General features: G+C 69.1%; 101 protein-coding genes and 3 tRNA genes (2 of these 104 only partly in view). 25 read left to right on the top strand and 79 right to left on the bottom strand.

The genetic code is table 11. The features are described 5' to 3' along the window. From AC1C2T_RS06410 to gabT, 4 genes are all read right to left on the bottom strand, one after another. Positions 1–1,090, bottom strand: partial view of a flavin monoamine oxidase family protein gene (locus AC1C2T_RS06410; protein ID WP_495384656.1) — the 5' portion only. 275 nt of this gene lie to the left of the window's left edge; only the first 1,090 of its 1,365 coding nucleotides appear in the window; it begins with the start codon at positions 1,088–1,090; its stop codon lies off the left edge, out of view. 124 nt (positions 1,091–1,214) lie between these two features. Continuing rightward, the gene (locus tag AC1C2T_RS06405) at positions 1,215–2,684 is read right to left on the bottom strand and encodes an NAD-dependent succinate-semialdehyde dehydrogenase (RefSeq protein ID WP_495384655.1); all 1,470 of its coding nucleotides are present in this window, start codon (positions 2,682–2,684) and stop codon (positions 1,215–1,217) included. A gap of 78 nt (positions 2,685–2,762) precedes the next feature. Continuing rightward, positions 2,763–4,103, bottom strand: a complete 1,341-nt coding sequence (locus AC1C2T_RS06400; protein WP_495384654.1) for a Glu/Leu/Phe/Val family dehydrogenase — start codon at positions 4,101–4,103, stop codon at positions 2,763–2,765. Continuing rightward, complete coding sequence (gene gabT / locus AC1C2T_RS06395) at positions 4,100–5,485, bottom strand: 4-aminobutyrate--2-oxoglutarate transaminase (protein WP_495384653.1); 1,386 nt, start codon at positions 5,483–5,485, stop codon at positions 4,100–4,102. Before gabT ends, AC1C2T_RS06400 begins: the two co-directional genes overlap by 4 nt. A gap of 226 nt (positions 5,486–5,711) precedes the next feature. On the opposite strand from gabT, the gene AC1C2T_RS06390 reads away from it, so the two are divergent. After that, positions 5,712–7,256, top strand: a complete 1,545-nt coding sequence (locus tag AC1C2T_RS06390; RefSeq protein WP_495361097.1) for a PucR family transcriptional regulator — start codon at positions 5,712–5,714, stop codon at positions 7,254–7,256. A 28-nt stretch (positions 7,257–7,284) separates the two neighbouring features. Here the strand turns inward: AC1C2T_RS06390 and AC1C2T_RS06385 are convergent, their stop codons facing one another. Further along, a complete protein-coding gene (locus AC1C2T_RS06385; protein ID WP_495384652.1) occupies positions 7,285–8,757 on the bottom strand; it encodes a GH1 family beta-glucosidase in 1,473 nt (490 codons plus the stop codon). 50 nt (positions 8,758–8,807) lie between these two features. Continuing rightward, the gene (locus AC1C2T_RS06380) at positions 8,808–9,413 is read right to left on the bottom strand and encodes a PadR family transcriptional regulator (protein ID WP_495384651.1); all 606 of its coding nucleotides are present in this window, start codon (positions 9,411–9,413) and stop codon (positions 8,808–8,810) included. Positions 9,414–9,492: 79 nt separating this feature from the next. Here AC1C2T_RS06380 and AC1C2T_RS06375 point away from each other — a divergent pair, with 79 nt between their 5' ends. The 3 genes from AC1C2T_RS06375 to AC1C2T_RS06365 all read left to right on the top strand — a co-directional run bounded on the left by AC1C2T_RS06375 (position 9,493) and on the right by AC1C2T_RS06365 (position 11,062). After that, a complete protein-coding gene (locus AC1C2T_RS06375) occupies positions 9,493–9,990 on the top strand; it encodes an SgcJ/EcaC family oxidoreductase (RefSeq protein ID WP_495384650.1) in 498 nt (165 codons plus the stop codon). A 16-nt stretch (positions 9,991–10,006) separates the two neighbouring features. Beyond that, complete coding sequence (locus AC1C2T_RS06370) at positions 10,007–10,201, top strand: DUF1918 domain-containing protein (protein ID WP_495361103.1); 195 nt, start codon at positions 10,007–10,009, stop codon at positions 10,199–10,201. 90 nt (positions 10,202–10,291) lie between these two features. Further along, on the top strand, positions 10,292–11,062 hold the full coding sequence (locus tag AC1C2T_RS06365) for an SGNH/GDSL hydrolase family protein (protein ID WP_495361104.1): 771 nt from the start codon (positions 10,292–10,294) through the stop codon (positions 11,060–11,062). Positions 11,063–11,128: 66 nt separating this feature from the next. Here the strand turns inward: AC1C2T_RS06365 and AC1C2T_RS06360 are convergent, their stop codons facing one another. The 8 genes from AC1C2T_RS06360 to AC1C2T_RS06325 form a co-directional block, all read right to left on the bottom strand. Further along, positions 11,129–11,626: an FBP domain-containing protein gene (locus tag AC1C2T_RS06360; protein ID WP_495384649.1), complete on the bottom strand. Its 498-nt coding sequence runs from the start codon at positions 11,624–11,626 to the stop codon at positions 11,129–11,131. A gap of 28 nt (positions 11,627–11,654) precedes the next feature. Further along, positions 11,655–12,449 (bottom strand): hypothetical protein, encoded by a 795-nt coding sequence (locus AC1C2T_RS06355; RefSeq protein WP_495384648.1) that lies wholly within the window; start codon positions 12,447–12,449, stop codon positions 11,655–11,657. A gap of 51 nt (positions 12,450–12,500) precedes the next feature. Beyond that, the gene (locus tag AC1C2T_RS06350) at positions 12,501–13,445 is read right to left on the bottom strand and encodes a bile acid:sodium symporter family protein (protein WP_495384647.1); all 945 of its coding nucleotides are present in this window, start codon (positions 13,443–13,445) and stop codon (positions 12,501–12,503) included. Between the two features lie 119 nt (positions 13,446–13,564). After that, complete coding sequence (locus AC1C2T_RS06345) at positions 13,565–14,389, bottom strand: hypothetical protein (RefSeq protein WP_495384646.1); 825 nt, start codon at positions 14,387–14,389, stop codon at positions 13,565–13,567. A 91-nt stretch (positions 14,390–14,480) separates the two neighbouring features. Beyond that, positions 14,481–15,839 (bottom strand): aminotransferase class V-fold PLP-dependent enzyme, encoded by a 1,359-nt coding sequence (locus AC1C2T_RS06340; RefSeq protein WP_495384645.1) that lies wholly within the window; start codon positions 15,837–15,839, stop codon positions 14,481–14,483. A gap of 237 nt (positions 15,840–16,076) precedes the next feature. After that, positions 16,077–17,531 (bottom strand): NtaA/DmoA family FMN-dependent monooxygenase, encoded by a 1,455-nt coding sequence (locus tag AC1C2T_RS06335; RefSeq protein WP_495384644.1) that lies wholly within the window; start codon positions 17,529–17,531, stop codon positions 16,077–16,079. Between the two features lie 227 nt (positions 17,532–17,758). Continuing rightward, positions 17,759–18,235 carry a MarR family winged helix-turn-helix transcriptional regulator gene (locus tag AC1C2T_RS06330; RefSeq protein WP_495384643.1) on the bottom strand — a complete coding sequence of 159 codons (477 nt, stop codon included), beginning with the start codon at positions 18,233–18,235 and terminating at the stop codon, positions 17,759–17,761. Then, entirely contained in the window at positions 18,235–18,855 is a 621-nt protein-coding gene (locus AC1C2T_RS06325; RefSeq protein WP_495361112.1) for a DJ-1/PfpI family protein, read from the bottom strand. The genes AC1C2T_RS06330 and AC1C2T_RS06325 overlap by 1 nt, the downstream gene beginning before the upstream one ends. Before the next feature lie 225 nt (positions 18,856–19,080). Between AC1C2T_RS06325 and AC1C2T_RS06320 the strand changes: the two genes are divergently transcribed. Beyond that, positions 19,081–20,703, top strand: a complete 1,623-nt coding sequence (locus AC1C2T_RS06320) for a stealth family protein (protein WP_495385399.1) — start codon at positions 19,081–19,083, stop codon at positions 20,701–20,703. 86 nt (positions 20,704–20,789) lie between these two features. Here AC1C2T_RS06320 and cls read toward each other — a convergent pair whose 3' ends face one another. Beyond that, positions 20,790–22,262 carry a cardiolipin synthase gene (gene cls, locus AC1C2T_RS06315; RefSeq protein WP_495384642.1) on the bottom strand — a complete coding sequence of 491 codons (1,473 nt, stop codon included), beginning with the start codon at positions 22,260–22,262 and terminating at the stop codon, positions 20,790–20,792. Between the two features lie 127 nt (positions 22,263–22,389). Beyond that, positions 22,390–23,352 (bottom strand): metallophosphoesterase, encoded by a 963-nt coding sequence (locus AC1C2T_RS06310; RefSeq protein ID WP_495384641.1) that lies wholly within the window; start codon positions 23,350–23,352, stop codon positions 22,390–22,392. Positions 23,353–23,697: 345 nt separating this feature from the next. Here AC1C2T_RS06310 and AC1C2T_RS06305 point away from each other — a divergent pair, with 345 nt between their 5' ends. Together AC1C2T_RS06305 and AC1C2T_RS06300 are read left to right on the top strand one after the other, a co-directional pair. Continuing rightward, a complete protein-coding gene (locus tag AC1C2T_RS06305; RefSeq protein WP_495384640.1) occupies positions 23,698–24,765 on the top strand; it encodes an alpha/beta hydrolase in 1,068 nt (355 codons plus the stop codon). Between the two features lie 89 nt (positions 24,766–24,854). Next, positions 24,855–26,387: a glycosyltransferase gene (locus AC1C2T_RS06300; RefSeq protein ID WP_495384639.1), complete on the top strand. Its 1,533-nt coding sequence runs from the start codon at positions 24,855–24,857 to the stop codon at positions 26,385–26,387. A gap of 50 nt (positions 26,388–26,437) precedes the next feature. Here the strand turns inward: AC1C2T_RS06300 and AC1C2T_RS06295 are convergent, their stop codons facing one another. The 4 genes from AC1C2T_RS06295 to AC1C2T_RS06280 form a co-directional block, all read right to left on the bottom strand. Further along, entirely contained in the window at positions 26,438–26,815 is a 378-nt protein-coding gene (locus tag AC1C2T_RS06295; RefSeq protein ID WP_495361117.1) for a ribosomal maturation YjgA family protein, read from the bottom strand. A gap of 47 nt (positions 26,816–26,862) precedes the next feature. Next, positions 26,863–28,683 carry a DEAD/DEAH box helicase gene (locus AC1C2T_RS06290; protein ID WP_495361118.1) on the bottom strand — a complete coding sequence of 607 codons (1,821 nt, stop codon included), beginning with the start codon at positions 28,681–28,683 and terminating at the stop codon, positions 26,863–26,865. Between the two features lie 77 nt (positions 28,684–28,760). Continuing rightward, positions 28,761–29,048, bottom strand: a complete 288-nt coding sequence (locus AC1C2T_RS06285) for a transcriptional regulator (RefSeq protein ID WP_495361119.1) — start codon at positions 29,046–29,048, stop codon at positions 28,761–28,763. Further along, positions 29,041–29,700, bottom strand: coding sequence for a hypothetical protein (locus AC1C2T_RS06280; protein ID WP_495361120.1), 660 nt, complete (start codon positions 29,698–29,700; stop codon positions 29,041–29,043). Before AC1C2T_RS06280 ends, AC1C2T_RS06285 begins: the two co-directional genes overlap by 8 nt. A 2-nt stretch (positions 29,701–29,702) precedes the next feature. On the opposite strand from AC1C2T_RS06280, the gene AC1C2T_RS06275 reads away from it, so the two are divergent. The 4 genes from AC1C2T_RS06275 (at position 29,703) to AC1C2T_RS06260 (ending at position 32,850) form a co-directional block, all read left to right on the top strand. Further along, a complete protein-coding gene (locus tag AC1C2T_RS06275) occupies positions 29,703–30,755 on the top strand; it encodes an ABC transporter ATP-binding protein (RefSeq protein ID WP_495384638.1) in 1,053 nt (350 codons plus the stop codon). Positions 30,756–30,760: 5 nt separating this feature from the next. Continuing rightward, positions 30,761–31,627, top strand: coding sequence for an ABC-2 transporter permease (locus AC1C2T_RS06270; protein ID WP_495384637.1), 867 nt, complete (start codon positions 30,761–30,763; stop codon positions 31,625–31,627). 123 nt (positions 31,628–31,750) lie between these two features. Beyond that, positions 31,751–31,942 (top strand): hypothetical protein, encoded by a 192-nt coding sequence (locus AC1C2T_RS06265; RefSeq protein WP_495384636.1) that lies wholly within the window; start codon positions 31,751–31,753, stop codon positions 31,940–31,942. Positions 31,943–32,181: 239 nt separating this feature from the next. Then, positions 32,182–32,850, top strand: coding sequence for a GAP family protein (locus tag AC1C2T_RS06260; RefSeq protein ID WP_495384635.1), 669 nt, complete (start codon positions 32,182–32,184; stop codon positions 32,848–32,850). A 28-nt stretch (positions 32,851–32,878) separates the two neighbouring features. On the opposite strand, the gene AC1C2T_RS06255 is transcribed toward AC1C2T_RS06260, so the two are convergent. The 3 genes from AC1C2T_RS06255 to AC1C2T_RS06245 form a co-directional block, all read right to left on the bottom strand. After that, positions 32,879–32,952 (bottom strand) — tRNA-Met (locus AC1C2T_RS06255). Between the two features lie 48 nt (positions 32,953–33,000). Next, a tRNA-Thr gene (locus AC1C2T_RS06250) sits at positions 33,001–33,072 on the bottom strand. Between the two features lie 127 nt (positions 33,073–33,199). Then, positions 33,200–35,296 carry a COG1470 family protein gene (locus tag AC1C2T_RS06245; RefSeq protein WP_495384634.1) on the bottom strand — a complete coding sequence of 699 codons (2,097 nt, stop codon included), beginning with the start codon at positions 35,294–35,296 and terminating at the stop codon, positions 33,200–33,202. A 323-nt stretch (positions 35,297–35,619) separates the two neighbouring features. On the opposite strand from AC1C2T_RS06245, the gene AC1C2T_RS06240 reads away from it, so the two are divergent. Next, complete coding sequence (locus AC1C2T_RS06240; protein WP_495384633.1) at positions 35,620–37,965, top strand: BTAD domain-containing putative transcriptional regulator; 2,346 nt, start codon at positions 35,620–35,622, stop codon at positions 37,963–37,965. 20 nt (positions 37,966–37,985) lie between these two features. Here AC1C2T_RS06240 and AC1C2T_RS06235 read toward each other — a convergent pair whose 3' ends face one another. The 16 genes from AC1C2T_RS06235 to AC1C2T_RS06160 all read right to left on the bottom strand — a co-directional run bounded on the left by AC1C2T_RS06235 (position 37,986) and on the right by AC1C2T_RS06160 (position 57,260). After that, a complete protein-coding gene (locus AC1C2T_RS06235; protein WP_495361137.1) occupies positions 37,986–38,543 on the bottom strand; it encodes a phage tail protein in 558 nt (185 codons plus the stop codon). Position 38,544: 1 nt separating this feature from the next. Next, positions 38,545–40,482: a putative baseplate assembly protein gene (locus AC1C2T_RS06230; RefSeq protein WP_495384632.1), complete on the bottom strand. Its 1,938-nt coding sequence runs from the start codon at positions 40,480–40,482 to the stop codon at positions 38,545–38,547. Beyond that, on the bottom strand, positions 40,479–40,892 hold the full coding sequence (locus AC1C2T_RS06225) for a GPW/gp25 family protein (protein ID WP_495361139.1): 414 nt from the start codon (positions 40,890–40,892) through the stop codon (positions 40,479–40,481). Before AC1C2T_RS06225 ends, AC1C2T_RS06230 begins: the two co-directional genes overlap by 4 nt. Before the next feature lie 14 nt (positions 40,893–40,906). Beyond that, a complete protein-coding gene (locus tag AC1C2T_RS06220; RefSeq protein ID WP_495384631.1) occupies positions 40,907–42,763 on the bottom strand; it encodes a VgrG-related protein in 1,857 nt (618 codons plus the stop codon). Further along, positions 42,747–43,511 carry a CIS tube protein gene (locus AC1C2T_RS06215; RefSeq protein WP_495361141.1) on the bottom strand — a complete coding sequence of 255 codons (765 nt, stop codon included), beginning with the start codon at positions 43,509–43,511 and terminating at the stop codon, positions 42,747–42,749. The genes AC1C2T_RS06220 and AC1C2T_RS06215 overlap by 17 nt, the downstream gene beginning before the upstream one ends. Before the next feature lie 9 nt (positions 43,512–43,520). Next, positions 43,521–43,964, bottom strand: coding sequence for a phage tail protein (locus AC1C2T_RS06210; protein WP_495351571.1), 444 nt, complete (start codon positions 43,962–43,964; stop codon positions 43,521–43,523). Positions 43,965–43,995: 31 nt separating this feature from the next. Continuing rightward, on the bottom strand, positions 43,996–46,242 hold the full coding sequence (locus AC1C2T_RS06205) for a hypothetical protein (RefSeq protein ID WP_495384630.1): 2,247 nt from the start codon (positions 46,240–46,242) through the stop codon (positions 43,996–43,998). A 3-nt stretch (positions 46,243–46,245) separates the two neighbouring features. Continuing rightward, entirely contained in the window at positions 46,246–46,404 is a 159-nt protein-coding gene (locus tag AC1C2T_RS06200; RefSeq protein ID WP_495361143.1) for a DUF6760 family protein, read from the bottom strand. Beyond that, complete coding sequence (locus AC1C2T_RS06195) at positions 46,401–46,889, bottom strand: hypothetical protein (protein WP_495384629.1); 489 nt, start codon at positions 46,887–46,889, stop codon at positions 46,401–46,403. The genes AC1C2T_RS06200 and AC1C2T_RS06195 overlap by 4 nt, the downstream gene beginning before the upstream one ends. Beyond that, positions 46,889–47,335 carry a phage tail protein gene (locus AC1C2T_RS06190; RefSeq protein WP_495351576.1) on the bottom strand — a complete coding sequence of 149 codons (447 nt, stop codon included), beginning with the start codon at positions 47,333–47,335 and terminating at the stop codon, positions 46,889–46,891. Before AC1C2T_RS06190 ends, AC1C2T_RS06195 begins: the two co-directional genes overlap by 1 nt. 56 nt (positions 47,336–47,391) lie before the next feature. Next, positions 47,392–48,954, bottom strand: coding sequence for a phage tail sheath family protein (locus tag AC1C2T_RS06185; protein WP_495384628.1), 1,563 nt, complete (start codon positions 48,952–48,954; stop codon positions 47,392–47,394). A 119-nt stretch (positions 48,955–49,073) separates the two neighbouring features. After that, positions 49,074–52,973: a phage tail protein gene (locus AC1C2T_RS06180; protein ID WP_495384627.1), complete on the bottom strand. Its 3,900-nt coding sequence runs from the start codon at positions 52,971–52,973 to the stop codon at positions 49,074–49,076. Positions 52,974–53,038: 65 nt separating this feature from the next. Beyond that, positions 53,039–53,707 (bottom strand): eCIS core domain-containing protein, encoded by a 669-nt coding sequence (locus tag AC1C2T_RS06175; RefSeq protein WP_495384626.1) that lies wholly within the window; start codon positions 53,705–53,707, stop codon positions 53,039–53,041. A 105-nt stretch (positions 53,708–53,812) separates the two neighbouring features. Next, on the bottom strand, positions 53,813–55,864 hold the full coding sequence (locus AC1C2T_RS06170) for an ATP-binding protein (RefSeq protein WP_495384625.1): 2,052 nt from the start codon (positions 55,862–55,864) through the stop codon (positions 53,813–53,815). 1 nt (position 55,865) lies between these two features. Beyond that, on the bottom strand, positions 55,866–56,516 hold the full coding sequence (locus tag AC1C2T_RS06165; RefSeq protein WP_495384624.1) for a Pvc16 family protein: 651 nt from the start codon (positions 56,514–56,516) through the stop codon (positions 55,866–55,868). A 120-nt stretch (positions 56,517–56,636) separates the two neighbouring features. Then, on the bottom strand, positions 56,637–57,260 hold the full coding sequence (locus AC1C2T_RS06160; protein WP_495361149.1) for a response regulator transcription factor: 624 nt from the start codon (positions 57,258–57,260) through the stop codon (positions 56,637–56,639). 171 nt (positions 57,261–57,431) lie between these two features. Between AC1C2T_RS06160 and AC1C2T_RS06155 the strand changes: the two genes are divergently transcribed. Further along, entirely contained in the window at positions 57,432–57,749 is a 318-nt protein-coding gene (locus AC1C2T_RS06155) for a PAAR domain-containing protein (RefSeq protein ID WP_495361150.1), read from the top strand. A gap of 84 nt (positions 57,750–57,833) precedes the next feature. Continuing rightward, positions 57,834–59,903, top strand: coding sequence for a hypothetical protein (locus AC1C2T_RS06150; protein ID WP_495384623.1), 2,070 nt, complete (start codon positions 57,834–57,836; stop codon positions 59,901–59,903). A gap of 38 nt (positions 59,904–59,941) precedes the next feature. On the opposite strand, the gene AC1C2T_RS06145 is transcribed toward AC1C2T_RS06150, so the two are convergent. The 4 genes from AC1C2T_RS06145 to AC1C2T_RS06130 form a co-directional block, all read right to left on the bottom strand. Continuing rightward, on the bottom strand, positions 59,942–61,969 hold the full coding sequence (locus AC1C2T_RS06145) for a glycoside hydrolase family 13 protein (RefSeq protein ID WP_495384622.1): 2,028 nt from the start codon (positions 61,967–61,969) through the stop codon (positions 59,942–59,944). 187 nt (positions 61,970–62,156) lie between these two features. Next, positions 62,157–63,161, bottom strand: a complete 1,005-nt coding sequence (locus AC1C2T_RS06140; RefSeq protein WP_495361153.1) for a sugar ABC transporter permease — start codon at positions 63,159–63,161, stop codon at positions 62,157–62,159. Continuing rightward, on the bottom strand, positions 63,161–64,780 hold the full coding sequence (locus AC1C2T_RS06135; protein WP_495361154.1) for an ABC transporter permease subunit: 1,620 nt from the start codon (positions 64,778–64,780) through the stop codon (positions 63,161–63,163). Before AC1C2T_RS06135 ends, AC1C2T_RS06140 begins: the two co-directional genes overlap by 1 nt. A gap of 170 nt (positions 64,781–64,950) precedes the next feature. Continuing rightward, a complete protein-coding gene (locus AC1C2T_RS06130; protein ID WP_495384621.1) occupies positions 64,951–66,183 on the bottom strand; it encodes a sugar ABC transporter substrate-binding protein in 1,233 nt (410 codons plus the stop codon). Between the two features lie 262 nt (positions 66,184–66,445). Here AC1C2T_RS06130 and AC1C2T_RS06125 point away from each other — a divergent pair, with 262 nt between their 5' ends. The 3 genes from AC1C2T_RS06125 to AC1C2T_RS06115 all read left to right on the top strand — a co-directional run bounded on the left by AC1C2T_RS06125 (position 66,446) and on the right by AC1C2T_RS06115 (position 70,330). Then, a complete protein-coding gene (locus tag AC1C2T_RS06125; RefSeq protein ID WP_495384620.1) occupies positions 66,446–68,128 on the top strand; it encodes a glycoside hydrolase family 13 protein in 1,683 nt (560 codons plus the stop codon). 142 nt (positions 68,129–68,270) lie between these two features. After that, positions 68,271–69,713 carry a xylulokinase gene (locus AC1C2T_RS06120; protein WP_495384619.1) on the top strand — a complete coding sequence of 481 codons (1,443 nt, stop codon included), beginning with the start codon at positions 68,271–68,273 and terminating at the stop codon, positions 69,711–69,713. Next, positions 69,710–70,330, top strand: coding sequence for a bifunctional 4-hydroxy-2-oxoglutarate aldolase/2-dehydro-3-deoxy-phosphogluconate aldolase (locus AC1C2T_RS06115; protein WP_495384618.1), 621 nt, complete (start codon positions 69,710–69,712; stop codon positions 70,328–70,330). Before AC1C2T_RS06120 ends, AC1C2T_RS06115 begins: the two co-directional genes overlap by 4 nt. Positions 70,331–70,428: 98 nt before the next feature. Here AC1C2T_RS06115 and AC1C2T_RS06110 read toward each other — a convergent pair whose 3' ends face one another. The 4 genes from AC1C2T_RS06110 to AC1C2T_RS06095 form a co-directional block, all read right to left on the bottom strand. Continuing rightward, positions 70,429–71,163, bottom strand: coding sequence for an SDR family NAD(P)-dependent oxidoreductase (locus AC1C2T_RS06110; RefSeq protein WP_495384617.1), 735 nt, complete (start codon positions 71,161–71,163; stop codon positions 70,429–70,431). After that, positions 71,154–72,125, bottom strand: a complete 972-nt coding sequence (locus tag AC1C2T_RS06105) for a 2-hydroxyacid dehydrogenase (protein WP_495384616.1) — start codon at positions 72,123–72,125, stop codon at positions 71,154–71,156. The genes AC1C2T_RS06110 and AC1C2T_RS06105 overlap by 10 nt, the downstream gene beginning before the upstream one ends. Before the next feature lie 36 nt (positions 72,126–72,161). After that, positions 72,162–73,976: an ABC transporter permease gene (locus AC1C2T_RS06100; protein WP_495384615.1), complete on the bottom strand. Its 1,815-nt coding sequence runs from the start codon at positions 73,974–73,976 to the stop codon at positions 72,162–72,164. Positions 73,977–74,053: 77 nt separating this feature from the next. Beyond that, positions 74,054–75,370 carry an ABC transporter substrate-binding protein gene (locus tag AC1C2T_RS06095; protein WP_495384614.1) on the bottom strand — a complete coding sequence of 439 codons (1,317 nt, stop codon included), beginning with the start codon at positions 75,368–75,370 and terminating at the stop codon, positions 74,054–74,056. Positions 75,371–75,544: 174 nt separating this feature from the next. On the opposite strand from AC1C2T_RS06095, the gene AC1C2T_RS06090 reads away from it, so the two are divergent. After that, a complete protein-coding gene (locus tag AC1C2T_RS06090; protein WP_495384613.1) occupies positions 75,545–76,555 on the top strand; it encodes an Ldh family oxidoreductase in 1,011 nt (336 codons plus the stop codon). 35 nt (positions 76,556–76,590) lie between these two features. On the opposite strand, the gene AC1C2T_RS06085 is transcribed toward AC1C2T_RS06090, so the two are convergent. From AC1C2T_RS06085 to AC1C2T_RS06020, 14 genes are all read right to left on the bottom strand, one after another. After that, complete coding sequence (locus AC1C2T_RS06085; RefSeq protein ID WP_495384612.1) at positions 76,591–77,271, bottom strand: GntR family transcriptional regulator; 681 nt, start codon at positions 77,269–77,271, stop codon at positions 76,591–76,593. Positions 77,272–77,370: 99 nt separating this feature from the next. After that, the gene (locus AC1C2T_RS06080) at positions 77,371–78,252 is read right to left on the bottom strand and encodes an SMP-30/gluconolactonase/LRE family protein (RefSeq protein WP_495384611.1); all 882 of its coding nucleotides are present in this window, start codon (positions 78,250–78,252) and stop codon (positions 77,371–77,373) included. 11 nt (positions 78,253–78,263) lie between these two features. Next, the gene (locus tag AC1C2T_RS06075) at positions 78,264–79,067 is read right to left on the bottom strand and encodes an SDR family NAD(P)-dependent oxidoreductase (protein ID WP_495384610.1); all 804 of its coding nucleotides are present in this window, start codon (positions 79,065–79,067) and stop codon (positions 78,264–78,266) included. Beyond that, positions 79,060–79,932, bottom strand: a complete 873-nt coding sequence (locus AC1C2T_RS06070) for a fumarylacetoacetate hydrolase family protein (RefSeq protein WP_495384609.1) — start codon at positions 79,930–79,932, stop codon at positions 79,060–79,062. Before AC1C2T_RS06070 ends, AC1C2T_RS06075 begins: the two co-directional genes overlap by 8 nt. Next, entirely contained in the window at positions 79,929–80,906 is a 978-nt protein-coding gene (locus tag AC1C2T_RS06065; protein WP_495384608.1) for an alpha-ketoacid dehydrogenase subunit beta, read from the bottom strand. The genes AC1C2T_RS06070 and AC1C2T_RS06065 overlap by 4 nt, the downstream gene beginning before the upstream one ends. Next, complete coding sequence (locus AC1C2T_RS06060) at positions 80,903–81,931, bottom strand: thiamine pyrophosphate-dependent dehydrogenase E1 component subunit alpha (protein ID WP_495384607.1); 1,029 nt, start codon at positions 81,929–81,931, stop codon at positions 80,903–80,905. Before AC1C2T_RS06060 ends, AC1C2T_RS06065 begins: the two co-directional genes overlap by 4 nt. A 44-nt stretch (positions 81,932–81,975) precedes the next feature. Further along, on the bottom strand, positions 81,976–83,232 hold the full coding sequence (locus tag AC1C2T_RS06055; protein WP_495384606.1) for a 2-oxo acid dehydrogenase subunit E2: 1,257 nt from the start codon (positions 83,230–83,232) through the stop codon (positions 81,976–81,978). A gap of 96 nt (positions 83,233–83,328) precedes the next feature. Then, positions 83,329–84,075, bottom strand: a complete 747-nt coding sequence (locus tag AC1C2T_RS06050; RefSeq protein WP_495384605.1) for a FadR/GntR family transcriptional regulator — start codon at positions 84,073–84,075, stop codon at positions 83,329–83,331. 219 nt (positions 84,076–84,294) lie between these two features. Continuing rightward, positions 84,295–85,089, bottom strand: a complete 795-nt coding sequence (locus tag AC1C2T_RS06045; protein ID WP_495384604.1) for an ABC transporter ATP-binding protein — start codon at positions 85,087–85,089, stop codon at positions 84,295–84,297. After that, complete coding sequence (locus AC1C2T_RS06040) at positions 85,076–86,083, bottom strand: ABC transporter ATP-binding protein (protein WP_495384603.1); 1,008 nt, start codon at positions 86,081–86,083, stop codon at positions 85,076–85,078. The genes AC1C2T_RS06045 and AC1C2T_RS06040 overlap by 14 nt, the downstream gene beginning before the upstream one ends. Beyond that, a complete protein-coding gene (locus AC1C2T_RS06035; protein WP_495384602.1) occupies positions 86,076–86,939 on the bottom strand; it encodes an ABC transporter permease in 864 nt (287 codons plus the stop codon). The genes AC1C2T_RS06040 and AC1C2T_RS06035 overlap by 8 nt, the downstream gene beginning before the upstream one ends. Further along, positions 86,936–87,955, bottom strand: coding sequence for an ABC transporter permease (locus tag AC1C2T_RS06030; RefSeq protein WP_495384601.1), 1,020 nt, complete (start codon positions 87,953–87,955; stop codon positions 86,936–86,938). The genes AC1C2T_RS06035 and AC1C2T_RS06030 overlap by 4 nt, the downstream gene beginning before the upstream one ends. Further along, positions 87,952–89,535 (bottom strand): ABC transporter substrate-binding protein, encoded by a 1,584-nt coding sequence (locus AC1C2T_RS06025; RefSeq protein WP_495384600.1) that lies wholly within the window; start codon positions 89,533–89,535, stop codon positions 87,952–87,954. The genes AC1C2T_RS06030 and AC1C2T_RS06025 overlap by 4 nt, the downstream gene beginning before the upstream one ends. 326 nt (positions 89,536–89,861) lie before the next feature. Next, positions 89,862–90,554: a M23 family metallopeptidase gene (locus AC1C2T_RS06020; protein ID WP_495384599.1), complete on the bottom strand. Its 693-nt coding sequence runs from the start codon at positions 90,552–90,554 to the stop codon at positions 89,862–89,864. A gap of 733 nt (positions 90,555–91,287) precedes the next feature. Between AC1C2T_RS06020 and AC1C2T_RS06015 the strand changes: the two genes are divergently transcribed. Beyond that, a complete protein-coding gene (locus tag AC1C2T_RS06015; RefSeq protein ID WP_495384598.1) occupies positions 91,288–91,614 on the top strand; it encodes a hypothetical protein in 327 nt (108 codons plus the stop codon). A 403-nt stretch (positions 91,615–92,017) separates the two neighbouring features. On the opposite strand, the gene AC1C2T_RS06010 is transcribed toward AC1C2T_RS06015, so the two are convergent. The 4 genes from AC1C2T_RS06010 to AC1C2T_RS05995 all read right to left on the bottom strand — a co-directional run bounded on the left by AC1C2T_RS06010 (position 92,018) and on the right by AC1C2T_RS05995 (position 94,043). After that, entirely contained in the window at positions 92,018–92,887 is an 870-nt protein-coding gene (locus AC1C2T_RS06010) for an inositol monophosphatase family protein (RefSeq protein WP_495384597.1), read from the bottom strand. Between the two features lie 96 nt (positions 92,888–92,983). Continuing rightward, a tRNA-Tyr gene (locus AC1C2T_RS06005) sits at positions 92,984–93,068 on the bottom strand. Positions 93,069–93,220: 152 nt separating this feature from the next. Next, positions 93,221–93,874 carry a PH domain-containing protein gene (locus tag AC1C2T_RS06000; protein WP_495361160.1) on the bottom strand — a complete coding sequence of 218 codons (654 nt, stop codon included), beginning with the start codon at positions 93,872–93,874 and terminating at the stop codon, positions 93,221–93,223. Between the two features lie 4 nt (positions 93,875–93,878). Then, positions 93,879–94,043 carry a hypothetical protein gene (locus tag AC1C2T_RS05995; RefSeq protein ID WP_022891221.1) on the bottom strand — a complete coding sequence of 55 codons (165 nt, stop codon included), beginning with the start codon at positions 94,041–94,043 and terminating at the stop codon, positions 93,879–93,881. A gap of 213 nt (positions 94,044–94,256) precedes the next feature. Between AC1C2T_RS05995 and AC1C2T_RS05990 the strand changes: the two genes are divergently transcribed. Both AC1C2T_RS05990 and AC1C2T_RS05985 read left to right on the top strand, forming a co-directional pair. Next, positions 94,257–95,276 carry a LacI family DNA-binding transcriptional regulator gene (locus tag AC1C2T_RS05990; RefSeq protein WP_495384596.1) on the top strand — a complete coding sequence of 340 codons (1,020 nt, stop codon included), beginning with the start codon at positions 94,257–94,259 and terminating at the stop codon, positions 95,274–95,276. 73 nt (positions 95,277–95,349) lie between these two features. Next, complete coding sequence (locus AC1C2T_RS05985) at positions 95,350–95,838, top strand: YajQ family cyclic di-GMP-binding protein (RefSeq protein ID WP_495361162.1); 489 nt, start codon at positions 95,350–95,352, stop codon at positions 95,836–95,838. 106 nt (positions 95,839–95,944) lie between these two features. Here AC1C2T_RS05985 and AC1C2T_RS05980 read toward each other — a convergent pair whose 3' ends face one another. The 6 genes from AC1C2T_RS05980 to AC1C2T_RS05955 all read right to left on the bottom strand — a co-directional run bounded on the left by AC1C2T_RS05980 (position 95,945) and on the right by AC1C2T_RS05955 (position 102,988). Continuing rightward, entirely contained in the window at positions 95,945–96,922 is a 978-nt protein-coding gene (locus tag AC1C2T_RS05980) for a type IV toxin-antitoxin system AbiEi family antitoxin domain-containing protein (protein ID WP_495384595.1), read from the bottom strand. A 492-nt stretch (positions 96,923–97,414) separates the two neighbouring features. Beyond that, a complete protein-coding gene (locus AC1C2T_RS05975; protein ID WP_495384594.1) occupies positions 97,415–98,461 on the bottom strand; it encodes an alpha/beta hydrolase in 1,047 nt (348 codons plus the stop codon). A gap of 91 nt (positions 98,462–98,552) precedes the next feature. Beyond that, positions 98,553–99,209 (bottom strand): prepilin peptidase, encoded by a 657-nt coding sequence (locus AC1C2T_RS05970; protein ID WP_495384593.1) that lies wholly within the window; start codon positions 99,207–99,209, stop codon positions 98,553–98,555. A gap of 396 nt (positions 99,210–99,605) precedes the next feature. Then, on the bottom strand, positions 99,606–101,024 hold the full coding sequence (locus tag AC1C2T_RS05965) for an FAD-dependent oxidoreductase (RefSeq protein WP_495384592.1): 1,419 nt from the start codon (positions 101,022–101,024) through the stop codon (positions 99,606–99,608). Between the two features lie 8 nt (positions 101,025–101,032). After that, positions 101,033–102,157 (bottom strand): polyprenyl synthetase family protein, encoded by a 1,125-nt coding sequence (locus tag AC1C2T_RS05960; protein ID WP_495361167.1) that lies wholly within the window; start codon positions 102,155–102,157, stop codon positions 101,033–101,035. A 99-nt stretch (positions 102,158–102,256) separates the two neighbouring features. Then, entirely contained in the window at positions 102,257–102,988 is a 732-nt protein-coding gene (locus AC1C2T_RS05955; protein WP_495361168.1) for a class I SAM-dependent methyltransferase, read from the bottom strand. A gap of 467 nt (positions 102,989–103,455) precedes the next feature. Here AC1C2T_RS05955 and AC1C2T_RS05950 point away from each other — a divergent pair, with 467 nt between their 5' ends. Continuing rightward, entirely contained in the window at positions 103,456–104,754 is a 1,299-nt protein-coding gene (locus AC1C2T_RS05950; RefSeq protein ID WP_495384591.1) for an isochorismate synthase, read from the top strand. A gap of 96 nt (positions 104,755–104,850) precedes the next feature. On the opposite strand, the gene AC1C2T_RS05945 is transcribed toward AC1C2T_RS05950, so the two are convergent. The 3 genes from AC1C2T_RS05945 to AC1C2T_RS05935 all read right to left on the bottom strand — a co-directional run bounded on the left by AC1C2T_RS05945 (position 104,851) and on the right by AC1C2T_RS05935 (position 108,278). Next, complete coding sequence (locus AC1C2T_RS05945; RefSeq protein WP_495384590.1) at positions 104,851–105,705, bottom strand: PPK2 family polyphosphate kinase; 855 nt, start codon at positions 105,703–105,705, stop codon at positions 104,851–104,853. Positions 105,706–105,898: 193 nt separating this feature from the next. Then, complete coding sequence (gene menD, locus AC1C2T_RS05940) at positions 105,899–107,842, bottom strand: 2-succinyl-5-enolpyruvyl-6-hydroxy-3-cyclohexene-1-carboxylic-acid synthase (protein WP_495384589.1); 1,944 nt, start codon at positions 107,840–107,842, stop codon at positions 105,899–105,901. Then, positions 107,835–108,278, bottom strand: a complete 444-nt coding sequence (locus AC1C2T_RS05935) for a PLD nuclease N-terminal domain-containing protein (protein WP_495361172.1) — start codon at positions 108,276–108,278, stop codon at positions 107,835–107,837. Before AC1C2T_RS05935 ends, menD begins: the two co-directional genes overlap by 8 nt. A gap of 73 nt (positions 108,279–108,351) precedes the next feature. Between AC1C2T_RS05935 and AC1C2T_RS05930 the strand changes: the two genes are divergently transcribed. After that, a complete protein-coding gene (locus AC1C2T_RS05930; RefSeq protein WP_495384588.1) occupies positions 108,352–108,627 on the top strand; it encodes a DUF4229 domain-containing protein in 276 nt (91 codons plus the stop codon). Between the two features lie 102 nt (positions 108,628–108,729). Here AC1C2T_RS05930 and AC1C2T_RS05925 read toward each other — a convergent pair whose 3' ends face one another. Continuing rightward, entirely contained in the window at positions 108,730–109,746 is a 1,017-nt protein-coding gene (locus AC1C2T_RS05925; RefSeq protein ID WP_495361960.1) for a 1,4-dihydroxy-2-naphthoate polyprenyltransferase, read from the bottom strand. 150 nt (positions 109,747–109,896) lie between these two features. On the opposite strand from AC1C2T_RS05925, the gene qcrB reads away from it, so the two are divergent. Then, entirely contained in the window at positions 109,897–111,549 is a 1,653-nt protein-coding gene (gene qcrB, locus AC1C2T_RS05920; RefSeq protein ID WP_495384587.1) for a cytochrome bc1 complex cytochrome b subunit, read from the top strand. 24 nt (positions 111,550–111,573) lie between these two features. Here qcrB and AC1C2T_RS05915 read toward each other — a convergent pair whose 3' ends face one another. From AC1C2T_RS05915 to AC1C2T_RS05900, 4 genes are all read right to left on the bottom strand, one after another. Next, entirely contained in the window at positions 111,574–112,842 is a 1,269-nt protein-coding gene (locus AC1C2T_RS05915; protein WP_495384586.1) for an AMP-binding protein, read from the bottom strand. A gap of 175 nt (positions 112,843–113,017) precedes the next feature. Then, the gene (locus AC1C2T_RS05910; protein ID WP_495384585.1) at positions 113,018–113,971 is read right to left on the bottom strand and encodes a 1,4-dihydroxy-2-naphthoyl-CoA synthase; all 954 of its coding nucleotides are present in this window, start codon (positions 113,969–113,971) and stop codon (positions 113,018–113,020) included. 9 nt (positions 113,972–113,980) lie between these two features. After that, positions 113,981–114,124 carry a hypothetical protein gene (locus AC1C2T_RS05905; RefSeq protein ID WP_495384584.1) on the bottom strand — a complete coding sequence of 48 codons (144 nt, stop codon included), beginning with the start codon at positions 114,122–114,124 and terminating at the stop codon, positions 113,981–113,983. 36 nt (positions 114,125–114,160) lie between these two features. Next, positions 114,161–114,352, bottom strand: coding sequence for a hypothetical protein (locus AC1C2T_RS05900; protein ID WP_495384583.1), 192 nt, complete (start codon positions 114,350–114,352; stop codon positions 114,161–114,163). Between the two features lie 79 nt (positions 114,353–114,431). Between AC1C2T_RS05900 and AC1C2T_RS05895 the strand changes: the two genes are divergently transcribed. Continuing rightward, positions 114,432–114,593: the start of an o-succinylbenzoate synthase gene (locus AC1C2T_RS05895; protein ID WP_495361179.1), read on the top strand. 852 nt of this gene lie beyond the right edge of the window; only the first 162 of its 1,014 coding nucleotides appear in the window; the start codon lies at positions 114,432–114,434; its stop codon lies beyond the right edge, outside the window.

Raw genomic sequence — 114,593 nt, 5'->3', positions numbered from 1 at the left:
TGGCCTTTCGCTCCGCTGCCGTGAGCGAGAAGACACCGTCGGCCTCCTCGTCGGACACGAAGCCGACGAGCGTGCCGCGCGGGTCATCGTGGTTCGTGTTGTCGTAGGCCTCGTGGCACAGCTCGTACGGGCTGAACGCGGTGCCGCTGAGTCCGGCATCACGCCAGAACGGCGTCTCGTAGACGGCGTGCACCTTGATGACGAAGCCCATCGAGAGGTGCTGGTGCAGCTGCTGCTGGCGACGCGGCAGCGGCGGCTCGTACGAGATGCGGCTGATCAAGATCGGCGGCAGCGCGAGCACGAGGTGCTTCGCGTGCACCTCGAGCGAGTCCGTCACCGCGACGACGCCCGACGTCGGTGCATCCGGGCTCCAGCGCACCGTGCGCACGGGCTGGCCGAGGCGCACCGCGTTGCCGAGACGATCGGCGAGAAGCAGCGGCACCTGCTGCAGGCCGCCGATGACCCGCTTGTCGAGGATGAAGTCGGCGTCGACGAGGTTCGAGAACGAGCCCGCGGATGCCGCCATGAGCAGCGCCTGCAGCGCCGAGAACGCGTGCGCGGGCTTCGTGAGCATGGCACCGGCGATGAACATGGCGACGTTCAGGCGCGCCTCGAGGTCGTCGGTCTGGGTCTCGAGCCAGTGCGCGAACGAGATCTCGTCGAGCTCCTTTGCGCGCGGGTGCGCCCACGGCCGGTCGGGGTCGATCTCGGCCACGACGGCGTCGAGCTTCTCGATGAGGCCGACGATCTCGTTCTCGGTCTTCGCCGGCACCGGGAAGATGTCGCCCTCGAACCTCTTCAGCACGCCGTCGGGCCCGATGTAGACGTTCTCGCCCTCGCGGTAGCGCGAGTACGTCTCGAGCCCGAGTTCGCCCAGCGTCTCGATGAGCGCGTCCTGGTCGGGCGAGACCCACTGTCCGCCGATCTCGAGCATCGCGCCGTCGATGTCGTCGGTCCAGAGGCGGCCGCCGATACGGTCGCGGGCCTCGAGCACGACGACGGACTTGCCGGCGTCCTTCAGCCGGTTGGCGGCGGTGAGTCCGGATGCCCCGGCGCCGACGATGACGACGTCGCAATCGATGCGTTCCATGGTGTGTGTTCCTTCGTTCGAGTTCGCTGGTCGAGGAGGCCCGCCATGGCCGTCTCGAGACCCGGTTGAGCAATGCGGGGTTTCGAGACGGTCGCTTCGCTCCCTCCTCAACCCGCAGGACTCGTCAGCTCACCGGGATGAGCGTGTACTTCGTGTCGAGGTACTCGTGGATGCCCTCGAGCCCGCCCTCACGGCCGATGCCCGATTGCTTGATGCCGCCGAAGGGAGCTGCGGCGTTGGAGACGAGGCCCGTGTTCAGGCCCATCATGCCGGTCGCGAGGCGGTCGATCATGCGGTGACCGCGCGCGAGGTCTTGCGTGAACACGTAGGAGACGAGACCGAACTCGGTGTCGTTCGCGAGGCGCACGGCCTCGTCTTCGGTCGAGAACGTCGTGATGCCGAGCACCGGGCCGAAGATCTCTTCACGCAGCAGGCGAGCGTCGGCCGGCACGGAGCCGAGCACGGTCGGGGCGTAGAACGTGCCCTCGCCTTCGATCGGGCTGCCGCCGACGAGCACCTTCGCGCCCTTGCCGACCGCGTCGCTCACGAGCTCGTCGGTCGAAGCGACCGCCTTCGCGTCGATGAGCGGGCCGATCGCGATGCCGTCTTCCGTGCCGCGGCCGACACGCATCGCCCGCACCCGCTCGGCGACCCGGCTGCCGAACTCCTCAGCGATCGACTCGTGCACGATGAAGCGGTTCGCCGCGGTGCACGCCTGCCCGATGTTGCGGAACTTCGCGAGCATCGCACCGTCGACGGCCTTGTCGAGGTCGGCGTCGTCGAAGATGACGAACGGGGCGTTGCCGCCGAGCTCCATCGAGGTGCGGAGGATTCCCTGGGCCGCCTGCGCCATCAGGCTGCGGCCGACCTCGGTCGAGCCCGTGAAGCTCAGCTTGCGCAGGCGCGGGTCGGCGATGATCGGACCCGAGACCTTCGACGACGTCGACGTGGCGATGACGTTGACGACTCCGGCCGGTAGGCCCGCTTCTTCGAGCAGTTGCACGAATGCGAGGGTCGTGAGCGGCGTGAGGGCCGGGGGCTTGATCACCACGGTGCATCCGGCCGCCAACGCCGGGGCGATCTTGCGCGTCGCCATCGCGAGCGGGAAGTTCCACGGCGTGATGAAGAACGACGGGCCGACGGGCCGCTGCGAGACGATCATGTGGCCGGTGCCCTCGGGGTTCAGCCCGTAGCGGCCCGAGATGCGCACGGCCTCTTCGCTGAACCAGCGCAGGAACTCGCCGCCGTAGGCGACCTCGCCACGCGCCTCGGCGAGCGGCTTGCCCATCTCGAGCGTCATGAGGAGCGCGAACTCCTCCTTGCGTTCCTGCAGCAGATCGAAGGCGCGGCGCAGCAGCTCGCCGCGCTCACGCGGAGCGGTCGCGGCCCACTCGTCTTGTGCGGCCACCGCGGCGTCGAGGGCGCGGATGCCGTCGGCGACGGAGGCGTCAGCGATCTTCTTGATGGTTTCGCCGGTCGACGGGTCGGCGACGGCGAGGGTCTTGCCGCCCTCGGCGTCGACCCACTCGCCGCCGATGAAGAGCCCGCCCTTGACTTTGTCGAGCACGGTGGCTTCCAGTGTGGCGTCGGTCATTGCTCTGTTCCGTTCACTCGTGGTCAGTTCCTTCTCGAGTTGCCCAAGTATGGCCGAAGTCGGGCAACTCGATTCCGATCAGGGGTACAGGCCGCGGAGCTTGTGTGCTTCGGCGACGCGTTCGACGGCGAGCGCCGTTGCGGCGGTGCGAAGCGAGAGCCCCCGCGCCTCGGCGTAGCCCAGCACGTGCTGCCACGCACTGAGCATCCGCTCCTCCAGTCTGGACTCGACCTCGTCGGCGCGCCACCAGTAGGCCTGGTTCGCCTGCACCCATTCGAAGTACGAGACGATGACGCCGCCCGCGTTCGCGAGGATGTCGGGCACGACGAGCACGCCGGCCTCGCGCAGGATGCGGTCGGCGGCCGGCGTCGTCGGTCCGTTGGCGCCTTCGACGACGACCTTCGCGTGCACTCCCCCGGCGTTGCCCTCGTGCAGCACGCCCTCCACGGCGGCCGGCACGAGCAGGTCGACCTCGAGGGCGAGCAGCGCCGCGCCGTCGAGCGCCTCAGCGCTCGCGAAGCCGACGACCGATCCGGTCGCCCGCACGTGTGCGGTGAGCGATTCGACGTCGAGGCCGGTGGCGTTGAACACCGCACCGTACTGGTCGCTCACCCCGGTGACGGAGACGCCGGCCTCGGAGAGGAACCGCGCGGCATCCGCACCGACCTTGCCGAAGCCCTGCACGGCGGCGGTCGCCCGCGTCGGCTCGATGCCCGTGTGCCGCAGCGCCGCGAGCGCGATGTGGGTCACCCCGCGGCTCGTCGCCGACGCGCGCCCCTGCGATCCGCCGAGCGAGATGGGCTTGCCGGTCACGATGCCGGGCACCGTGTAGCCCATGTTCACCGAGTAGGTGTCCATGATCCAGGCCATGGTCTGCTCGTCGGTGCCGATGTCGGGCGCGGGGATGTCGCGCTCCGGGCCGATGATCGGCAGGATCTCGCTCGTGTAGCGGCGGGTCACGCGCTCGAGCTCGGCCATGGAGTGCTCGCGGGGGTCGATCGCGACGCCGCCCTTCGCGCCGCCGTACGGCACGTCGAGCAGGGCGCACTTCCACGTCATCCACATCGCGAGCGCCCGCACCTCGTCGAGGTTCACGCTCGGCGCGTAGCGCAGGCCGCCCTTGGCAGGACCTCGCGAGAAATTGTGCTGCACGCGGTAGCCGAGGTAGAGGCGGCTCTCGCCCGAGTCCATGCGCAGCGGCACGGCGACGCTCAGCTCGCGGCGCGGGGTCGCGAGCATCTGGTGCAGGCCATCGGTGTAGCCGAGCAGTGAGATCGCCTCGGCGAGCTGCGAACGCGCGTCGGTGAGCGGGGTGGCGATGTGCGCGGCCGCAGCAGCCGGGCGAGCGGTGTTCGCTGAGCCTGTCGAAGCGGCGGCATCCGTTGCGGTCGACGTCGTCGTCGCGAGGAGGTCGGTCATGCCGTCACTGCTCCCTGAGCCTGTCGAAGTCCTTCCGCGACGACGCCGAGGCCGTCGACGAGCAGCTCGTCGGAGATGGTGAGCGGCGGCAGGAATCGGATGACGTTGCCGTAGGTGCCGCAGGTGAGCACGACGACGCCGTTCGCGTGGGCGTGCTTGGCGACCGCGTTCGTGAGCGCCGCGTCGGGCGCGCCGGTCTCTGGGTCGACGAGTTCGATCGCGACCATCGCGCCGCGGCCACGGACGTCACCGATGCGGGGGTCGGCGGTGCGCAGTGCGTTGAGACGGCCGATGAGCACGGCGCCGATCTCGCGGGCACGCTCGATGAGGTCGTCTTCTTCGTACGTCTCGATCGTCGCGAGCGCGGCGGCGCACGCGAGCGGATTGCCGCCGTAGGTGCCGCCGAGGCCACCGGCCATGGCGGAGTCCATGATCTCGGCGCGGCCGGTCACCGCCGAGAGCGGCAGGCCGCCCGCGATGCCCTTCGCCGTGACGACGAGGTCGGGCACGATGCCCTCGTGCTCGCTCGCGAACCAGGCGCCCGTGCGGGCGAACCCGGTCTGCACCTCGTCGGCGATGAAGACCACGTCGTTCGCCGCGGCCCACTCGACGAGGGCCGGGAGGAAGCCGGGGGCAGGCACGATGAAGCCGCCCTCGCCCTGGATCGGCTCGATGATGATCGCGGCGAGGTTCTCGGCGCCGACCTGCTTCTCGATGACCGAGATGGCGCGAGCCGCGGCATCCGCACCGCTCAGTCCGCCGTCACGGAACGGGTAGCTGAGCGGGGCGCGGTACACCTCGGAGGCGAAAGGTCCGAAGCCGCTCTTGTACGGGATGTTCTTCGCGGTGAGGCCCATCGTGAGGTTCGTGCGGCCGTGGTAGGCGTGGTCGAACGCGACGACGGCCTGCTTCTTCGTGAAGTGCCGGGCGATCTTCACGGCGTTCTCGACGGCTTCGGCGCCCGAGTTGAAGAGTGCCGAACGCTTGACGTGGTCGCCGGGGGTGAGGCGGTTCAGGGCTTCGGCGACATCGACGTACGAATCGTAGGGCGCGACGGTGAAGCACGTGTGGGTGAAGGCGTTCAGCTGCGCAGTGACGGCCTCGACGACGCGGGGGTTGGCGTTGCCGACACCGGTGACGGCGATGCCAGAACCGAGGTCGATGAGCGAGTTGCCGTCGGCGTCGACGATGACGCCGCCGCCCGCGGCGACCACGGAGACGGGGATGGTGGTGCCGACCCCCGAGGCGACGGCCTCGGCCTTGCGGGCCATGAGCTCCTGCGAGCGCGGGCCGGGGATGGCGGTGACGAGACGGCGCTCCTGTGCGAGCGCGGGCCCTCCGGCGATGGTGGCCGGGTGGACCGGGGTGTCGACGAGAGTCATGGGTGCTCCGATTCGAGGTGACGACGGTGGCTTTGCGGCCATGCTAGGTCGCGACCCGCGGATGCCCCAGCGCCCGTGTGTACACTCGGAAACAGTTTGCTGGACACCATGTACACCGTGCGTCCGCTGACCGAGTAGGCCCGCCAGGGCCGAATCGAGGGTCCCGCGACGGGTCTCGATACGCTCCTCCGTCGCTACTCGACCGACGGAACAAGAGGAGACCGCCGTGCAGCCCACCGTGCAGACCCTGCTCGACCAGCCCGAGCTCGCGCTCAGCCTGCTCACCCCGGTCTCCGACCTTCCCGACGGTGCTCTCGCAGCACCCGTCGTCTGGGCGCACAGCTCGGACCTCGCCGACCCCACCCCGTTCCTCGACGCCGGACACGTGCTGCTGACGACGGGCACCCAGTTCGGCGACGATGCCGAGGCCGACTTCGCCGCAGCCTACGTGCGACGACTGCTCGAGACGGGCGTCGCGGCCCTCGGCTTCGGCACCGAGGTGATCCGCGCCGGCACCCCCGAGTCGCTCGCCGAAGCCTGCGCCGCCCAGGGCCTCCCCCTCTTCGAGGTGCCCTACCGGGTGCCGTTCATTGCGATCGTCCGCAGGGTCGCCGACCTGATCGCGCAGGACGCCAACGCCCGCCGCACCTGGGCATTCGCCGCGCAACGCGCGATCTCGCTCGCTGCCCTGAGACCCGACGGACTCTCCGCGACGCTCGTCGAGCTCTCCCACCGCATCGGCGCCTGGGTCGGGCTCATCGACGCGACCGGGTCCCTCGACCGTGAGGCGCCGTCGGGCGGGCTCGACCAGCCGCTGCTCGGCGAAGTCGTCGGCGAGGCGCGCTCGATGCTGCGGCGCGGGCAACGTGCCAGCCGCGCACTGCGGGCGGGCGAGTCCACGGATTCACCGCAACGGATGACGCTGCAGACGCTCGGCAGTGGCGGAGCGCTCCGCGGGGTGCTCGCCATCGGCGACTCGGCCGAGCTCGACCAGGCCGGTCGGGAGGTCGTCACCTCGGTGATCGCCCTCGCCGGGCTCGCGCTCGAGCAGAACCGAGACCTCGACCGGGCGCGCGGCCACTTGCGCTCAGGCCTGCTCCGCGGCATCCTCGCCGGCGACACCGCCCTCGCCGAACGGGTCGCGACCGAGATGTGGGGGCCGCTTCCGGTGGCGCCGGTGCGCATCGCGGTGACGGATGCCCCGCTCACGGGCGTCGACCGCCTCACCGAGTTGCTCGAGCTGCGGGTCGACGAGCGGGGCGGCCGGCTCTTCTTCGGCCGCGACGACGAGCAGTTCGTGCTCGTGCTCGAGGAGTCCGACGCCGCGCTCGCCGCGGAGCTCGCGACCGAGTTCGAGCTGCCCGTCGGGCTCTCCGACCCGGTCGGCGCGGGCGGCATCGCGGTCGCCCACGAGCAGGCGCTGCGGGCGCTCGAACGCGCCCGCGAATCGGGCTCGGGCGTCGTGCTGTTCGACGAGATCAGCCGTCAGGGCGTGCTCGCGTTCCTCGCCCGCACCGACGCCCGCGCGGTCGCACTCGCGACGCTCGCCCCGCTCGCCGAGCACGACGCCGCGACCGGCACCACCCTGCTCGCCACGGCGCGAGCGTGGCTCGAGCACGGCGGCCTATACGACGCCACCGCGCAGGCGCTCGGGGTGCACCGGCACACGGTGCGCAGCCGCATCGCGCACGCCGAACGGCTGCTCGGCCGCGACCTCTCGGGCTTCCATGCGCGCGCAGACCTCTGGGCGGCGCTCCTCGCCGTCGACTGACCCCGTCTCGCGCGTGCGCGTCAGCGCGTCAGGGCAGGTGATGCCCGCGCTCGCGCGCGATCAGCTCGCGGTACCAGGCGTACGAGTCCTTCGGCGTGCGCACGCCCGTCGCGAAGTCGACGTGCACGAGCCCGAACCGCTGCGTGTAGCCCTCGGCCCACTCGAAGTTGTCGATGAGCGACCAGAGGTAGTAGCCGCGCACGTCGACGCCGAACTCGATCGCGCGACGCACCGCGGCGATGTGCTCGTCGAGATACGCGATGCGCTGCTCGTCGTGCACGGCGCCGTCGACGAGCTCGTCGGGGAACGAGGCGCCGTTCTCGGTGATCACGATCGGCGGCAGCCGGTCGCCGTAGTCGTCTTGCAGCGAGACCAGCAGGTCGGTGAAGGCCGCCGGCACGATCGGCCAGTCGAATCCGGTGACGGGCACGTCATCGAATTCGACGGGTTCGAACGGCAGGCCGGCGACGGCGAACTCGGAGTCTGCGGATGCCGCGGCGACCCGCGTCGGGTTGTAGAAGTTGACCCCGTAGAAGTCGAGCGGCGCACCGATCACGTCGAGGTCGCCGTCTTCGAGGCCCGGCATGGATTCGAGTCCGAATCCCGAGAGGTCGGGGTAGGCGCCGGTGAGCACGGGGTCGGCGAAGATGCGGTTGTACACGAGGTCGAACGCACCGGCGGCGAGCCGGTCGCCCGGGGCATCCGTCGCCGGCACCACCAGGGTGTGGTTGTTCGTGATGCCGACTTCGGCGCTGCACCGCGCACGGATAGCCGCGACAGCGAGGCCGTGGGCGAGCAACTGGTGATGCGCGGTCGGCAGGGCGCCCATCATGAGGGCGTGTCCAGGGGCCTGGGTGCCGAGGGCGTAGCCCTGCAGGGTCGTCATCGCGGGCTCGTTGAGGGTGATCCAGCGGCCGACGCGATCGCCGAGCCGGTCGACGACGAGCGCGGTGTAATCGGCGAAGTGTCGGGCGGTGTCTCGGTTGAGCCAGCCGCCGGCGTCTTCGAGGGGCTGCGGCAGGTCCCAGTGGTAGAGGGTCGGCACGGGTGCGATGCCGGCGGCGAGCAGCGCGTCGACCAGTCGCTCGTAGTAGTCGAGCCCTGCCTCGTTGGCCGGCCCGGTGCCGCCGGGCTGCACGCGCGGCCACGCGATCGAGAAGCGGTAGTCGTCGACGCCGAGCCCTGCGAGCAGCGCGACGTCGTCACGGAAACGTCGGTAGCTGTCGGCGGCGACCTCGGCGTTCGCCCCCTCGAGCACGCGGCCCGGGGTGCGCGTGAACACATCCCAGATCGATTCGCCGCGGGCATCGGCACTCGTCGAGCCCTCGATCTGGAACGCGGCCGTGGCGGCGCCCCACCGGAATCCCTGGGGGAACGGCGGCAGCTCGGCCGTGTGATTGGAGGCGGCGGCAACGCCCATGGGAACCTCGCTGTTCGTCGGCAGTTCACGGTCAGCGGATGCCGCGGCATCCGTTCGCCCGAAGTGGGACGCTCGACCCACTCTGGCCACCTTAGGCCCGCGAACCCGATCAGGGAAGAGTCGTCACCGACTCACCAGCCGGGTGGTGGCGGCAGTTCAGCGAGGTCGGGCCACTTCAGCTCGCCGGACTCGAGTTCGCCGACGAGCCCCGCCATCCATTCACGCTCGGCGGCAAGCCTCGCCCGCTCGAACTCGGATTCGACGAGCAGGATGCGGGGCACGTTGATCGCCTCGGCGAGATCGCCTGCGAGCCGGGCGAGCTTCAGCTCGATCGCGGCGACGCGCGCACGCAGGGCGGCCATCGCCTCGTCGGGTCCGAGCACGCCCATGAACGAGAGCGCGGCGTAGGCGAGCGTGGCGTCGGGTTCGGGCGTGGCGAGCAGCAGCGTGACCCTCCGGCGCAGGTCGGCGCGGCCCGCGTCGGTGATGTCGTAGCGCACGCGTTCCGGCCGACCGGCCGACTGCTCAGTGCCCACCTCGGCGATGAGACCGGACTTCTCGAGCTTGCCGACGGCGTGGTACAGGCTCCGGGGCAGGCCGGCGACGAAGTCCTTGCGAGTGTCGACCATGAAGCGATGCATGTCGTAGGTGTGCCGCGGACCCTGGCTGAGCAGCGCCAGCACTGCGAGCACCGGAAGATCGCGATCTGCTCGTTGCAGTTGGTCTCGGCTGATCATGACCCTCAGCCTATCCGGTGGACGGCAATACGCATTATTGCATCTTGCACTAATGCGTATTGCATGTCATGCTGGCCTCATGAACGAGCACTCGACCCCAACCTCGACAAGAACCGATCACGCCGGCGTCCTCGTTGCACTCGACCGCATTCGCGCCGCATGGGATTCGGGTGACGCGAACGCCTACGCAGCGGAGTTCACCGACGACTCGAGCTACGTGATCTTCGCCGGCCTGCACGACCTCGGGCGCGACGCCATCCGCCGCGCGCACGTTCCCGTGTTCGCGAAGTGGCAACGGGGCACCCGCATGTCCATGCAGGTGCTCGACCTGCGATTCGTCGGCCCCGACGTCGCCGTCGTGCTCACCGACGGCGGCATCGGCAAAGGCGCCCGCATCCGGCACGACAAAGTGCAGACCTTCGTCATGGTGCGCGAGGGTGCGACCTGGCGATGCGCCGCCTTCCAGAACACGAAGAAGAACCGCCTCTTCATCGCCATGAATCGTCTGGCCGACCGTCACCGCGCTGACCGCTCGCGCCACTTCCGCCCAGCGAGCGCCCGGCGTACGCTGGAGTGATCCGGAGGAGGACGCGATGCAAGCAACCGTCGGAGAACACCTCGTCATTCATGGCAAGCAGGTCGGTCAGGCGGTGCGCCGCGGCGAGATCCTCGAGGTGCGCGGCGAAGACGGAGGCCCGCCCTACCTCGTGCGGTTCGACGACGGGCACGAGACACTGCTCTACCCCGGCGCCGACTGCGAGCTCGAGCGCGAGCACGAGGCGCGCTGAAGGCGGCGCGCCCTGAGCTCGTCGGCGGGCGCTGCCCACTCGCCCGCTTCGACAGGCTCAGCGGGCAAGCCTGCACGCTAGCGTTGACGCATGTTCCACTCCTATGCGGCGATCGGCGACAGCTTCACCGAGGGCGTCGGAGACGAGCTGCCCGACGGCTCCACACGCGGCTGGGCCGACTTCGTCGCGCTCGGTCTCGCGGCGGCCGCCCGTGAACCGGTCGGCTACGCGAACCTCGCGATTCGCGGGCGCAAGCTCGGCCCGATCATCGACGAGCAGCTCGACCCCGCGATCGCGCTCGGCCCCGAGCTGCTGAGCTTCAACGGCGGTGGCAACGACATGCTGCGCCCTCGCATGGACGAGCAGGTCACGGCGTCCCGCTTCCGCGACGCGATCCAGCGCATCCGCTCAGCGGGCATCCATGTGCTCATGCTGAGCGGCGCGAACCCCACCGAGCACCTCCCGATGGGGCGAGTGTTCGACGCCCGAGGCGCCCGGCTCACCGCAGCCCTCGTCGACCTCGCCGACGAGCCCGGCGTCACCTTCGTCGATAATTTCAACGATCGTGTGCTCCGCGACATCCGCTACTGGTCGCCCGACAAGCTGCACCTCAATCCGCTCGGGCACGCGCGCGTGGCCAGTAATGTGCTGACCGGTCTCGGCGTGGCCGTGCCCGCCAAGTGGGGCGTCGAAGAGGTCGCGGCCGCGCCTGCCGGCCCGAAGAGCCGCAACACCGCGGCGTACTACCGGGAGTTCGTGCTGCCTTGGATCGGCCGACGCCTCACCGGCCGCTCTTCGGGCGACGGTCGCACCGCCAAGCGGCCGACGCTCGAGCCGGTGGCTCCGGATGCCGCGCGCTGACGCCTGATCGGCCGGCCCGCGAGTTCCGCGCCAAGGCCACGGGCCGCTGGCCGCTGGTCACAGGCCTCAGCCCAACCCGAGCACGTCTGCCACGAAGGCCCTCGTTCGTCGCGCCAGTCCCTCGATGCGCTCGAGCTCGTGCGCGCTCGGCTGCACCTCGGACGGCGCCGGCGGACGGCCCAGCCGCACCGTCTCTTGACAGGCGAGGTCGGCGCAGATGTAGGTGCCGACGCTGTCGCCGCGTTCGCCCGCGGCCCCTGCGCGCCGAGCCGAGAACAGCTCGACCTGATCGCCGGGCTGTTGCGTGTGGCAGAGATTGCAGATGGCGGCGCGGTGGTGGGAACCGGTGCGTTCCGCCGCCCGGAGCACGATGCCCGCCGGTTCACCCTCGAGTTCCGTGACGAGGTAGCCGCGCGAAGGGATGCGCGGGTCCCTCCATGCGAAGGCGTCGAGCGGCGCCCACTCGGTGATGAAGAACCGCACAGGGAGCGAGAGCTGTTCGAGCTCGGCGGCATTCGCGTTCCCGAGCGACGAGCGAACCTCGTTCTCGACCAGCGGCTGCATGCATCCCCCTCCGTGCGCGCCTCCCAGTCTACGAATCGGCTTCGACGTGCCAGTCGATGTCGATCGATCGAGGCCCCCACGTCACGATCACGACGTCGTCTCGTTTCACGTCGGGAGGCCTGGCGCCGTCACGGATATCGTCGGCCGAGATGCGCCGTTCGAGGCCGTGCTTCGCGAAGGCCTCGAGCGACGTGCACGTCGTGACCCAGTCGAAGAAGAACTCGCGGCGCGAGAGCATGCACACCCGGTCGTCATGACGCACGACCCAGAACTCGTGTCCGACGGCGATGCCGACGGTGCGGAGCCCGCCGCGATCGCGATCGGTGAGCTCCGTACCCGCGACGACCTCCCCGGCGAGTTCCTGCTCATCGGCACTCTGCGCCCGGTCGAACACTCCGAGCCCTCGCGCGGGTGAGAGCGACTCCCGCACGGGTCCCAGTACCGTCCAACCGCCCGCGATGACCAGGAGCACCCCGGTGGCCACGGCGAGCGCGCGCGCACGCGTCTCTCGACGACGACCGGGCGGAATCGGCGCATGCTCGTGCACGGTCGGTTCGGTCGAGGCGATCTCCGCCGCGCGGGCGTCCCCCGAAACGGTGGGCGCCGACGCGACCGGGGAGTTCAGCCCTTCCGGGGTCTCGGGGCCGTCCGGGGAGTTCGAGGCTTCAGTGACATGCGAGCGATCGTCGACCCCGCGCTCCGCAAGCTCCCGTTCCACCTCGGCGAGCTCGTCGCCGATTCCGGCGGGCGGCTCACCGGGAGTGCCGTAGACGATCCGCCGCAGTTCGTCTCGGCGACGTTCCAGCTCCTCTTCGCTCGCCATCTCCTGCCTCGCGATGGCGACGGCGGGGCGCGCTCCCGCCGCCGTCGCGGCTCAGTCCCCGGGTGGTCGCCCACCCGCTCGCGCCGAGGACACCGTCGTCGCCGTGGCATCCGCTCGATCAGGTGCCGTTCCGCGCCCTCGGATCAGGAATCCGAACGCAAGGGCGACGAAGAACATCAGCACCCCGTAGACGGCCGCAGGCAGGCTCATCTCGACGCTGCCGATCACCGTCTGGGCGATCACGATCGCGAGCGTTGCGTTGTGGATGCCGATCTCGAACGAACTCGCGATCGATTGCGCCCGATCGACCCGGAGCATGCGCGGCACCAGGAAGCCGACCGTGAGGCTGAGGAGGCAGAAGAGCACCGTGACGACCGCGAGGCTGCCGAAGTTCTCGAGCAGCAGGTCGAGGTTCGAGACGATCGCGCCGGCGATGACGATCACGAGGATCACGACGGAGGCGATGCGCACGGGCTTGTCCATGCGATCGGCGAAGGCCGGGCGCCACCAGCGCACGAGCATGCCGACGACGACCGGCAGCAGCACGATCGCGAACACCTCCACGGTCTTGGCCAGTTGCAGGCCGAGAGTGTCGTCGCCCGGCAGGAAGTACGCGATCGCGAGGTTCGTGATGAGCGGCAGGGTGAAGACCGCGAGCACCGAGTTGATCGCGGTGAGCGAGATGTTCAACGCGACATCGCCGCGGAACAGGTGGCTGTAGAGGTTCGCGGTCGTGCCGCCGGGCGACGCGGCGAGCAGCATCATGCCGACGGCGAGCACGGGCGGCAGCCGGAAGGCCAGCACGAGGGCGAGGCAGACCGCCGGCAGCAACAACAGCTGACAGAGCAAGGCGATGATCACCGCCTTCGGATGCTTCGCGACGCGCGCGAAGTCGCCCGGGGTGAGTGAGAGGCCGAGCCCGAACATGATGATGCCGAGGGCGACGGGTAATCCGATGGTGGTCAACGCTGATCCCATGCGCTCAGTGTGGCGCATCGCGGTCGCGAGCGGAACACCGATTCGGCGACGGATGCCACGAGTCGTCGCCCCAATCGTTCACGCCCGCGCGGGATCCCCGTTGCCGCGGTCGTCTCGGTGGCCGTCACCGTCACCGTCTACGAATCGCCCGAGCGGGCCGCGAAGCCGGATGACGACCACTCCTCGTACGTCATCGGCGCCGTACCTCCGCCCGCGAAGATCGGCACCCAGACCCAGACGCCGTCGGTCGTCGCGTGCGAGCGCGGCACGATCGACCACTCGACGGTGGCGGATCGATCGGTCCAGATCAGCGCGACGGCGCTCGCCGGGTCGAGCCCCGCGGGCCGCGCCTCATTGCCGAGCTCGTCGTAGCTGATGAACTGACGGATTCCCGAGCGCGCGAACTCCGTCTCACTGACGCAGTTCGCGCCCCAACTGCTCCGGTGCTGCGTCTGCGCGATCATGCAGACCTCGTTGCCGTCGCGGAAGACCCACACGTCGTGGTCGGCGGCACGTCCGATGCTGCGGAAGCTCGACACGGCGTCCGCGCCGAGCACCGCCACGAAGGCCCGCGGCCCCGCGTCGACGTCGTCGCGGACCCGATCGAACACCTCGAGTCCTCGCGGCGGGGCGATGAGGTCCATCGCAGGGCCGAGCGCGATGGCGAGAGCGACGCCGACACCGAGGACCGCCGCGACAGCGAGCGCGGGCCGGCGCCATCCGCGGAGCCGCCTGGACACCCCCGACTCGATGGTGACCGCGGTCTCGGCCGTCACCGTCGGGAAGCGGGCGTCCACGGTCGAGTCGGCCGCAGCCTCCTGCGTCGCTCGGAGTTGCGCGAGCGCCTCTTCAACGGCGACCAGCTCGGTCACTGCGTCCGACTCGTGGCCACCGGGCGCACCATAGACGACTCGCCGCAACTCGTCGCGGCGGGCGGAAAGACGTGCGCGATCGCGGTCCATCGACAGCTCCCGCTTCAACGGTACGCCGCAGAATCGATGCCCGCACGCCCGGACGCCGAACGGTGACGGGGTACTCACGTGGGCTCGTGGGTCAGTCGCTGAGACTCGGCCATGGCCGGTCGTCGACCCGCGGGCACCAGCCCGCAGGCGACGTGTCGTAGACGTGCGCCGGCCCGTCGGCAATGAGCCGTGCGAGCGCGTCGAGGAAGCGGTCGATGTCGTCGGCCGATGAGCCGGCCCCGAGGCTCGCGCGCAGGCCGTTGGTGCGCGTCGCCGCGCGCTCGAAGAAGGGGTGGGCGCAGAAGCGGCCGGCGCGCACCGAAATGCCGTGCTCGGCGCCGAGCGCCGCGGCGAGGAGGCCGACCGAGCCGCGCTCGAGTTCGATGGTCGCGATGCCGAGCCGGTCGGCGGGCGAGGCTGCGGAATCGTCGAAGCCGCGGATGACCCGGATGCCGCGCTGCGCTGCGAGCCCGTCGTGCAGGCGAGCGGTCAGCGTGGCCTCGTGCTCGAGCCTGGCAGACTCGCCGATCCGCTCGAGCTCGGTGAGCGCGCGGGCGAGTGCCGCGACGCCGACGACGTTCGGGGTGCCGGCCTCGTGGCCTTCGGCCCCGCGCTTCCACTCGACAGTGTCGAGCCTCACGGCCTCGACCGCTCCCCCGCCGGCGAGATGAGGGGCGGCTTCGTCGAGCCAGTCACCGCGGCCGATGAGGGCGCCCGCACCGAACGGCGCGTAGGCCTTGTGCCCTGAGAAGGCGAGGTAGTCGATGTCGGATGCCGCGAGGTCGATCCTGCGGTGCGGCAGCAGTTGCGCGGCGTCGACGGCGATTCGGGCTCCGTGGGTGTGGGCGATCTCGGCGAGCCGCGCGATGGGCAGCACTTCGCCCGTCACGTTCGATGCGCCCGTCACCGAGAGCAATGCCGCCGGACATCGTGCGAGTTCGGCCTCGAGCGCGTCGATCGTCGCGTCGAGCGTCGGCTGCCCGACGACGACCCGGCGCGATCGCCACGGCAGCAGGTTCGCGTGGTGCTCGAGGTCGAGCACCACGGTGTCGCCCGGAATCGCCGAGGCGAGCAGGTTGAGCGCATCGGTCGTGTTGCGCGTGAAGACCACGAGGTCGTCGTCACGGGCGCCGACATGCCGGGCGACGGTGATGCGAGCGTCTTCGACGAGCGAGGTCGACAACTGCGACGGGTAGCCCGACCCGCGGTGCACGCTCGCGTAGTACGGCAACACCCGCGTCACATGTCGCGCCACGACCTCGAACGCGGGAGCGGATGCCGCGACGTCGAGGTTCACGTGACGCACCCGCCCGCCGCCGAGCACGGGAACTTCGAGTCCGGCGTCGGCGAGCACCGCGAGCGGGCCGAGTGGCGCGGGCGGAGGGACATCCGTCGCCGCCGTCACCTGGGCGCGCGAAACGCGAACTGCGGCGGTCTCGGCGGCGATCACGCGGCTCCTCAATGCGTGGTTCGTCGAGATTCCGGACCCCCTGAGCCGCTCCTCAACCCCTTGCCGCCGCGAACCGTCACGGCGCGACACAGACGGAAACCTGCCGCACCCGTGGGTTGAGGAGCGACGGGCCCGAGCCTGGGTTTGGGGCGACGCGTGCGTGGCGTTGGCATCTGGGGTCTCCCTTCGGTCGGGAACGGATCGCGCAGGCCCCTTGGTGAGGGCGTGCGCTCGAAACTACGGATGCCGCGGCGCAGCATCAACCGAGCTGCGACCCGCACGGTCACGGAGTGAAACGGGGTGCAACGCCGCGTCACCCGGCGTCACGTGCACGTTGTCGGGGCGATCGAGGCCGAGGTGGTCGCGCAGCGTCTCGCCCTCGTACTCGGTGGGAAACACGCCCCGCCGCTGCAGTTCGGGCACGACCTGGAGCGCGAACGCCTCGAACTGCTGGGGCTGCACCGCGGAGAGCACGTTGAAGCCGTCGACGGCTCCGGCGTCGCCCCACGCCTGGAACTCGGTGGCGACGTCTTCGGCGGTGCCGACGATCATCGAGGCGTTCACGGATGCGGCGACCACGAGGTGTCGCAGCGTCGGCGGGCGCTCGCCGCTGGGGCTGCGACCGGTGCGTTCGGCGACGATCTCGACGAGCTCCTGCCCCGGAGCGCTGAACTCGGCGACGAGCGCGGGGGCCACCGCACGGTCAGGCGAGAGCCCGGCGAGGTCGACCCCGACGAGCGTCGACAGCTGGGCGAGCGAGCGGCTCGCGGGGAACGCCACAGGCGGGCCGCCCGGCCAGTCCTCGGCGATCTGCACGAGCTCGCTGAGTTCGTCGGCGATCGACTGGGCGTGCTCTCGGGTCTCCCCGACGATCGGCAGCACGGGGGCGATGACCTTCAGCGTGCGGTCGTCACGACCCGACTCGAAGGCGAGCGAGCGCAGCTCCTCGCGGATCGCGACCGCGTGCTCGAGGCCGCTGACCGCGACGAGCGCGAGGTCGGCGCTCTGCGCGGCGAACAGCCGCGACCGCGGCGAGGTGCCGGCGTGCACGACCGGCAGGTGTCCCTGCACCGGTCGCGCGACATTCAAGGGGCCGGTCACGCTGAGGTGCTGACCGTGGAAGTCGGTGGCGTGCAGCTTCTGCGGGTCGAGGTACACGCCGCTCGCGGCATCCGCGACGATCGCATCGTCTTCGAATGAGTCCCAGAGACGACGCAGCACGAGCTCGAACTCGACGGCGCGGTCGTAACGCGACTCGTTCGCCGCGTGGAAGTCGAGACCGTGGTTGCCGGCGGCGCGCGGCTCTGCCCCCGTCACGAGGTTGAGGCCCGCTCGCCCGCCCGAGAGCAGGTCGACCGATGCCGTCGCCCGCGCGAGCGTGTACGGGTCGGAGTAGCTCGTGTTCGCCGTGGCGATGAGCCCGATGCGGGAGGTGATGCCCGAGAGGTAGGTGATCGCTGAGATCGGGTCGATGCGGGCCACGAGGTACGGGTCGCGGAACTCGAGGTCGTGCCCGGTGGCGAGCCAGTCGCCGAAGAAGAGATAGTCGAGTCGGGCGACCTCGGCCACCTCGGCCGCGCGCCGCAGCACGGCGGCATCGGTGCCGGGGTCCCGATGGGCGCCGGGGTACCGCCAGCCCGAGGGGTACGCGCCGATGGCCCTGACCATTGCGCCGATGATGAGTCGCGTCATGTTTCGACCTCCTGGCCTCGACGCTAGGGAGGCCGAACGGATGCCGCGATGACCGCTGTCACACGAGGGAACCGGCCGTCACACGCCTCAATCCGGGGTCACACGGCGTCATCCGTGTTCGCTCCTACTGGGGGTCGTAGAACGCGGCAGGGTTCAGGATCTGTCGCTCCCACGGGAGCTCCCGGTCATTCCTCGTGAGGCGTGCAGCGTCAGCGGCGCCGGTCCACTCAGCGCGGATTCCCTCCACCCGTTCCACGCACCCGCCGCGACGCGGCGATGACGCGCAGCAGCGTCGCGAGGGCGGCCTGCAGCTCCTCGACCCCGACGACCGCACCGACCGCGTCGGCCCACGCGTGCTGGGCCGCGCCAAGGCGCGTGACAGCCGCACGCCCATCGGCGGTGGGCTGCAGCAGCTTGGCCCGGCGGTGTCGCGGGTTCTCTGCATACTCGGCCCAGCCGCGCTCGACGAGGAGGTCGGCGGTGCGCTGCACGCTCTGCCGGGCGAGCCCGAGCCCGACCCTGCGGGCGATCTCGGCGACCGGGAGCCCCTCGTCGAGAGTCGCGCCGAGCACCTGCCACTGCGCCGGGGTGAGGCCGGCGGGGCCCGCGATGTCGCGGGCGGCGTCGAGGAACTCGCCGTTCAGTTCGAACACCGGGAGCACGAGTTCGGTGAGCGCGTCACCCGCCGGGCTGCGGCCTGCCATCACTCGGCACCGACGAGAGCGTCGTAATATCGACGCTCGCCGGTCGTGTAGAGGCCGTACCAAGCGTCGATCACCGGCTGCGGCATGGCGTCGAGTACTTCGAAGACCGCCTTGGCGAATTCGATCGGGGCGGTTGCCCCCGCGGTGATCACGCCACCGTCGACGATGGCGCGCGCATCGACGTAGTGCGCCGCCCCCGCGTACTCGCCGGCCAGACCCAGGAAGTCGGGAGCGTTGCTCGTGTGCCGCCGCTCGTCGAGCAGGCCGGCCCGGGCGAGGCCGAGCGTGCCGCCGCAGATCGCGGCGACCGGAGTGCCCGACTCGACGAGACTCACGGCGAGCGCGAGTACCTGATCGTGCCCCTCGGCCCAGGTGTCGGCACCGGGGAGCACCAGCAGCGCGATGCGATCGGGGTCGAGCTCGGCGAGCGCGACATCAGGCCTCACGTGGAGCCCGCCCATCGTGTCGACTTCGGCGGCTGTCTCACCCGCGGTGACGAGCCTGATCGCGCCTCCGGCCATGCCCAGACCGGCGGCGAGATAGCCGTACTCCCAGTCGGCCATGGTGCCCGTCGTGTAGAGCACCACGAGCTGTTCGTTCGCGTCGATGTTTGTCAGCATGCTGTCATTTTGCCCCAATTGACAGGATGCTGTCAAGAGCGAAGAACGGGAAGAGTGGCGCACGCCGCCGCGCTGCGTACAATCAGAGCACCGCGCAATCGCGCACTCCCCACGACCCCTGGAGGCCACTGCTCCGTGACGAGACCCGACCGCGATCGAACCCCTGACCGGCAGCTGCACGACGGACACGCGTTCGCGAGGAGGGAAGCGACGCCCGCCCCGCCGATGCGGCTCTCCGACGCGTCCGAACTCGTACTCGTGGCATCCGCGAATCGTGTCGCCCGGTTCGATCGCGACGACCTCGTCATGCGCAAGGGCCAGTACGCGTTGCGGAACGGCCACATGACCCCGCAGGAGTCGATGGTCGAAGACCTGCTCGCCGTCGGCGAAGCGCTGGATGCCGCCAAGATCCCGTTCCTGCTCGTGCGCGGCAACGACGACCGGCCCGTCATCGCCGTCGACCGCGGCGAGCGCAAGGCAGTCGCCCGGGCCTTCGCCGAGTCATTCGCCGACGAGCCGTTCTACGCCGCGACCCTCGCCCCGGCGCACGCCGCCGACACCCATCCCGTGCTGCTCGCCGACGGCCGCCTCTCGGCCGGGCGCAAGCCCACCGTGCTGCGGGTCTACCGCCCGCGCATCGAGCCGATCGGGCGGCTCCGCTACGGCAGCGAGACGGCGGTGCAGATCGAGTTCTGGCGGTTCGGTGACGACACCATCGAAGCACCCGTCGAGAACGCCCTGATGCGCCGCACCCTGCAGCGCTCCGAGACGACCGACGACGTCGTGCACCTGCACGGCCGCGACTGGCCGACGCTCGAGCACATGTTCGAGTCGCTCGCGAGCGACATCGACTTCGAGATCGACATGGTCTTCTCATGGGTCGACGGGTCGAGCGACGAGTTCATCCGCGAGCGTGCGAAGCGCATGCAGAGCTACGTCGTCGGCGAGGGCGATGACTCCGAGGCGCGCTACCGGCAGATCGACGAGCTGAAGTATGCGCTGCGATCGGTGCACCTCTTCGCACCGTGGGTACGGCGCATCTTCATCGCGACCGACTCCCCCGCCCCCGCCTGGCTCGCGAAGCACCCGAAGGTCACGATCGTGCGCAGCGAAGAGATGTTCGCCGACACCTCCGTGCTGCCGACGCACAACTCGCATGCCGTCGAGAGCCAGCTGCACCACATCGACGGACTCGCCGAGCACTTCCTCTACTCGAACGACGACATGTTCTTCGGCCGGCCAATCAGCCCGTCGCTGTTCTTCTCACCCGGTGGCATCACGAAGTTCGTCGAAGCGGCCACCCGCATCGGGCTGGGCTCGACCCACCCCGGCCGCAGCGGGTTCGAGAACGCGGCACGCGTGAATCGGGCGCTCCTGCGCGACCGCTTCGGCAAGGTCACCACCCGGCACCTCGAGCACAGTGCCGCGCCGCTCCGCAAGAGCGTCATGGCCGAGCTCGAGGCCGCATTCCCCGAGGAGTTCCGGCGCACGGCCGCGAGTCGCTTCCGCTCGGCGACCGACATCTCGGTGACGAACTCGCTGTACCACTACTACTCGCTCGTCACCGGGCATGCCGTCGTGCAGACCGACGCCAGGGTGAAGTACGTCGAGACGACGCTGCGCCAGGCGCTGCCCGCGATGAAGCAGCTCCTGAAGCGCCGCGACCACGACATGTTCTGCCTGAACGACGGCAGCTTCCCCGAGATCTCAGTAGAGGAGCGCACGGCGGCCGTGATCGAGTTCCTCGATCGCTACTTCCCGTTCCCGGCCCCGTGGGAGAAGGCGGCGACGGATGCCTCGGGGGAGGTCGATGCCGCGACATCCGTCACGCCCGACCTCATCCGCTGATCGAGTAGCGAGCGCCAGCGAGCGTGTCGAGATCCCGTACCAGGTCTCGATACGCTCCTTCGTCGCTACTCGACCGACGATCCCCGCTACTGCAGAGCCGAGGTGAGGCGGGCGACCCCGTCGAGGAACGTCGCCGAGGCCGGCTCCCGATCCCATTCCTCGAGGGTGAGCTGCCGGCCGGCGTCGCGATAGCCCTGTTCGACGTCGCGCATCTGGTCGACGAACGAGGCGCCGCGCACGAGCAGCATCATCTCGGAGTTCAGGCTGAAGGAACGGATATCCATGTTGCTCGACCCGATCACGGCGATGTCGTCGTCGATCGAGAGGTGCTTCGAATGCAGGATGTACGGGCCGGGGTACAGCCAGATCTTCACACCCGCGCGCAGCAACGCTCGATAGTACGAGCGCTGCGCGTGCCAGACGGAACCCTGGTCGCCGACCTCCGAGACGAAGAGCTGCACGTCGAGCCCCCGGTAGCAGGCAGAGGTGATCGCGTACAGCATCGCCTCGTCGGGCACGAAGTACGGGCTCGTGATGATGGCTCGTCGCTGCGCCGAGTTGATGAGTGCGAGGAACAGCCGGAGGTTGTTCTCGGCGTCATACCCCGGGCCACTCGGCACCACCTGGCACACGAGGGCATCGGGCGAGGAGTCCGCCGGCACCGCTGCGGCCGGCACGTTCTCCTCATCGCCGAGCAGCTCGTCGGTCTCGAGGTACCAGTCGGAGAGGAAGACGGCATTGATTCCCGTCACGACCGGCCCGGTCACGCGCGCCACGAGTTCCTGCCACTGCAGGCCCCGCTTCAGGTTCTTCTTGGAGTTGTAGCTGCGGTCGATGAGGTTCTGCGAGCCCATGAAGCCGACGAGCCCGTCGACGACGACGAGCTTGCGGTGGTTGCGCAGGTCGGGCCGTTGGTACTCGCCCTTCAGCGGGCGAACGGGCAGCATGAAGCTCCACTTGGCACCGATGCGGTCGAGTTCGGCGTAGGTCTCATCGTGGTCCGCGGCTTTGTTCGAGGCGATGTAGTCGAGCAGGACGCGAACCGTGACTCCGCGCTGCACGGCCCGCTCCATCGCCGCGAAGAAGCCCTTGGTCGTCTCGTCGAACGAGACGATGAAGAACTCGACGTGCACGAACCGGGTGGCGGTGTCGATGTCAGCAGCCATCGCGTCGATCGATCCGCGATAGTCGCCGATGAGCTGGGCGGTGTTGCCTCCGAGCGCTGGCAGGGCGCCGAGCACCCGGTTCTGCTCCGTGATCGAGGCGAACCAGTCGGGCCACGTCGCCCGGTCGGGTGCGAGGTCGAGACCCTCGGCCCTCGCAGCGATCATCGCGTTGATCTCCCGCTGCTTCTCCTGTCGCTTCTTCGGCAGTTTCGAGCTGCCGATCAGCAGGAAGAAGAGGATGCCGACGAAGGGGATCAGGAAGATCGCCAGCAGCCAGGCCATCGCCGCGGTGGGCTTGCGCCCCCGAGGCACGATGATCAGTGCGGCGATGCGGATGGCGAGGTCGGCGAGAATCAACGCCACCCCGATGATCGCGGCGAGTTCGGTGCTCATACGCCACCTCCCGTGGTCGGCTCGCCTCACGCGACGTGAAGGGCCGCTGCGGTCGGGAGAAGTGGTCCGAGTATGACACTCCGGCACGATCGCGGGAAGGTCGCACGGGAATCCGGAGAGCGGCGACTCAGCCGGCGAGCACCGGGATCGGCATGGTGAACGGCGGTTCCTTCGGCACCGGCGCGGTCGCGGCACCCGCGATGCCGATGCCCGACGCGTCGAGGCGCCTGGCACTCTCGCCGGCGTCGATCCAGTCGAGTGCGGGGAACGAGCCGAGCGGCACGACCGAGTGCAGCACCGTCTTCGGGTAGACGTGCACGAGGTTGAAGGCCCGGGCGCCGTCGCGGCCCCTCGTGCCGCCGACCGGCACATTGAGGTCTTGCGTGTAGCAACTGGCCGAGGCGACGGACACCGGCACGCCCGCGAACGTCGCGGTCGACGAGTAGTGCAGGTGACCGGCGATGATCGAGCGGATGTCGCTGCCCTCGACGACCTCGGCGAGACCGGTCTGATCGCGCAACTCGACCGCCACGGCGAGGTCGAGCACGCTCGGCACCGGCGGGTGATGCATCGCGAGGATCGAGCCGTGCGGCGCGGGGATGGAGAGCTCTTCGGCGAGCCAGTCGAGCTGTGCCGGCGCGATCGCGCCGTGGTGGTGGCCCGGAACCGTGGAGTCGAGGGTGATGACGCGGAGCCCGTTGACGTCATCGACCCGGTCGACGGGTCGCACCCCACCACCACTGCCACTGCCACTGCCTGGCTCGTCGAGCAGCCCCCGCCGGAACGCGCCGCGGTCATCGTGATTGCCCATGACCCAGATCACCTGGGCGCCGAGCCGCTCAGTGACGGGGTCGACGATGCGGCGGATGCGATCGTAGGCGTCGGGCTCGCCCTTGTCTGCGAGGTCCCCCGTGAAGACGATGGCCTCTGGCCGGGCACCGGATGCCTCGAACTCGTCGAAGAGCGTCTGCAGGTGCTGCTCGCTCGCAACCCGGTCGTAGAGCATGCCGCCCCCCGCGAGCACGTGCGTGTCGCTGATGTGGAGGAGGAAGTGGTCCGGTCGAGGGTACTCGGCCGTACGGGTGGTCACGATTCGTCCCATCGATCGGTGGTGGACGCGCAGCACCGGGCGTCAGGCATGAACGCTAGCCGAACACGCTCGCCTGAACGGCTCATGAACGCGGCATGTGACGAAGCCGAACGGGCCGCGTTCACGAACGAACGCGGCATGTGACGAAGCCGAACGGGCCGCGTTCACGAACGAACGCGGCATATGACGAAACCGAACGGGCCGCGTTCACGAACGAACGCGGCATATGACGAAACCGAACGGGCCGCGTATGACGAAACCGAACGCGCTGAGCGCCGGTGTGCCACCCACGTCGGCGGCGGAATTCCCGACAGGATGGCGAGGACCGATATCGAGGGGGATCGAGTGTCGTCGAAGAACACACGCAACACGCTGCCGTCGTGGGGCAACGAAATCTGGCTGACCAATCGGCAACGGCGCATCATCGCCATCGTCGCGAGCATCGCCGTGATCGGCTTCCTGATCACCTTCGTGCTGACCCTCACGCCGTGGCCGTCGGCGATGGTGATCCGGGCCGTGTTCGAGAAGGGCGGCACCAACACCGCGGCGGAGATGGACAAGTACGTTCCCGACACGAAGCTCACTGAACAGCTCGGGGTTCCGGTCTACGGCGACGCTGCCGACGCCGGAATGACCTTCGACGTCTTCTCGCCAGACGACGGCGACGATCCGCTGCCCACGATCGTGTGGGTGCACGGTGGAGCGTGGATCGCCGGTGACTCGACGAATGTCGACCCCTATCTGCGCATCCTCGCCGCCGAGGGGTACACGACGGTGGGGCTGAACTACACGCTGGGACCCGAAGGGACCTATCCCATCGCGGTGCACCAGCTGAACGATGCGCTCGAGACCCTCGACGCTCGCGCCGAGGAGTTCCGCATCGACCCCGACCGAATCGTGCTCGCGGGCGATTCGGCCGGCGCGCAGCTCGCGAGCCAGCTTGCAGCGCTCTCGACGAACTCCGATTACGCCGAACTCCTCAGCATCGATCCCGCACTCGACGCCGACCAGCTCGTGGGTGTGGTGCTCAATTGCGGCGTCTACGATCTCGACGCGATGTCGGAGCTCACCGGCATCGGGGCATGGGGACTCAAGGTCGCCCTCTGGGGCTATACGGGAGCCAAGGACTGGTCGCAGCGTTCGTCGGGCACGACGATGTCGACGATCGATTTCGTGACGGCAGACTTCCCGACCACCTACATCTCGGGCGGCAATGGCGACGCGCTCACCTGGATCCAGTCTCTGCCGATGGACGCCCGCCTCGATGAGCTGGGAGTCGACGTCACCTCGCTGTTCTGGCCTGCCGACCACGAGCCCGCACTCCCGCACGAGTACCAGTTCCATCTCGACTCCGAAGACGCACAGGCAGCGCTCGTCGAGACCCTCGACTTCCTGGCCGAGGTGACCGGCTGAACGTTCAGGAGCCCGGGAACCGGGCGGACCAGGCTCGACGGATGTCTGTCGGGCGCACTTCACTTGAGCCCCGGGCGGCTCGAGTCCGCATGCCGGAAGGCCGGCACTTCGCCGTCACCTGGTCGATCCCCGACACCTTCGGGGGCATGACCGACGCGATGCTGCGTCGATCGGCCGCATTCCACCGCATCGGCGGCGTGCCTGTCGACGTGCTGACCTTCGACGCCCGGCCCGATACTGCAGACCTCGAGCGCGAGCTGCGCACTCGCGGTGCACTTGACCACGGGGTGCGCATCGCGAACCTGTACGACTGGTTGCGGGGGCATCCGCTGCCGGGCGGTTCGCTGCAGCTGGACCACGACCTGTTCACGCCGCTCGAGGCGAGCGACGCGTCGGAGACGCGGCGACACGGGGACGCCGTCATGAGTCGTGCGCGACTTGACGCCGACGGGCACGTACTCCAAGTGGATCACTACCGCGAAGACGGCACCCTGCTCCTGACCGACCGGCGCGACACGCGAGTTCGCGGGGCGCTCGGCGGGCGATCCGTCGTGCTGTGCGACGCCGATGGACGACCCGTGCGGTCGTGGCGGCACATCTGGCCCCTGTACCGGGCGTGGCTCGACGCCCTGACCGACCACCAAGCGAGCTTCATGATCGTCGACAGCAAGACGATCGCGCCATTCATGCTCGACTACCATCGGCCCCACGTCATCTCCGCCCATGTGGTGCACGCATCGCACCGGGCCGCGGCGGGTGCGGAGCATCCGATACGCCGCTCGCGGCGCGAGGTCTTCGACCGCCTCGACGACTTCGACCTCGTGGTGCTCCTCTCCGAGCGCCAGCGCGTCGACGTCGAGCGGATCGTCGGACCGAGCGAGCACCTGGCGGTGATCCCGAACGCCCGGCCGATCCCGGTTCGAGCGGCGTCGGTGCCTCGCGACCCCGCCCGCGGCATCGTGCTCGCCGCCTTGACCCGGCGCAAGCGCGTGTCACACGCGATCGATGCCGTTCAGGCGGCGAACGCGCACTCTGGAACCGGCGTTCGCCTCGACGTCTACGGCGACGGCGAGAGCCGCCGCGCACTCGAACGACGCATCACGGATGCCGCCGCGGTGCAGCTCCACGGATTCGACCCCGATGCGCGGCAACACCTCACCGGCGCGTCGTTCCTACTGCTCACCTCGCACTCAGAGGGGCTGCCGCTCGTGCTCGTCGAGGCGATGGCCGCCGGCTGCCTGCCGATCGCCTACGACATCCCCTACGGACCCGCCGATCTCATCCGCGACCGTCGCAACGGCTTCCTCGTGCCGGCCGGCGACATCGACGGACTCGCCCGCGCGATCCGCCGTCTGCGGGGGATGTCTCCGCAGCGCGTCGCGCGGATGCGGGCACGTGCCGTGCGGACAGCACGCCGCTTCGACGACGAACGTGTGACCCGCAGTTGGGCGCGCGAGCTTCGACAGGCAGCACTGCGGCGCGAGGTGCACAGCTCCGCTCGGTTCCGGCGCACCCGGGCGGCGGCGGCGAAGCTGCCGTTGCCACGAGCGGTGCGCTCGATCGGCCGGCGCGCCATCGCGGGCGTCGACCGGGTTCGCCGAGCCTTCGGCGTCATCGATTAGGAATCGGCCGTCGGCCCCGCGTCAGCACGAACAGATCGAGACTGCTCCCGTTACGGACGGGAGCGGGCGCTGACGGGCCCGGCGTTCAACGCGAGCTGCGCGGCGAAGGCCAGCACCGCGCCACCGGCGTAGGCGAGCAGGTCGACCGGGTCGAAGGAGCTGCCGAGCAGGAGTCGTGCCTGCGGGAAGACGTCGACCACGCGCTGCGGCAGGCCCGTGAGCTGGAGCAGCTCCACGGCCGCCGCAAGGGCGAACGCCGTCCCCGAGATCCACACCGCGCCGAGCCGTGGCCAAGCCGCACGGAGCAGGAATGCGATCACCCCGACGTAGAGCATGCTGCCGAGCAGGTCGACGAACATCGTGCGATCGATCAGTTGCAGGCTGATGCCGAGCACGAGACAGCCGGCCGCGGCCAGGCCGCTTCGCACACGGATGCTTCTCGGACTCGTCGACCGCACCGGCATCCGCTCTTCGCTCAGCCCTTGTGGCGCGGCTTCCGGTACGGCTTGCCGCCGTCGCCGTCGCTGTCGCTGCGGCGCGCGGGCCCGCCGGCATCGGGCCGCAGCTCGATCAGCCGGCCGGAGATGCGAGTGCCGTCGAGTCGCTCGAGCGTCTCTTGCGAGAGATCGGCGGGCAGTTCGACGAGTGAGAACTCGGGACGGATCTGGATGGCGCCGAAGTCGCCGCGACTGAGGCCGCCCTCGTTCGCGAGGGCACCGACGATCTGACGCGGCTCGACCTTGTGGCGCTTGCCGACGGCGATGCGATACGTCGCCATGGGGCCGCTGCTCGGCCGCTGGCGGCGCTCGGGCCGGTCGCCGCGGTCACCGCGGTCGAAGCGGTCGCCGCGCTCGGGACGATCGCCGCGCTCGGGACGATCGCCACGCTCGGGGCGGTCGGAACGCTCGCGGTCGGCGCGACGCGGACGCTCGGGTTCGGGCTCCAGCAGCAAGGGCGATTCGCCTTGCGCCACGACGGCGAGCGCGGCCGCGACGTCGACTTCGGGCACGTCGTGGTTGCGCACGTAGTGCCCGATGATGTCGCGGAACGCCTCGATGCGCGGCGCCTGGTCGAGCGCCGCGGTGATGCGGTCATCGAACCGGGCGAGCCGGGTGACGTTCACGTCGTCGACGCTCGGCAGCTGCATCTGCGTGAGCGGCTGACGGGTGGCCCGCTCGATCGATGAGACGAGGTTGCGCTCGCGAGGCGTCACGAAGCTGATGGCGTCGCCGCTTCGTCCGGCGCGACCCGTGCGACCGATACGGTGCACGTACGACTCGGTATCGGTCGGGATGTCGAAGTTCACCACGTGGCTGATGCGCTCGACGTCGAGGCCGCGCGCCGCGACATCCGTTGCGACCAGGATGTCGAGCTTGCCCGACTTCAACTGATTGACGGTGCGCTCGCGCTGCACCTGCGCGACGTCGCCGTTGATCGCAGCTGCGGAGTATCCGCGTGCGCGGAGCTTCTCGGCGATCTCTTCAGTGACGCTCTTCGTGCGAACGAAGATGATCATGCCCTCGAAGTTCTCGACCTCGAGGATGCGGGTGAGGGCATCCATCTTCTGCTGGTACGACACCACGAGGTAGCGCTGCGTGGTGTTGACCGACGTCGTGGTCTTGTTCTTGACCGTGATCTCTTCGGGGTCGTGCAGGTACTGCTTCGACATCCGCCGGATGGTGGCGGGCATCGTCGCAGAGAACAGCGCGACCTGCTTGTCGTCGGGGGTGTCGGCGAGAATCGTCTCGACGTCTTCGGCGAAGCCCATCTTGAGCATCTCGTCGGCCTCGTCGAGCACGAGGTACTTGAGCTCGCTGAGGTCGAGGGTGCCCTTGTCGAGGTGGTCCATGATGCGACCCGGGGTGCCGACGACGATGTGCACGCCGCGGCGCAGCGCAGAGAGCTGCACGCCGTAGCCCTGACCGCCGTAGACGGGGAGGATGTGCACGCCCTTCAGATGCCCGGCGTAACGCTCGAACGCCTCGCAGACCTGCAGCGCGAGTTCGCGCGTCGGGGCGAGCACGAGCGCCTGCGGGGTCTTCTGAGAGAGGTCGAGGCGCGCGAGGATCGGCAGCGCGAAGGCGGCCGTCTTGCCGGTGCCCGTTTGCGCGAGGCCCACGACGTCGCGACCCGCGAGGAGGGTGGGGATCGTCGCAGCCTGAATGGCCGAGGGGGTCTCGTAGCCGACGTCAGAGAGTGCCTTCAGCACCGCGCCATCGAGCCCGAGATCAGAGAATGTCGTCGCGGCGGGCTCCTTCGGAGCCTCCACCTCGACCGGAGAATCGTCAGCAGTCACGCTTCAGGATAGTCCGCCGAGCTGGGAAGCGGCCGGATGCACCGCGGCGCCGATTCTCGACGACTCTGACGCACGTTCTATTTCAAGAGGGCCCGAAGCGCCTTCTTGTACAGCCGGAACGCGTGCCGGCCATCGTCGGTCAAGCTCACGTACGTGACGGGAGTCCGCCCCTCGATGACCTTCGAGACCTCGGCGTAACCGGTCTCTTCGAGCTTTCTCAGGTGCGTCGCCAGATTTCCGGACGTCACGCCGAGCACCGACTGAAGCCGAGGGAAGGACAGGGCATCCCCGGCGCCGAGCGCATCGAGCACGGTCACGATTCGAAGCCGAGCCTGGACGTGGATGACCGGGTCGAGTTCATCCATGGTCCTGCTGCGTGATCGGGCCTGAAGTGAGGGTCGGCTTGATGGTCTCGACGAGCGCGAGGGCGAGGAATCCGAGCCCGCCGACGACACCGACCAGAAGATTGAACGGCACCGGGACGAGGACCGAGCCGAATCCGATGACGAGGGTCCACAGGCCGAAGACGAGCTGGGACTTGTCGTTCCACATGGCTGCGCCCGCCATGGACTGGATTCCGACGATCAGACACGGCACGGCGACCCAGAAGACCAGCATCACCTCGAAGGGGACGCCGAGGCCCATCATGCGCCCGCCGAGCACGCCCATGAGCGTGAACGCGATCGCAAAGGTGTTGCCGTAGATGGCGCCCTGAACCTTCGACGGGCCACGCGATCCGAGATTCTTCCGGGTCGAATGCACCGTGGAGAAGACGATCGCCCCCACGAGTGCCGCGCCACCGATGATCGCGCTGACCAGGAAGGGCAGCGCGGGCCCCTCCACAGGGAAGAGGGCGAGGAACAACGCCCCGAACCCGATGATCCACGCCACACCCCAAGTGCCGTAGAGGAGCCTGGCGTTGGGGCTGAGCGCATTCACCATGCGCTCGCGGTCTCTCTCGATCGACCGGAGGATCTCCGCAGCATCGACCGCGTCCGATTCCTTGTCATCACTCACAGTTGCATCCTCCGTCGCCATTTCTACCACATAGTACTTTCCCACAGAAGCTACTTTGTGGTAGAAAGTTCTCGCTTGCATGCCGCGAGCTCGGACATCGGGAGCATCACATGACAGCCGAACACGGGATCGCCCCTCGGGCGGTGATCGAGGCGTTCGAGGTCACCAAGGTCTACCGCGGTGGCGTGCGCGCGCTGGACACGGTGAGCCTGCACATCCGCCCGGGCGAGGTCTACGGCCTGGTCGGCGCCAACGGCGCGGGCAAGACCACCTTCATGCGCGTGCTCACAGGACTGGTCGCGCCGAGCAGTGGTGTCATCCGCGTGGAGCGCGCGCGCAACTCCGGCGGCGTCGGCTCCTTGATCGAATCTCCCGCGTTCTACCCGAACCTGTCGGGCTCCGAGAATCTTCGACTCCTGGCGACGTACTGGAATCTTCCTCGCGCGTCGGCGAGCCGAGAGCTTGCTCGCGTCGGCCTGCTGCCGAAGGATCAGAAGCGGCCCTACCGGAGCTACTCGCTCGGCATGAAACAGCGGCTGGGCGTCGCCGCCGCCCTCTTGGGCGAACCCGAGGTGCTCGTGCTCGACGAACCGACGAACGGGCTCGATCCGGAATCAATCGTGAGCATTCGAGAACTGGTCCGCAGCGTGAGAGAAGAGGGGCGCACCGTGCTGTTGTCCAGCCACCTCCTCAGCGAAGTCGAGCTGGTCGCCGACCGGGTGGGCGTGCTCGCCAAGGGACGGTTGATCGCCGAAGGAACGCTTCGGGAGCTGCGCGATCGCGCCGTGCACCGGAGACGGCTCGCCGTACAGGTCGACGACGCGGCGCGCGCGCGCTCGATCATCGGCGCGCTCGGAATCTCTCCGTCCGACATCCACGAGGTCGGACCGGGGTTGGAGGTACACCTGGGCGAGACTGCACCGCACGCAGTGAATGCCGCACTCGTTCGCGCGGGCATCGCGGTCTCGTCGCTGACCGTGGTGTCGGAGTCGCTGGAGAATGCCTTCTTCGAGTTGACCGCTGAACCCGAGACGACAGGGGCGAGCACAGCATGAGCACAGTGGCCACCACGAGCAGCAGGCACGCGCCGAACTACGCGAGCGCCCTACGCGGGGAACTCCGCCTCGGCACGAGACGCGTCGCGGTCTGGACGGTGATCGGTGTCTGGGCAGCCTGCATCGCCGCCTTCGCGTACCTCGTGAGCTACATCTCGACGATGGGCGCCGACTGGTACACGCCCGAGCAGCAGGAGCTCCAACTCCTGAACATGCTCCCAGAGGGCACTGCGTATTACATCGTGGCGTCCCTGCCGCTGTACTGCGCGCCGATGATGGTGATCCTCGGCGCCATCATCGGTGCATCCGACTACGGCAGAGGAACCCTCCGCGCGATCACCGCACGTTTCATTCGCCGCGACCCGCTCGTCCTCGCTCGCCTCACCGGCGTCGTGGTCATCGCGGCGGTCACGGCACTGGTAACCCTCGTGACGAGCATGCTCGCGAGCATCGTCGTCGCCATCGTGGCCGGCAGGGAGATCGTCTTCCCCGAGCTGTACGATCTGGTCGTCGCCACCGTCGCCATCTGGCTGATCGTGACGGTCTTCCTCCTCTTCGGCCTCGCCCTCGGGGTGCTCACGCGAAGTGTCATCGCCGCGATCGCCATCGGAGTGGGCTGGGTGCTCGGCATCGAGACCCTGTTCGTGGGAATGCTCGCTCCTTCCATCGCCTTCTTCGACGCGATCCGCGGGTTCCTTCCGATCGGCGCCAGCAACTCGCTTGCGGCAGCGCTCGTCCCCGACGGGCGCGATGTCGTCCCCGCCGTCGTCGCGTCCACCGGTCCCGGCGTCGCGATCGCCGTGCTCGTCGTGTGGGCGGGTGTGTTCGCGTCGTTCGCCTTCGTTTCGTTCCGCAGGCGCGACCTGGTCTGAACGGCAGCGTTTGAGGGCTGCTCGGACTCGTCGAAGTGGAGTTCGTCGAAGTCGGCGACCTCCATCGTCAAGTCGCGTCATGATGTGCCACGTTCGCCGTCTCTTCCATAGGAGGGGATGAACATGTGGCAGAAACGACAGCAACACCGGCAACCGGCGGAACACCTCGAGTTCGTGCCGATCGACAGCACCGACAGCATCGCCCTGCAGTGCAATTGTCCGCGCGGCGAGGACCACGGCCGAGTGAACTCGCGCACCTTCGCCGGAGCGCCCGTCGCGGCGACAGCCGGGCCCCGGCACCGCGCGTACGCCTGAACCGACATCGGTGAGTGCGGCGCGGTCTCATTCGGTCGCGAACGTATACCTCCCAGCCGGCTGAGTGGGTTCTGGGGAGGCCGGCGCGACCGTGTTGCCGAGAATCCTCGAGACCGTGCCAAATCGTGCGTCGCGGCAGGCGTTGTCGCGCAGGACGGCCTCGGATATCGTTGCTCAGCAACGCCGCTGCGTGTACTGCTCCGCAGTGCCGGCGCCGGTAGGGCAGGGGGCGCGGCGGAATGCTGCAGGCGATAGGGCACATACTTCCGATCGCGCTGGCGGTCGCGATCAGTTCCGTTCCGATCATGGCGACGATCGTGATCCTGCTCTCGCCGAAGCGCCGGGCATCCGCCCCGCCCTTCCTCATCGGGTGGGTCATCGGCATGGCCCTCGTGGTCTCGATCTGCACGATCTCGGCCCAGGCCATTCCGACGGCACGATCCTCGCGGCAGCCCGACGTGGCGGTCGCTGCCGCCGAGATCGTCGTGGGCGTCGCACTCGGCGTCATCGCGATCGTCGTCTGGCGGCGCGCCCGACGCAACCCGGTGGAGGCCATGCCCGCTTGGCTCGACAAGTTGGAATCGATCGGGCCGTGGAGCGCACTCGGCATTGCGGCCGCCCTGAACGTACGCCCCAAGGCGCTGCTCCTGGCCATCGCGGCCGGCCTGGCCGTGCGCGGTGCGGGTCTCGCCGCTGCCGATGCGGCGCTCGCGATACTGGTCTACACGGTTGTGGGGGCGTCGACCGTTGCGGTGCCGATCATCGTGACGCTCGTCGACGCGAACGGCATGCAACCGAGGCTGGTGAAGGCGAAGGAGTGGATGACCCGAAACAACCGTGAGGTGACGTCACTCATCCTGCTCGTGGTCGGCGTGGTCATCATCGGGACCGGCCTCGGCCGCCTCTGAGCTGGCTGCGTTCGCGTACGTCGTGTTGTAGCGAGGGCGGGACTCGAACCCGCGACACCACGATTATGAGCCGTGTGCTCTAACCACCTGAGCTACCCCGCCGGGTAGGTCTTCCCGGCCCTGCCGAATGGCCGAACCGAAGAGAACCAGAGCCCCGAGTCAGGATTGAACTGACGACCCCTTCCTTACCATGGAAGTGCTCTACCACTGAGCTATCGGGGCGCGCTGCCGCAATCGGCAACCGTACGAGGATATCATCTCGCGGAGCGTGCTTCGAACCAGTACGACCCCGCGAAATGCCGGTCCGCATCCCCTCCGCTCCCCCCTCCGAAACGTCTGTGTGGCGTCGTCAAGAGGGAGGTCTGGCGAGGACTCCACCGATGTAGCCGAGCACCGCGCCGAGCCAGATGACGGGGAGGCCGAGGAAGGGCACCGGTATCGAAACGGCGGCGAATGCGATGGCCACGAGGAAGCCGACGGTGAGCAGCACGACGAGCAGGGCGGACTTGCGGGTCAGCCCGCCGGCCCTACCGGCCATGCCGAACAGCATCGCCACGGCCAAGACGACGAGGAGGATCCGCAACGGGGCCTCGAAGGTGGCGACTGCCGTGTCGGGCGACATGCCTCGGAAGAACTGCACGTTGGAAAGGCTCCCGACCCACTCGTCGAGCGCGAGATCGACTTCGGTGCCGATGAACCACGGGATGAACAACGCACCGATCATGACGAGGAACGCACCGACGACGACCAGCCACCTGCTCGCCGGGCGCCGACGATTCGGGCCGATCTGGCTGAGCTCCGCGCTCGCCGTGAGATTCTGCACTCCATCGGATGCCACGATCTCGAGCCGGCGCGCGCTCACCTGGTTCGCCGGCGGGTGCGGGCTCGATACCGACATCTGGGCATGGCCGACGGCGCCCGGGCCGACCGCGATCTGGGGCGGCACGAAGCTTGCGCGAACGAGCCCGTCGTCGGATCGCCCCGAGAACACCACGTTCAGGGGCTCGGCGCCATGGCGGTTGTCGACCTCTATCGTGTATTCGCCGCCGCGATGCGTGCCGATGTTCAGCTTCTCGGGACTGACCCGCAACTCGGCGGTCGCGATCGCGGCGGCAGAGGTGCTCATCTCGAGCACGGCCGAGGCCTCGACATCCCTCGTCCCGTCCGAGGCGATGACCGTGAACGGATGCTTCGCACTCGTGCCGCGCGGCGGGGGGTTCGCGCGGAGCCGCCCGTGGGCGAGCGTGACGTGGCCCGGCACGGCGATGAACCGGGCCGGCACGAACGCGAATGCGATCCGCTGTTCGGGGTCGCTTCCCGAGAGCTCCACGGTGACACCGGAGTGGCCGCCTCGGTTGTCGACGTGCACCTCGAACTCGGCGTCGTGAGCATCGACGAGACGGATGCTGCTGGGTTGCAGCTGTACCCGGATCGGCGCGTTCACCGGGGCCGCCGCGGTCGACTGCACGAGGGTCACGATCGTGCTGATCGGCCCCTCGTCGTTCGTCGCCGCGACGGAGAGCTGCCGGTTCAGCTGCTGGCCCGGCGCCGGCTGCGGAGCGGTGAACGACGCGGCGACCTCGACCATCGACCCGGCCGGAACCTCGACGACCTCGGGCGCGAAGGCGAACAGCACGACGCCCTCAGGATCGCTGGCCGACATCCCGACGGTCTGCGGGTAGTTCGCGGCCCGGTTGTCGAGTCGAAGGTAGAACGAGCCCGAAGCCGCGTCCTCGAGCCGGATGAGGGTCGGCCGCGCCTCGAGTGCGGGACGCGGCCCGTAGGGCGGCACGGTCGCGACGACGCGTACGGTCGCGCTCCGCTCCTCGTCTTCCATGGAGCGGACGACGACCGTGATGGCGAGGCGTTGCGCGACCACCATGATCCCCTCTCGCAGCCCGAGTGACAACGCGACACTGCGCGCCTCACCGGGCATGAGGTGGACGTCGGGATGCGTGAGCTCGAGCCACGATGGAGGATCGACGGCCTCGATGACGAATCCGTCGACGATGCTCGTCGTGTTCTCGATGGCGAACTCGACCTCGCCCGGAGCATCCGGGGTCACGACCACTTCTGGGGTCGCGACGGTCACGGTGGGAGCATCGCGCTGCGACGACGCCTCGGGGCCGGGCGACGATTGAGCGGGAGCTGCCGCGGCGTCGGCTTCGGGTGCCGTCACAGGTGCGGTTTCGGGTGCGGTCGCGGTCGCGGTCGCGGCCGCGTCAGGCTGCGGCTCCCCCTCGCCCGGCGTGGTTACGTGGGGTTCCGTCGCACCGGCGGGCTCGGCCGGGACCGCGCCCACGACGCGGGGTATCGTGCCGGTGAGCGCCTCTCCGTCGAGCGTCGAGCCTCCGATATCCCAGCCGAGGTACGCGTCGCACGCCGCGCAGAACCGTGCGCCGACGTCGTTCTTGGCGCCGCACGTCTCACAGATGCGTTCGGCCATCTCCGTCCCTCCGGCCGCGACACAGACAAGCAACGACCGATACCGCTGATCATTGCGGAGCGCCGGGCGTGCAACCAGTCCAATGCCTCAACAGGCACCCATCGCTGCCCTCCTGCGACCGATGCGTTCACGCCCGAGAACCAGTGCTCGCCCGGACCCGCAGCGGGGCGAGAGGGCATAGATTGAGTTCCGTCAGACCCGAGCGGCGACACCCGCCGACGTGAGGTTTGGCGGTGCGTCGCATGGGGGTTGCGGGAAACGATCAGGCTGCACGCCGGGACTTCGTCCCGGCGCGGTTGGCGCGCCGCCTCCAGTCCCCCTGCGTGTTCATCGTGGCCCCGAGCGGATCGGGGAAGTCGACGCTCCTTCGTCGGCTGAGCAACTCCGTCGACCACGTCGTCGTCGTCACCCTCGGCCGGGAATGCCGGGATCCTGCGGCGCTCGATGCGTTGATCATGGGCGCCACGTCGGGCGACCCGACGACGATCGCGATCGATGACGTGCAGCTGGTGGCCGGCACGCGAGGCGAGTCCGCTCTCGAGCGGATGATCGCGCACTGCGGCAGCGGGCGCCACGTCATCCTCGCCTCGCGGCGCGCCCTGGGTGCGAACCTCGCGCACGCCACTGAGATCGAACCCGACATCGTGACCGCGCCGGAGCTCGTTCTCCGCATCGATGAGGTGTCCGAGTCATTCCGGGTCGTCAGCGGGCAGATACTCCCCTTCGAATGCGCTTCCCATGTGGCATCCGAGACCTGCGGGTGGGCGGGGCTCGTGCACCAGCTCGCGTTGGCGTCGCGATCGGTCGGCCGCGAGTCGCTCAGCGCGGCGGTCGAGGAGCTGTTGCAGAGCGACTTCGCGGCGACCGGCCTCGAAGTGGCCCTGAATGCACTTCCGGTCGACGTCGTGCGCTCGCTCGAGCTCACGAGCGGCCTCTCCGCGCTCGGCTTCGCAGATTGCGCCCGACTGTTGGGGGCGGATGCCGCGACGAGACTGCTCGACGCCGTCGACAGCGGTGCGATCATGCACGTCACCGAGTTCGGGTCGCGCGTGTTGCCGCCCATCCTCCGCCGGCATCTCCGCGCGCGCGGGGGAATTCCTGCGGAGGTCGGCCTTCACGCGGCACCGAGTCCGAGCAGCGTGGCGACGATCATCGGCACGAACACGGCACCGGTCGCCGCGCGCCTCCGAGTCCCAGCCGTCTCCCGATCCGCGCCGTTCGACGCAGCGATGACGAGGCTCCGCCGCGGCGACGTGGTCGGTGCCGTCCCCCTGCTGCAGCGCGTGCTCCGAACGCCGGGCGACGCTCCCGAGCGCCCCGCAGCGCTCCTCGCCCTCCTCATGATCCGTGAGCCGGTCACGCCGCGCGAGACGACGCTCGACGCGCTTGCGGCCCTCGAGCGAGAATGCGTCGCGCGACGATTGGATGCGCAGGCGCGTGTCGTTCGCGGTGCTGTGGCCGCGACATCCGCCCTTCCGTATCTGGCCGTGGAAGGCGTCGTCGAGGAGTGCGAGACTCGTGGCGACGATGTGGCTGCCGCACTCGTCGCGGGAATCGAGTTCGTGATGCGCCTGCGGCGGGGGCGCGCGACGTGCGTGCATGCGAACTCGCTCGCCGACCGACTCGAACGACTGGGCTTCACGGATGTCGCGGCGTGGACGCGCGCGTCAGGGGCGCTGCTCGCCGCGGCATCCGGTGCTGCCGACGCGCGCGACCAGATCGTCCAGGCCCAGACCGCCTCGATCGCCACCGGCGTCGAGGGTGCGCGCGCCTTCATCGACGCCGCGCGCGCACTCGTCGGGCCCGGCGCGCGTGCGCCCGCCCTCATCGCCTCGGCTCGGCGGTGCGCGCTGCAGACCGGGCTGCCGCGACTGTCCCCGTCTCCTTCCAGCAGGGACGTCGCGGTCACGCGAGCCGGGGAATTCCGGAATACCGCAGACGTCGAGCCGAGGCATCCGCACGTGACGGTCAGATGCTTCGGCGGATTCCACCTGTGCGCCGACGGCTCCGAGATCGAGCTCAGAGCCGTGCGGCCCCAGGCGAGGGCACTGCTGCGAATGCTCGCCCTCAACGCGGGTTCGCCGCTGCACCGAGAGCTCATCGCCGACATCCTCTGGGGCGACCTCGGGATCGACTCCGCGGTGCACGCACTGCACGTGAGCGTGTCCAGCCTGCGCCGGGCCCTCCCTGCAGAGTTGATCGGCCCCGCGGCATCCATCGTCGAACGCGTCGGGGAGGCCTACCGCCTCGGCATCACCGCGCGGCACGACTGCGACCTGGCCGACTTCGACGATCAGCTCGCGCAGGCTGCCGCATCCAAGCTCGGGCGGGATGCCGTCACCACCGCGAACGGCCTGCGGGGCGCGCTGGCCCTCTACGTCGGTGACGTTCTGCCAGAGGACGGCCCTGCCGAATGGGTGGCAGGCGCGCGAGAACGATATCGGGTGCGAGCGGCTGAGGCCGCCGCGTCGCTGGCGCACCTCGAGCTCCGCTTCGGCGACGCGCACGCCGCGGTCGCCGCCGCGAGTCGCGCGGTCGAGATCGACCCGTGGCTCGACGAGTCGTGGCGCACGCTCGTCATGGTGCACCGGAGCTCCGGCGACGTCGTCGCGGCGCGGCGAGCGGAAGACGGCTACCGCCACATGCGCGTCGCACTCGGCGTCGAGTGAGCGGGCGCCATCCGACAGGCTCAGGGAACGGCCACCACCGAGACCGACAGGCGAGTGGGGAGGTACGCCGGCACGACGCCGGCGGCCACGCGTTCGAAGCGGCGGGCGAGCGATTCCGGGTCGCCGCCCGGCACCGTGATGGTGATGGCGACCACGGCATCGTTGGAGCCGGGCAGCGGCCCGCCAGGGTCCGTCGACCACGAGGTGCCGCCGGACTCCTCGACCTCAACGGTGGCGGCGGGACCTGCCGCCAATTGCAGGGCATCGCGGATGCCTCCGGCCGTGCCGACGCGACGGTGCAGGCGCGCGGCATCTGCAACGATGCGGCGGCGCTGCTCCTCGGTCCACTCCTCGTCGACGGCGACGTCGACCCATCCGGCGAGCCATTCCAGGAAATCGGCGGGGGCGTACTCGGGCCGCACGTACGCCTCGAGGTTGTCGAGCGTGGAGTAGACCGGAGCGATGAGATCGTCGAAGGCGGGCAGCGCCTGATTCAGGAAGTCGTCCTCCTGCAGCACCGCGGGCAGACGGGTGATCAGCGGCACGGGGCTGGGCAGCTCGGGAACCAGGCCGCGCATGTCAGACTCCCGCCGCCACGCGCACACGGTGCTCAAAACTGAACACCAGGGCGTTCCCGCCGATCTCGATGCGTTGCGCGGGCTCACCGCGTTTGCCCGTCGCCGGGTCGGCGGTGAAGAGCAGCACCTCGTCGACGAGTTCGGTGCCGGGCAGCGACTGCAGCACCGAGTAGACCTCGCCCGCGAGCACTGGGCGGCCGAACGGCCATCCCCCGCCCGACGAACCGCCCCTGATCGGATCGAAATACCCGTAGAGCGTCGCGAGAGCATCGGCGCGGAGCCGATCGACGGCCACCCTCGGATGTGCGACGAGCTTCGCGACGACCGTGACGCCCTGGTACTCGGGCCGTTCGATCACGAGCCGGGTGCCGGCCATCCGCCGCGGCTCGAGATCCGCGGCGATGGTGCCGAGGAGCTCATCGCCGGGAATCAGGTCGTCGAACTCGATCCGGCCGTCGGCCCCGACCGCCGCGGTCGGCACCAGGAGCAGGCGCACGCCGAGCGTGTCCGGTGCCGCGACGGCGTGGGTGCGGGCGACCCCCGGCGCGGCACGCTTGGCGAGCTGCTCGTAGTCCTCGAGCGTCACGGCCCGATCGCGAGTGCGCAACGCGAGCGGTCCCCGCACCTTCGCCTCGTCGACGGTCTCGCCGTCGGTGCCGTCGTGCGCGGCCGAGCGGTTCTCCGCACCACGCACGAACGGCACGGTCGACCGCAGCACCGAGAGCGTGCCGGCCGCGACATTGCCGCCGCGGCCGCCGCCGACGCGATACCGGGGCACGCGCAACGGCACGCCTTTTGGCGGCGTGGACCCGTAGACGCGGAACGAACCGTCGGACTCTCGTACCGCCGGCGGGAACATCACGGTGGCTCGGGCTCGATCGACCATGATGCTGCGGCCGCCATCGCCGGAGCCCGCGAAGGAGTCGATCTCCGTCCACTCGTCCCACCCTTTGCCGGTGCCGACCTCGACGACGAACGGTTCGCCGTCGTCGACCACGGGCCGCTCCTGGAGCTCGAACGCCTGGCCGGGCACACCCTCCGACAGCCCGAGGATCTCGTCGTCGATCGTGTGCGCGTGCATGGCCTGTACCACCCCGCCCACGGTCGCCGCCGTCGCCTCTCGCACGAGCGGCGGCGACTTGTACCTCGGAACGGTCTGCTCGCGCTCGACGATCCGGCACCGGAGCCAGCCGGCACGTTCGTCTCCGATGACGGATGCCACGTGGTCGCGGTTCACGATGACGACGACGTCGCCCGGCTGGTTGAGCCCGCCGGTGCGGTCGGAGACGACGTCGCAGCGCGACCAGTCGGTGCCGTTCCACGACTCCCAGACGGTTGGCGGATCGAGGGGGTCGACGCCGACGCCGCGAACGGCGCAGTCCAGGTGGATGCCGATCGCCAGCCCGGGCGCCGGCTCGTCGAGGCCGATGAGGAACTCGTCGCCGACCTTCGGCGGGTTCGCGAAGGCGTCGAGCGTCTCCGAGCCCAAGCGTGCGCCGCGCACCGTGACGGCCTTGCCAGAGCGGTTCCCGATATGGGCGAGCTTTCTGGGCGGAATCGGGAGCTCGGAGGTGGTCTGGAACACGGTCGACTCGGTCTGCTCGGTGCGCGGCGTGCCGACCTCGGTGTGCTCCGGCACGATGACGACGTCTTCCCTCGGGGCGGCGAGCCAGAAGACGAGGTCGGCACGCGCCGCCGTCGGCGGGAAGAGGGTCGTGCCGATGAGCTCCAGGAAGGCGATGTACAGCTTGTCTGGCACGCGGTTCAGCCGGTAGAACAGCTCATCCGTCATGAACGCGAACGTCTCGATGAGCGTCACACCGGGGTCGGAGACGTTGTGATCCGACCACTCGGGGCAGCGTGCGGCGACGAGTCGCTTGGCGTCGTCGACGAGGTCCTGGAATCGGCGATCGTCGAGGTGCGGCGTGGGCAGGGTCATGGCAGTCGCTCCGAGGTTCGATCGGGAATGACGTAGAACGGGAACACGAGGTTCCGGGGGTCGTTCGAGCCGCGGATCGCGTAGCCGACGTCAATGAGCAGCACCCCCGCGTTCGCGTGGTCGAACGTCACGGTGATGCCGGTCACGTCGATGCGGGGTTCCCAGATGGTGAGGGCGGTTCGCACGGCGTCGCCGATGGCGCCGGCCGTCGCGGCATCCGCCGGCGCGAAGACGTAGTCGTGCACGGCGCATCCGAACTCCGGCCGCATCGGCCGCTCGCCGGGGGCCGTCGCGAGGATCAGCCGGATGCTCTCCTCGATCTCGTGCGCGTCGGACGAGAGCGCGATGCGCCCACTCGCGTCGGCGTGCACGGGGAACGACCACCCTCGCCCGACGAATTCCTGCGACATCCCGTGACCTCCGGTCAGTTGATCTTGACGACGCTGCCCTTGACGACGGTCACGCCCGACGCCGAGAGCTCGGCCGTGCCCGACGCCTTCACCGCGACCACTGCACCAGAGAGGTCGAGCGATGCTGCGCCGTCGACCTTCACCTTCGGAGCCGAGATCGCGAGCTCCGACGACGCGTCGAGTGCGATCTTCCTGGCCGCGAGGGAGATGGCGCCCTGGCTCGCGGTCACCGTTGCATCGCCCTCGACGGTGACCGTCGCGTCGCGCTTGGCGACGACCGAGACGGACCCCTCCGACACGATCTGGATGCCCTTCTCGGAGGTCTGCGTGAGGGTGACGTGCTGCGCACCCTCGTTCGTGGAGATGCGCAGCAGCTCCTCCCCCTGGCGTTCGACGAACTCGACGACCATCCCCGCGCGCGAGGTGAAGCTGCGACGCACGACGCTGCCCGACTCGACGAACGACGCCCAGCCCCCCTGGGGCAGGTCCTTGCCGTTGTAGAGCCCTCCGAGCACGACCGGGCGATCGAATCGTGCCGACTCGAACGCGACGAGCACCTCGTCGCCGACCTCGGGCAGCACGACGGCGCCTCGGTCGGCGCCGGCACCCGGCTGCGCGAGGCGCGCCCAGCCGCTCACGTAGTCGTCGGAGAGGGACGGGAACGTCAGCCGGACGCGGCCGTCCTCCCCCGCTGCGCCGGCGCCGGAGATCTCGCTCACGAGTGCACTGACGACCCCGGGCATCCCGAAGCCGGTCACGGCGTGCTCCGGTCGGGATCCGACCCCGAGCAGCGACCGATCCGAGGCGTCGCAGACGGTGAGCGTCGTCGTGTACCCCTGCTCGGAGCTGAACTCGTGCCTCGACTCGGTGACCGTGTAGCGGCCGTCGAACGGCGCACCGAATCCCCGCAGCCGCACAGCGATCCCCGAGCGGATGCGCGGATTGCCGAGGATCTGCGCCTCGACCTCGGCGAACCCGCCGGCGATGCGCGAGGCGATCGCCTCGGCGAGCTTGTCCTGCGGCTGCTGCGCGCCCGCGCCGGCGCCGCTCACGTAGCGGGGGCTCGAGAACACCTTCGCGACCTTCGCGGGATCCAGCGTCGGCAACTCCGTCGTCAACGTCTTCGCGGGCGCGGTGGACACCACTTTCTCCTTCGCGGCGACATCCCACCCTCGCACCTCGACCTCGGAGACCTGCTCGGCGCTCGTGATCGTGGCGTGCAGGTACGTCGTGTTGCGGCCGTGCTCGACCACGATCGGGTCGTCGTTCGCCGATGCTGAGCCCGAATCCGCCGTCGACGCGCTCGTCGGCGGGCCGAACTGCAGTTGTCGGTCGACGACGGAGAACACGCACCCCGCGGCATCCGCCAGTCGCTTGAGGAACACCCAGTCACTGACGTTGTCCTGCGTCGTGTGGGCCATGATCGTGGCCGGACCGGTGACGGTGCCGACCTTGACGCCGGCCCGCTGCGCGACCTTCGCCACGATGTCGGCGGTCGACATGTCGACGTAGGCCGCGACCCGACGGCCGCGGAAGAGGCGATGCGAGGTATCGAGGCCGCGCACCCGGGTGCGCAGCTCCCCGCCGACGTCTTCGCGGTCGAGTGCGGTGACTTCCGCGTCGAGCAGCTTCTGCGGTCCATCGCCGCCGTTCTGCGAGACGGCGAGGGTGACGGATGCCCCGATGGCGAACCCGCCCTGCTCGAGCACGATCCCGGCGGAGTCGACGAACTCGAGTTCGAACGAATCGGGGAGGTTCGCGGCATCCGTGACCCTGCTGCGTTCGAGCAGGCTTGCGACGGCGGGCGGCAGCGCCGTGCCCCCGACAGAGACGAGGAGGAGGCTCGTGTAGGTCTCAGTGGAGGCGGGCACGGGCGACCTCCTTCCGGGCGATCTCGCGGCCGTCGGCGCGGGAGAGTTCCTCGAGGGCGGGGATGAGCACGATGTGTCCCGGGCGCAGTCGCAACGGATCGTCGATGCCGTTGACCTCGGCGAGGGCACGCCAGTGCGCCGGGTTGCCGTACTCGCGGTAGGCGATGCCCGCGAGCGAGTCGCCTTCGCGGAGGGTGTGCGCGTGACGTGGCTGCAGGCCCCCCGACGTGGGATTCTGCTTCTTCGGTTCGTTCGCGAGCTCCTCGAGGGCCACGGTGCAGACCGCCCGGAGCGGCTTGCCGTCGGGTGAGAAGAGCGTGTACTTCGCCGAGACGCTCTTGATGTAGCCGACGAATCCGGTGAGCACCCCCCACTTGAACTTCACCCACGGCGCCGACGGCGTGTCCCCGTCCTTCGAGGCGCTCGTCGGGGTGCACGCCTGGAAGAGCGCCTCGACGTTCTTCACGACGCTTCCGTCGCGCGAGCGCGTCTCGTCGAAGTACATCTCGACGCTCATCTTCTGGGGCTCCGGACCCTGGTAGGTCGCGGGTGGGGCCGACGCCGCCTTCTTCTGGTTCTTGCTCTCCCACTTCGCCGACTTCGCGATGGTCACCTCTTTCGGATTCAGCTGGAAGTCGATCGTGGCGAGGAGGGCGCCGACCTTGCCCGGCGTCTGGCCGGGCTCGTGCACGTCGATGGCGGCGTGCACGAGGCTCTTCGTGTCGGAGGCGGTGGAGGTGACGGGCATCGCGGGTCCTCAGTATTTCGAGCCGGTGTTCACGAAGCCGTTGTGGGCGATCTCGAGCGTCTCCATGAGCACCTTCGGCTGGTCGGCGTTCAGCGACGGCCCCGTCCAGCGAACGGGGATGACGTCGTGGAGGTCGTAGGTCGCGACGGTCTGGCCATCGGCGGTCTTCGCCTCGATGTGGCCGGTGCCGCGCGAGAAGCCCGAGACGGCGGCGACGACCCAGTTCACGATCTTGTCGGCGGACTGCTTACTCACCGGGCGGGTGAGCTTGATGTTCGGATACTTGAGCCGGGTCGGGAACTGCCAGATGAACCCGTTGTTGCCGCCCTCTTCACGCGACTCGAGCACGACCTCGACTCCGAGCCCCTCGCAGCTCGCGAAGTCGCCGAGGTCCTCCTCGTCGAGGTGCACGAGGTAGTGCACGCCGACGGCGATCTCGGTGTCGGTCAGCATCGTCATCCCCTTCGTTCAGATTCCGTCTCGTTCAGATTCCATCGATGCGGATGCCGCGGCGCTCGCGGTCGAGCAGCAGTTCGGCCTTGATCCGGCGCACGAGCGGGCCGTACAGCTTGCGCACGAGTTGCTCCACGTTCTCGGGACCGGACGCGGTGGCGGCGGTCGCGGCGGAGGCGGCGGTCGCGGCGGTCGCGGCGGCTGCCGCTGCGGGTGCCGCGGTCGACAGCGCCCGACCGGCCTGCGTCAGTGTGTCGGAGGTGGAGCGAAGCGCGTCGGCCGCCCCGGGCACCGCGTCGGCGGCGCGCGAACGGAGCTCGTCTGCCGACGGGAGGTCAGGCATCGACGGGAGGTCGGGCACGCGCGGCACCGACGGCGCCAGTGACGAGAGGTCCGGCGCCCGCGGAATCGAGGTCGGGAGGCCGAAAGCACGCTGCACTGCCGCGGCGACCGGTTGCGGTACGGGGCGAGCCGTCGTCGTGCCAGACGCCGTCGGCGTCGAGAGCCTCGACACGGATGCCGCGGCGGTAAGGACGGAATTCCAGGGCGCGTCGCTCATCCCTCCACGGTCCGCGTGGTCACGCACGGAGCCGGCGGACTCCCGCCCCGAGATCGAGTGGAACGGGGTCTGCGCGAACGGTGCCTCCGGAGCAATCGCCCGTGCGACGACGACTCCGCCGCTCGTGCGCTGAACGGCCGGGGGGCCGAGGGCTGGAGTCGCGATCGCCGGCTCGATCGCCCGCGCCGCGACGAGGGGAACCGAGCGCAGCGGGAATGCGGGGGACCTGGCGACGAGCGCGGCAACTGCGCCAGGCACGTCAGGCGCCCGGGGCACGTCGACTGGGCCGGGCACATCGACTGCGCCGGGCACGTCGACTGCGCCGGGCACATCGACTGCGCGCGAGACGGACGTTGTTCCGTCGTCTGGGCTGGGGTCGTCAGGCGAGGTCTCGTCGTCGGATGGCGGCACGATTCCGCGCACCTCGCGTTGGATCGCCGGCGCTACCTCGGATGAGACGCGCTGCGCAATCGGCATTGCCGTGTCCGCAGCACGAGGTGTCTGCGACGGCGCTGGAGTCCGGCCGAGCGGCCCAGCCGGAACTGGCTCGCCGCCCGCGGCGACACCCTGTGCCGGCGGCGCCGCGAGCGGTGCGCCGAGTCCGACCTGGCGCTGGGCTGAGACGGCAGGCGGCGATGCGCCGGGGGTTGCGGCCGAGTTCCGCGGCGCTTCGGAGATCGCGTTCATGGCGGCGCGCTGCAGGGTCGGACGGGCACGAGGCGGACCTGACGATGACGAGTCTGCGGCGGGCAGTCTGGAAACCAAAGGCCCGTTGCTGCGGTCGCCGCCCACGTTGCCGACGAGCTCCGCCGTCACGCTCTCGGTGGGCGCAGCCTGAGCCGGCGCGGCCCCGGCCGGCTCAGTCGCGGCGGGGGCGGCGATCCCGGATTCGGGCATCGTCAGCTCCGCATCGGACGAGAGGCCGCCAGTCGCCGGTTCGGTGAGATCGGCCACCGCGCCAGTTGACGCGCGCTGCACCGAGGGCGACGCGAGCGGTGCGCCCAGCCCCGGCCGAGCCTGCGTCGAGGGCGCGGCCGCAGGTGCATCCGCCGCCGCCTCGGTGAATCGGGACACCGTGACGCTGCTCCCGGCGGGGTCGCCGATGAGTCCTGCCGAGGCGGGCTCGGGCCGTTCGACCGGGTCCGGGTCGGGCGTGGCTCGGGACGTGTCGGGCACGCTGTCACCGTCGGCCCCATCACGAGCACCGTCCAGAGCCGACCGGGACTCCGGCGAGGATTCGGGCGGCCCGGCGTGGTCCTCCCCCGGTTGAACGAGCGGCGGCCCTTCCTCGGCATCCATCCGCTGAACCGGCGGCTCGAGCCCCGCGGCATCCGTCACGGCCTGCACCTGACGCGCCGATGGCGTCGACGCTCGACCAGGCGACCGCTGCGGCAACTGCCGGAGGCTCAGCTCCGACGCGACCGCACGCTGCACGGGCGCTCCGAGCGCTCCGTCATCGACGCCGAACATGCCCGACGGCGCGGCGGCATCGACGAGGTGGCCCATCGTTCCGAGCGACGCCGGCACGACCCGCGTCGGCAGCGACGCGACGAACGCCGGCCGCAGGGTGGCCGGCGCGGCATCCGAGACCTGCCGTTGCAGCGGGGGCAGGAACGCCCAGCCCGCCGGCGGGACGGAATGATCAGCGCTCGACGGCGCGATGACGCGAGGCGCGGCATCCGTCGTCCGCTCCTCGGATCGCTGCCACGGCCATCGCACGCCTCAACCGCCTTCGCGGAGCCGCGTGTTGATCGCCGCGATCTCGTGCACGTAGCGCAGCCGCGCCGCGTGCTCCATGTCGAGGATGTCGTCGAGCGACCAGTGGAAGTGATAGGCGACGTACGCGACCTCCTCATGGATGCGGTCGGCCGAGTACGTCATGATTCCCCCAGGCGTCCGCCTGCGAGATCTGCGGTGAACCGGTGCGAGCACTCGGGACACGTCACCGCGATGCGCGTGTGGCCCTCGGCGTTGATGCGACGGTAGAAGTCCTGCAGAAACGCGACGTCGGACGCGAACATGTTCTCGATGACCGAGCCGTCGACCGTGCCGAGCGTTCCGAGCGAGGTGATCACCCGACCGAGCAGCACGACCGTCGTGAAGGCGGGGTTCTCCTGCACGCGTGCGTCGTAGAGCGGCAGCAGTTCGTCGCGGGCCGTCGCCAGCCGCATGACGCCTCGACGATGCACGGTGCCGTCGGCGGTGACGTAGCCGCGCGGAAGCTCGAACGCGAACTCGGTGCGCATGGCCCCGTCGTCGAAGGCAGTCGTCCCCAAGCCCGCATCGGCCCCATCGGATGCCGCATCCGCACCGGGTACGGCCGACGCGGCCGACGCGCCCGCTCGCGTCGAGAGCACGCGCTGCATCAGGTCACCTCGGACTCGTCGAAGCAGACCGTGAACTTCTCGGTCGCCTGCTCGGTCGCGCCCGCCTTCAGCGAGTTGACCTCGACGACGCGCACCCAGCAGTTGCGGAACTCGTACTTCTTGAGCGAGCTGCCCTCATAGTCGAGCAACTCGACCGACGCGTTCTTGCGCGCCCCGGCCACGTCGCCCTTCATGACGACCTTGAGCCAGTCGGAGATCGTCTTGGATTCGGTGAGGCCGCGCGTCACGGTGAACTCACCCGTCTTCGCCCGGCCGATGAGCTGCCGCGCGACGTACTTTCCGTCGGCCAGCTGCTGTTTGAGTTCGATCTTGTCGACCTCGTTCTTCAGCCCCGAGACCTCGGTCACCTTCGGAATCTCGATTCCGTCGATCGTGACCTTGAAGGCGTAGGCAGGTGAGGAATCGAAGGCATCTGCGAGTGCCATGTCATGCTCCTAGTGTTTGCGATGGTCGGTGGTCGGTCGTGGTCGGTCGTGGTCGGTCATTCGGTGACGAGGCTCGTGCCGCCCGAGAACTGCGAGAGCTGGAACACCACGAACTCCGCGGGCTTCACGGGTGCAACGCCGATCTGGCAGATGACCTGGCCCGCGTCGATGACGTCGGCCGGATTGGTCTCGTCGTCGCACTTCACGTAGAAGGCCTCGTCTGCGCTGCGCCCGAAGAGCGCGCCCTTGCGCCATTCGCCGATGAGGAAGCTCGAGATCGAGCGGCTGAGCTTGCCCCACAGGGCCGGGTCGTTCGGCTCGAAGACCGCGAACTGGGTCGCGTTCAGGATCGACTTCTCGAGGTAGTTGAAGAGCCGGCGGATGTTGATGTACCGCCACGCCGGATCGCTCGAGAGGGTGCGAGCACCCCAGACGCGCACGCCTCGCCCCGGGAAGCTGCGGATGGCGTTCACGCCGATCGGGTTGAGGGTCTCCTGCTCCGCTCGGGTCAGCTGCGTCTGCAGTTCGACCGCACCGCGGATCACTTCGTTGGCCGGCGCCTTGTGCACCCCGCGCTCGTTGTCGTTGCGCGCCCACACGCCGGCGATGTGTCCCGACGGCGGGATGAAGCGGTTGGTTCCCGACACCGGGTCGAGCACCTTGATCCACGGGTAGTAGAGCGCCGCGAACTTGGAGTCGTAGCCGGCATCCAGCCGCCGCCACTTCGCCGCGTCCTGCGCGGACAGCTGCGGCGGCGGGTCGAGCACCGCCATTCGGTCGCCCATGAGCTCGCAGTGAGCGATGACGGCCAGCTGCACGGCCTTCACCGTCTCGATGTCGACGGCGCCCTGCTCGTATGCGGCCATGAGGTCGGGCACCGCGACCATCGTCACTTCCTCGACCTCTTCGAGGCCGCTGAAGCCCGTGCGGTCGGCGGAATCGCCGATGTAATTCGCCGCGCCGATGTCGTCGAGCACGATGGGCTGCTCTTCGGGCTCGGGCACGACGAGGTCGAACGTGCCGGTCCGCGGCTTCAGTCCAGCGGATGCCGGGTCGACCTCTTCGATCGTGACGAGCTTCGATTCGGCGAGCTTCGTCACGACGTACTCGGGGCTGCCGGGCTTCGCCGAGACGTTCTCGTAGACCTCCGGCGAGCGTCCCTCGACGGTCACGGTGACCTTGAACGTTCCCTCCTCGGGCGCTTCTCCCTCAGGGTCGGCGATCTCGACCTTGATCGGCTTCGCGTTCGGCGAGGCGTTCTTCGCCGTGAACGCGTAGTTGCCGATCTGCGCGGTCTGCGGGCCGCCAGCGAGTTGCTTGGGCTCGCGCTTGCCGCTGCTCTTCCCGCTGGCCGGCGCCGTGCCGATACGCACGACGTAGCAGTTGCCGCCGCCGTTCAAGAAGTAGCCGTAGACCGCGTAGGCCAGGTAGGCGCCCTCGTACAGGCCGCCGAACGTGTCGACGAACTGGGTCCAGTTCGACACGAGGGTCGGCGAGTTCTCAGGCCCCTTCGGCGCGATGCCGATGAATGCGGCGACCGCGGTGCCGACGCCCTCGATCGGCCGCGTCCCCGCGTCGATCTCCTGCACGTACACACCGGGTGAAAGGTAGGTGGGCATCCCGAACTCCTTCGCTGGATTGCGTCTCTCCAGCGTCGGCGAGTGGATGCCCCGCGGTGCAGTCTTTCGGTGCGTGCGCGTGGGTAGCGGTGGTTGCGCGATCGGGCATCACGGCCCGGCTACGTCCGAGCGCCGTTCCCAAGGCTCTCTTCGCGGAGCGCGGTTCGGTTGACCCGCTCGAGCTTCTCTTCGACGTCGAACGCGCCGACGCCGTGTGTTCCGGCGTTCACGTTCAACCACTCGTTGATTGAGTACACGCGGTTACCGACCTGCACTTCGGGTTCACCGAACTCGCGCAGGCGGCGTTCGATGAGTGGCCAGACGTGAAGCGGCTGCACGGTGATGTGTTCACGCAGCTCACTCAGTTTCTTGTCGCTTGTCAGGTCGATACCACCAGTTGCCTGACGCCAGACGGAGGCGGCATTGATCGTGACGGACACCTTCCGCTCTTTCACGGAGACGTCGAAGGAGTCTTTCATCCGCTTCACGCAGTGGTCGCACGGAAGCCGGTTCATGTCGATCACGATCGGGACCGGCCCGGTAACGGGCAGCAGTCCGCGGCGACGCTCCCGTTCGATCCGTTTGATCAGTGCGGGAGCTCTCTTCTCGATATGCAGTTCGGCATGACCACGCCCTCGACCGGTGAAACCACCTGCCGGCCCGAAGCGGATGCCGTTGCCGTAGGTGACGAACGCGGCGGTCGTGCCTGTCAACATGCGCAACTTGAGCGCAAGGGCGAGCACTTCCGACGCGGAACTCGCCAACTCGATGCGCTCAGCGACGCTGGCGCTTGCATACACCGCGGGATGGCGTGCAGCGGTTCCTGGATCGAGCCGCAACCCCTTCAAGCCGAGGGGGTGCAGGGTCGTCCACGCCGAGAGTAAAGCAGCGTGAGCCTCCTTCTCACTGGCGAACGACCGGCCTTGGAGCATTGCCGCCGCCCGACGCTTGACGTCGGCAGGAGGGAGTTTCCGTTCAGGTGTCGTCCCCTTCACCTTGCCCGTTCCGGCGACCTTGCCCTTCACCCACGCCTTGCCGGCCTCGGCCTTGCCCTTCACCCAGGCTTTGCCCGCCGCGACCTTCGCCTTCACCTTGGTGCTGATGCCCTTGACGCCGCGGATGATCGGGCCGGCGAGCTTCAGGCCGGTCTTGATGATGACGTCGAGGGCCTTGTTGACCGGCCGCTGGATGGCTTGCATGATCGAGCGGATCTTCTCGCCGATGCCGCCGATGCCGAGCACGCTCGCGATGAAGCCGATGAGGATCGGCACCATCTGGCCGAGCGCGTCCTCGATCTTGTTGACGACCGTCGCCACGTTGCCCTTGGCGATGTCGACGACCCCGTCGATGACGGTGTTGACGAACTGCACGATCCGAGCCGCGTTGTTGACGAAGAACATGACGACGTCGTAGATGAGCTTGCACGCCTTGATGAACGCGGCGGCGGGGTTCAGCAGGCTGATCAGCCAGGTGATGCCCGCGGTGATGATCTTCGTGATCACGAAGTCCTCGAGCTGGTCGAGGATCATCGCCTTGAGGTCGCCGACCTTCTCGACCAGCTTCTCCCACAACCCGGCGATGCCCTGGGTCCGCATCACCTGGAAGACCTCGACGCCGCTCTCGACCGCCGCCATCGCCTTGTCGCCGATCTGCAGGACGATCCGGTTGCGGATGTTCGCCCACGTGAGGCCGAATACCGATCCCAGCAGCTGCACGATGCCCTTGAGATCGAAGGTGTCGGGGATCTCGATGCCGGTGTCGCCGAGCTGACCGAAGAGCCAACCCATGAGGCCCTTCTTGAGGTGGGTGGTGATGTTGGCGAAGAACTTGTCGATGCCGCCCTTGATGCCGCTGATGAGGTTGCCGAGGAACCCGACCGGGTCGCCGATGACGTCGCCGATGACGGATGCCGCGCGGGCGAGCACGTTCGCGAGCATCGACGCGAGCTCGCGGATGGTGTTGATGACTGCCTTGATCGCGCCGATCGCTTTGTCGACGAGGCCCTTGTTCTCGGCTTGGAGCGCCTCGATCCGCTCATCGAGGCCCTTGCGCGCCTCGACGTACTTCGACGCGAGGGTCTCGACGACCGCGTTCTCCTTGTCCTTGACCTCGCTCTCGAGCTGCTCGAACCGGTCGCCGATCTCGGTGGCCGCCTCCGACCCGACCTTCTGCAGGTCTTGTGGGAGCGACTTCACGTAGGTCGCGATCTCGGCCCGACCCTTGGCGATCCGCTGCTTGGCCGCCGTGAGATCGCCTCCGACGATGTCCGCAACCCGCGAGATCACGCCGTCCATCTGCTTGAGGTAGAGCTCCCGGCCTGCCTCGTAGAACTCGTTGACCTTGTCGGGCATGCCGAAGAGCTTGTCCTTGGCCCACCGCAGGCCGCCGAGCCATCCGCCGTACCGATCCTTCTTGTACGCCGACATCTTCGCCGCGACGTACGACTCGAACGACGCCTTCGCCTTCGCCTCGCCCTGCTCGAACTCGGTCTCGACCTTCGGGTCGATGCCGTCGAGCACCTTCTTCACGTCCGTTTCGGTGGCGGTGAAGATGCTCTGGATCTTCGTGGTGGCCTCAGCGCGCTTCTGCTCGTCCTTGGACTTCGTCTTGCCCTTGTCAGCGACGAGTCTGGCGAGCGCCGTGCCCTTCGTCGCCTGCATACCCTGCACTCCGGCGGCGGTTGCGGCGCCCGCCTGTGCCTTGCCCTGGGCGATGGTCGCCTGTTCCTGTGCGCGATACTCCGCCGGGGCGGTGTCGGCGTGCGCGGCCGCGGTCTTCTTCGCGGCGAGCGCGCCCTGGAAATCCGGCTCGCCGGACCTCGCGAGTTGCTCATCAGTGACGTTCGCATCGGTCATCTCCAGGTCGGCTTCGCGCTTGCCGGCTTCGAGGTTGACCTGTTCGGGCGGAACCGGCTTCGGCACCGCACCCGATGCTGGAATCGGCGGAGCCTGCCCCGGGCTCTCCGCCGCCATTGGCGTGACCGGCTTCGCGACGGCCTTCGACGTGTCGGGCGGCGCTTCGGTCGCCGCTTCGATATCGTGCGCCGAGCCTTCCTTTCCCTGGCCGACGAGCCCCTTCACCTCGCCCTTGACCTCGCCGGCCTTGCCGGACTCGGCGTAGTCGTCGGCCTCCTTCAAAGTCTTCGGCGACTTCGCCTCGATAGCCGTCTTCACGGCCGCGATGAACGCCTTCTTGTCGAAGCTGCCGGATTGCTGCGCATCCATCGTGTCGGCCTTGGCAGCCTTCGCCTGCCCGGCGAGGTCGTCGCTCGGGGCGACGGCGGCGTCCTGCGCCTCCTTCGCCTTCAGCGCGGCCGGAGGGTGCGCCCGCTTCGCCGCAGCGAACCCCTTCACGTTCCCCTTCACCTGACCGAACGCTGCATCCTGCGCCGGCTTCACCCCTGGCGGCGGCACGGGCGGCCGAAGCAGCTTGTCGGGGGTGAGCCGAGTCGGAGCGGGTGCCACCGCGGAAGCGGCAGCGAGCGGCGCCGGAAGGTGCACGGCACCGGGTTGTGCCGCCCCGGCGACCTTCGGCTTCGCGGCCGCGGCCTTGCCCAGCGGCGAGACCGCCGGGACGGGCTTGGGTGGTGGCACCGGCTTCTTCGCCGCGACAGCGCTCGGGCCGAACCCGGTCAGCGTGACCGCAAGGGCCGATGCGGGTGGCCTCATGCCTTCGAGGTCGACGGCTATCCCAGCCGCCTTGGCCTGCTTGAGCCCGAGTTCGACCCGTCCGACATCCGGCTCGTCGCGCCGCAACTCGACAAGGGCACCGTCGATCTCGGCGATCGCCGCGTCTCCCGGCCACCGGAGCCTGGCGGCGAGAAGGGCACTGACGGCCGAGTTCCCGGCGTCGCGCTGCAGCGCGAGGAGCAGCCCGCCACGCGGAGACGTCCCCCCGGTGGTGCCGCTGGCACGTCGCCGTCCGGCGGCGAGCGCGTCGGTCATCGCACCATGGGACTGACCGACCGAGCGGCGGTCGGCTCGGACGAGATCGGCGTTCGACGGCGGCGCGATGGTCATCGTTGCCCGTCCTTCCCCGCCCGGTTTCGTCCGCCCAGGTACTGCGCCATGGCCGCGCACGCGGCTCAGCCGGCCGCTTCCTCCTCCTCGGAGTCCTCGTCCCGCTGCACGAACGTGCCCTGCACGGATTCGTCCTCTTCTGGCTCCTCCTGCCGTTGCACGGGCGCCGGTTCGCTCATCACGCGCGTGGCGTTCTCGGCGGCAGCCTGCTCGAAGCGATCCCCCGGATCGCTCACGCTCACCCCGCCGCCGGTCGGCGTCCCCGCCACCGGCCCGGAACGCTGCTGCACGACGTGAGTCAACTCATGAGCGAGGGTGGTCCGCCCGGCGTTCGACGAGGGATCATAGGCGTCTCGCTGGAAGACGACGTGATTGCCGGTGGTGAACGCGTGCGCACCGACCGACGTCGCCGAGGCGTGCGCCGGGGCATCCGTGTGCACCCTGACGTCGCCGAAGTCGTGGCCAAGGCGGGACTCCATGTCGGTGCGCACCGCCGGTTCGAGCGAGGTGCCACCGGACGAGATGACGTCATGCACAGGCGAACGCTGCTCCTCGACGAGATCGCTCACCGCGGCGTTCCCCGCCTCCCGTTGCAGCCGCAGCATGATGGCGCTGCTCAGTACATCGGGCCGCCGCTCGGGGAGCCCGGGCATCGCCGTACCCGGCTCTCGCGCGGCTTCCGCTCCACGCCGCCCGACCTCGACGTCGATGCCGTCCATCTCATGTGCGTGCATGGTGCACCTCCATGATCGACCGACTCCATTCCACCGCGCGCGCAGCCCGGCCGTCGTGGATCTGCCCACTCGGGCAAGCACTCCTGCGCATCCGGGCACTCGGGGTCATCGCCCCACCACCTCCGGCCAGAACGCGCCGAATTCGCTCTCCACGACGAGCCGGCCGAGCTTGCGGTACTCGCGGTGCACCGCGATCACGCAGTGCTTCATGAGCACGGTTCCGCGGTCGGCGGCGGCCAGATACGCCGCGGTCACGGCAGCCGAGCGGATACCGCCGCCCGCGAGCTCGAACGACTGCCCGAGAAACGCGAGGTCGATGTCGTCGGCCCGACGGAGGTGGCGGCCGAGGCTGCGATCCCAGAGGCGCGTGCGCTGCGAGGCATCCGGCATCGGAAAGTCGACGATGACGTCGAGCCGACGGGTGAACGCCTCATCGATGTTCGCGCGCAGGTTCGTGGCGAGCACCGCGAGGCCGTCGAAGGTCTCCATGCGCTGCAGCAGGTAGGCGCTCTCGACGTTGGCGTAGCGATCGTGCGAGTCCTTCACGTCGCTGCGCTTGCCGAACACGGCGTCTGCCTCGTCGAAGAGCAGCACCGCGTTCGTGCCCGCAGCCGCCCGGAAGATGCGCTCGAGGTTCTTCTCGGTCTCACCGATGTACTTGTCGACGACGGTCGAGAGGTCGACGACGTACAGGTCCAGCCCGAGGCCTCCCGCCACGACCTCGGCCGACATCGTCTTGCCTGTGCCCGAGTCGCCCGCGAACAGGGCGACGACCCCGTGCCCGCGGCCGCCGCCTGGGCGCATGCCCCAGTCGCCGAGCACCTGCTCGCGATGCCGGGCCCGCAGCTCGATCTCCCGCAGCGCGGTCAACGGCCCGTTGGGCAGCACGAGGTCCTCCCACCCCACGCACGGCGCCACACGGCGGGCGAGCCGGTCGAGTGCTGAAGCATTCTCGGCGCGAGCGCCCGCCGCAAGATGCTCGGCCGTGATCACGCCGGTCGGTGAGAGCGTCGCCTGCGTGCGCGCGGTGGCGGCGGCGCGCTGCACCTGCTCCGGCCCCAACCGGAACGGGCCGGTCGCCTCGGCAACGTCGAGCCCGTCGGCTGCGGGCCCGAGTGACGTGCGCCAGAGTTGCGAGCGCTCCTCGGTCGTGGTCGGTTCGACATCTGCCATTGCCGGCAGCTCGCGGCACCACGCAGGATCCCAGGTCGAGTCGCCGATGAAGACGGTCGGCTGCGGCGAGTCGGCGAGGGCCTCGACGAGAGCCGCCGAGATGTCAGCCGTCACGGGCGTCGCGATGAGGCCGACGTCGCGCAAACGGGCCTCACGGGTGGCCAGTCGCGCGAGCGCGATCGCGTCGTGGTCGCCGCCCAACCGTGCCAGGTCGAGTTGCACGACGCCGAGCCCCCGGGAACGGATGCCGCGAACCGCCACGGCCTCACCCGAACCGGTAGCCGATTCCCGCAGGTAGACGAGGCGGATCCCTGCGACGAACGCCTGCGTCACGCGGCTCATGTCGCCCCAGTCGACGGACGACGGTTCGCGCAGCACCCCCTCCAGCGAGCGGTCGGCGGTGTCGTCGCCCAGCAGATGCCCGACGACGCGGTCGGGCACGCGCACCGCACGCCCGGGCAGCGGGCGGTCCTCGTCCTCGACGATCACGAGCCCGCCGGACACGAGCGGCCCCGAGATGAGCCGTGCCCGGTCCTCCGCCGACGTCAACGGCACTCCGCAGAGCTCGAGGGCCACGCCGACCGATGGGCGGCGTCGACCCACATCGTCGTTGAGGTATCCGAAGAACCGCTCGAACCGCTGGTCGAGATCGGCCGCGAGGGCGATCACGAGCAGGTCCACGTCGATCTGGCTGAGTCCGAAGGCTTGCGCCAGGCGGCGCAGGCGAAGCGGGTGCCCGGCGGCCTCGGCCATGTCGGCGTTCTGTTCCGTCGCGGCAAGCCGAGCCGAGGCATCCGACCAGGCCGGAATGCCGGGGACACCGGCCAGCAGCCGGTCGATCATCTCGTCGCTGAGGTAGAGCCCCCTGAACGGGTCGTCGGGCTGCGGGTCGACCGCGCGCCGAGCCGCCACGAGCCGGCGGATGCGATCCTCGATCGCCCCGATCCGTCCCAGCAGGTGGGCGATGCTGGGGTCGCCGATCATCTCAGCCCTCCGACGATTCACCACCGGGCATCGGCGGAAGAGCGGATGCCGCGTGCGCGGCGCTCTCGTCGATGCCGAAGGCCGGGGCGCTGAACTGCGCCTCGACGCCCGCAGTGACGGGCGGCCCGGCGGAGTACTGCAGGCCCCGCGCGACCGGGGCGGTGATCACCAGGTCGAGCGATGGTTTCAACTCGCCGCCGAGCGACGACCAGACATCGGCGAACGCCCGGTCCTCGGGCGGAGGCTGCGCGACGCTGAGTGAACAGGGCAGCCCGGTCTCGGCGATGGTCGTCAGCACGTAGGTGTCCGGGATCGCATCGAACCGCAGGAAGCATCGCAGCAGGGCATCGAGCAGCCGATGCTCGTCGTCGGGTCGTTGCGTCCACGCAGTCACGAGATAGGAGAGCTTGAAGTATCGCGGCGCCGGCGTGCGATGCGTGACGAGACCGCGGTCGTCGCGCTGCTCCGTGAAGCCGTACTCGCGTCGCTTCGTGTCCTCCCTGATGTCGTAGAGGAAGAGGTCGACCGTCGGGGCGTTGCGTCTGGCGGCCCAGTCCTTCGTCGGGGCATCGAGGGCGATGTCGATGTCGGCGGCGATGCCGTCGGACGCCTTGACGAGGGCGCGGATGGCGTCGTCGATCTCACCGATCATGCGTTCAGTGTGGAATGCCGCGGGGGCGCCGCACCCCGTGCTCCGGGCATCCGTGGGGGCAGCCGTGGGTTCCTCCTCGGGCACGCCCCCGCGATACCCGGCCAGTGGGAGCCCTGCCGCTCAGATGAGCCCTTCGCGCATCGCGTACGCCACGGCGTGCGAGCGGTTCCGCAGCTGCAGACGCGTGGTCACGTCGTGGAGCACATTCTTCACAGTGCGCTCGGAGTACGAGAGCCTCGCCGCGATCTGCGCGGTGTCCCAGCCCTCGGCGACGAGCTTCAGCACCTCGATCTCCCGCGAGGCGAGGCCCGTGAAGGTGATCCCCCGCGGATCGAGCACGGTGCGCTGCAGTCGGCCGACCTGGTCGAGCAGGCGGCCGAGCAGGTCGGGCGGAACGGTGCCCTCGCCGGCGGCGGCCGAGGAGATGACCGCGAGCAGCCGCTCGGTCGTGGCATCCGATCGCCTGACGAGGCCGACCACGCCGCTCTCCACGGCACGAACGAGGTCCTGATCGTCGAGATGGGCCGCGATCAGGATGACGCGCGCCTCACCGTTGCGGCGCACGAAGCGGAGTGTGTTCAGCGCCTCATCGTCGACGGTGTCGACGACGACGAGCACGACGTCGGGCGGTTCGTCCTCATTCGGTCCGACGACGCGCACCTCGGGGCGCGGTCGCAGCGCACTCGAGACGCCGGCTTCGGAGATGGGGTCGCGCGCGTACACGCGCACGGTCGTTCGGGTCATGAGATCCTCCAGGTTCGAGGCGGAGTGATCGCCCCCGCCGAAGGGGAACGAACCGAGTCTGTCCGGGCACGCTCTTCGCGCACTCAACGCACTCTCAACGGGCAGCATCGGTGCGCGAGCGCGCGCGCATTCGGGCTCGGGTCGGCGCAACGACCGCGGCTACCGTGAAGCATGCCCATCGGCCCTGCCCTCCGCGTCGGCGACGTCGCCCTGTGCGCGCTCGTCGATGGGGTCACCCCGCACGTTGGCGGGCCGATCACGCCGGCGGCAGGCGTGCTCAACGTCATGATCGGCGGGATGCCGGCCGCCGTCGCCAACCTCGCACCCGGTGGCATCGTTTGCGCGTCGCCCGCACCGAACGGCATCGCCCAGGGCAGCCTGAGCGTGCTGATCGGAACCTTCCCTGCCGCTCGCGTCGGCGACCTCACGCTGCACGGGGCACCGATCGCGCCAGGGCCAGGCGCCCCGAACGTCATCATCGGGGGGTGACAAGGCCCAAAGGGCACGAGATCTGCCCCGATGGCGGGTCGGAGGGCTGACGCGATCTCCGGAGCCTCACCGTAGCGTCGGAGCATGGCCACGGTCGCCGACATCGAGCCCGCGTCGCTCGCCGTCACCCCCGGACAGGCGGGGGTCTTCACGCTGACCGTCAGGAACGACGGCGATGAGGTCGAGGCGTACCACCTGTCGGTGGTCGACGACGCAGCCGACTTCGTCGAGATCGAGCCCGACACATTGCTCGTGCACCCCGGTGAGACCGGCACCGCCGCGGCGACGATCACCCTCGAGCACTCCGGCCGGTGGTCGGTCGGAGATCTGATCGTGCGTCTCCACATCGTTCCCGCGGTGCGCCCCGACGAGTTCGTCGTCGTCGAGGCCATCGCCACGATCCAGTCGTTCACCGACGTGGCCGCGGTGCTCTCGCCCCCGGTGCTCCAGGGCCGGCGCAGCGCCGAGGCCGAGATCGCGATCGCCAACGCCGGCAACTCGCACACCGACGCAGACGTCGCCGTCTCGGCGGGCGAACTCGTCGTGTCGATCGATCACGCACGGGTGGCGCTTCCGGCCAACAGCACGGAGAGCGTCGACCTCGGCGTTCGCGCCAAGCGCCTGCTGTGGCGCGGTGAGGCTGCGCAGCATCCGTTCGTCGTGACGGTCACTCCCGAGGACGAGCACTCGATCTCGCTGAACGGAACCTTCACGCAGGTCCCCATCCTTCCGGGATGGACCTTCAAGGCCGCGATCGGCCTCGCTGCGGCCGCGGCGCTGGTCCTGGTGGTGTGGCTCGGCGCGATCATGTGGGGCGGCCTGAGCGGCGCCCCGGTCGCCGAGACCGTGTCTCCATCGGCGACGCCGACACCTGAGCCGGTGAATGTCGTCGCCATGGACGTCGCCTTGGAGACCGAGGGTGCGAAATCCGGTGACCCGGTGATCGTCGTGCTGGACCCGGAGGTCGAAGGCGCACCCGAAGGCGCCCGGCTCGCCGTGGAGGTCGTCTGGCCCGAAGCGCTCGTCCTCAGCGACGACGACTGCTCCGGCTGGGTCGCACCCGACGGCGGCGAGACCGCTCGCGAGCTGCAAGGGCGACCGCAACCCGGCGATGAGTGCCTGATCGATCCGTCGAGGTCGGGCGGTGACGCGGAGCTGACCTTCGCGAGTCCGCCATCGGGCCTTACTGACAACGTGAGCGCCGAGGCGACACGCATCGTCACGGTCGACGACAGCGAGGTGTCGACGCTGGAAACCGGCGCCGGATCAGACTTCGGCGAGGTGGAATCGACACCCGTCGCCCTCGAGCCCTACCTCTTCTGGTTGGAGGTGGTCGACGCCGATCCCGCCGAAGAGCCTGCCGGCGAGAGGCCGGGTGCCACGGTCGTCATCCATCGCACCCTGCTCGGTGGTGGGACCGACGAGCCGGCCACGATCACGTTCCAGGTCGTCGCACCGGCGTTCGTCGACGGCATCGACGACACTCAGGGGTGCAATATCGAGCTCGACATCGAAGCGTCGACCTGCACCGTCTCCATCGGCGGTTCTGATGATCCCGAGAACGCCACGCGGCCGGTCAGGGTGTGGTTCGACCCGAACGACGCACACGGCGTCGGCGTGGTGAGCGTGCAGGGTGTCGCGCTGTCGATCGGCGAGCAGGACGTGCCGACAACCGAGCTCGTGCAATTGATCCGCGGCGCCGAGGGCCTGATGGTCAGCGACAGCATCTTCGACGTCGACGTCAGGCTGGATTCGGATGACGACCCGAGCCAGGGCTCGACCGTCACCGCGACCATCGACGTCACCGCAACGGAGCTTCCGGCAGATTTCGAGGAGTATCGCGATGGCACTTGGACGCTCGGATTGGAGCTCACGTGGCCCTCGGGGCTCGTGCTCGACGGCCAACCGGCCGGGTGCACGTCGTTCGTGGGCCGCCTCTGCACCCTGCCCGGCCCCGCCGCGGGCGAGAACGCGACGATCACCGCATCGTTCACCGTCGACGACCACCTCGAGGGCGGAGAGGTCACGGCGAGGGGCGCCACGCTCACCTACGATCCGACGACGCCCGCCGACCGCCGCGACGGCCGCGAACAGCCGCCGGTCAGCCTCCCACCGCACTGGATCGGCAGCAACGCCGAGGAACTCCCGTTCTGACGAACGAGCGGCACGCGCGACGCAGCGGCACGCCCGACCTACTCGATGGCACCGGGAAACCGCTCGGCCGGCGGCCAACCGGGAGTTTCGACTCCCGCGAGCGACCAGACGGCGAACGCCGGGCCCTCGGTCGAGAGCGTCAGCTGACCGTCGGATGCACCGAGCACGACGTTCCCGAACACCGGTGCCGCGGCCTCCGCACCCGGCAGCGCCGTCGCATCGAATGACAGCGTCGCCGCCGCGCGCGCCGCGAACACGAGCGCCACCTCCTCGGCCGACTCGCGCACGAATGCGACCGCATCGTCGCCGACGGCGATCCATCGGATGCCGCCCGTCGCGAGCACCGGATGCTCGCGCCGAAGGCGCAGCAGCGCACGATACGTCTCGAGCACGGGTGCGACCTCCGGCGATGCTTCACTCCCCCACGGCATCGGCGTGCGTGAGGCCTCGCCGTCTTCACCGGTGAGGCCGAACTCGTCGCCGGCCCACACGACCGGGATGCCGGGCAGCGTGACGGCGAGGCCGACCGCGGCAGGCACCGTGCCGGGCCGCGCGCTCGTCGCGAAGCGCGGGGTGTCGTGCGTGTCGAGCGCGTTCATCGTCGCGAGCCGCGTGCGCCAGGGGAACCCGGCCGCGAACCGCGTGTGCGCAGCGTGGAAGTCCGGCCCGGTGAAGGTCGGCACCCGCTGCAGGGCGAAGCCGATGCCGCCGGCGGCGGGGCTGCTCGGCTCGAGCAGCCAGCTCCAGAGGGGGCGGGTGAACGGCGTGTACGTCATCGCGCCATGCCACGCGTCGCCCAGGAAGTCGTTCGCGGCGTCGTTCGTCGACTCGCCGAGCAGGATCGTGTCGGCGTTCACGTCGAGCATGGTGCGGCGGATCGTCTGCCGCACCTCGGCGTTCAGGTCGGCGGCCCCGAGCCGCCCGGTCATGTTGGCGACGTCGATGCGCCAGCCGTCGAGGTTGAACGGCGGCGCGAGGAAACGCGCGACCACCGAGTCGCGGCCCTCGATGAAGCGTCGGCGCAGCTCGGCCGAGCTCCAGTCGAACTTCGGCAGGCTCGGCACCCCGAGCCACGACTCGTAGCCTTCTGTGCTCCCTGAGCCCTCGGTGCCCGTGGTGCCCGCGGTGCCCTCGGTGCCCTGAGCCTGTCGAAGGGTCGAAGGGTGGAAGAAGTAGAAGTCGCGCTCCGGCGAGGCCGGATCGGCCTGCGCTGCACGGAACCACTCGTGCGCGTCACCCGAGTGATTCGACGTCAGGTCGCCGATGACACGGATGCCGCGGGCGTGCGCCGCCTCGACGAGCCGCACGAGCGCCTCGTCGCCGCCGAGCAGCGGGTCGACGAGGTCGAACGTCGTCGCGTCGTAACGGTGATTCGATCGCGCCGGGAACACCGGGGTCAGGTACAGCAGGTCGACGCCGAGCGACTCGAGGTGGTCGAGCTTCTCGCGCACCCCGTCGAGGTCTCCCCCGAAGAGCTGCCTCGAGCGCCCCGGATACACCGGGTCGAGCGGATCCCCCCACGCCGCGGGGATCGCCCACTCGGGCAGCCCACCCTGCTCCCTGAGCTCACCCTGCTCCCTGAGCTCACCCTGCTCCCTGAGCTCACCCTGCTCCCTGAGCTTGTCGAAGGGCGCCGCGCCGGACTTCGCGAACCGATCGGGGAACACCTGGTACATGACGCTCGACGCCGCCCACTCGGGCGCCGGCTCGTGCGAGACGAGCTTGAAGTCGTCGTCATCACGTGTCTCGATCGACGACAGACCGAGCTGGTTCAGCCAGTGCTGGCGGCCGTCTTCACCGACCAGCAGCCACCGGTAGCCGTGCACGGGGTTCTCGACCTCGACAGCGGCCTCCCACCACTGCCACCCGTCGCTCCCTGAGCCCGTCGAAGGGAGCAGCACTGCCTCGTCGAACCGCGGCTCGTGGTTCGGGTTCGACCTCGTGCCCACCCAGGAGAGCGGCCCGAACGTCTCGGGCACCCGCAGGCGCACACGCACCGTCTCACCGAGTGCCGGTGCCTGGGTCGAGACGTGCAGCGGGGATCCGTCGTGGTGCGGCTTCAGCATTCCTTCACCTTTCCATCACCCACCCACGTCCTCGCCCACCCACAGGCCCTGCAGCAATTCAGGACGGGAGCGGCGTGTCGCGAGTGGGGTGGTCGATACGGCGGCGCGACACACCTCCGCACCTGAATTCCTGACAGGCGAACGCGCCGCGCGCAACGAGCACGCCGCGCCAGCGGCATCCGTTCGCCTACTTGACGGCGCCGGCAGTCAGCCCGCCGACGATGTACTTCTGGAGGAACAGGAACAGTGCGACCACCGGCAGCGCCGCGATCACCGCGCCCGCCGAGAAGGCGCTCCAGTCCGCATAGCGCGGGTTGGAGACGAGCTTCGTGAGGCCGACGGCGAGCGTCTGCTTGTCAGTGTCGATGAGCAGTACGGATGCCACGACGAACTCGTTCACCGAGGCGATGAACGAGAGCAGCGCGACGACCGAGAGGATCGGGGCGACGAGCCGCAGGATGATCGTGAAGAAGATGCGCGCGTGGCTCGCGCCGTCGATCTTCGCGGCCTCGTCGATCGACGCCGGCACCGTGTTGAAGAAGCCGTACATGAGATACGTGTTCACGCCGAGCGCGCCGCCGAGGTACACCATGATGAGGCCGACGTGCGTGTTCAGGCCGATCGCCGGGAACCAGTCGCCGATCGCACTCATCAGCAGGAAGATCGCGACGACGGCGAGCAGCTGCGGGAACATCTGCACGACGACGATCGAGATGAGGCCGAAACGGCGACCCTTGAAGCGCATGCGCGAGAAGGAATACGCGGCGAGCGCCCCGAGGAACACCGTCAGCACCGCCGTGATGCCCGCGATCATGAGCGTGTTGCCGAACCAGGTCAGGAACGGCACCTGCGGGTTGGTGAGGATGCGAATGTAGCTGTCGAGGCCGATCTTCGAGAAGAGCGCGTTCGAGCCGGTGAGCGTGCCCTGCGGGTTCAGTGACGACGAGATCACGAACACGATCGGGAAGAGCGAGAAGATCACCATCACCACGCCGACGATGTGGCGCCAGCCCGTCGCACGGAACCAGCGCCCGAAGTTGAACGGCTTGCGAGGCAGGCTCGGGCGGCCACCGCCACCGCCGCCGCCGCGCGGCGCGACGACGCTCGCGCGCGTCGAGGAATCCGCGAACTCGTCGATCTCGCCGGCGATGAGACCGGTCGGCGTTCCGGGAACGGGCTGCTGGGCGGCCATCAGTTCAGCTCCTCGAGCGACTTGGTGCGGCGGAAGGCGATGACCGAGATCAAGGCCACGATGATGAAGATGATGATCGAGTAGGCGCTCGCGAGACCGTAGTCACGGGTCTGCCCGGTGAACGCGACCTTGTAGACCATCGAGATCAGGATGTCGGTGAAGCCCACGGGAATCGGCGCGTTCGAGTCGCGTGGCCCGCCGTCGGTGAGCATGTAGATCACATTGAAGTTGTTGAAGTTGAACGCGAACGATGCGATGAGGAGAGGGGCGACGCTGACGAGCAGCAACGGCAGCTTGATGAGGCGGAACACCGCCCACGGTTTCGCTCCGTCGACCGTCGCGGCCTCCTGCAGCTCGTCGGGGATCGACTGCAGCGCGCCCGTGCACACGAGGAACATGTACGGGAATCCGAGCCAGAGATTCACGAGGAGCACCGAGAACTTGGCGAGCACCGGATCGGTCAGCCACGGTATGGATGCCCCGCCGAACAGCACCTGGTTGATGAAGCCGAAGCTCTCGTTCATCATGCCCGCCCAGATCAGCGCCGACAGGAACGACGGGATGGCGTACGGGAGGATCATCAGCACGCGGTAGTACTTGCGCCCCTTCATTCGCATGTCGTTGAACACGATCGCGAGGAAGAGCCCGAGGAAGAACGTCGACGCGACGGAGATGAGCGCGAACGCGAAGGTCCAGAGCGTGACGTAGATGAGCGGACCGGCGAGCCGTTCGTCGGTCACGGCGCGCACGAAGTTGTCGAAGCCGACGACGATCTGCCAGCCGGGCAGCAGCTCCTCGCCGTCGTCGGAGGTGAAGGCACCCGTTCCGATGTCGGAGTACACGGTGCCGGTGTCGAGGTTCGTCATCGTGCCCGCTGCCTCGTCGTACTCGAGGTTCGAGAGGTAGAGGTACGCGCTCGAGCCGTCGGGTGTGCGGAGCGCCCCGTCGTTCGGGTCGTCGGAGAACGGCACGGCGAGGGCGGTGATCTCGTCGGTGCGGGCGATGACGTCAGCGAACTGCAGGGTCGTCCAACCGTCGGCGAAGACGGCCCGATCACCCTCGAACTCGGCGGTGACCGGGGTGAGCGGCATCTCGTTTGTGCCGAGCAGCGCCTCACCGTCGGGGTCGGTCACGAGCAGGCCGAGTGTGCCGCCCTGGTCGACGACGGTGACGGGGTAGGTGGGCGAATCCTCGACACGCTGCAGCGACGAGGCCATGAGCGACGAAACCGCCTGCTCCTTCGAGCCGTTGTGCCCGGTGCCGTAGTTCGTGAAGGCGATGTAACCCGTGTAGACGAGTACGAAGACCTGGAACACGACGAGGAAGATGACGCCCGGCGCGAGGTACTTCGCGGGGAGCTTGCGCCGTGAGAAGTAGATCCAGTTGACGATCACTGCCACGACGGCGACGATCGCCGCGACGAGCCACTGGCCGGCGGTCGCGAGGATGAAGACCCCGTAGACCGCGATCGCATCGACGATGCCGAGCATCAGCAGCTTCAACAGGAGCATCTTCACCCCGCCCGACGCCGCATCGGCGATGTTCGCCGCGCGTCGCTGCTTCTTCGTCGGCTTCTGCGGCGTCGCCGCCGAGACCTCGTCGTCGATTCCCGTCGTCATGCCTTCGCTCATCCTGTTCGTGGCTCGAGTGGCGCGGAGCCCTGTTCGTTGGTCGAGTAGCGCGAAGCGCGTATCGAGACCGGCCGGTGGCCGAGAAGCGAGCGTATCGAGACCCACGGGTCTCGATACGCTCCTGCGTCGCTAGGCGACCACCGGCATCCGATCAGTCGTTACTCGCCGATCGCAGCCTGCACGTCGGCGGTCAGCTTCTGCCACGTGGCGACCGGGTCGGCACCGTTGATGATGTCGGCCTCGGCGATGCCCCAGTACTGCCAGACGGCACCCATCGCCGGGATGGCGGGCATCGGCACGGCCTCGGCGCCGACGGCTGCGAAGCCGGCGACGATCGGGTCCTTCGACGCGGTCTCAGCGGCAGCCGAGAGCGCGGGGAGCACGTTGCCGGCCTCGAAGAGCTCGAGCTGCACGTCTTCGGTGCCGATGTAGTTGACGAGGAAGTCGTTCGCGGCGACCTTGTTCTTCGACTCGGACGAGACGAAGAAGCCCTTGACGCCGGCGAACGGCGATGCGACCTCGGCGGTCGGGCTCGGCACGGAGTCGATCGCGACGTTGATGCCGGCGTCGGTCGCGGCGCCCACGTTCCACGGACCCGTCAGCCAGAAGGCCGCGGTGCCGTCGATGAAGGCCTGCTTGGCGATGTCGCCGTCGATGTCGGTGTTGAAGACGCCGGTGCCGTTCTTGCCCTGGCTGCCGAGCCACGTGGCGAACTGCTCGCCGCCCGCGTTGCCGATCTGGAGGTCGGTCGGGTCGTAGCCTTCATCGTTGCTGCCGAAGACGGGAGCGCCGAACGCGGTCTGGAACGGGTAGAGGTGGTACGGGTTGCCCTCGGCGCCCTGCTCGACGACGAACGGCTGCGCGAGGCCGGCGGCCTGGCCCTTGGCGATCATGTCGTCGAAGCTCGTCGCGGCCTCGGGAACGAGGTCGGCGTTGCGGAGCACCGCGATGTTCTCGACCGCGTAGGGAAGCAGGTAGACGGTGCCCTCGTAGGTCGACGCGTCGATGGCGACCGGAAGGTAGTCGGCGGCGGAGTCGCCGAGCTCGATGGGCGCGACGACACCATTGGTCGAGAGCTCGCCCAGCCAGTCGTGTGCACCCATGGTGATGTCGGGGCCCTTGCCGGTCGGCACCTGCTGGATGAAGTCGTCCTTGATATCGGCGTTGTCCTTGCCGACGAGCTCGACCTCGACGCCCTTCTCCTCGGAGTACGCGTCGGCCGCTGCCTGCAGTGCGTCGACGCGCTCGGCGTCGACCCAGACCGTCAGCGTGCCGCTCGACGAGGCCTCGCCATCGGAGCCGCTGTCGCCGGCGGAGCAGCTCGCGAGACCGAGGGTCGCGATGACTGCGACGGCCCCGGCAGCGAGGAGGCTCTTCTTGTTCACCCTCATTGGTGTGCCCTTCTCAGTGTGCGTGAGATCGGCGCCTTCGCTTGGTGGATCCTCTCCCGTTCCGCATGCGGAACGGGCACCGTGCCCGAAAGGCCGTTCTTCCGTTGAATTGCCCGCTTTGTGCAAGCGATTACAGGTATACCCTGCGCGACGCGTATTAACAAACCGCAGCGCGCGCATTGATACCGGTTTGTAACCATCATGTGAAGCGCGAATACTGCAAGCGTTTCCATCAGGTGTCGAGATGTCGTACAGTTTCCGAATGACTTCCGAATGGTGGCGCACCGCCGCGATCTACCAGATCTATCCCCGGTCGTTCGCCGATGCGAACGGCGACGGCATGGGCGACCTCGCCGGCATCACGTCGCGCCTCGGCGCGCTGCAAGAGCTCGGCATCGATGCGATCTGGCTCTCGCCGTTCTACACCTCACCCCAACGCGACGGCGGCTACGACGTCGCCGACTACTGCGACGTCGACCCGCTCTTCGGCACGATCGCCGACTTCGACACGATGATCACAGAGGCGCATAGCCGCGACATCCGCGTGATCGTCGACCTAGTGCCGAACCACTCATCAGATCAGCATGTGTGGTTCCAGGCTGCGCTCGCCGCAGCGCCCGGCAGCCCCGAGCGCGCTCGCTACCTCTTCCGCGACGGCCGCGGCCCGGCCGGAGAGCTACCGCCGAACAACTGGGAGTCGGTCTTCGGCGGCCCCGCATGGACGCGCGTGCTCGAAGCCGACGGCACCCCCGGCCAGTGGTACCTGCACCTCTTCGACAGCTCACAGCCCGACTTCGACTGGACCAACGATGAGGTGCGCGAAGAGTTCCGCCGCATCCTCCGCTTCTGGCTCGACCGCGGCGTCGATGGGTTCCGCGTCGACGTCGCCCACGGCTTGATCAAGGCCGACGGGCTGCCCGACTACACGCCGCCGGCCGAGGGCGGCAGCATGGGCGGCGGCGCGCCCGCCGCATCCGGAGTGCCCCTCGAACCCGAGATCTCGGCCGAGCCCGGCGACAGCGCGCCGTACTGGGCCCAAGACGGCGTGCACGAGATCTACCGCGACTGGCGAGCACTGCTCGATGAGTACCCCGGCGACCGCGTCCTCGCGGCCGAGGCATGGGTCGACCCGCTGCCCCGCGTCGCGAAGTGGGTGCGTCCAGACGAGATGCACCAGGCCTTCAACTTCGCCTACCTCGAGACGTCGTGGAACGCTGACGCGCTGCGGGGCGTCATCGATGCCTCCCTCGACGCGTTCTCCGCCGTCGGCGCACCCTCGACCTGGGTGCTCTCGAACCACGACGTCGTGCGCCACGCGACCCGACTCTCGGTCACCGAGGCGAACCCGCAGGGCCACGGCCTCGGCGCGCGCTCGAAGGGCCTGCCCGAGTACGTGCCGGGCCTGCGCCGCGCCCGCGCCGCGACCGCGCTCATGCTCGCACTGCCCGGCTCGGTCTACCTCTACCAAGGCGAAGAACTCGGACTGCCCGAGGTCATCGACCTTCCCGACGACGCCCGCCAAGACCCGACATGGTTCCGCACGAACGGGGAGCGTTACGGCCGCGACGGATGCCGCGTGCCGCTGCCCTGGGAATCCTCAGCGCCCTCCTACGGCTTCGGCCCGACGGATGCCTCGTGGCTGCCGCAGCCCGCGCAGTGGGCGTCGCTGGCGCGCGATCGCCAGCGCGACGACGCGAGCTCGACGCTGTCGCTCTACCGCGATGCGCTCGCGCTGCGGCGCGAGCGCGACCTCGGCGCCGGTACGCTCGAGTGGCTGGCCGGGTACCCCGACGCCGTGGTGGCGTTCCGCAACGGCGACGTCGTCGTGGTCGCGAACACCGGCGAGGCCGCGGTCGAGTTGCCCGCGGGCGACGTACTGCTGTCGAGCGAACCGCTCGATGGGCGTACGCTGCCCGCCGACACCACGGCCTGGCTCACGGCGTAGTTCGCGGCCGTCGGCGGGGCGGCAACCCCGTCGCCGATGGCGCTCTACTGGACGACCGTCGACGGAGGTCCCCCGAGGTCGCGCATCGCGAGACATTAGACGTCTGAGTACAGTAGGGTTCCGATATGGATCGGATGACGTCATGAGCGAACTCTTCCTCGGCCTCGACCTCGGGACGTCTTCGCTGAAGCTGCTCCTCGTCGACATGGACGGGGTCGTCGCAGCCCGACGCACCGAGCCCTACCCGACTCGGTCATCCGCATCCGGTCTAGCCGAACAAGACCCGCACGACTGGCTCGCCGCCACGGCACGTGCGCTCGCAGCGGTGCCCGCCGACGTTCGGGCACGCATCGCCGCGGTCGGCGTGGACGGACACGTCCCCTCGCTCGTCGCCGTCGACATCAACGGCGAGCCCCTCGGCCCGTGCCTGACGTGGCAGGACTCGCGCGCGGTCGACGAGGCGGCCCGACTCGGTGCGCGCTTCGGCGACTCGATGCCGTGGGTCGGCACCACCCTGCCGTGGGCGCCGAGCCAGCTCCCCGCCAAGGCCGCCTGGCTCGCCTCGAATCCCGAGCTCCCCGCGCGGACCCACCGGCTCCTGCAACCGAAGGACCTGCTGAACCACGCGTTCACCGGCATCTTCGCAACGGATGCCTGGAGCTCGAAGGGCCTGTGCCATGTCGGCACGCTCAGCCCGGCGTTTGAGGTGCTCGAGGCTGCGGGATGGCGACCCGGAGTGCTGCCCGACATCCTCCAGCCGTGGACGCCCCTCGGCACGGTGACCACCGCCGCAGCCGAGCGGTTCGGAGTGCCCGCGGGAGTGCCCGTCGCGGTGGGCTGGAGCGATGCGATGGCCTCGGTCCTCGCGGCAGGCGGATTCGCGGAGCCGAGCGGCGTCGTGCTCACCGGCACCTCCGAGATCGTCGGCGCCTCATCGACGTCGGCGGAGACGACCGAGGGGCTGTACCTCGTACCCGACACGGTCGCCCCCCTCGCGCTGTCCTACGGTCCGACGCAGTCCAGTGGCGCGGCAGTGAAGTGGATCGCGGGAATACTCGGACTCGCGGTCGGCGCCGCACTCGATCTGGCCGCGACAGCGGGGCCGGATGTCCCGATGTTCACGCCGTACCTGCGCGGCGAGCGCGCTCCCATCTGGAATCTGAACGCCAGGGGGCTCTTCCTCGGCCTGTCAGACGCGCACGGGCCGGCGGAGCTCGTGCGCGCTGTGCTCGAGGGCGTCGCCATGAGCGGGCGCCACGTGCTCGACGCTGCACGCACGGCCATCTCGGACGAGATCGACGTCGTGAACATCGGCGGACGCGGTATCGAGCATCCGGCGTGGCTCGATGCACGGGGGTCGGCGCTCGGCCTGCCGCTCCGGCTGCACCGTGAGCCGCACCTCACGGCGCTCGGCGCTGCAATGCTCGCTGCACGCGCTGCGGACATCGACTCCGACGCCACCGCCGGGATGCGTGGCACCGTCACCGCCTTCGAACCGACCGCCGAACAGATCGAGCGCGGTCGGCAGCGGTTCGACCGCTATCTCACCGCCAGCTCGATCGCCATCGAATGGAGTACCCCGTGAGCTCTCGCCTGACCGTTCCGACCGGCGTGATCCTCGTCATCCGCACCGACGACCGTCAGCTCGCCCTCGACGCCGCTCACGGCGCGGCACGCGGCGGAATCGACGCCATCGAGATCACGCTGACCGTCCCCGACGCCGTCGGCGTCATCCGCGAACTCACCGATCTCGGCGTCCCACTCGGCGTCGGCACCGTACTCTCGCCCGACCAGGTCGTGCCGGCCGTCGCGGCCGGCGCCTCCTTCGTCGTCGCGCCGGGCACCGATGCTGCCGTGATCACGGCAGCCCACGATGCCGGGGTCGCCATGATCGCGGGCGGGCTGACCCCGACCGAGGTGCAGACCGCGTACGCACTCGGCTCCGACGCCGTGAAGGTGTTCCCAGCGGGCTCGCTCGGCGGACCTCACTATCTCGGAGAGCTGCGCGGCCCCCTCCCTCACATCCCCTACGTCGTCTCGGGCGGCGTCTCGATCGAAACAGCCGCCGACTACTTCGCCGCCGGCGCGCACGCGGTGTGCGTCGGACGCAGCATGTTCGCCGGCGACGTGCTCCGCTCCGGCGACCTCGACGCCCTGGCCGCGCAGACCCGCGAGTTCATGGCGCGGGTCGGGCGCGCCTGACTGACCGGGTGCCGGCGCAGCGCTCGGCACGGCTGCCGGGTGCGATCCCGCTCACCCGGCCCGACGGCTTCGCGCCGAGGCGAGCGACGTCGCCCGGCTCACATCAATCGGCTCGTGATACCACCGTCGACGGTGAACGCCGACCCCGTCACGAATGACGCGTCATCGCTCACGAGGAATCCGACGGCGCGAGCGATCTCTTCGGGAGCGGCCATGCGGCCGAGCACGCCATCGGGAGGCGTGACGACGACACCATCGCGAACGAGCTGCTGTCCATGCTGCTCCGACATCCGTGTGTCGACGGACCCGACGACGACGGAATTGCACCGGATGCCGCGGTCGGCGTACTCCACCGCGATCTGTCGTGACAACGAGATGATCGCCCCCTTCGTCGCCGCGTACGCGGCCATGCCGGAGACCGTGGCGATCGCGTGCACGCTCGAGAGATTCACGATGTTGCCGCCGCCCTGCACGATCATGGCGGGCAGCACCGCACGCGCCGCGAGGAAGACGCCCGTGAGGTTGATCGACTGCACCTCGTCCCACAGTTCGACGCTCATCTCGTGCAGCGGTGCCGTGCGCAGCACCGCTGCACTCGTGACGAGGGAGTCGATGCGGCCGTGGCGTGCCAGAACGGCATCGCGTGCCTCCTCGACCGATCGGATGTCCGAGACATCGCAGCGGTCGAACTCTGCCCCGTCGACGAGCTGCTCGGGCAGCTGTCTCCCCCAGCCGACCACCCGGTGGCCGCGGGCGACGAGATCGCGGACGATAGCGCCGCCGATCCCGCCCGCGGCACCCGTCACGACGGTGACCGGCGAGGTCAGCGCCATGCGAATGCCCCGTACTCGAGCGCGCCCTCGGTGACGTACGCGTGCGCGTCTGCGACGCTCCAGCCGGCGAGCCGCTCACCGGACTCGATCGAGTACCAGGCGATGTGCGGGCTCATGGTGAGGTTCGGTGCCTCGCGCAGCGGCGAGTCGGCGGCGAGCGGCTCGCGCTCGAAGACGTCGAGGCCCGCGGCGGCGAGCTTGCCGCTCGCGAGGCCGTCGGCGAGGGCCTGCTCGTCGATGAGCCCGCCACGCGACACGTTCACGATGACGGCTCCGTGGGGCATCAGCTCGATCGCCGCTGCGTCGACGAGGTGGTGCGTCTCGGGAGTGAGCGGCACGTGCAGCGAGAGCAGATCGGCCTGTGCGAAGACCTGCGCGGGCGAATCGGCCCACTCCACCCCCTCGAGGCGCTCATCGCGGTACGCGTCGAAGACGACCACGCGATCGACGAACGGCGCGAGTCGGCGGATGAACGCCTGACCGATGCGGCCCGTGCCGATCACGCCGAGCGTGCTCTCGTGCAGGGCGTGCACGCGTCCGACCTGCGCCGCGGAGACCCACCCCTCGCTGCGCACGCCGCGATCAGCGGACGCCAGCCGTCGCCAGGACGCGAGCGCGAGCGATGCCGCCTGGTCGGCGACCTCGTTCGTCGCGTAGTTGGGTTGGAACACGACACGGATGCCGCGCGCCTTCGCCGCCTCGAGGTCGATCGTGTCGAGGCCGACACCCGCTCGGACGATGACCTTCACGCTGTCGGCGAGCGCCGCGATGTGCTCCGCCCGCAGCGGCTGCAGGGTCACGACGAGCGCCGCGGCATCCGCGGTCAGTTCCGCAACCGCTGAGATGCTGTCGAGCGAGCCGACACGAAGGACCGCGCGGCCGGCGAAGCGCTCGTGGAGCTCGTCGATGATGGCGAACGCGCCATCCGCTACGGCGATGACCGGTGCTGACTCGAGTGGCATGATGGCCTTTCCTGAGGGGTGGGACGCGGGTCGGGGCTAGCCCTTGACCGCGCCTCCTTCGTACGCCGCGGCGAGCTGCCGCTGCGTGAGTGCGAGGAGGATGATTGCCGCGATGATCGGGATGAGCAGGTAGACGGCCTGCTGACCCGGCGTCGTCGTCGCCGCGAAGTTGAACGAGGACATGTACTGGCTCAGCGCCGCCGGGAACGTGCGCGCGTTCGCGTCGCTGATGAGCGTTGTCGCGAGGAGGTACTCGTTCCAGGCGTTGATGAGGGTGTACGCCGTCATCGCCCCGATCACGGGCTTGGCCAGTGGGCGCACGACCTGCATCAGCACCCGGAATGGGCCGGCACCGTCGAGGGCTGCGGCCTCCTCGATCTCGCGGGGCATGCCGTTGAAGAACACTAGGAAGAACAGCGTGCCCATCGAGATGAACAGCGCCGACGTCGCGAGGATCTGACCGAACTGCGTTCCGAGCAGGTGGATGGAGCTCAGCACCTCGTAGAGCGGGAAGACGAGGACGATGACCGGCACGAGCTGGAAGAACACGAGCAGAGCCGTGACGATCTTCGCGAGCGGGCCCGCGAGCCGTGACAGGGCGTAGCCGCCGAGGAGACTGAGCACGACGACGATGGCCGTGACGCCGAAGGTCACGACGATGCTGTTCAGGAAGTTGAACGCGAGCGGCGGAACGGCGATGCTGTTGGCGTCCCACAGCGCCGGCGACGCCAGCACCGTGACGAAGTTGTCGAGCGTCCACTCGCGGGGAATGATCGAGACGGCCTGCAGCCCGCCAGGGGTCGCATCGAACGACCGTGAGAGTACGAAGAGGATCGGCGCCATCGAGATGAAGGCCATGACGACCGCGGTGATCGCCGGCAGCGTCGAGCCCCGCGTGCGGCGGCCGCCCTTGCGGGCTCGAATGGAGCGAGCAGGTCGCGGAACGCGAACCGGTCGGCGCAGCCTGAGTTCGGGAAGCTTCGGCCCGATCACCCGGGCGAACCACTTCACGACGTACCCGAGTGCGAGCACGACGAGGATCGCCAGCACCATGATGATGAGGCTCATCGTCGTCAGCGTCGTCGCGTACCCGAGGTCGTAGTCGGAGAACGCCTTGACGTAGGAGTAGGTTGCGAGGGTCTGGGTCGCTCCGAGTGGTCCGCCTCCGGTGAGGATGTAGACCAGGTTGAACTCCTGGAAGCTGTTGATGAAGTGCAGGCCGCACGCCGCGACGGTCACCGCGCCGATTCCGGGCAGCGTGATGTGACGGAACCGATGCCAAATGCCGGCGCCATCGACAGTGGCCGCCTCGTAACGCTCCTCGGGAATGTTCGTCAGCCCGGCGAGCAGGAGCATCGTATAGAACTGGAACGACGCCCACGCGTTGATCCCGAGCAGGACCCACCACACGATGTCCGCATTCGAGAAGACGTTCTCGATCTGGAATCCGAATGCTGCGGGTACGCCCGTATACGGGTCGAGCAGCAGTTTCCACATGCCGAGGCCGACAGGCGCCGAGATGACGAACGGAACCAGGATGAGCATGCGCAGCACTGCGCGACCGCGGAGCGCGCGGTTCAGTGCGAGTGCGGCGATGAGACCGAGCAGGTAGCTCGGGATCACACCGCCGACGCCGCGGATGAACGAGTTGCCGATCGCCTGACCGATCGCTGGATCGCTGAAGAAGCGCTCATAGTTCGCCACCCCGATCCAGGAACCGGTGTTGCCGGCCTGGAAGCTCGTCGCGATGCTCAGCACCATCGGGTATGCCAGGAACACGATCAGCATGACCAGAAGGGGGAGCAGGAAGACGCCGTAGGTCAGGGCATTGAGACGGCCGGAAGAACGCATTGGTACCTCATGGATGCACCTGCCGGCTCGGATCGCCGAGCCGGCAGGGGGTGGTTGGTGGAACGGATGGAACGAGGTCAGCCGCGGTTGAGCTCGACGACGACCGCATCCATGTCGGAGACCGCCTTCTTCGCAGCGGCAGCGACGTCCATCTGTCCGAGCGCCACTGCGCCGATCGCGGGCAGGAGCACGTTGTTCATGATCGGCGCGATGTTGACCGACTCCGGAACGACGGCGTCGCCGAGGAGGGCGCCGAAGCCCTTGAGCACCTCGTTCTTCACCTCGGTCGCGTTGACCTCGGGACGAACCGAAAGCTGCGCGTCGCCCTCACGCGACGCGATGAGGGTCTGCGTCTCGAGGCCGCGCATGTTCGCGAGGAACTGCAGTGCGAGGTCGCGGCGCGGCGAGTCCTCGTGCACCATGAGCGTGTGCTCCTCCCAGAAGGAGGTCTGCGTGCCGCCGTTGGGCAGCGCGGCGACCGCGAGATTGTCGCGCGTCTCGGGGAACTGCTGCACCTGCTGCAGCACAAATGGACCGGCCGAGTAGGAACCGAGCACACCACGCGCGAAATTGCCGTCCGTCTCCTGGTAGCCCCAGTTGGCCACGTCTCCGGGCGTGCTCTTCCACGAGTGCACGGCGTCGCCGTAGAAGCCCAGGAGTTTCTTCATCTGGTCGGTGGTGAATCCGGTCTCGAGCGAGCCGTCCGAACCCGTGACGACTTTCGCACCAGTCGACCAGAGCAACGGAAGCACGTTGGACGACGCGCGACCATCGCCGACCTTGGACTCGTACGCGAAGCCGAAGCGGTTGCCGTCGGTGATCGCCGAGGCGAATGAACCGAACTCGTCGAAGCTCCACGACTCGGGTACGGCGACGCCGGCGGCATCCGCGTAGTCCTTGCGGTAGACGATGCCGCGGCTCTGGCAGCGGAACCCGAGACCGAACAGCTTGTCGTCGATCGTCGACGCCGCATAGTTCTGCTCGTAGAAGGCAGCGCGGTCCTCCGAGGCGGCGTAGTCGCTGAGGTCGGCGAGCTTCACACCGGTCGCGAGCAGCGTCGGAATGCCCTGGGCAGTCCAGAAGATGAGGTCGGGAACGTCGCCGGACTTCTGCGCGGCGAGCGCCTGTGCGGGGTAGGTTCCGTCGTCGACCGTCATGACGTTGAGCGTGACGCCGAGCGGCGCGGCCGCCGACTTCTGCATGACCTCTTCGACGAACGAGGCGTCGACCCACGAAGCGAGCATCACGTTGAGCGTCTTGGAGTCACCGCCGTTCGGCGCACCGGCGCCGCTCGGCCCCGTCGCACAGGAGGTGAGCGACGTCGCCCCCACAGCTGCTGCGGCGACCGCACCGGCACTGACCAAGAACCCCCTGCGCGAGAACCTCTGCGACATGAACGAGGACCCTGAGTTGCTCATCTGTTACCCATCTTCATCGATTGATTGTTTGCCGAGGCACAGGACTTATTGTCATAAGTCAATTGCTAACAATAAACTAAACGGAACGGATGTCAACTACGCGCCGAACCCGGCCGTCGCCGATATCGTCAACGATCCGAAAGGCCGTCCATGAGCACCGAAGCTCTCTCCCCCGCTGATCTTCACTCCATCACCACCAACATCCTCGAACTCCTCGGCACCCCGGGCGATCGCGCCGCCCTGGTCGCCGATTCACTCGTGGGCGCGAACCTCGTCGGCCACGACTCGCATGGCGTCGTGCGACTCATGGAGTACGCCACTTTCGTCGAACGCGGTCTCGTCGACCCCGCGGCGACGCCCGAGGTGGCGAGTTCCTTGGGCGCCGTCCGCGTCGTCGACGGCCAGAACGGCTGGGGACAGATCGCCGCGCGTTTCGCGGCCGATCAGGCCGGCGACGCCGCGCTGGAACACGGAATCGGTGCGGTGGCACTTCGCAACTGCAACCACATCGGCCGCATCGGCGAGTACGCCGAGCACCTCGCGGGTCGCGGCCTCGCCTCGATCATCTGGTGCAACTCCGACCCCACCGTGGCGCCGTTCGGCGGCCGCGATCGGATGCTCGGGACGAACCCGTTCGCGGCCGGCGTTCCCGTGGATGGGCGGCATCCGGTCATTCTCGACTTCGCGACGGCCGCGACCGCCGAAGGCAAGTTGCGCGTCGCTCGGGCTGCGGGCGTCGAGGTCGAGCCCGGTGCGATCATCGACCGCGACGGAGAGCCGAGCACCGATCCGAACGCCTTCTACGACGGGGGCGCCCTCGTCGCGTTCGGCGGGCACAAGGGCTACGGACTGAGCGTCATCATCGAACTCCTCGGCGGCGCCCTCTCGAGCAACCACCCCTCGGTCACCGACCGGTACCGCACCGGCAACGGTGCGATGTTCCTCGCGCTGCGCCCCGAGGCCTTCGCCGCAGCCGACTTCGCCGCCGATATCCGCGACACGATCGAAGCGCTCCGGTCGAGCACTCCGATCGATCCGAACCGCCCGGTCCTCGTTCCCGGAGACGTCGAGGCCGCGGTTCGCGCTCGTCGCGCCCATGAGATCCCGGTGACGACGGCGATCTGGAACGACGTCCAGGCGCTTCGCGACCGACTCGCCTGAACCGCAAGCCCTCCCGGCGGGGGTGCAGCCTCGGCTCACTCCCGCCGTTCCATCGCGGCGACCACTCGAGAGTACGAGGCGCTGATGTGGCGCTGCAGCCACTCGACCGCCTCGTCGGTGCGCTTCGCACGGATGAGCTCGAGGATCCGGCGGTGGTCGGGCTCCCACTCGGCGTCGTAGTCCTTGCGCAACGAGAGGCGCGTCGTCAGGAACGACAGGATCTGCGAACGCAACGCCTCCCAGGCGCGCTGGAGCCGCACGTGATGCGATGCGGCAACGATGGCATCGTGGAAGGAGAGGTCGACTTCGGCGAGGCTTTCCGGGGTGCGTTCGTCATCCGCATCCGCATATCGGTCGAGCACCGCGGCCAAGCGCGCCAGGTCGTCCTCGGTCGCCCGCTGGCATGCCCATTCGATGGCGAGCGTCTCGAGCGATCGGCGCAGGCTGAACACCTGATCGATATCGTCGCGGTAGAGCTCGGCGACGCGCGCGCCCTTGTACCGCTCGATGGTCACCAGCCCCTCGCGTTCCAGCTTGACGAAGGCCTCGCGCACCGGGCCGCGGCTGACCTGCATCTGCTTGGCGAGTTCGTCTTCACGCAGGCGCGCGCCGGGCTCGAGCACGCCCGTGACGATCGCATTCCGGAGCTGATCGGTGACCTCGTCGGCGAGGACGCGCCGCATGGCAGGCCCGAACTCCACTGGTGCTCCTGTCACGCGCAGCCTTCTTCCGTGATAGACCGCCTGGACCCCGATGCCCGCTTGGTTGACAATCTGCAATGCTAGCAGCGCAACCGATTGGAGCGCACTCGCTTCTCAGATGCCGTTCCACGGTGTCGCGCTCGGTCCCGAGCGGCCGACCTCGACGCGGAACAGCCCGCCGGCCTGCGGATGCGAGGCGAGGAAGTCCTCGTCGAGGTCGACGCTCGCGGTAGTGACGAACAGGGTCGATCGATCCGGCCCGCCGAATGCACAACTCGTGACGTTCGGGATGTCGAACTCGACGCACGCGTCGAGCCACCCCTCGGAGTCGTACCGAAGCACCGCCGAACCGCCGAACAGGGCGACCCATACCCCGCCGTCGTCGTCGATGCAGAGCCCGTCGGGCACACCCCATTCCTCCGGGATCCTGGCGAACGTGCGCCGGCGGCCGAGCGTGCCGGTCGCGAGGTCGTACTCGAAGGCATCGATCCGCCTCGTCGGGGTGTCGACGTGGTAGAACTTCGAGCCGTCGGGAGACCAGCCGAGCCCGTTCGAGAGCGAGATCGGCTCGAGCACGATCTCGACGCGGCCGTCGGCCTCGACCCGGTACAGCGCGCAGTCGTCCTCGGCCCCGGTGAGCGAGAGGGTGCCGACGAAGGCGCGGCCCATGGGATCGGTCTTGCCGTCGTTGAACCGGTGCCCCGGGCGCTCGGCGAGCTCGTCGTTCAGGCGCCGCTCCCCCCAGGCGGCGTCATGATGTACGAGTCCGCGCTCGTCGGCGACGAGCAGGCCGCCTCCGACGGTCGGCATCACCGTTCCCGGCATGGAGTCGAACCATCGCGTCTCGAGCCGGTTGCCTTCGCCGTCGGCGATGTAGAGCCGCCGCTCGAGGATATCGATCCAGTACAGGCGCTCCGCTGCTGCGTCCCAGATCGGGCCTTCTCCCAATCGGGCACCGGCCGCGTCGACCAGCTCGGGGACGAAGGTCGTGACCACCGCTTCCCCCCTCACACGTTCGCGTCGTGCCGGAGAGAGCCTCCCGCGTGCAGGGCCATGCTGCCGCCGTCGACCGGAAGCGTGACGCCCGTGATGAACGAGGAATCGTCGCCGAGGAGGAACAGGATCGCCTTGGCCACCTCTTCCGGCTCGGCGAGCCGCCCGAGCGGCACGCCGCTCAACGCATCGCGCAGCGTGTTGCCCCCCGCGACATCCGTTGCCGAGATCAAGGGGCGGAAGCCCTCGGTGTTGACCTGCGACGGCGCGACGGCGTTCACCCGGATGCCGTACGACGCCCACTCGACCGCGAGTTCACGGGTGAGTCCGACGATTCCGGCCTTCGTGATGCTGTAGGCGTAGTTGCCGCGGCCGAGCGCGGCGAGTCCGCCGATGGAACTGAGGTTGACGATGGCGCCGCCACGGCCGTCGCGGATCATCGCTCCCCCCACGGCTTTCGAGGTGAAGACCATGGCACCGAGGCTCACGTCGACCACGCGATGCCACTCGTCGGTGCTCAGGAGCTCGGGAGCGGTGTGGCTGCCCAGCGCCGCGTTGTTCACGAGGGCGTCGATCGGCGCGATCTCCTCGGCGATCTCGCCGAAGACCCGCGCGATCTCCTCGGCGTTCGAGAGGTCGCAGCGACGGAAGTCCGCCTCGGCGCCGGCCGCGCGAACGAGGTCCGCGGTCTCTCGCCCGCCGACCTCGTCGACGTCGATGCCGACGACCCGATAGGCCTGTCCGGCGGCGAGCAGCGAGACGGCACGGCCGATCCCGCGAGCACTCCCGGTGACGACGAGTGTGCGCAGCTCAGGCATCGGTGCCCACCGGGTTCTCGAGCGTGGGCAGTCCGTCGATCTCGACCCGGACCCGATCGCCGTCACGCAGGAAGCGCTGCGGGTTCCGGGCGACGCCGACACCCGATGGGGTACCGGTCGCGATGATGTCGCCGGGTCGGAGGTCGCAGACCGAGCTCACGTAGGAGACGATCGTGGGCACGTCGAACACCATGTCGCTCGTGTCGGCGTCCTGCAGGATGTCCCCGGCGATCACGAGGCGGATCGCCCGTCCGCCCGGGTGTCCGAACTCATCGGGCGTCACGAGGAACGGTCCGGTCGGCGCGAAGGTCGGGAATCCCTTGCCTTGGGTCCACTGGCTCGTTCGCGCCTGATAGTCTCGGGCGCTCACATCGTTGAAGGTGAAGTAGCCACCGACATAATCGAGCGCGTCCTCCTTGGAGACGTTGGACGCCGGCCGACTGATCACGAGCCCGAGTTCCGCCTCGTAGTCCGGCTGGGTGCACTCGATCGGGATGCGGATGGTCTCTCCGTGGGCCGCGATCGAGCTCGTGAACTTCGAGAAGATGAGCGGGAACGGCGGCACCTGATCGCCGGTCTCCGACGCATGGTCGACGTAGTTCACGCCGACCGCGACGATGTTGCGCGGGTCGGGGATCACCGGAAGCAGCGCAAGCTCGGAGAGGGGCACGGCGGGCGCGTCGAGTGCCTCGACAGCCGCCCGGAATTCTGCGGTGCGCTCGAGGAAGCGCTCGACCTCGGCAGGGGCGCCGGAGACATTCGACGGAATGTCGACGACACCGGCCGCCGGATCATCGAGCGCAGCGGATGCATCGACGACCCCGTAGCTCGGGATGCCGTCGCGGAGGTAGCTCGCGATCCTCATGCGTGTGCCTCCAATGCAGCGCGGACCGCAGCGACCGTGCCCTCGGGCGACGGCAGCAGGGCGTCGATGAGGAGCGGCGCGTGTGGAATCGGGCTCTGCGCGGCTGCGACGATCTCGACCGGCGCGTCGAGATACCAGAAAGCCTCACGCTGGATGATCGCCGCGACCTGCGCCGCGACGCTCCCGAAGGCGGGCGCTTCGTCGACGATCACGGCACGCCCCGTGCGACGCACAGATGCGACGATCGCCTCGACATCGAGCGGGTAGATGGACCGGAGGTCGATGAGGTCGACCGCGACGCCGTCGGCGGCGAGCGCGTCGGCCGCCTTCGTCGCCGTCGTCATGCCGTTGCTGTAACTGATGAGCGTGAGGTCGTCGCCGCTGCGAACGACGTTCGCCCTGCCGATCTCGACGAGTTCCTCGGCGCCGCCGACGGGTCCTCGAACGCCGGTGAGCTTCTTGTGCATGAGGAAGACGACCGGGTCGTCAGCACGGAGTGCGGACTTGATGAGCCCCTTCGCGTCGTAGGCAGTGGAGGGCGTGACGACGGCGAGCCCGGGAATGCTCGCGAAGAGCATCTCCATGCTGTTGTTGTGCTGGGCTCCACCGAGCGCGACGCCCGAGGTCGCGCGGATCACGAGCGGAACCTTCCGCCCCCACATGTAGCGGACCTTTGCGGCCTGGTTGGAGATCTCGTCCATCGCCCCGTAGGCGAAGTCGTCGAAGTTGAGGTCGACGAGCGGACGAGCACCGCTCATGGCCGCCCCGACCCCGGCCGCAACCATGGCAGCCTCCGAGATCGGGGTGTCTCGCACCCTGCCACGGCCGAACTCCGGGCCGATGTGCTTGACCTGGGCGAAGTGGCCGCCTCGTTCGTAGAGGTCGGTGCCGAGGATGAAGATGGACTCGTTCTGGAGCATCTCCTCCCGAACGCCCTCCTGGAAGGCGGCGGAATAGCTGACGGGCTTGCTCATCGCGCGCTCCTGTTCGAGACGTTCCATGAGGAGACGTTGTCTCCTGCGGTGGAGGGGGCCGACCATTCTGATGCCTCCGCGAATTCGATGGATGTGGCGACGACGCCGGCCGCACGGGTGTTGATGTCCTCGAGCAACTCGTCGGTGAGGATGCCGCGATCGGTCAGGTAGGCCGTGAAGCGATCGATGGGGTCCTTCGAGGAGCGCCACTGCTCGGTCTCCTCCTCGGTGCGGTAGGTGATGACCTCGCCCGCGTTGTGGCCCTTGTAGCGGTAGGTGAGGAGCTCGAGGAACTGGGCGCCCCCGCCGCTCCGGGCGGACTCGACCGCTGCCGCCGCGGCGTTGAACACCGCAACGACGTCTTGGCCGTCGACCTGCTGCGAGGTGACGCCGAAGCCGCGCGCGCGGTCGGCGACCGTCGTGCCGCCCGTCACCGTCGCCGATGCCGTCTCGACCGCGTAGAGGTTGTTCTCGCAGACCGCCACGAGCGGAAGCTCCCAGACGCTCGCGAGGTTGATGAACTCCCACACCCGGCCGGTGTTCGCTCCGCCATCGCCGAAGAAGCCCACCGACACTCGCGGCAGCCCCAGCTGCTTCGCGCCGAGCGCCGAGCCCATCGCGATGCCGAGGCCGCCGCCGACGATGCCGTTGGAGCCCCAGAGTCCGAGGTCGAAGTCGGCGAGATGCATCGAGCCGCCACGGCCCTTCGCCACGCCCGTCTCCTTGCCGTAGAGCTCCGCCATGATCGCGTCCGGTGAGAGGCCCTTGGCGAGCGCGTGGTGATGGGAGCGGTGCGTGCTCGTCACGATGTCGTCGCGGTCGAGCGCCCGGATCACCCCGACGGCCGTCGCCTCCTGGCCGATGGCCGGGTGGATACCTCCGGGGATGCGTCCGCGCAGCGACAGCTCCTCACCCGCCTCCTCGAATCTGCGGATCAGGATCATCTGGGAGAGCCACTCGAGCAGTTCGTCTGCCGGGACTCTGTCGATGGCGGCCAGCGGCTCCATCGATGTTTGCGTGGTCACGTCGTGCTCACTTTCTTGGAACGGAGTGGGAATCTGTCGACGAGTCATGTGCTGAGCGCACCGAGCAGCAGCGGTTCGGCGACGATCGCGGCGAGGCGCTTGAGCACGTCGGCGGCATGCTGACCGTCCCACTCCCGGTGGTCGACGTTGAGGGTGATGTTCATGGTGGTGCCGACGGCGAGGGCACCGCTCTCGACGACGGGACGAGCGAGTGCCGCCCCGACCGAGAGGATGCTGGTCTGACCGACCGGCACGATGGCCGTGAAGCTGTCGACGCCGAGGGCGCCGAGGTTCGAGATGGTGCTGTGCGGAACGACGGCGTCATCGTCGGCGTACCGGCCGCCGAGCGCCCGCTCGACGGCGGCTCGGCGACGGTCGGCGATCTCGAGCACGTCTGCGCGAGCGATGTCGCGGATCACGGGGATGCTCACGCCGCGATCCGTCGCCACGGCGAGCCCGAGGTCGATCGCGCGCGTCCCGAAGCGCTCCATGAGCGACATCGCGTAGGCCTTGAGCAGCACATCGGTGAGCGTGATGTCCTTGCGGAGGGCGCGCAGCGAGCGGTGGAGCTCCTGGAACTTCTCGACACGGAGCTCGCGCTGGACCGAGAAGTGCGGGATCTCCGCCCATGAACGGGACACCGCCGCCGCGACGGCGGCACGGTGCCGGTCGGCGGCACCCCGCGACTCGGACGATACCGGCGACGCAGCCGGGGCGCTCAGCGCAGGTGCCGGGGCGGCCGGAGCTGCAGCTGGCGCCGGGGCATCCGCTGTCCGGGGCGGTGCCTCGGAGACGTCTGCGACGTCGACCGCGGCCGCCGCCGCGAGAGCAGCGCGGCGGGCGCGCGGGCTGACCGCGTAGGGCTCGAGTTCCCCGCTCCGAAGGTCGCGCACGCGCTCGTCACGAGTGAGCGGTCCGATGTTCGAGGCCCGCTCGCTCGTCGCGGGGGTCGGCTCCGCGGCGGTCGCCGCAGGAGCCGGTGCCACGGCGGCGGCGGCAGCAGCCGGAGGCTCCGTCGCAGGCGCTGCAGCCTGCGGTACGGGATCATCGCCGGCTTCGATCTCTCCGTCGGCGAGGATCACCGCGATCGTCGCGCCGCTCGGAACCTCGCTGCCGGCCTCGTACCGGTGGCGGCCGAGCGTGCCCGACGCGGTCGCCTCGATCTCGAGCTCTGCCTTGTCCGTCTCGATGCCCGCGATCATCTCGCCGGTCTCGATGGCGTCGCCGGGCTGCTTGAGCCACTCGGCCAGATAGACGCCGTCGCTTGCCATTCCGAGGGCCGGAACGTAGATCTCCTGCACTTCGCCTTCTCCGTTGAACTGAATCGGTGCGCAACGCCGGTTAGACGTCTAACGACTTCGAAGATACGACCAGAGCGACGTGTCTGTCAACCCGGGTCAACCGGCGTGCAGGCCGACCCAGGTACGAGTACCCGAGAAGTGATCGCGCATCGCCTCGGCAGCACGATCGGGGTTGCCGTCGCGGATCGCATCGACGATCGCGCGGTGCTTCTCCACAGCTTCCCGGCCACTCACGAACCCCTCGGGCAGCAGCGGCCGCGCCGCCGCCAGCGCCCGCCAGAACACCTCCAGCAACTGGTTGACGAGTGCCCGTTGGATGCCGGCGTAGAGTGCGGAGTGGAACGCCCGGTCGAGCTCGTCGAGTTCGTCGTGGCGGTCGATGCCGACTCGCTCGTCCATTCGCGCGACGAGCGCGTCGAGTTCTGCGAGCCGCTCCGCGTCGAGTGTTCCGGCCACCCGCCGGATCAGCGAGGTCTCCAGGATTTCGCGGATGTCGGCGAGCTCGGCGATCGTCGTCAGGGCGTCGGCACCGCCGAGCTTCGTGTGGAACACGAGCCCGGCGGCGAGCGCCTCGAACGACAGCGAGCTGACGAACGTGCCCGATCCGTGCCTGGTCTCGAGGATGCCGAGCGCCTGCAGACTCTTGAGTGCCTCTCGAAGCGAGCCGCGGCTCACGCCGAGCTGCTCGATGAGTGCCGCCTCGGAGGGGATGGCGTCGCCGGGTCGGAGGTCGAGATCGAGCAGCAGTTGTTTGATCTCCTCGCGCAGGGAGTCGGCATGACCTCCGTAGCCCCTGCGGGTGCGCGGCAAGGCCGTCGGGTCGTCCGCCATCATCGAGCTCATTCCGCAATGCTAGCGAGCAACAGGCCAAAGTGATTAGACATCCGACAAGGTAATCGGTGTGCGTGCGGGCTGCCCTCATACCGTTGGTCGTGCATGCTGATCATTATTGAGAATTTACACAAGATGCAAGCATTGTCCGATCGGCAATGCGGACGGCGTGCGGCCGCGTCGTCGCGCCCGTTCGGCGCTTCGCCTGTTCGGTGCTCGGCGGTTGCGACCTCAGCGCCGGGGCAGCGGCTTCGCCGCACCTGGAATCGAGTCGATGAGCCTCCGCGTGTACGGATCCTGTGGATCCATGAAGACCTGCTCCGTCGGACCCGTCTCGACCACCTGCCCGTGCTTCATCACGTAGACCCTGTCGGTGAAGTACCGGATGATGCTCAGATCATGGGAGATGAAGAGAATGGCAAGCTGCCGCTCGGCCTGGATCCTCCGCAGCAGGTTCAGCAACTGCGCCTGCGCCGACTGGTCGAGGGCCGAGGTGGGCTCATCGGCGATCAGGAGACGGGGCTCCGCCGCCAATGCCCTGGCAACGCTCACTCGCTGGCGTTGGCCGCCCGAGAGCAGTTCAGGCAATCGATGGGCGAGAAGTTCACCGACGCCGATCGAGTTGAGGAGGCGCGTGGCCTCGACCTTGGACTCCGCCCGAGGCAAGCCCTGGCGCACGCGCACCGCCTCGGCGACCGCATTCTGCGCCGTCTGGCGCGGGTTCAGCGAGGAGTACGGGTCTTGGAAGACCATCTGGATCGCGGTGGGACGCGACCTGCCCTTCCTGGCCCGTCGGTCGTCAGCGGCCTCGTCGGCCAGCAGCACCTCGCCGTCGGCGGCCGCCTGGAGTCCAGCGATCACCCGTGCGACCGTGGTCTTGCCACTGCCGCTCTCACCGACGATCCCCACCATCTCGCCGTGTCCGATCTCGATCGACGCGTTGCGAACAGCCGTGAAGGTGTCGGGCCCCCTTCCGAAGGTGACGGTGATGTCCCGAGCATCCACGAGCAGATCAGACGAGCTCACTGGAACGCACCTCCTCGGCGTACAGGCACGCGGAGAGCCCGTCATCGAACACAGGACGCATGGCCGGCTGCGGTCCTGTGCTGCACTCGTCGTGCGCCATCGGACACCGAACCCAGAACCGGCATCCCCGCGGCCAGGCTCCCGCCAGGGGCGGCTCGCCGGCGATGGCCGTCAGGTCTTCTCCACGCGCCGCCGAGTCGATGCGCGAACCGAGGAGAGCCCTGGTGTACGGATGCCTCGGCCGAGTGATGACCTCGTTCACGCGACCGTACTCCACGGTGGCGCCGGCGTACATCACGAGCACCTGATCGCACACCTCCTCGATCACGGCGAGGTCGTGCGACACCAGCACGAGCGACATACCCAGCTCCGCGCGCAATTCGCGCAGCATGGCGAGGATGTCGCGCTGGACCGATACATCGAGGGCGGTCGTGGGTTCGTCGGCGAGCAGCAGCACCGGCTTGCGGGCGATCGCCGCCGCGATCATCACACGCTGCCGCATCCCGCCGGAGAGCTCGTGCGCCCGCTTCTTCATGAGCTCGGCGGGTCGCGGCAGTTGCACGAGGTTCAGATAGCGGATCGCTTCCTCTCGCGCCGCATCGCCACGCAGTGCGGTGTCGGCCGTGATCGCCTCGAGCATCTGGGTGCCGACGGTCAGCACCGGGTTGAGCCCCGCCATCGAGCTCTGCGGGATGTAGCCGATGCGGCGGCCCCGGACAGTGCGCCAGGTCTTCTCGGAGGCGGTCGCGAGGTCAGCGCCCTCGAACTCGATCGAACCGGCGCTCACTCCTGCCCCGTACCTGCCGAGCGTCCCCATGAGTGCGCGGCAGAACATCGACTTCCCGGATCCGGACTCGCCGACGATACCCAGCGACTCCTGGAATCCGATCGACACGTTGGCCCGGTCGATGAGCGGCAACGGCCCCGTCTCGGAGTTCACGACGACCTTGAGGTCGGTGACGCGAAGCAGCGGACCCGTCATGGCATCAGACATTCGCGGTTGTGATCTCGGCTTCATCCTGCACCTCCTTTTTCGTGGCCTTGGTCCTGCGCCCGCCAGCGAGCAGGGCGACCCCGGTCGCAGTCAGCGAGAGCGCGATTCCCGGGAAGGCGACGATCCACGGGGCCTGGACCAGGAAGAGCCGGCCCTCGCTGATCATGGCGCCCCACTCCGCGTCGGGCGGTCTCACCCCGAGCCCGAGGAACGAGAGACCCGCGACGGTGGTCACGATGATGACGAAGTCGCTGAACGCGTACGCGAGCGTCTCCGAGTACGTGTTCGGGAGGATGTGTCGGAGGACGATGCGCGGCCTCGAGTAGCCGAGCAGGCTGAGCGCTTGCACGTACTCCGCCTTGCTCACGACGATCGCCCGAGCCCGGGCGACTCGTGCATAGCGTGCCCAGTTGGTCAGGAGTACCGCGATCACGATGCCGGAGACGCCCGGCCCCACCGCCGCCACGATCGCGATGATCAGGATGATCAGTGGGAAGGCGTTGATCCCGTCGATGAGGGTGGTCCAGATGGCCGTGACCACGCGCGACCGGGTCGTTCCGAGCACCGCTCCCAAGGTGGTTCCGATGATCAGTGGCACGATGACGCCGATCGCCGCGAGGGAGATCGTCACCTGGCCCGCCGCGAAGGTGCGGGTGAAGAGATCCCGGCCGAGTTGGTCGGTGCCGAACCAGAAGTCGGCACTCGGCGGCTGCAGCGATGGACCCACCAGCGCGTTCGGTGAGACCGGGCTGATCGCCGGCACGATGACGCTGAGCGCCACCATGGCGATCGTGATCACGAGGCCGGCGCGGGCGAGCGGGGAGAGCCGCCGCCACGCTTCTGCTGGAGTCTTCACTCTGCTCCTTTCGCACGGGGGTCGAGCCAGCCGATGGCGAGGTCGGCGAGCAGGTTGATCAGGACGACGAGAATGCCGATGACGAGAACGATTCCCTGCACGACCGGATAGTCGCGAGCGAAGACCGCGTTGAGGAGCCGAGTCCCGGCGCCCGGCAGGTTGAAGACGAGTTCCAGCACGACCGCCGACCCGAACAGGGTGCCGACGATGTAACTCGACAACGCGATCGTCGGCGCGAGAGACGGGCGCAGCAGGTAGCGCCACGTGAGGAGTGGGCCCGCGAGCCCGCGGACCTGCGCGGTCTCGACGAATGGTTGCCCCATGGTGTTGACGACGGAACTCTGCAGGACTCGCAGCAGGACCGGCACGAGGGGGCCGCAGGCAGTGATCGCAGGCAACAGCAGGTACCGGAGGTTCTCGGGGAATGTCGCCACGTAGCCGCCGACCGGCAGCCAGCCGAGCTGGATCGAGATCAGCAGGATCAGGATCTGGCCGGTGAAGAACACCGGAAGCGAGAGCGCGACGCTCGTGAGCACCTGGAACAGCAGGCCCGACGCACCGAACCGGTGCTTCGCCGTCGGCACCGCGAGAAGCAGCGAGAAGGCGAGCGCGAGAATCATCGCGAAGGCGATGAGCGACAGGGTGACGGGCATCGCGTCGGCGAGCAGATCAGCGACCGGCTGGCCCGAGACGATCGAGCTGCCAAGATCGCCATGGAGCAGCGGCCAGACATAGTCCCAGAGCTGCTGGTAGATCGGACCGTTCAGGCCGAGTTTGTCCCGCATCGCATCGATGTCGGCCTGCGTCGCGTTCTCGCCGACCAGCGCGAGCGCCGGATCGCCGGGGGCGAGTCGCATGACGGCGAACGAGAGGAGCATCACCCCGATGGCGACCAGCAGCGAGCGACCGATCTTGCGAGTGACAGGATGGTATAAGACCCGAAGCAGCTGCGTCCGGGCGGGCCCCGTCGAGGATCGATGACCCTCGACGAGGCTCGCTTCTGTGGAACCGATCACTCAGCGACACCCATCGATTCCTGCGTGGCGACGTGGAGCCACGGAGTGTTGGCGACCGGACTGAAGATCTCCTGCGAGAGTCGGCTGGCAACGATGTCACGACGGTTGACGATCGGCACGATCGTCATGTGTTCGCTCATCATCTCCTGCACCGTGGCCAGGCTGGCCGCAGGATTCTCCTCACCCATCGCCTCGAGCGCGAGCGCGCAGATCTCGGGATCGCCCGTGGGCATCCAGCGACCCCAGACGCCGCTCTCGCAGTTGTCGACGACGAGCACGCTTGCGGCCGACGGCGCTACCGAACCCTGGAAGAACGCATCGAAATCGTTGTTGTTCAGCCGATCGGTGGCGGTGGGGACCTCCAGCGGGTTCACGATGACCGTGATATCGAGTTCAGCGAGCTGCTCCTTGAGCATGGTGACGGTAGCGGTGTGGCCGTCGCGAACCCCGAAGGTGTCCATCGTGAACTCGAACCCGTCGGCCCACTCGGTGGCTGCAAGGAGCTCACGTGCGGCGTCCAGGTCGGGCTCGCCGTCGTTCGGCAGTGCCACCTCGAAGTCGGGCGATGTTGCGAAGTCCCATGCGGGGTTGGGCTCGGCGTATCCGAGCCACGCCTTCTCGGAGATCGATCCACGGTCGACCGCTAATGCGATGGCCTTCCGCACGTTGGCATCCGCCAGTGGCCCGCCATTGGTCGGGTTCATGCCGAACTGGAACACGCCTCCGGTCGGGTGAGGGATGACCTCGACGCCTTCGGTTGCCTCGGCGGCCTCCGCCGACGCATAGGACAGACCCCATGCGAAGTCGAGTTGCCCGCTCGTGAGCTGGAGCGCGGTCTGCGTGATGTCCGCGACGACGACGGAGTCGATGGCCTTGACCATCAGATCACCGCCGACATAGTTGGGGTTCTCGACGAGATGCATGATCTGGTCGCCGGCGCTGAAGTCCTCGATGACATACGGGCCGGCGCTCACCGGCGCGAGGAAGTACTCCTCCTCCGCGATCCGATCGTTCGGGTGGATCGCGACCTCACCGTTCGCCAGTGCCATCGGAAGTTGAGCGTAGGGAACCTTCAGGCGCCAGACGATCGTGCGGTCGTCTGGCGCCTCGACGCTCTCGACGAACGGCGTGAAGAACGCGGACCCGCCGGCGCGCTCGATGACCGCGTGCTCGTAGATCGCAACGACATCCTGTGCGATGAGGAGGGCGCCATCGGAATAGCTCAGATCAGGCTTCAGCGTCATCGTCTGTGTGAGGCCGTCTTCACTGACCTCAGCGCTCTCGACGAGCTCGGGCTGCGGAACCCCGTCAGGATCCTGGCGATAGAGAAGCCCAGCGGTCAGGATCCGGATCTGCTGCGCGGAGTTGCCCGAGTTGATCGCCGGGTCGAACACCGAAACCGCTTCAGCGAGGCGGATCGTGATCTTGTCGACCACACCCTCTGCACCTTGTCCGCCATCCGTGCTCGCCGCGGGCGCCGTGCATCCCACCAGCAGGGCGGCCCCTGCGAGCGCTGCACCGAGCTTCGCTACTGCGCTCGTACGACCAGGCGAGCGCCGTTTCGTTGTGCGCTGTGTCATTTCCGATCCTCCTTGATCGTCGACGTTCGTTCATGCAAGAGAAAGACTCGACCAGTCTTGCTCGATTGTCAACTATTTATCGTTAACAATCTATCAACCGCCGGTCGGGGCGCTTTCCTGCCTCCACTCGGCCCCGAGGGAGGTTGATGATCGACGTTAGTCGTCTAATGTCTAACTACCAAGTCGATCGTGCGGGCGGCGTTTCGGGCGAGACGGTCGCCCGACGGAGAGGGGGCGATGTCGGATCGTGGCCGCATACGGGAGGTGCACACCCGCACGTCGATGCCCGAACAGGGCGCCGAACCGAATGAGCTCGTTGCCGGGCGTCAGTTGGTGTTCGCGTAGAGCCATTCGAGCGAGTCGACCTTGACGCCGCTGATGCCGCCGAGGCGGATCTCGAAGTGCAGGTGCGGCCCGGTCGACATGCCGGTGTCACCGGTCGTGCCGATGACGTCGCCGACGTTCACGGTGTCGCCGGTCTCGAACTGGCGCGAGCCGTACTGCATGTGCGCGTAGACGCTCGTGACGACGTCTCCGTCGATCACGTGATCGATCATCATGACCACGCCGAGGGATCCGCCTGCGTCGGTCGCGTTCGAGACTGTGCCGTCGGCGATGGCCTGGATCTCGGCCCCGAGCCCGGGGTTGAAGTCCTGGCCGCCATGGTCACTCGAACAGCCGGCGCAGTCGCGGTAGCCGAATCGGTCGCCGATGTGCACGCCCACGGCGAACGGCCACTGAATGGTGCCGGCCGGGTTGTTCGTGAAGGTCGCCTCAGCCCGGATGCCAGCTGCTCGGGCGTACTCGTCGATCGTCTGCGTCTCGTAGCCTTCGCGATCGATCGTCTGTGCAAGCGTGCCGCCCGTGATCTCGATCTGTTGGCCGGGCTCGGTGCCGATGGTCGTCTGTTCGAGCGCCATGGCCTGCACCTCGGCCGGTGAGAGCAACGAGAGCGCGGGTACGGATGTCGCGACGGCGAGCATTGCGACGAATCCCATCGCCGCGAACGCGCTGACCATTCGGCCCACGCGAGTCCCACGCTTCACACGGCTCCGGGGGGCAGGACGCGGCGGCGCGCTCGGCGCAGGAGCCCGTCGCGCGGAGCCTCGAGTGTCTGCACCCGCGGGAGTCGTCGCCCCGCCGGTCGTGCGGCGTGGGCGATGGTCAGCGGAGACCGGCACGGTGGTCGTCGGCTGCCACGGAGTGCCGTGTTCGCGTTGATCTGCCGCCGTCATCGCGGATTCGTCGTGACCGGATGGCAACACCGGCTCATCGAAGCGTGCGGAGGGCGTAGCAGGCGCCGGCACGGGCAACCCGTCGAAGCGCACTGCGGCGGCTACTGCCGGGGCAGCTCCCACGGCCTCACCGAGCGGGGCCCGCGCACCTGCCGCCGCCGCGATCACGGCGGCGAAGTCGTCGGCTGCTGACACGCCAGCACGTTCGGGAGCGGCAACCGGAGCGCTTCGGCGAGGGCCGGCTGCCGCGGCTTTAGCCGCCTTGCGCGCGGCCCGCGACGGCTTCGGCGCACGAGAGCCCGTGTCGTGACGACGGTCGTCGCGGCGCGCGCCGGCGCCGTGCGTCGCGTCGGGCTCGTCGTCGCCGAGTCCGGCGAAGAGCGCGTCGAACCCACCCGCTGCGGTCGCACGGGGCCCGGAAACGTCGAAGGCCGAGTTCCTGTCGACGGGGCGGTCGACCGGCTCGGCCTGAGGTGTCGGGACGGAAGCGGAGGGTGCTGCGAGGGCGGATGGTGAGGTGGGGACGGGATCCGTCGAGCGGCGAGGGCGAAGCGAGGCGGGTTCCCGTGCGACCGAGACTGGATTCTCCGGCCAAGTTGGCGTCACCCCGACCGGCGGATCCACCGGACTCGGCTCCCAGGATGCATCCGTCGCCCCGACCGGCGGATCCACCGGGCTCGGCTGCCAGGATGCATCCGCAGGCGCAACCGAGGCGGGATGCCACTGGGCACCAGTCGCAACCGGGGTCGCAGCAGAGCTGGCAGCCGAAGGCGTCGAGCCCGCGACCGCCGCCGACGGTGCAGCACCGCCCCCAAGGCCGAACAACTCGTCGAAGCTCGGCTGATTCACCGGCGCCAGGAACTCCTGCGCAGAACCCGCAGGATTCGCCGCAGCCGCCTCGCGTTCACGCAGTTCACGTCGAGTCAGGGGTCGCTCGGGCAGCGACGGTGCTTGGGTGCCTGGCGATGAACCGTCGGGCACGAGGGGGGACTCGAGCACGTAGGGGGGACTCTCGGCGTCGGTGAGTGAACAGGGATGTTGGGGAGGTGCTCATCCCGGCATCAAGCCGAGATAACGGATTGGTAAAGACTAACCTTTCTCGGCAATGCGCGCCACGTGGAATGGAGATCGTCGGATGCCTCGGCACTCGAGGGCCGCGACATCCGCGTGAACCCGGGATCGACCCTCGACCGAGCGCTGCGGCGTGTCGCCACGGAGCACCCGCCGCTCGCGGCGCATCCGACAAATCAGCCCTGCAGGCCGGCCCTACGGAGCGTCGCTGCGAGTTCGACATAGAGGCCGGGGGCGGCGGCGAGCACGAGCTCCACTGTCGCGGCCCCACCCTCCGGGCCGCCGACGCGGGCGCCGGCTTCTCGGGCGATCAGCGCGCCGGCCGCGTGATCCCACGGGTTCAGGCCGCGTTCGTAGTACGCGTCGAGGCGGCCGGCGGCGACGGCGCAGAGGTCGAGGGCGGCGGAGCCGGCACGACGGATGTCCCGTACTTCCGGCAGCACTGTCGACAGCACCGCGGCCTGTGCACGCCGACTCTCGGCCGAGTACGAGAAGCCGGTGCCGACGAGGGCGAGGCCCAGCGGGACATCCGCGTTCACCTGGAGCTCGCGCGTGCCGAGTCGCGCCCCGCCCCCGGCGCTCGCCTCGAACACCTCGTCGGTGACGGGGTTGACGACGACGGCGGCGAGTGCGGTCCACGTGCCGGGCTCGGGCGGTCCGTCGACGACGGCGATGCTGATCGACCAGGCCGGGATGTCGTAGAGGAAGTTCACCGTGCCATCGATCGGGTCGACGACCCAGTTGATGCCGCTCGTGCCGATGTGGCCGGCGTCTTCTTCGCCGAGGATTCCGTCGTCGGGCCGAGCTTCGAGGATGAGTCGGCGGATGAGTGCTTCGGTGTCACGATCGACCGCGGTGACGACGTCGACGGGCGAGGATTTCGTGGCGGCGACGCTCACGCCCCCGCGCCGCTCTTCGAGCGCGAACTCCGCCGCCTGCACGGCGATGCGTCGGGCGAGGTCGAGCAGTGCAGCGGATGCCTCGACATCCGGTGCCCCGTCGGTGGTCGTCGCTTCGTGGGCACCGGCAGACTCGAGTTCACTCATGCCTTCACGCTAGCCCGCTCGGCGTCGTCTCGCCGCGAGGCATCCGTCACCCGCGCCGGCTGGAACCACGAAAGCCCCGGCGAACCGGGGCTTCACTGGTGGCGAGTGAGGGATTCGAACCCCCGAATGCTGAGCAGTCTGATTTACAGTCAGATCCCTTTGGCCGCTTGGGTAACTCGCCATCGCGCCCGGCCACGTTCTGCACACAACCGGGAGCCTGTCAAGGATACCCGGAGGGGGCCGGTGCGAGAAATCGGCGCTCAGCCCGCCGTCGCGCCGCCCTCCGCGAGGCATCCGACGACCTGAAATTCACGAAGCGGATGCCGCTGCGCCTCAGTTCGACGCGCGCCACCAGGGCATCTCGGCGGTGTCGTTCTGGTCGCTCGGCGGGGTGGTGTCGTAGAGATCTGGCTGCGGCGCAGGGTCGTAGCGGCGCTCTCGCGGAGCATGGTCATGCTGCTCGTCGCGGTCCATGGGGCGAGCGGGGCCCCGCAGGCCGGAGCGCTGGATGACCCGCTGGATCGTCGCCCCGCGCTGGTTGGGGGAACCGACGAACCGGATCTCCCGGAGACCCTGGTCTTGCGCCGCCGACTCGAAGACGAAGTGCCCGTAGCCGAAGACGCGGCCGATGAGCGGGGTGTGCACCGAGATGTCGAGGATTCGCGAGATCGGCATGGTGGCGATGCGCTGCGACAGGATGCCGTGCACGCGGAACACCCGCATATTGGTGATCACGAAGCGGTCCATTCGGGCCTGCAGAATGCGCCACAGCCCGTGAACGACGAGGAAGAGCGCGAGGAAGAGCGGGAACCAGTAGAACTGCTGCGGCACCCAGGCCAAGAGAATCAGCGCCGGCACTGCGGCGAGCACCTCGAGGATCGCGCCGGCGATCGCGGCCCAGTGCTTGCGCACCTCGTCGACGACCACCTCTCCCTCGTCGGCGATGAGGTGCCGTTCGACGTGAGGATCGAAGCCGAACACGCTCACGACCTCACGTGGCGAGCGAGGTGAAGAACCTGCCCACTGCTTCGGAGGCCGAGACGACCGCGCCGAACGCGCCCTGCACGACGTTCGCGGCGTCTTCCGGCCGACTGATCATGTAGAAGAGGGCGAAGATCACGACCAACGCCACTGCGATGCCTTTGAGCCACTTCACGGGCGTATTCCCTTCGAGACGGCGAGTGCGGGCAAGCCGCTACCCCCGTGAGCCGGCCCCGACAGGCATTTCTACCGCACCCTGTGGGCAGAGGCAACGCGCCACGCGGTACATGGGCGAGCCGGGCGCCAGGACCGCTCGGGGCCGGGCGGTAGGATTCCCCTGACTCGGCGAGGCCGGGAACCGACTCGGCGAGGCCGGGAATGAGGAGCCATGGCCGGCATCGAAGAGGTCGCGAGACTCGCGGGCGTGTCCACCGCGACGGTGTCGCGCGCGCTCAGCGGCCGCGGTCACGTCTCCCCCACGTCGAAGGCGAAGGTCGAAGAGGCAGCCGCGCGACTCGGCTACGTCGTCTCGTCGAATGCGTCGAGCCTCGCGTCGGGGCGCACCCGAAACATCGGTGTCGTCATCCCGTTCCTGAACCGTTGGTTCTTCTCCTCAGTGCTCGAGGGCGCGCAGCAGTCGCTTCTCCGCAGCGGCTACGACCTCACGCTGTACAACCTCTCGGGCGACGGGCAGGAGCGTTCGAGCGTCTTCGAGCACTTCCTGCTTCGCCAGCGTGTCGACGCGGTGATCGCCGTCTCGCTCGAACTCACCGAACGCGAGGTCACGCGACTGCACGAGCTCGGCAAGCCGCTCGTCGGCGTCGGCGGCCCCATCCCCGGCGTGCGCACGCTCACGATCGACGACGTCGCGGTCGCCCGGCTCGCGACCGAGCACCTCATCGGGCTCGGTCACACCCGCATCGCGCACATCGGCGGCGACCTCGAATTCGACATGGACTTCCACCTGCCCACCAATCGCCGCATCGGCTACGAGGCGGCGATCCGCGACGCGGGCATCGACGTCGACCCGCGCCTCTTCTCACCCGCCGACTTCACCATCCGCGGCGGCTACCACGCCGCCAAGCAGATCCTCGGGGCCCCCCACGGCCGGCCAACGGCGATCTTCGCCGCCTCCGACGAGATGGCCATGGGCTCCCTGCTCGCCGCGCGCGACCTCGGGCTCGTCGTCCCCCGTGACGTCTCCATCGCCGGCATCGACGACCACGACCTCTCCGACTTCTTCGGCCTCACGACGGTCGCGCAGTTCCCGCGAGTGCAGGGCGAGATGGCGGTCGAGATCCTGATGGACGAGCTCGAACCGAGCACGACGGATGCCGCGACGCCCACCGCGACCCCGTTGCCGTACGAGTTGCGCGTGCGCTCCTCGACAGCCCGCCCGCCGGCCTGACTCGCCGCCGACACCCGGGGTCGAACCCGCAAGCCCCTGCTCGCGGCATCCGCTCATCGCTAAACTGGCGCGCATGGCAGATGCAACGTTCGACATCGTTTCCAAGGTCGACCAGATGGAGGCCGACAACGCCCTCCACCAGGCGCAGAAGGAGGTCGCGCAGCGCTACGACTTCAAGAACATCGGCGCGTCGATCGAGCAGTCCGGCGAGAAGGTGCTGATCAAGGCCAACAGTGAAGAGCGTGCGAAGGCGATCCTCGAGGTGTACGAGGCGAAGCTCATCAAGCGAGGCATCTCCCTGCGCTCGCTCGATGCAGGCGAGCCATTCGCTTCGGGCAAGGAGTTCCGCATCGAGACGACCATGAAGGCCGGCATCGACTCCGAGAACGCGAAGAAGGTGTCGAAGATCATCCGCGACGAGGCGCCGAAGAGCGTGAAGAGCCAGATCCAGGGCGACGAGATCCGCGTCACGTCGAAGAGCCGCGACGACCTGCAGGCCACGATGGCGCTGCTCAAGGGCAAAGATCTCGACGTCGCGCTGCAGTTCGTGAACTTCCGCTAACGCTCGCGCCCAACGCTCGCGCCTGATGCTCGCGATTCGTGCGACGGTTTGCGGCGCTGCGGTCGATCGCGGCGCGTCCTCTCGGGCGTGAACCGTCGTCGGAACGTCAGAGCAGACGGATCGAGGGGCGCACGATCGGGAGTCCAGCCGCACCGAGGCGTGCCCGCACGGGGGCGCGTTGCCGCATCTCGTGCCAGTCCCATCGGTCGAAGCCGCGCAACTGTCTACGAATGGCATTCTCGCGGTCCTTCTCGACGATGACCGTCTGGGCGGATGCCGCGACATCCCCGCTCCCGAGGTACTTTCCGCGCCCGTCCGCCTCGGCACCGATGCCGAACTCCGCCCAGTAGAAGTCGAGGAACGCCGCCCGTCCGACATCGGGCAACCAGAGTCGATGCTGGAGCTCCGGCTCGGGGAACCCCCATTCCTCGATGACCAGACGGCTGCACGTCTCGAGCGGCGTATCCGACAGCGGGCGTGCGCGCTCGAGCACCGCTCGGACCTTCCGGATGCCCGTATAGCGACCCATCCGCTCGTGTTCAGTCCGTAGACGTTCGATCGTGGTCTTCGGCGGGTGGGTTGCGAGGCGCGTCGTTCGAATCGCCGCGTCGACCGCTGTCAGCGCCGCTCCGAGCGGGGCGTCGCGCGCGAGCTGAATGAGGGACGCCTCGACTGAGGTGGTGACGCATCCGTCGATGAGCTCCGTTTCAGCGTCGTGGTGCCGCGCGATCGCCGTGAGTCCGTTGCGACGATGGCCGTGCCGATCAGCCGAGAGCACGAAGATGGTGTGCGGCCACGCACCGTAGATCGGAAGGCCGTGCAACGCCACAGCCGAGTACGAGGCGAAGATCGGCGCGTTCATCGTCTGGGCGGCCGCGCGAACCTGCTGACGATAGGTCACTGCTCGTCGCTCGGCGTTGCTCATCGCGGGGTCGGGCTCGGACCGGACCACGTAGACGCCCCGCCTCACCCGTTCGATCTCGTCGGCGGAGAGGGCTCGATCGAGACTCGATTCACGGCCTGCCGCGCGGGCGTCGCGGGCGAGGATGAACCCGTTCTCGTTGACGATCAGTCCATGGGGCATCCGTCGATCATGCTGCTGCGGAGCCGGCTCGAAGTTCGCAGGCACGCTCCCGTGGAGAGTTCCGCACGCACCGCCCTGTGGAGGCCGAGTCCTCTTTCCCCCTCTCCCTCCCCCTCCCCCGCACCCCTCCCCCTCCCACTTCGCTTCCGACGACGTTTTGCGCCGCTGCGGTTGCACGGGATGTGTCCTCTCACGCGCAAACCATCGTCGGAGGCGGGGCGCGTCAGCGCGCGCGCGGGCGGGCGGGCGGGAGTGCGGGCGAGCGAGCGAGCGAGAGTGCGCGGGCGCGGGCGCGGGCGAGAGTGCGCGGGCACGGGCGGGCGAGAGTGCGAGCGAGCGGGCGAGCGGGCGAGAGTGCGAGCGAGCGGGCGGGAGTGCGGGCGAGCGGGCGGGAGTGCGGGCGAGCGAGCGAGCGAGAGTGCGTGGGCGCGGGCGAGAGTGCGAGGAGAGAGTGCGTAGGCGCGGGCGGTGCGTGGGCGCGGGCGGGGCGCGTCAGCGCGCGCGGGGCGGGGCGTAGCCGCGCAGCCACCCCGTGATCGCCGCGTAGGCCGCGGCTCGCACGGGGCCGCGGGACAGGAACACGTCGTGCAGGGCGCCGTCGATGCGCGACACTGCACCCGTCTGCCCGAGACGGAGGGTACGCTCGGCGATCTCGTCGACGACGAGCACGATGTCGCTCGAGGCCATCGCAGGTTCCCATCGCGCCGCAAGCGTCGATCGCTTCGACAACACCGTGAGCACGGGGGCGCCGACGTCGATGCGGGCGGCGACGGTGGCGTGACCGGCGAGCACGGCAGTCAGCCATGCCGGATGCGTCGTGAACCCCCGATCAGGCCGCCAGTCGTGGTTGTACGACCACTCGCCGTCCTGCTCCTTCGCGACCGTGCGCGTGTAGAACCCGAGGTCGACGTTCGGCAGCGGAGCGAGCGGGTTGACCTTCGCGCCCCAGCCGATCACCGGCGCGAGCGCCTCCCGCCCCACCTTGCTCGCCTGGAACTCCAGCCACGGGCTGTTGAGCACCAGGGCGGCGGCGCGACCACGATGCCGGGCGGCCCAGAGACTGAGCGTGAGGCCGCCCGTCGAGTGACCGAGCAGGATCAGCGGCCGGGCGGTGCTGCGAGTCGCCGCGGCATCCGCCGACTCCGAGCCATCCGTCGCCCCATGGCCCATCGCGGTGAGCGCGGCACCGATGTCGGCGTCGTAGTCGGCGAGGTCGGTGATGAAGCCCGGGGTCTGGCCGGGGCGCAGGCTGCGGCCGTACTTGCGCAGATCGAGTGCGAAGAAGCGGGCGCCGGCGTTCGACCAGTATTCGGCGAGTTCGGGGTTGAAGAAGTAGTCGCTCCAGCCGTGCACGTAGAGCACATCGGCTCCGGATGCCGCGCCTCGCGTCAGCTGTGGGCGCCACGACGGCCGGTGCCGCACGAGGGTGGCCACGACCTCGCCCTCACTGTCGTGTCCGAGCGGGAGGGTGAGCTGTTCGAACTGCTCGCCGAGCACATCTGGACTCCAGCGTTCGGTGCTCGTCTCGACGTTCGCCACGGCGCCTCCCCTCGCTCGTGCTCAGCTTACCGACCCCGATTACTGACCCCGATTCGCGGGGCGCTGAGGCATGCAGCGCCACGCCTCGCGATCACGGGCCGACGAAGAGCACCGCGAGCAGCGCGCCGGCGAGCATCGACGGCCCGAACGGGATCGAACCGTGCAGCGTGACGCGGCGAAGCGCGAGCGCGATGATCGCGACCACGCCCCCGACCAGGAAGGCGGCGAGCAGCCCGAGGAGCCACGCCGAGAGACCGAACCAGCCGAGCAGCACGCCGATCACGAGCGCGAGCTTCACGTCGCCCATGCCCATCGACGATGGCGAGATCAGCGCCAGCAGCAGGTACACGGCGAACATCGCTGCAGCCCCGACCATCGCCCACGTGAGCGACATCCACGTGCCGGCGGCCCACGTCGCCGGTACCAGCAGAATCGCCACGGCAGCGAAGGCCGGAAAGACGACGGCATTCGGCAGGCGCTTCTCGGCGAGATCGACGATCGACAGTACGGTGGCGCACACGGCGAAGGCGAGCAGCGCCGGTAGCGCCCACGACGAACCGAACCTCAGGGCGAGCGCGCCGAAGACGGCGGCGGTCACGACGGCGGCGCTCAGGCGCACCGTCTGCTGCGACATCCGCTCGCTCTGCATCGACCGTCTCGCCCAGTGCGCCAGCGGCCACCAGCCGAGGGCGAAGCCGACGAGGGCCGAGCCGGCCGCCGTCGACACGGTCGACCACTCGAAAGCCATGGTGAGCAGCGTACTGGCCGGCGACGGGGCGGCCTCCCGGTTGTCAACAGGTCGAGGCGCCCGCTGCACGCGACGGGTCTCGATACGGCCCTGGCGGGCCTACGCGACGGGTCTCGATACGGCCCTGACGGGCCTACGCGAACGGGTCTCGATTCGGCCCTGGCGGGCCTACGCGACGGGTCTCGATACGGCCCTGGCGGGCTTACGCGGACGGGTCTCGATACGGCCCTGGCGGGCCTACGCGACGGGTCTCGATTCGGCCCTGGCGGGCTTACGCGAACGGGTCTCGATGCGGCCCTGGCGGGCCTACGCGACGGGTCTCGATACGGCCCTGGCGGGCTTACGCGGACGGGTCTCGATTCGGCCCTGGCGGGCCTACTCGACCAGCGAGGGGCTCTACGCGTCGTCGCGCGAGATGTCGATCATCTCGTCGCGGGGCACGACCTTGATGCGCACGCGGCCCTCGGCCGAACCGAGTTCCTGCTCGCGCTCGTCGAGGCGGTGCCAGCCGTCGAGGTCGGTGTAGCGGATGCCACGAGACTCGAGCATCTCGACGACGGATTCCTCCGACGGCGACTCGGGGGTCCACCAATTGCCGAGATCGTTGATGACGTGCTTGATCGTCTCCATCGCGTCGGACTTCGTGTGCCCGATGAGCCCGACCGGCCCGCGCTTGATCCACCCGGTGGCGTAGACGCCGTACATCTGGCGTGCTTCGCCCGACTCCTCGTCGAGGATCAGCACCTGGCCCTCGTGGTTCGGAATGACGCCGAATTTCTTGTCGAAGGGTATGCCGGGCAGCGGCGAGCCGAAGTAGCCGACGGCGCGGTACACGGCCTGCACGGGCAGCTCGCGGATCTCGCCGGTGCCGACGACGCCGCCCTCGCCGTCGGGAGCGGTGCGCTCCCAGCGGATCGCGCCGACCCGGCCGGTGCCGTCGTCGACGATCTCGAGCGGCTTCGCGAAGAAGTGCAGGTGCAGGCGGCGGGAGGCCTTTGTGGCATCCGGATCCTGAGCCTGTCGAAGGGCGCGCTGGCGCCATTGGTTCAGCACCTTGTCGATGACGAAGACCTGCTTGTTGCCCGACACCGCTGCGCGAGCCGCGTCGTCGTAGTCGAAGTCCTCGTCGTGGAGGATCATGTCGACGTCGCGCAGCTCGCCGAGTTCACGCAGCTCGAGCGGAGTGAACTTCACCGAGGTCGGGCCGCGACGCCCGAACACGTGCACATCCGTCACCGGCGACGCTGCAAGGCCTGCGGCGACGTTCGACGGAATCTCGGTGGGCATCAGGTCTTCGACGTGCTTCGCGAGGATGCGCGACACGTCGAGTGCGACGTTGCCGTTGCCGATGACGGCGACCTCGCGGGCGCCGAGCGGCCAGGTGCGCGGGAAATCGGGGTGCCCGTCGAACCAGCTCACGAACTCGGCGGCCCCGTACGAACCCTCGAGCTCGGCGCCGGGCACGTTGAGCGAGGCATCCGTCACCGCACCCGTCGCGAAGATGACCGCGTTGTAGTGCTTCTTCAGGTCATCGAGTGTGATGTCTTCACCGAAACGCACATTGCCGAAAATGCGGATATCGCCGCGGTCGAGCACCTCGCGAAGCGCGGTGATGATGCCCTTGATGCGTGGGTGGTCGGGGGCGACGCCGTAGCGCACGAGCCCGTAGGGCGCGGGCAGATGATCGAAGAGGTCGATCGAGACGTCGAAGTTGCGTTCGGCCTTCAGCAGGATGTCCGCGGCGTAGATGCCCGCAGGGCCGGCCCCGACGATCGCCAGTCTCAGCTTGTTCCTCGTCACGTACGTGGTCTCCATCAGCTCCATCAGCTCTCGCGCTCTACGACCGTCTCGGCGAATCGCGTGAGCGCCTTCTTCACGCTGCCCTCGGGCAGCGGCGCCAGGGCCGCAACGGCCTCGCGTGCCCAACGGTGGGCCTCAGCGAGCGTAGCGCGCGTGGCTTCGTGTTGCCGCAATTCGGCGACGATCGCATCGACGGTCGCCCGCGACGGCACGATTCGAGACGCGAGCGTGTTCGTGTCGAGCGGGTCGCCGAGTGCATCGGGGTCGGTTATCGTGACCACGTCGCGCTCGATGCGTTCGAGCAGGGCAGCGGATGTCGCATCGGTCTTCGCCTGCTCGGCGAGCCAGAGCATCGGCAGCGTCACGACGCCGGCACGCAGATCGGTGCCGGGCACCTTGCCGGTCTCGGCGGACTGCGGCGAAAGATCGATGACATCGTCGACGAGCTGGAACGCAACGCCGATCTTCTCGCCGAACTCGATGATCGGAGCCTCGAATCCCAGATCGGCGCCCGAGAAGATGATGCCCGACTGGGCTGCAGCTGCGATGAGGGAACCGGTTTTGTCGGCGAGCACCTGGATGTAGTGCGCGATGGGGTCGTCGCCCGGCTGCGGGCCGACCGTCTCGTGCAGCTGGCCGAGCACGAGTCGCTCGAACGTGGTGGCCTGCATGCGGATGGCTTCCTCGCCGAGCCCGGCCATGAGCTGGCTGGCTCGGGCGAAGAGCAGGTCGCCTGTGAGGATGGCTACCGAGTTGCCCCACACCGCCTGCGCGCTCGGCACACCTCGGCGCCGGTCGGCGTCGTCCATGACGTCGTCGTGGTACAGGCTGGCGAGGTGCGTGATCTCGATCGCCTGCGCCGCGGTGACCACGTCGTCAGTGACGCCCGCGCCGAGCTGCGCGGTCAACAGCGTGAGCATCGGTCGCACGCGCTTGCCGCCCGCTTCGAGCAGGTAGCGCGTCGAGACATCCGCGATCGTGTCGGCGAATCGCACCTCGTCGAGGAGGCCGGCTTCGACACGGTTGAGTCCGTCGTCGATCGCCTTGGCCATGGCCTTGTCGGCGGAGGAGGCGAAGACGCGTTCGCTGAGGCCGAGATTCGCGGCGAGCGATGAGCCTCGACGGGCGACCGGGTGACTCGGTTTCACGTTGCCTAGCCTACCGGGGGTCCGGTGGTCGAGTAGCGCCCGACGATGGAGGGCGCGTATCGAGACTGGCCAATGGGTCTCGATACGGTGCTGGCGCGCCTACTCGATCCTGCGCTCGACCGGCGACGTGCGTGGCTTCACGGCGCGGTGCAGAGCGACGACGCCGAGGGTGAGGTTGCGCCACGCGACATCCGTGTACCCGGCTTCGCGGATCCAGCCGGCGAGCGTCGCCTGGTCGGGCCACGCGCCGATGGACTCGTTGAGGTAGTCGTATGCCGTGTCGTTCGAGCTCGAGAGCTTCACGAGCGGCGGCATGACGTAACGCTGGTAGATGCCGTAACCGGTGCGCACGAGGCCGGCGGGCGGGGTCGAGAACTCGCAGATCACGAGACGCCCACCGGGCTTCGTCACGCGGAAGAACTCGGCGATGGCCTGTTTCGGCTCGTTGACGTTGCGCAGGCCGAACGAGATCGTCACGGCGTCGAACTCGTCGTCGCCGAAGGGCAGCTTCGTGGCGTCGGCTTCGACGAACACGAGGTTCTGCACGCCGGCCTGCCGCTGACGGCCGACCTCGATCATGCCCGGCGAGAAATCGGCGGCGACGACGGATGCCCCTGACTTCGCGAGGCTCGCACTCGACGTACCGGTGCCCGCCGCGACGTCGAGGATGCGCTGCCCGGGCTTCGGGTCGACCGCACGCGTGGTTGCGACCCGCCACAGCGGCGCGTTGCCCACCGAGAGCACGTTGTTCGTGCGGTCGTAGTTCGCGGCGACGCGATCGAACATCGCCGACACCTGTTCGGGCTGCTTGCCGAGGTCTGCGCGGGTCATCCCTCGATTCTACGGCGGAGCCGCCCGCGCCGTTCGACCCCTCCGCAACCATTGGCAACGTGCCAATCGGTCCACCCGCTCGGCACCCACCCCAACCACCACCACACCCGGCGATCCGCCCCCGCAGTCATCCGCCACCCGCGTGATCCGCGACCCGCGCCATCCCCGACCCGCGCCAACCCCGACCGGCGCCAACCCCGACCGGCGCCAACGGCCACCCCCTTTGCCCCCTGCAGCATCCGCTCACATCCCGCCTGGTGCTCGCTCCGCCTGAGAAGAAGTGAAATCTGGCGTCTGCCAGTTCCGCCTCATCGATGAGGCGGAACTGGCATATCGAAATCCGCAACATGAATCGAAAGCCGCGACGAGCACGACGCCGGCTTCGAATCGAAACCCAGCACGACGCAGTCCGCAGCGATGGTTCACGCGACGGCGAGCGACCCGAAAGCGCGGCGTAGGCTGAGGCGGTGAGTCAGAAGGATGGCGCGGCGCAGGCTGCGAGCGTACGCCTCCGCGTTCGCACGGTGGCGGTCGAGGAGACCGAACCGCTCATCCCACGCGCCGATCCGCGGCATCCGCTCGTCTGGATGCGCCGCGGCGAGGGCATCGTGGGCCTCGGCGAGACGCTGCGTATCGAGACCAGCGGGCCGAGCCGCGTCGAAGACGCAGCCGCGGCATGGACCGAACTCGCCGAACTCGCCGAGATCGACGACCGCGTCGGGCTGCCGGGCACCGGGCTCGTCGCCTTCGGCGCGTTCGCCTTCGCCGACGAGTCGGTCTCGACGAGCGTGCTCATCGTGCCCGAACTCGTGATGGGCCGGCGCGACGGCCGCGCGTGGGTCACGCGCATCACGCTCGACACGGGCGACGACGAGGCAGCGGATGCCGCGGGCTCCGCCGGATCCGCCGAGGTCGCCCTGCCCGAACCCGCGCCGAAACGGCAGGTGCCGCGCGTCGCCTTCGCACCCGGATCCGTGCCGCCCGAGGCATATGAAGCGGCCGTCGCTGAGGCTGTGCGGCGTATCGACGCCGGGGAGTTCGAGAAGGTCGTGCTCGCCCGGCAACTCGTCGGCGAACTCCACGAAGACGCCGGCCTTCGCGCCACGATCAACCGTCTCGCCGAGGACTACCCCGACACATGGGTCTTCGCCGTCGACGGGCTCATCGGGGCGAGCCCCGAGACGCTCGTGCGCGTCGACCATGGCACCGTCTCGGCGCGGGTGCTCGCCGGCACCACGTCGCGCGGGGCCGGCGAAGCGTCGGATCGCGAACGCGCCGTCGCCCTCACCGCCTCGGAGAAGGACCGCGCCGAGCACGCGCTCGCCGTGCAGAGTGCCGTGCAACGGCTCGCGCCGCACACCGCGCGGCTCGACACGAGCCCCGAGCCCTTCACCCTCCAGTTGCCGAACCTCTGGCACCTCGCGACCGACCTCAAGGGCACGCTCGGCGACGGCTCGAGCTCGCTCGACCTCGTGCAGGCGGTGCATCCGACCGCGGCGGTCGCCGGCACGCCGCGCCGTCTCGCGCTGCCTGTGATCGCCGAACTCGAGGGCTTCGACCGTGGCCGCTACGCCGGCCCCGTGGGGTGGATCGACGGCGACGGCGACGGCGAGTGGGCGATCGCACTGCGGTGCGCCCAGGTCGACCCCGACGGCACGGTCACCGCATATGCCGGCTGCGGCATAGTGCACGACTCGGTGCCGACCGACGAACTCGCCGAGACGGTCATGAAGTTCCGGCCGATCGTCGAGGCCTTCGGCGGCTGAGCTCGACGCTCGACGCGGTCACGATCCTCGCCGACCTCGTCGCGCTCATGGACGGCCTCAAGGTGCAGTGGCTCCTCGATCAACTCGCGGCGAGGATCAACTCGCGGCGAGCCGCGCCTGCTGCTCTGCCACGTCGTAGTCGGCCTTCGGCCACTCGAGATGCATCGCCTCGAGCGCATCGATCAACAAGTGCTGCACGGCCAGCCGCGCGTACCACTTGCGGTCGGCGGGAATGACGAACCACGGGGCATCCGCTGCCGCCGTACGCTCGAAGACGAGCTGGTACGCCTCGGCGTACTTCTCCCAGAGGAGTCGTTCGTCGACGTCGCCGGGGTTGAACTTCCAGTGCTTCTCTGGGCGGACGAGTCGCTCGGTCAGGCGGGCCTTCTGCTCGTCGCGCGAGATGTGCAGCATGACCTTGATGATCGTCGTCCCCGCCGCTGCGAGCTCGGCCTCGAACTCGTTGATCGCCCCGTACCGCCGCTCGATCTCGGCGGGCGGTGCGAGCTCGCGCACCCGGCCGATGAGCACGTCTTCGTAGTGCGAGCGGTCGAACACGCCGATCATTCCGGCGCCCGGCACCTGCTTGTGGATGCGCCACAGGAAGTCGTGCTCGAGCTCTTCAGCGGTCGGCTTCTTGAATGCGGCGAACTGCACGCCTTGCGGATCGACCGCGCCCATCACGTGCTTCACGATGCCGCCCTTGCCCGCCGTGTCCATCGCCTGCAGCACCAGCAGGATGCGCCGCTCATCTCCCAAGCGGCTCATCGCGAAGAGCTGCTCCTGCAGCTCGGCGAGGATCTCGGCACCCTCGGCGAGCGCCGCCTGTCCAGCCTCCTTGTCGCCGTCGAAGCCCGGGTGCGCGTGCGAATCGGTCTTCGACAACTCGAACCCCGCACCCACCCGCAGCAGCTCGGCGGGGTCTGCGGTCCAGTATGACTCGCGGCTCATGTCACGCTCCCTCGCGCGACGCGGCGTCGCACAGGTTCCATCCTGCCGAGCGAACGGATGCCGCGGCAAGTGCCGACAGCCGCCACGACGCCGATTCGGAGCCGCGCCGGGCAGCGTGGCGGGGCCGGCCTGGCCGGGCGGAACCGGGCCAGGCGGAGCCGGGCCGGGTGGAACCGGGCCTGACGAAAGCGCCTCAGCGCGGCAGCGGCACCTCGAGGATCGACGGCCCCTCGATGCGGGTGCCGAGCGCTTCGTCGAGCTCGCCGCGCGTGGTCGCCCGAACGTAGGCCCAGCCGTAGGCTGCGGCGAGGGCTGCCAGATCGACGCTCTGCGGTGTGAACTGCACCCGGTCGAACGCTTCGGCGGGGGCGGATGCCGCGACCTCGAGTGAGTCGAAGATCGAACCGCCGCCGTCATTGCCGACGATCAGCTGCACTCGGGGCCGTGATTCGCCTTCGCCGATGAGCATCGAGCCGACGTCGTGCAGCAGCGTCAGATCACCGATGATCGCGCGAGTGACCCCCGCCCGGGCAGCATGGGCGACCCCCGGCGAGGGCGCCGCAACATCCGCCGCCCTACCGGTCGCATCTGGAAGCGCTGACTGACTCGCGATCGCGATGCCCACCGCGGTTGCCACGGTGCCGTCGATGCCGGCGAGCCCTCGGTTGGCATGCACCCGGATGCGGCGACCCGGCACTACTCGATCGGCGTCGCGAATCAGGCGGGACGCTCCGAACACCAGCCGGTCGTGCGGCCAGGTCGCCGACCAGACGGCTTCGACCAGCATGCGCCGCGTGATGGGCGCACGCACGGCGGCGAGCTGCGCCTTCATGTACTCCCGCTGAGCCTCGAAGTCCGAGACGTGCCCGGTCTCGTCGATGCCGCTGCGCTGCGCCGGCGCAGTGGGCAGGCCCGACTCGACGAGGATGCGGCTCGCGTGCACCCAGCGACCGACCCAGGCGCGCTCCTCCGCCGTCGGCGGGTGCGGCTCCGCGCGAACGGCACGCTCGAACCGTGCGACCCGACGTCCGGGGTTGAACCACTCGATGCCCCACGGCGCGACGTCGATCGTCTCGACGCCCTCTCGCTGCACGAGCGCCACTACCTCCCGCGAGAGCGTCGGATGCCCGAAGACGACGACCCGTTCGATCTCATTGCCGAATCCGGGCTCGCGCAGCAGCTCGCGGTAGGCGACGACGAGGTTCGGCCCGAAATGGGCGCCACTCGTCACCTCGGCGAGCAGCGGCCAACCGCCATCGCGGGCGAAACGCTCGGCAACCGGCCCGGCACCCGCCCCGGCGACGACGACCGTTCGCGGCCCAGACGCGATGAGCGCGACAGGGGTCACACCGTTCCCTGAGCTCGGCGAAGGGAGCCCGACACTCGCGGGGCGGTTCACTTCGACAGGCTCAGCGAACGGGTCACGCTCAGCGAACAGGTCACGCTCAGCGAACAGGTCACGCTCAGCGAACGGGTCGCGCTCAGCGAACAGGTCACGCTCAGCGAACGTCGGCACCGAATCGGCCGGGATGGTGGCCGACAACGGCTCGCGCAACTGCAGGTTCAGGTGCACCGGTCCAGGGCCGGGATGGGGCACCGGCCAGCCGTCGGAATCGCGCCCGAGCGCGGCTGCGACGGCTTCGCGCGCGAGCTGCGCGGCGGCATCCGCTTCGCCCACCGCCCCCTCTGGCGGCGCGACGTCGCGCTCGAGACGCACCGCACCGGCGAAGATGCCGGGCTGCATCGTGGTCTGGTTCGAACGGATGCCGCGGAGCTCTGCCGGCCGATCGGCGGACAGCACGATCAGTGGCACCCCCGAATGGTGCGCCTCGAGCACGGCAGGGTGCAGGTTCGCGACTGCCGTGCCCGACGTCGTGATGACCGCGACCGGCCGCCCCGACTCGACGGCGAGGCCGAGCGCGAGAAACGCTGCACCGCGCTCGTCGATGCGCACGTGCAGGCGCACCGCTCCGACGCGTTCGAGTTCAGCGGCAGCAAGAGCGAGCGCCTGGGAGCGAGACCCCGGAGCGACGACGAGATCGACGACGCCCTCGCGCACGAACGCCGCGAGCAATGCCAGCGAAGCGACGCTCGCTGGACTGCTGCCGGGCGTTCGGTGGGGCGTCGGCTCAGCCATTCGGGCGGCCGGACGGACCGGCCTCGCCCGGCGTCTCCGGGGAGTCGGGTCGTTTGCGGTCGGTGCCGCGCGAGCCGCCTGTCTCACCGTCGTCGTTCGCGCCATTCTCGGCGCCGGAGTCGAAGTCGGCGAGCTCCTGCTCGAGCCGCCGGATCCGCTCATCTTGCGCGGCATCGCTGCCCAGCTGACGAAGGAAGTCGGCATCGTCGTCGGGGGCGACGGTGCGTGCCCGCCCGCCGGGCAGTCGCTCGGCGCGACCACGACCGATGATGAACCAGAGCAGGGCGCCGATGATCGGCACGAAGAGGATGATGACGATCCACCAGCCGCGTCGGAGACCACGAACACGCGTTCGATCGAAGAACGCGCAGTCGGCGACGGCGTAGATCGTGAAGATCACGGCGGCGACGCCGAGTCCGAAGAGCAGCCGGGCCATGACCTCAGTCTAAGCGCGCCAGCGCGCGCCGCGGCTGTGAGTGCGCCCAGCCGCGGCGACCTACACTGTGAGGGTGAAGTCCGTGCCCGTCTGGATCTGGTACACCGTGCTGCGGGTGCTGTTGTTCGCCGTTCCGCTCGCGGTGCTGCTCATCGCCGAGGTCGAACCGTGGGTCTCCGCTGCGATCGCCGCGGTCTTCGGTCTCAGCGCGTCGCTGCTCTTCCTGCGCCGGCCGCGTGAGTCGATGTCGAGCGATCTCTACGCCGCCCGCCATCGCGAAACGCCGCTCGTGAACGAAGACGACGAAGCCGAAGATGCAGGCGTCGAGCGGCGCCCGCCCGCCGAATAGCCCCGCCATCCGCTGGGCGAGTAGGCCCGCCAGTGCCGTATCGAGACCCGGCACCAGGTCTCGATACGCTCGCTGACGCTTGCTACTCGACCAGCGGAAGCTTCAGAGCGCGACCGCCAGCCCGAGCCCGACTCCGTACACGAGGGCTGTGAGGCTTGTGAGCTGCAGCGCGATGATGAGTTCGCGCGGTGTCTTCGCCGTGAGCACGATCGCACATGCCGGCAGCGCCGCGAGCAGGGCGAACATCACGAGCCACGCCGTGGGGTAGAGCAACGCGAAGAACGCGACGATGGCGAACGGCACGAGCATGAAGACCACGAACAGGATGCGCCCGGCGAGCGGCCCGACGAGCACCGCGAGGGTGCGCTTGCCTGCGATCTTGTCTTGCGTGACGTCGCGCAGGTTGTTGGCCATGAGCACGGCACAGGCGAGGAGCCCGACGCCGACGCCGCCGAGCCACGCCTCGAAGTTCACCATGAGCGCCTGCACGTAGGCGGACCCTGCTGTGGCGACGATGCCGAAGAAGACGAACACGAAGAGCTCGCCGAGCCCGTAGTAGCCATAGGGGTGCTTGCCCCCGGTGTAGAACCAGGCGGCGACGATCGCGACCGCGCCGACGGCGAGCATCCACCACTGCCCGGTCACGACCGTGAGGGCGAGCCCGGCAATCGCGGCGAGCGCGAAGAAGCTCACGGCGACGGCGAGCACCTGCTTGGGCTTCGCAACCCCCGAGCCCGTGAGTCGCGCCGGGCCCACCCGGTGCTCGTCGGTCCCGCGCACACCGTCGGAGTAGTCGTTGGCGTAGTTCACTCCGATCTGCAGGGCGAGGGCGACGACGAGGGCGAGCAACGCCCTGGCGACGTGCCACGGCCCGTCGGGGATCGCGACGATACCGGCGCCGGTGCCGAGGGCGACTGGCGCGATGGCGAGCGGCAGAGTGCGGAGCCGAGCACCCGACACCCAGTCGGCCGCCGACGCGCGCTCAGGAGCGCGCTTCGACTTCGCCGCACCCTTCGACTGGGCGTTGCCGTTCGATTTGGCGTTGCCGTTCGATTCGGCGTCGCCACGGCGTCGATCGCGCGCGGCCTCCCGCTTCGCGATCTCGTCGCCGGGGTTCATCTTCTGGGGTTTCGGGCGCGCCACGGAGTCAATGCTAGTTCGCCGGGCCCGCCGGCTCGATCCGGGTGCGCACATCCGATTCACAGGCATGGGATGTCACAAATTGGGCCCCGACGGGGTCCTGTTATTGAAAGCCCATTGGAGGTTCGCATGCACCAGACCCTGACCGCCGGCCGGCCGCGTCGGTCGCCGATCACCGACCGCCTCTCGCTCCGACTTCGGACGCGTACAGCGCTCGGCCGTCGACTCTCGGCGATGACCGTCGAGTTGCGCGGTCGAGCGGTTCCGCTCCACTGGACGAGCCTGTTCGGGGTGGTCTCGCTTGCGAGCGCGGCCGTGCTCTTCCTGACGGGTCTCGTGCTGATGTTCTTCTACACGCCGTCGAGTGAGCTGGTGCGGTACGACGGCGCGTTCATCCCGCTGCACGGTGCGGAGGTGTCGAAGGCGTTCGCATCGACGATGCACGTCTCACTCGAAGTGCGAGGCGGGCTGCTCCTGCGGCAGGCTCACCACTGGGCGGCTCTCCTGCTGCCGGTGTCCCTGTCGGTGCAGCTCCTGGCGATGTTCTTCACGGGCGGGTTCCGGAGGCCGCGGCAGGCGAGCTGGGTGATGCTGTTCCTGCTGTTCATCGTCGCGCTGCTCGGCGGCTGGAGCGGCTACGCGCTCCCGGACGACATGCTTTCGGGCACGGGCCTTCGCATCGTCGAGGGCATCGTCCTCGGCATTCCGTTCGTCGGAAGCCAGCTGGCGATGCTGATCTTCGGCGGGGAGTTTCCCGGCCGGATCATCGAGAACCTCTACCCGATCCACGTTGCGGTGGTGCCGGTACTCATGGTCGTGCTCATCGCCACGCGGGTCCGCTCGTCGTACGTGCACAAACCGCCGCAGTTCGCCGGCCCTGGACGAACCCCGGACAATGTGGTGGGCATCCCGATGCTGCCGAACGCGGCAGCCCGCGCTGCTGGACTGTTCTTCATCGTCAGCGGAATCCTCGTGCTCATCGCCGCCACGGTCACGATCAATCCCATCTGGCTGTTCGGTCCGGCGTCGCCCGGTGATGCGTCGGCGGGCAGTCAGCCCGACTGGTACACGGGCTTCCTCGATGGCGCGCTCCGTCTCGTCCCGCCGGGCTGGGAGATCGTCTGGCTCGATCGCACCTGGACCCTCGCCGTCCTGGTTCCGCTTGCCGTCATCGGCGTGTTCCTCGGCACGGCGGCGCTCTTCCCGTTCCTCGAGTCGTGGATCACCGGCGACCGGCGCGAGCACCACATCCTCGACCGGCCGCGAAATGCCGCGACTCGCACCTCGATCGGAGTCGCAGGGGTCACGTTCTACGGCGTCCTCTGGGGTGCGGCGAGCGCGGATCTGATGGCCACCCACTTCTCACTCAGCATCGAAGGCATCATCCTGACCCTGCAGATCGCCCTCCTCGCCGCGCCCATCATCGCCTTCTCCATCACCCGACGCGTCTGCATCGCCCTCCAGAAGAAGGACTTGGAGATCGCGATCCACGGCTACGAGACGGGCCGCATCGTTCGATTGCCGTCGGGCGAGTACGTCGAAGTGCATGAGCAGGTCGACGTCTACGACCGGTGGCGATTGGTCGCCCACCACTCGACCGCGCAGGCAATCCCTTCACCTTTCGCAGGCGGGCCTCCGACCCTCCGCCGCCGGACCCGTGCTGCAATCGCTCGTTGGTTCCTCGAGGACCGCATCGTGCTGCCTGAACGGGAGTCGCCGCCGCAGGGTCAGGCGGAACAGGCGGAGCTCGTCGGGAGCGGCACGCGAGACCGGCACACGTGATTCACTGCGGGTGGGGGTCGATCGTCAGGCGAGGAGCGCAGCGATCGCTCGTCGATCGGGCTTGCCCGAGGCGAGCATCGGCAGGTGCTCGACGACCACGAGGCTCACGGGCCGGGCAGCGGGTGCGAGCCCGGCTTCGTCGGTCGCCGCGGCGAGGGTCGAGAGGGCAGCGGATGCCGCGGCATCCGTTTGCGGTGCGACCACCACGGCCCGCTGGCCCCACTCTGCGTCTGCGACGGCGAGCACCACGGCCTCGCCGAATCCGGGGACGCCGCGCACCGCCCGCTCGATCTCGCCGAGCGCGACCTTCACCCCGCCCGAGATGATGACGTCGTCGGCGCGGCCGCGAATGCGGAGCCGGCCGTCGCGGTCGAGTTCGCCGAGGTCGCCGGTGCGATACCAGCGGGTGCCACGGGCATCGACCGTGAACGCGGCGGCAGTGCGGGTCGGATCGTCGAGGTATCCGTGCGCGAGCATGGGACCGGTGAGCTCGACCAGGCCGCGCCGCCCTGAGCCTGTCGAAGGGTCGACCACCCGCACGCCGACGCCCTCGAGCGGCATGCCGTCGTAGACGCATCCGCCCGCGGTCTCGCTCGAGCCATAGGTGCGCACGATGTTGGCGCCGAGCTCCGCCGCCCGCTCTGCCACCGCGGGCGCGAGCGCCTGCCCGCCGACGAGCACCGCGTCGTATCCGGTGAGCGCCGCCGCCACGAATGCGTCGCGCTGCGCCCGCTCGATGATGCGGGCGAGCTGCACCGGCACGAGCGAGGTGTAGCGCGGCGCATCCGTGGCGAGACGAGCGGATGCCTCGGCGAACCCCTCGGCTGTGAACGGCCCCTCGCCCAGCACCACCGGCGTCGTGCCCGCCACGATCGATCGCACGAGCACCTGCGCGCCCGCGATGTAGTGCCCCGGCAGCGCGAGCAGCCAGCGACCCGGCCCGCCGAGCCGGTCGGCCGTCGCGTCGGCACTCGCGATGAGGGCCTCGGCCGAGAGCATCACGCGCTTCGGGGCATCCGTCGATCCGCTCGTCTCGACAACGAGTGCGATGTCATCGGGGACGGCGACCGGGTCGGTCGAGTCGCGAGCGCCAGCCAGCGTATCGAGACCCACTCGCCCGTCAGCTGGTCTCGTTCCGCGTCCTCCGGTTCCGGAGCCTGTCGAAGGGACGGTCGCCGCTCGACCGTCCGGAATCGGCCACACGGCAGGGCCGCCGGCGAGCGCGTCGCGCAGCGCCTCGGTCAGCGCCGGGACATCCGTCGCCGAAACCTGTACGAGGGGTTTCATCCGCATCGCACCGCTCGCACCGCTCGCACCGCTCGCACCGCTCGCACCGCTCGCACCGCTCGCACCGCTCGCTTCGTAGGACGTTCGGCGTTGTGTAGGACGGGCTGGGCCGTGAGTGTCCTACATTTCGGCGATCGTCCTACAAAGGCGGCCGGCACTCCGCCCCGCGAACGCCATCGCGTCAGTAGTGCCACGGGTATGGGCCCCAGTCGGGCTCGCGCTTCTCGAGGAAGGCATCGCGCCCCTCGACGGCCTCGTCGGTGCCGTAGGCGAGGCGTGTCGCCTCGCCCGCGAAGACCTGCTGGCCGACCATGCCGTCGTCGACCGCGTTGAACGCGAACTTCAGCATGCGGATCGCCGTGGGCGATTTCGTGAGAATGGTGCGGGCCATCGCGATGGCTTCGCGCTCGAGCTCGGCGTGCGGCACGACGCGGTTGACCGCACCCATCTCGTAGGCGCGGTCGGCCGAGTACTCCTCGGCGAGGAAGAACACCTCGCGGGCGAACTTCTGCCCGATCTGACGAGCGAAGTACGCGCTGCCGTAGCCCGCGTCGAAGCTGCCCACATCGGCGTCGGTCTGCTTGAAGCGACCGTGCTCGCGGCTCGCGATCGTGAGGTCGCAGACGACGTGCAGCGAGTGCCCGCCACCGGCCGCCCAACCGGGCACGACGGCGACGACGACCTTCGGCATGAAGCGGATGAGCCGCTGCACCTCGAGTATGTGCAAGCGCCCGACGGCGGCATGACTTCCCGGTGCGTCGGCGTCGCCGCCCGCACCATCGACGATGGCCGTCTCGGCATCCGAGTACTTGTAGCCGTCGCGTCCGCGGATGCGCTGGTCGCCGCCCGAGCAGAACGCCCAGCCGCCGTCTTTCGCGCTCGGCCCGTTGCCGGTGAGGAGCACCACGCCGATGCGCGGGTTCGTGCGCGCGTCTTCGAGCGCCCGGTACAGCTCGTCGACGGTGTGCGGGCGGAAGGCGTTGCGCACCTCGGGCCGGTCGAACGCGACACGCGCGATGCGGCCGTCGAGCGAGTGGTGATAGGTGATGTCGGTGAGGCCCGAAGGCCCACTGACCGCGGATGCCGCGTCGACCCACTCGCTCGCATCGAACAGTTCGGACACCATGGCGCTCATGACCCCAGCCTATTCCGCGGTGAGCGCGCGCTCCGAGGCGGCGATCAGCTGCACCGGCTCGCCGAGCAGGCTGCCGCTGCGCATCACGAACACCACTCCGAAGGATGCGCCGATCAGATGGCCGACGTAGATTCCACTCGCGTGTGAGGTCATCCGATCGACGCTAGCGCCTCTCGGAGGCCGCCTCGGTCAGCGGGTGACGCCGAGCAGGAAGCCGCCATACGTGGTGACGACCACCACGAAGGTGACGACCGCGGCGGCGATGGGGATGAAGGCCGCGATGACGAGTGCGACACCGCCGACGCCGATCAGCACGTTGCGCGCCACCGGGTCGTCGGGCACTTCGGTCGCCTCGACACCGAGCTGCTGCAATCCGTTCATCTGCTCCCCCTGTGGGCGCTCACACTACAGGCTGGCGCGACACAGGGCGCAGCGCGACCCGGGATGCGAGACTGGGCACATGCTGCCCGAGCCGAATGAACTGCTCCCCACCGCAAGAGTCGTGGCCCTCCCCCTCGTGACGCGGTTCCGCGGCATCGACGTGCGGGAGGCCGTGCTCTTCGAAGGGCCGGAGGGGTGGACCGAGTTCTCCCCGTTCGTCGAGTACGACGACCACGAGGCA

The organism is Agromyces sp. Y558, from assembly GCF_059445415.1.
This window is presented reverse-complemented; position numbering and strand designations above follow the sequence as displayed.

Bases quoted from the DNA above. Each gene is read 5' to 3' on its own strand.
- AC1C2T_RS06405 (WP_495384655.1), bottom strand. From the start codon at position 2,684: ATGACCGACGCCACACTGGAAGCCACCGTGCTCGACAAAGTCAAGGGC.
- AC1C2T_RS06400 (WP_495384654.1), bottom strand. From the start codon at position 4,103: ATGACCGACCTCCTCGCGACGACGACGTCGACCGCAACGGATGCCGCC.
- gabT (WP_495384653.1), bottom strand. From the start codon at position 5,485: ATGACTCTCGTCGACACCCCGGTCCACCCGGCCACCATCGCCGGAGGG.
- AC1C2T_RS06380 (WP_495384651.1), bottom strand. From the start codon at position 9,413: ATGATCAGCCGAGACCAACTGCAACGAGCAGATCGCGATCTTCCGGTG.
- AC1C2T_RS06375 (WP_495384650.1), top strand. From the start codon at position 9,493: ATGAACGAGCACTCGACCCCAACCTCGACAAGAACCGATCACGCCGGC.
- AC1C2T_RS06370 (WP_495361103.1), top strand. From the start codon at position 10,007: ATGCAAGCAACCGTCGGAGAACACCTCGTCATTCATGGCAAGCAGGTC.
- AC1C2T_RS06365 (WP_495361104.1), top strand. From the start codon at position 10,292: ATGTTCCACTCCTATGCGGCGATCGGCGACAGCTTCACCGAGGGCGTC.
- AC1C2T_RS06360 (WP_495384649.1), bottom strand. From the start codon at position 11,626: ATGCAGCCGCTGGTCGAGAACGAGGTTCGCTCGTCGCTCGGGAACGCG.
- AC1C2T_RS06355 (WP_495384648.1), bottom strand. From the start codon at position 12,449: ATGGCGAGCGAAGAGGAGCTGGAACGTCGCCGAGACGAACTGCGGCGG.
- AC1C2T_RS06350 (WP_495384647.1), bottom strand. From the start codon at position 13,445: ATGCGCCACACTGAGCGCATGGGATCAGCGTTGACCACCATCGGATTA.
- AC1C2T_RS06345 (WP_495384646.1), bottom strand. From the start codon at position 14,389: ATGGACCGCGATCGCGCACGTCTTTCCGCCCGCCGCGACGAGTTGCGG.
- AC1C2T_RS06335 (WP_495384644.1), bottom strand. From the start codon at position 17,531: ATGACGCGACTCATCATCGGCGCAATGGTCAGGGCCATCGGCGCGTAC.
- AC1C2T_RS06330 (WP_495384643.1), bottom strand. From the start codon at position 18,235: ATGGCAGGCCGCAGCCCGGCGGGTGACGCGCTCACCGAACTCGTGCTC.
- AC1C2T_RS06325 (WP_495361112.1), bottom strand. From the start codon at position 18,855: ATGCTGACAAACATCGACGCGAACGAACAGCTCGTGGTGCTCTACACG.
- AC1C2T_RS06320 (WP_495385399.1), top strand. From the start codon at position 19,081: ATGCGGCTCTCCGACGCGTCCGAACTCGTACTCGTGGCATCCGCGAAT.
- cls (WP_495384642.1), bottom strand. From the start codon at position 22,262: ATGAGCACCGAACTCGCCGCGATCATCGGGGTGGCGTTGATTCTCGCC.
- AC1C2T_RS06300 (WP_495384639.1), top strand. From the start codon at position 24,855: ATGCCGGAAGGCCGGCACTTCGCCGTCACCTGGTCGATCCCCGACACC.
- AC1C2T_RS06285 (WP_495361119.1), bottom strand. From the start codon at position 29,048: ATGGATGAACTCGACCCGGTCATCCACGTCCAGGCTCGGCTTCGAATC.
- AC1C2T_RS06265 (WP_495384636.1), top strand. From the start codon at position 31,751: ATGTGGCAGAAACGACAGCAACACCGGCAACCGGCGGAACACCTCGAG.
- AC1C2T_RS06260 (WP_495384635.1), top strand. From the start codon at position 32,182: ATGCTGCAGGCGATAGGGCACATACTTCCGATCGCGCTGGCGGTCGCG.
- AC1C2T_RS06245 (WP_495384634.1), bottom strand. From the start codon at position 35,296: ATGGCCGAACGCATCTGTGAGACGTGCGGCGCCAAGAACGACGTCGGC.
- AC1C2T_RS06235 (WP_495361137.1), bottom strand. From the start codon at position 38,543: ATGCGCGGCCTGGTTCCCGAGCTGCCCAGCCCCGTGCCGCTGATCACC.
- AC1C2T_RS06230 (WP_495384632.1), bottom strand. From the start codon at position 40,482: ATGACCCTGCCCACGCCGCACCTCGACGATCGCCGATTCCAGGACCTC.
- AC1C2T_RS06225 (WP_495361139.1), bottom strand. From the start codon at position 40,892: ATGTCGCAGGAATTCGTCGGGCGAGGGTGGTCGTTCCCCGTGCACGCC.
- AC1C2T_RS06215 (WP_495361141.1), bottom strand. From the start codon at position 43,511: ATGCCCGTCACCTCCACCGCCTCCGACACGAAGAGCCTCGTGCACGCC.
- AC1C2T_RS06210 (WP_495351571.1), bottom strand. From the start codon at position 43,964: ATGCTGACCGACACCGAGATCGCCGTCGGCGTGCACTACCTCGTGCAC.
- AC1C2T_RS06200 (WP_495361143.1), bottom strand. From the start codon at position 46,404: ATGACGTACTCGGCCGACCGCATCCATGAGGAGGTCGCGTACGTCGCC.
- AC1C2T_RS06195 (WP_495384629.1), bottom strand. From the start codon at position 46,889: ATGCAGCGCGTGCTCTCGACGCGAGCGGGCGCGTCGGCCGCGTCGGCC.
- AC1C2T_RS06190 (WP_495351576.1), bottom strand. From the start codon at position 47,335: ATGGCACTCGCAGATGCCTTCGATTCCTCACCTGCCTACGCCTTCAAG.
- AC1C2T_RS06185 (WP_495384628.1), bottom strand. From the start codon at position 48,954: ATGCCCACCTACCTTTCACCCGGTGTGTACGTGCAGGAGATCGACGCG.
- AC1C2T_RS06180 (WP_495384627.1), bottom strand. From the start codon at position 52,973: ATGACCATCGCGCCGCCGTCGAACGCCGATCTCGTCCGAGCCGACCGC.
- AC1C2T_RS06175 (WP_495384626.1), bottom strand. From the start codon at position 53,707: ATGCACGCACATGAGATGGACGGCATCGACGTCGAGGTCGGGCGGCGT.
- AC1C2T_RS06170 (WP_495384625.1), bottom strand. From the start codon at position 55,864: ATGATCGGCGACCCCAGCATCGCCCACCTGCTGGGACGGATCGGGGCG.
- AC1C2T_RS06165 (WP_495384624.1), bottom strand. From the start codon at position 56,516: ATGATCGGTGAGATCGACGACGCCATCCGCGCCCTCGTCAAGGCGTCC.
- AC1C2T_RS06160 (WP_495361149.1), bottom strand. From the start codon at position 57,260: ATGACCCGAACGACCGTGCGCGTGTACGCGCGCGACCCCATCTCCGAA.
- AC1C2T_RS06155 (WP_495361150.1), top strand. From the start codon at position 57,432: ATGCCCATCGGCCCTGCCCTCCGCGTCGGCGACGTCGCCCTGTGCGCG.
- AC1C2T_RS06150 (WP_495384623.1), top strand. From the start codon at position 57,834: ATGGCCACGGTCGCCGACATCGAGCCCGCGTCGCTCGCCGTCACCCCC.
- AC1C2T_RS06145 (WP_495384622.1), bottom strand. From the start codon at position 61,969: ATGCTGAAGCCGCACCACGACGGATCCCCGCTGCACGTCTCGACCCAG.
- AC1C2T_RS06140 (WP_495361153.1), bottom strand. From the start codon at position 63,161: ATGGCCGCCCAGCAGCCCGTTCCCGGAACGCCGACCGGTCTCATCGCC.
- AC1C2T_RS06135 (WP_495361154.1), bottom strand. From the start codon at position 64,780: ATGACGACGGGAATCGACGACGAGGTCTCGGCGGCGACGCCGCAGAAG.
- AC1C2T_RS06130 (WP_495384621.1), bottom strand. From the start codon at position 66,183: ATGAGGGTGAACAAGAAGAGCCTCCTCGCTGCCGGGGCCGTCGCAGTC.
- AC1C2T_RS06125 (WP_495384620.1), top strand. From the start codon at position 66,446: ATGACTTCCGAATGGTGGCGCACCGCCGCGATCTACCAGATCTATCCC.
- AC1C2T_RS06120 (WP_495384619.1), top strand. From the start codon at position 68,271: ATGAGCGAACTCTTCCTCGGCCTCGACCTCGGGACGTCTTCGCTGAAG.
- AC1C2T_RS06110 (WP_495384617.1), bottom strand. From the start codon at position 71,163: ATGGCGCTGACCTCGCCGGTCACCGTCGTGACGGGTGCCGCGGGCGGG.
- AC1C2T_RS06105 (WP_495384616.1), bottom strand. From the start codon at position 72,125: ATGCCACTCGAGTCAGCACCGGTCATCGCCGTAGCGGATGGCGCGTTC.
- AC1C2T_RS06100 (WP_495384615.1), bottom strand. From the start codon at position 73,976: ATGCGTTCTTCCGGCCGTCTCAATGCCCTGACCTACGGCGTCTTCCTG.
- AC1C2T_RS06095 (WP_495384614.1), bottom strand. From the start codon at position 75,370: ATGTCGCAGAGGTTCTCGCGCAGGGGGTTCTTGGTCAGTGCCGGTGCG.
- AC1C2T_RS06090 (WP_495384613.1), top strand. From the start codon at position 75,545: ATGAGCACCGAAGCTCTCTCCCCCGCTGATCTTCACTCCATCACCACC.
- AC1C2T_RS06075 (WP_495384610.1), bottom strand. From the start codon at position 79,067: ATGCCTGAGCTGCGCACACTCGTCGTCACCGGGAGTGCTCGCGGGATC.
- AC1C2T_RS06070 (WP_495384609.1), bottom strand. From the start codon at position 79,932: ATGAGGATCGCGAGCTACCTCCGCGACGGCATCCCGAGCTACGGGGTC.
- AC1C2T_RS06065 (WP_495384608.1), bottom strand. From the start codon at position 80,906: ATGAGCAAGCCCGTCAGCTATTCCGCCGCCTTCCAGGAGGGCGTTCGG.
- AC1C2T_RS06050 (WP_495384605.1), bottom strand. From the start codon at position 84,075: ATGAGCTCGATGATGGCGGACGACCCGACGGCCTTGCCGCGCACCCGC.
- AC1C2T_RS06040 (WP_495384603.1), bottom strand. From the start codon at position 86,083: ATGTCTGATGCCATGACGGGTCCGCTGCTTCGCGTCACCGACCTCAAG.
- AC1C2T_RS06025 (WP_495384600.1), bottom strand. From the start codon at position 89,535: ATGACACAGCGCACAACGAAACGGCGCTCGCCTGGTCGTACGAGCGCA.
- AC1C2T_RS06020 (WP_495384599.1), bottom strand. From the start codon at position 90,554: ATGGTCAGCGCGTTCGCGGCGATGGGATTCGTCGCAATGCTCGCCGTC.
- AC1C2T_RS06010 (WP_495384597.1), bottom strand. From the start codon at position 92,887: ATGAGTGAACTCGAGTCTGCCGGTGCCCACGAAGCGACGACCACCGAC.
- AC1C2T_RS05990 (WP_495384596.1), top strand. From the start codon at position 94,257: ATGGCCGGCATCGAAGAGGTCGCGAGACTCGCGGGCGTGTCCACCGCG.
- AC1C2T_RS05985 (WP_495361162.1), top strand. From the start codon at position 95,350: ATGGCAGATGCAACGTTCGACATCGTTTCCAAGGTCGACCAGATGGAG.
- AC1C2T_RS05980 (WP_495384595.1), bottom strand. From the start codon at position 96,922: ATGCCCCATGGACTGATCGTCAACGAGAACGGGTTCATCCTCGCCCGC.
- AC1C2T_RS05970 (WP_495384593.1), bottom strand. From the start codon at position 99,209: ATGGCTTTCGAGTGGTCGACCGTGTCGACGGCGGCCGGCTCGGCCCTC.
- AC1C2T_RS05965 (WP_495384592.1), bottom strand. From the start codon at position 101,024: ATGGAGACCACGTACGTGACGAGGAACAAGCTGAGACTGGCGATCGTC.
- AC1C2T_RS05955 (WP_495361168.1), bottom strand. From the start codon at position 102,988: ATGACCCGCGCAGACCTCGGCAAGCAGCCCGAACAGGTGTCGGCGATG.
- AC1C2T_RS05945 (WP_495384590.1), bottom strand. From the start codon at position 105,705: ATGAGCCGCGAGTCATACTGGACCGCAGACCCCGCCGAGCTGCTGCGG.
- menD (WP_495384589.1), bottom strand. From the start codon at position 107,842: ATGGCTGAGCCGACGCCCCACCGAACGCCCGGCAGCAGTCCAGCGAGC.
- AC1C2T_RS05935 (WP_495361172.1), bottom strand. From the start codon at position 108,278: ATGGCCCGGCTGCTCTTCGGACTCGGCGTCGCCGCCGTGATCTTCACG.
- AC1C2T_RS05925 (WP_495361960.1), bottom strand. From the start codon at position 109,746: ATGAACCCCGGCGACGAGATCGCGAAGCGGGAGGCCGCGCGCGATCGA.
- qcrB (WP_495384587.1), top strand. From the start codon at position 109,897: ATGCACCAGACCCTGACCGCCGGCCGGCCGCGTCGGTCGCCGATCACC.
- AC1C2T_RS05915 (WP_495384586.1), bottom strand. From the start codon at position 112,842: ATGCGGATGAAACCCCTCGTACAGGTTTCGGCGACGGATGTCCCGGCG.
- AC1C2T_RS05910 (WP_495384585.1), bottom strand. From the start codon at position 113,971: ATGAGCGCCATGGTGTCCGAACTGTTCGATGCGAGCGAGTGGGTCGAC.
- AC1C2T_RS05905 (WP_495384584.1), bottom strand. From the start codon at position 114,124: ATGACCTCACACGCGAGTGGAATCTACGTCGGCCATCTGATCGGCGCA.
- AC1C2T_RS05900 (WP_495384583.1), bottom strand. From the start codon at position 114,352: ATGAACGGATTGCAGCAGCTCGGTGTCGAGGCGACCGAAGTGCCCGAC.